Origin of the sequence: Mesorhizobium sp. M0047 (assembly GCF_040323315.1) — a bacterium.
Taxonomy (GTDB): domain Bacteria; phylum Pseudomonadota; class Alphaproteobacteria; order Rhizobiales; family Rhizobiaceae; genus Mesorhizobium.
The window spans coordinates 1-92,123 of the sequence record NZ_JAMYUW010000022.1; the positions used below are offsets into that span (position 1 = coordinate 1).

The following is a 92,123-nucleotide window of genomic DNA, read 5'->3' on the forward strand; positions in this document are numbered from 1 at the left end:
CCTCTTCAAAGAGAAGGCCCCTAAAGAATCAACCTTTCCACTCAACGCAAGACTTACTCTTACTCATATGCGATTCCCCTGCCCTCAAGGGGGGAGATACCCAACCATTTGGACTATCGTCACGATTGCTGCACTATGTCAGTGCATAAGCGGGAAGGGTGTTTGAAAGAGGCAGGCGTTTGAAGGAAGCAAAAATCCAGAAACCGGAACGGCAGCAGCGCCTGTTCGGCCTGTCGACGCCGCTGCGGGCCGCCGTCATTCCGCCACTGTCGGCGGCGCGCTGGCTGCTGGTGCTGATCGTCGCCGCCGGCGTTTATTTCTTTCATGGCTTCCTGTTTCCGGTGCTGGCGGCGCTCGTCATCGCTTTCGCCAGCTGGCCGCTCTACCGCCGCCTGCTTGTCGCAGTTGGCGGTAACCGCACCATCGCCGCAACCTTTGCCATCCTCTTCATCCTCGCCTTCCTGGTGATACCGATCGCCTTCGCCGGCACCTATGCGATCAACGAGGTCCGCGAGTGGGTCGCCTGGGCCATCGAGACCAATCGGCACGGTGCGGTGACGCCGCACTGGATCGCCACCATGCCTGTCGTAGGCGAGTGGCTGAACGAGCAATGGACGACGAATTTTGGCCATCCCGGCGGCATTGGTGAACTGATCCAGCTGGTCAGCGGCGCCAATATCGGCAGCATCTACCGCGGCGTGCTGGCGGCCGGCGGCAGTGCCTTCGGCCTGCTCCTGACGCTGCTGTTCATGATGATCGCCTTGTTCTTCGCCTATCGCGACGGCGAGCACTTTGCCGGCCAGGTCGACCGTCTCGGCGAACGCATCCTGCCGACCAGATGGGAGCGGATCTCGCGTGTCGTGCCGGCGACGATATCGTCGACCGTGACCGGCATGACCGTCATCGCCATCGGCGAGGGGCTGGTGCTGGGTATTGCCTATTGGCTGGCCGGCGTGCCGTCGCCGGTAACGCTCGGCGCCCTGACCGGCGTCATGGCGTTGATCCCCGGCGGTGCGCCACTATCCTTCACCCTGGTCTCGATCTATCTCGCCGCCAGCGGATCGCCGATGGCCGGGCTGGCGCTGTTTCTATGGGGCGCGGTCGAGTTGTTCATCGTCGACAAGACACTGCGCCCGAAGCTGGTCGGCGGGCCGATAAAACTGCCCTTCCTGCCGACGTTCTTCGGCCTGATCGGCGGCGTCAAGACCATGGGGTTCCTAGGCCTGTTCATCGGCCCCGTGTTGATGGCCCTGTTGGTCGCAATTTGGCGCGAATGGCTGCGCGAGGTGGAACTGGCCGACGAAATCGCACTTGGTTCGCCGGCCGAAATTGAAGCCGGCCCGCAAATCGAGGCCCTGCCGGAACCCGACCTGGCAAAAAAGAAGGCCAGCGCCTGATCTCGGAAGCCGGCTTGCCCTACACCGGATGATGCACCGCAAAGTCGCTACGGCGCTTGCGCCCGTCATGCAGTTGCCAGGCCGAATGTGCGATCAGCGTCACGACCAGGATCGCACCACCAATCAGGCTGTTGCGGGTCGGTGTCTCGGCAAAGATCATCCACACCCAGACCGGCGCCAGCACCGTTTCGAGCAGGTAGAACATCGCCACTTCCGGCCCCGAAATGTATTTCGGCCCGGCGGCAAGGCAGAAGAACGAGATCGGCATGATCACGGCGCCATTGAAGATGATCCACCACGGCGCGTTCACGTGGAAGCCTTCGCCTGTCACCATGAAGGCTGCCAGCCCAAGCGGCAGAAGGACGCCGACGAGCGAGGTGAATCCCATGTCCTTGCCGCTGGCGCGCGAGATGGTGATGGCCACGGCGATGAAGAAGGCCGAGCACAGCGCCATGAAATCGCCGAACAACTTTCCGGTGCCGACGGAACCGCCGACGATGATCAGCACGCCGACGATCATGATAAGCATGGCGGCGATCGTCACCAGCCGCGGCCTCTCCCGCAGGAATATCCAGGACAGCAACCCCGCGAACACGGTGTTGAAGGCCAGGATAAACACCAGGTCGGCGGTCGAGGTCGTATAGACAGCGGTGACGAAGGAGATCCCGGTCAGCCCATAACAGATCGCCACAATCAGGCCGGACCAGCCGGGGATAAGTGGCGGGGCGTTCCGGTTCAGGGTGCGCCAGACCGACCAGATCACCATCGCCGCGACGAATGTAGTGCCGGTGCGCAGCAGCATGATCGTCCATGCTCCACCGTCGGCGAGGCGGATCAACGGTATGTCGGCAGTCAGCGTCAGCCCGCCGATGGCGGTTATCAGAAGACCTTTCTGGTGATCACGGTGAGAGGACATGCAGGAACTTTCGCAATGAAGAGCAGGCTGGCGGCCGCCGGTGCTATGGCGCACTCTCTCCAGCCAACCGGCTGAACGACCAGCATCTCCTGCCTTGAAACAGTGTTAAGCGCGGATCGTGGAAAGACTCAGCGTGAAACCGCTTCGTTGGTGTAGCGCTCCCAGCCTTTGGGGCCGAGATGCTCCTGCGGCATGAAGCGCATCTTATAATTCATCTTGCGCGAGCCGTTGACCCAGTAGCCGAGGTAGACATGGGGCAGGCCCATCGCCCTGGCGCGGGCGATGTGATCGAGGATCATGAACGTGCCGAGCGACCGCTCCTCGAGATCGGGATTGAAGTATGAATAGACCATCGACAGGCCGTCGGCCATCTTGTCGGTGAGCGCCACCGCGATCAGCTCGCCCTGTCCCTTGCCGGTGATGAAGGTGTCGGGCCCGCGCCGCCGGTACTCGATCACCTTGGTGTCGACATGAGTGTCCTCGACCATCATGGCGTAGTCGAGCACGGTCATGTCGGACATGCCGCCACGGCGGTGGCGGGCATCGAGGTAGCTGCGGAACAGGGAATATTGTTCGGTCGAGGGCTCGGCATTGTGCATGTGGCCGACGAGGTCGGAATTGTGCTGCAGCACGCGCTTCATGTTGCGGCTGGCGACGAATTCCTGGGCGAGGATGCGTACCGAGACACAGGCGCGGCAGGTCTCGCAGGCCGGCCTGTAGGCGATGTTCTGCGAGCGCCGGAAGCCGCCTTGCGTCAACAGGTCGTTCATCTCGGCGGCCTTGTCGCCGACCAGGTGCGTGAACACCTTGCGCTCGAACTGGCCATCGAGATAGGGGCACGGCGATGGCGCGGTCAGGAAGAACTGCGGCGACTGGGTCGGATGCTGCGTCATCGAGCCTTGGAAACACTCCTTCGAATCACTCTACCTTTGGCGCGGACGGCGAAAAATTCAACAGGATTGTGAGGGCGTGGCTGACTCGACGCCTTCACATTTGCGCTTTGTCGGTTGCGACTGCTCTTCAGAGGGCCGTTTCAGCGGTCGGTACGACTGACGACCGTGCCAAGCAAAAGATCGTGCAAGGTGCGCTTGCGGTCGGAAAACAGCGTCACCAGCAGTACCAGCGGCGACAGGATGACGTTGCCAGCCCAAAACAGCACCGAATGGACGACCGCGGTGAGGCCGTCGATCGGCCTGCCGTCGAGCCGGTCGAGACGGATGCCCATCAGCTTCATGCCCGTGGTGGCCTGTTCGGCACTGCCAAGCGTGTTCCAGATGTAGAGGATGGCGACGGCCGGGACCAGGACGCCAAACAGCATCCAGCCGAGTCCGAGGGTCAAAAGCCCGAGGAAGAACACCAGAATGGCAAACGGAATGGTGAGCAGCGCGACGATGACATAGTCGATCACGAAGGCCAAGATGCGCCGCGTGCGCACGCCATCATAGGCCCTGACATCGTCGAGCCTGCTGGTGATAATTTCCCCGTCGAGAACGCGCGCGTTCATGTCATTTCCTCGTGACAGGGACCCGGCATAGGGTGCGGGCCGCTCAGTAGTGAAATGGTGAAGACCTGTAGCGGAATCAAGATCGGGCTTTTTGCGGCGCGCAAGCTCATACGGCGTCAGATGCAATCTGAATTGGTTGAATTTGCGGTGCGGATGGCATTAGCTTGCTGCGGCGCAACAAAGCGCTCGAGGGTAGGGGCAATATGGACTACGACATGCTGGTCATCGGCAGCGGCCCTTCCGGCCGCCGCGCCGCGGTGCAGTCGGCCAAGCTCGGCAAATCGGTTCTGGTGGTCGACCGCGGCCGGCGCCTGGGCGGTGTCTCCGTGCATACCGGCACCATTCCGTCGAAAACGCTGCGTGAAACGGTGCTCAACCTGTCCGGCTGGCGCGAGCGTGGTTTTTACGGGCGCGGCTACAGGGTCAAGCAGGATATCTCGGTCGGCGATCTGGTCGAGCGCCTGCATAAGACGCTCGACCACGAGGTCGAGGTGCTGCAGCACCAGTTCATGCGCAACACGGTCAAGAGCGCCCGCGCCGCGGTAAAATTTCTCGGCCCCAACAGGGTCAGCCTGACTACCGACACCGGCGATTACAGTGAGGTCGGTTTTGCCAATGCATTGATCGCGGTTGGCACAAGGCCGCACCGGCCACGCGAGGTGCCTTTCGACAAGACGCGCGTCTTCGACAGCGACGAGATGCTGGAGCTGGATCGTTTGCCGCGCACGCTGACGGTGATCGGCGCCGGCGTCATCGGGGTCGAATATGCGACGATCTTTTCCGCGCTGGATGTGCCGGTGACGCTGGTCGAGCCGCGCAACTCCATACTCGATTTCGTCGACCGCGAGATCGTCGACGATTTCATCCACCAGATGCGCGATCGCGGCATGACCATCCGGCTTGGCAGCGCAGTCAAGGAAATCCGCTCCAAGCCGGACGCTGCCGAGGTCGAACTGGCCGATGGCCGCACCATCCGTTCCGAGGTCGTGCTCTACGCCGCTGGCCGCACCGGCAATGTCGCCAGCCTTGGACTGGATATCGTCGGTATCGACGCCGACTCCAGGGGGCGTATCAAGGTCGATCCGCAATCCTTCCAGACCAGCGTGCCCAACATCTACGCCGCCGGCGACGTCATCGGTTTCCCGAGTCTGGCCTCGACTTCCATGGAGCAGGGCAGGGTGGCGGCCTGCCATGCTTTCGGCGTGCCCTTGCCGCCGCCGCCGGAAACCTTTCCCTACGGCATCTATGCGGTGCCGGAAATTTCGACCGTCGGCCAGTCCGAGGAGCAGGTGCGCGAGAGCGGTGCCGCCTATGAAGTCGGCGTGGCGCGTTTTCGTGAGACCTCGCGCGGCCACATCATGGGCGTCAATACAGGCTTCCTGAAACTGTTGTTTTCGATTGAAACGCGCCGCCTGCTCGGCGCGCATATCGTCGGCGAGGGCGCCACCGAGCTCATTCACATCGGCCAGGCGGTGATCAATCTCGCTGGCACGGTCGACTTTTTTGTCAACAACACCTTCAATTATCCGACGCTCGCCGAAGCCTACAAGATCGCCGGGCTGGACGCCTGGAACAGGATGGGACGAGGGTAGGCAGGCAGGTCATGCTGGTGAGCCCCACCGCCGCCGATCCCGACAGCCATTGCCTGACGATAACCGCGTCGGCGCTGCCGAATTCATGACCTGATGGGACAATCCGGGCGTCGATCTCGGCACCATGCTGGCTGAGCAATGTCACCAGAGCAGGGGCGAAGGGTGCATAGGTGAGATCAGCGGCACCGGCGATGATCAGCACCCGCACCTTTGACAGATCCGTCGCCGGCACGTCGTCGAGCACCGGCATCGGCCGCAGCAGCGCTGCGCGTTCGACTAAGCCGGGATGCAGCAGCATCAGGCTCGAAATCAGATTGGCGCCGTTCGAATAGCCGAGGAATGTCGTGCGGGTGAGGTCGAGATGGTGGCGCGTGGCCACGTCGGTGACGAAGCTTGCAATGGCATCGCTCTCGGTGCGGATGCTGTGCTGCTCGAAACGGGTTGGCGTGATGCGTGCGAACCAGCGGAAACCATCCTCCTGGACAATGCGGCCACGCACGGCGATCAGCATCGCACGCGGCGATATCTCTTGTGCCAGCGTTACCAATGTCGTCTCGTCGACGCCCGACCCATGCAGCAGGAAGAAGCAGTCGCCAGATGAATCCACCGGGCAGTAAAGGTGATAGGAGAAGGCGAGGTCACGCTGTAATGCACCATCTTGTGGGGTCTCTTCAGTCATGCCTCATCCTTTTGATTTCATGATGACTTCGGTCAGTTTGCCGGCTTCAAAACGTAATATTTTCAAGTTCCGCGAAAGTTGATTGAACCGGGCGCATTACAGTCCGTTTCCTCGCCGATAACATTCCTCGGGAGGAATCGATGCGGTGCGCCGGGGGTCGCATTGCCGGAATGAACAACCAGCTTTGAGGCCTTTTTGTCGATGACCACCCCAATTTCCCCAGACCGCGATATGCGTGTCTCGGACCGCGATTTGCGTGTCTCGGACCGCGCTGAGCGTGTCCCAGATCGCGATTTGCGTGTCTCGGACCGCGACACGCGTATCGATGTGTTCCGCGCACTCGCGCTGCTGACCATCTTTGTCGACCATGTGCCGGGTACGGCTTTCGAGTATCTGACCTACAAGAATTTCGGCTTTTCGGATGCGGCAGAGGTCTTCGTTCTGATCTCCGGCATGGCGGTCGCGCTCGCCTATGGCAAGAAGTTCCAGCCTGGAAACCGGCTGCTGGCGACGTTGAAGATGTGGCGCCGCGCCGGTGTGCTCTATACCGCCCACATCGTCACCACCATGGTGGTGATGGCGATCTTCTGCGCGGCGGCGGTGTTCGCCAGGCGACCGGAGCTTTTGACGATGATCAACATCGAGCCGTTGATCAAGAATGCACCGCAAGTGCTGATCGGCATCGTGACGCTCGGCCACCAGCTCGGCTACAACAACATCCTGCCGGTGTATGCGGTGCTGCTCTTGCTGGCGCCGGTCTTCCTGCTCTGCGTCAGCTATCGGCCGGTCTTGGCGCTGGTCGCATCCGGCGCGCTGTGGCTGGTCGCGGGAATTTACCAGATCGCTCCGGCGAACTATCCGGAGCCCGGCTTCTGGTTCCTCAACCCCCTGTCGTGGCAGTTCCTTTTCAACATCGGCCTGGCAGGCACGCTGCATGTGCGTCGCGGTGGCGCCATTCCGGTCAATCGCTGGCTGGTTGGCGCTGCCTTGGCTTACATTTTCATGGCGCTGGTCTGGGTGCACAGCCCTCTCTGGGGCCATATCTCCTGGCTAGGCCTGCCTCCGGTGCTGACCGGCTTCGACAAGACCTTTCTTTCACTGCCGAGGTTGCTGCATATTTTGGCGGTGAGTTATTTGATCGTTGCCTTCCCGGCCGTTTCGAACATTTTCCGCACCGGCCGCGATCATCCGCTTGCCATATTGGGCAAACGATCGCTGCCGGTTTTCATTGCCGGCACGGTGCTTGCAATGGCAGCGCAGGTGCTCAAGCTGATCAATCCCGGCGGATTTGCCTATGACTGCCTGCTGATATCAGCCGGCATCGCCATGCAGTTCGCGCTCGCCTATTATCTCGAATGGATTTCGGGCCTTGGCTGGTCCGGCAAAAGCAGGCCGGCACGCAACGTGGCACCGCCCCTCCATCCGTCCTTCGGCATGTCGATGGCGGCAAGAATGGGCCGGTGATGGGCGTTGAGGCGTCAGGCGGGTGAGGGGCCGGATGAGGCTCGCACCACGAGGTCGACCGGCAGCAATTGCCGGCTGAACGAGCCGTCATTTTCAAGGATCGCCTTGACGGCAAGGCGGCCCATCTCGGCGATCGGCTGGACGATTGTGGTCAGGGGCGGCTTGGAAACCGCTCCTTCCGGGACGCCGTCGAAGCCGACGATCGAAACGTCACCCGGCACAGTGATGTCATGCTGCCGCAGCCAGTCCAGTGCATGGAGCGCTATCCTGTCCGACATGGCCAGGATGGCTGTCGGTGTCTCGGCGGCGGCGAAAATATGATCGAGGCCCGCCCACACGCTCTCCTCGTTATTTTCCGTCTCGTAGATCGGCACACGCGAGACGTCGATATTGACGCGCGAGAGTTCCGCGAAGTAGCCACGCAGGCGGTCGCGCGTTCCGGAATAGAGAGCCTTCTCCATCTGCTCCTGCGTGGTCGGACCGAAGCCGGAATCGGCATATGGCAGGGCAAGCACGGCAAAGCGACGATGCCCGAGCTCGGTCAGATGGCGCGCCGCCAGGCTTGCCCCGGCGATATTGTCCACGCCGATCGCCGCGACCGCGTCGTCGTCGTCTGAATCGAGATCGAGTGCGACAAAGGGGAGTTTGCGGTCGCGCGCCAGTTCGACCAGCTTTGAACCGCCCTCGACGCAGAAGACGATGAAGCCATCGACGAGCGCACTCTGGATGTTCCAGGCGAGCTGTTCGCTGTTGGCGGCCGAGACCAGCGAGATCCCCGCACCGGTCGCGTCACAGGCCTGCGAGATGCTGGCCATCATCACCCGGGCGAAAGGGTCTTCGAAGAAATAGGACAACGGTTCCGCGGTGGCGACGCCGATGGCGTTCACCTTGCCGGCGCGCAGCAGCCGACCCTTGGGGTCAGGTCCGCCATATCCCATTGCCTCGGCTGCCGCCTTGACCCGATCGCGAACCTCCTCGCGCACGATCTCCGGGCGGGCGAACACATTGGAGGCGGTGCCGTGCGACACGCCGGCCGCCTTTGCAATGTCTGCCAGCCGCACCGGTCTTGTCTTTGCAGAGGTCAATGGCGCCATCTCCGTCTCCCTGAATTCATCCCATCTAACACTTTCGTTGGATCGGTTCAAATTTTGGCTTGATGGCAGACTCGGCGAGGTGTATGTTTGAATCGATCCAATCAATGATGCCGCTGTTGATTGGATCGATACAACCAGGGAGGTGTGTCATGCATCCCGTCAATTTTCTATTCGAAGACATCTACCGCAACGACTGGAGCGTCTCGTCGGGCATCGCGAGACGGAGGCGCCGTGCCGCCTCCAGCCCATGGGTTCGCGAGCTGCGGTTCCTTGTGGAGCGCAAGCGGAGCTGATCGGCGCTACTTTTTCGTGGCGCCAGATTGGATCGATTCAAATATTGAAAGGAGTGCATATCATGCATCCCGTGAGCTATCTGTTCGAAGACATCTACCGCAACTACTGGGGCATCGCGCCGGCGTCCGAGCGGCCGGCGGCGCGTCGGTTGGCGAGGCTGCGACGCCCAACTCGCGAATTGCTCATCCAGCCCGAACGCGGGCAGGACTAATTGCTCCGCAGACATGTTTGGCTGGCGCAGGGCCTGGTATCGGGCAGGGGGCCAGGGGCGTCAGGAACGCGCCCGGGCCAGCGCCGATGCAGCGATCGTTAGCCAGCCGACGATGAGCAAGGTGCCGCCGATCGGCGCCGACAGCGGGAACAGCCGTGAGCCGAGGAAATCGCGGGCCAGCAGATCGCCGCAAAACAAGAGCAGGCCAACCAGCAGGGTCAGGCTTCCCATTCGCAGGACCCGGTTCTCGCCAAGCAATCCGGCGGCGATGAAGACCGGCGCGTGCATGAGCAGGAAGGATGCGGCAGTGCCGACGAAGGCTCCGCCCAGATGCGCCGCCGCGGCCGACAGCGCCACGCCGGCGGCGCCACAGAGACCGCCGGCCAGGACGAGGATACGACTGCTGTTGCCGGAAAATTGCTCGGCTTTGCTCATGTCCAGGGCTCCGTGATACGCCAACCCCGTTAGGGCTTGCCGGCGTTGGCAAGCATGTCCTGCTCGCGGCGCGATTGCGCCAGCCAATTATACACCGCACCGCCGGCCATCAAGACCGATGTGCCCAGAAACACCGAGCGCATGCCGAAATGGCCACCGGCAAAACCGCCAAGCAAAGGGCCGGCGACCTGCCCGACATACTGGGCGGAGATCGACAGCCCGAGCACATTGCCGCCGACACCATCGGGAACATTGTGGCGGATGACGCTGGTGATGCAGGGTAAGAGGCCGCCCAGCGCCAGGCCCATCAGGAAGCGTAGGCCGATGAGTTGCCAGCTCTGCGTCACGAAGGCCTGCGGGATCAGCAGCAGCGCGGACACGGCAAGCGCGCCGATGACGACGTTCCAGTGACCGATGCGGTCTGCGAGCTTGCCAAGACGCGAAGCCGACAGGATGGCGCCAAGCGCGGCCGCAGACATGACGACGCCTGATATCAACGTCACGCGGCTTTGGTCTTCGACGAGCTGCTGCACGTAGACGGTGATGATCGGCTCGATCGACATGGTGGCGAAACTCAACAGCATGCCGGTCGCCAGCATGGCGATAACAGGACGCTTGTCCGGTATTTGCGCCCAGCCGCCTTTCGGCTTCTGCTTCGCAGCCGCATCTGCTGGTTTCGGCCGGGGATTTTCCTTGATCAGAAACGTGGTCGCAAGGAACGCCAGGAAGATGACGCCGCCTGACAGGAGAAAGGTCGCGCGAATGCCGATCACCGGCGGCAGGGCGCCGCCAACCAGCGGGCCGACCAATGCACCACCGGTGATGCCGGCCGACAGCAGGCCCAAGGCCCAGCCGGAGCGCTCCTTCGGCGTTTGCATGGCGACGAGGATGGTCGACCCCGAGGAATAGCCGCCGGCAAAACCGATCAGCAGCCGCAGCAGCACCAATTGCCAGACCGTCTGCACCATGCCGGTCAGCGACATGCATATGGCCATGCCGAAGCTGGCGCGAACCAGCATCACCTTACGTCCGTAGCGGTCGCCGAGACGTCCCCAGAGCGGCGCTACCAGTGCCGCAGCGAGAAAGGTCGCTCCATAGGCGATCCCCGACCATTGCACGATTGCCGCGTGACCCTCGGCGCCCAGCTGCTCGATATACAGCGGCAGGAAAGGCAGAAGCAGCGTCATGGCGACAAGCGTCGAGAACGAACCGGCAAAACACACGAACAGATTGCGCCGCCAGTGGATGTTGTAGGTGCTGTCGTTCGCCGGAGGCGTGTTCTGCCGCATTGTCATACGTCCTGTCCGGGCAACACGGAGCTACGGGTTGCTGCGGATACCAAGTTGGGATACCAATATGGTACTCGTCATGGACGCAAGCCTGCCCGCTGTCAATGCAACCTGTCCACAGTGATCGGGAACAGCAATTGGCAAGCGGTCCGAAGCGGCCAGAAAATGGAAACGACAATGTCGCAGATGCAGAGCGTCGAAAAACAGCTTCGACAGATGATCCTGGGCCTCGAGATCGGCCCCGGCGAGAAGCTGACCGAGCGCTGGATCGAAAGCCGCTTCGGTGCGTCGCGAACCCCGGTCAGGGCAGCACTTCTGCGGCTCGAGACCGAGGGCCTGGTCGGCAGGGACGGGCGTGGCTGGACGGTGTCTCCGATCAATTTGGCTGAACTCGAGCAGATCGCCGTCTATAGGGAGGCTGTCGAGGTCGCGGCACTTCGCCTGACATGCGGCTTGGTGGACCGCAGTGCCGTCGATGTCATCGAGGCGATGCTCGAGTCCTGCGACAAAGACACGCCGCGCGAGGAATGGCATCGCGTCGGCATGGATTTCCACATCGAACTGGCGCGTCTGTCGGGCAACGAATTCCTGTTCCGGGCGGTCCGCGATGCCATGACCCGCCTGTCGCGGGCGCGCTGGCTGGAGGTTCGCGACGAAGCGGCCCTCAGCCGCGCCTGGGCCGAACATCGCGCCATACTGGCGGCGGCACGTGTTGGCGATGCCGATGAAGCCGCGCGCCTGCTTTCGGGCCATATCGTCGGCAGCCGCGAGCGACTGGTGACGTCGCTGGCCAACGATCGCCGCGGTCTTCGCGCCAGAGGCTTTGCCGTCGTCGCCGCTTAAACCGTTTTCCCGGGAAAAGCGCATAGCGCTTTCCCTTGGGAATTGCTCCAAACGATCAGCGCCGACAGGATGCGGGTCGCGGAAAAAGGCGGCGGCTGGATGTGTGCGCACTTTCGGCCTCGCTTCACAGACGCCGATGGCGTAAGGAGCGGCGATGGAAAACAACCGATTTGAAACACCTGTGACTGTGAAGTCAGCCGCAGCGGGAAGCACTCAGCTCTTGCGCACCGTGCGTGAGGCTTCCGACTACCTCCTCAACAGCTGGCCCGGCAAGCGCAGCCCCAAGCATCGCGCGGCGCTGCAGGCGTGCCACGATGCGCTGGCGGGCGACAAGCCGGCCATGAACGCCAGGCGCGCCTTCATTGCGGCAGCGCGCGAAGTGGATGTCTTTGTCAGCGACAAGGCGCCAGCCTGATATGCAAGCGCGCCTGATACAAGCGCGATAATCTAGGCAGACAATCTGGACTGTGGCGCGGCCCGCTTTCGCGGGCCGCTTGCCGTCACTTTTCGGTGTCTGTCTCGGTTTCGGTCTCGTCCTCGGGCTTTGAACGTTCTCTCGCCGCAACCTTGGCCGCCAGCTTCTCGGCCTTCTTCGCCGCCTTCTGGCGGTCGCGTTCCTTGCGTTCCTGATCGTAATTTGGTGGTCGCGCCATATCGGCTCCTTTTCACTGCTGGACCGGTTCGTCGTTTCACGGAAACGCAGAATCGCTCCAGCTCTTTGTTTGGCGCAATCCCCTGGGGGAAAGCGCTACGCGCTTTTTTCCGGGAAAACCGTTTGACACTTTTCCTGGAATTGCTTTTAGCGGCTCTGGTCCTGCCTAGGAGCATTAGCCGTCAAACACAACAGCTGAAGCGATAGTCCCCGGGCCGTTCGCGTCGATGATGGCCGGGGCTTGCAAGATGCGGGGCTTGCAAGATGCGCGGCACGATGATGTAGGGAGAGCCGGGATGCCAAGGTATCCAACATATTGAGCGCTGCCCGTTTGTCTTGATCAAGTGAACTATGGCCACGATTCCCCGAACGACGGCGAAGGTTTTCTATTACGCGCGAAACGTCTTGCGCGACATCGCTCCACAGGCACTCTTCCGCCGACGGTTGGCGGGCCGTCTCGAACAGGCCAGACTCACGGATGAGGTGGTGCAGCGGCGGCTGAACTATTACAACAAGCTGTACGACGCGTTTACGCCCAGCCCTGCCGCGGTGCGGATCGACAAGCTGCCGTCCACGCCGACCATGTACTATTACGACCTCAAGGAATTTGCCCGCTATTTCGATCCGGCATTGCTCGTCGACAGCGAATTCGGCGACGTCATCGAGGTGCCGAAGGTGCCGTCGCTCGTCAAGGATCGGCCGATCCGCGCTGACGACAAAAATGCGGTGATCATGAAATTCAACAAGTTCCGGCACTTCCACATGCCGGCCGATACAACAGCATTCGCCGACAAGCGCCCGACCGTGGTCTGGCGCGGCGATCTCAACAATCCCAAACGGACAAGATTTATCGACGCTGTGCGTGACTTGCCGTTCTGCGACGCCGGCTCGCACAAGCCAAACGCGCCGGCCGAATACAGCAAGCCTTTTCTCAGCGTCAGCCAGCAGCTGCTTTACCGCTACATTGTCTCGATCGAAGGCAACGACGTGGCGACCAACCTCAAATGGATCCTGAATTCGAATTCGCTCTGCCTGATGCCGCCGCCGACATACGAGACATGGTTTGCGGAAAGGCAACTTGAGGCTGGTGTCCACTATGTGCCGCTCGACCCGGATTTCGCCGATGTCGCCGATAAGGTGCGTTATTTCGAACGACACCCGGCCGAGGCGCAACGCATTATCGCAGCGGCAAATGCCTATTGCCGCCAATTCTCCAACCAGCAGCACGAGCAGGCGATCTCGCTGCTCGTGCTCTACAAATATTTTGTCCTCAGCGGCCAGATCGAGCCTGATCCCGAGGTCTGGCGCTTTATCCAGAGTTAGAGCGTCGCGGGCTTTGGCGCCGAATTTCGCTCGTCAGATGCCGCTTCGGTCAATCACCAGATCGGCGGGGCCGAAGCGGTCCTTTGCCGTCAGCTGCTGGTGCCAGTAGGGATAGAGCAAGGGCGGCCGGCTGACCGCGTCGAGGCGACCGCGTTCGTCGCCGGTGAGCACCAGGCTCGCCGCCGCGATGTTGTCCTGGAACTGCGCTTCGGTTCTACCGCCGATCACCAGCGAACTGACCGCCGGCCGGCCGAGCAGCCAGGCCAGTGCCACCTGCGCCGCCGACACACCGCGCTGCGTGCCGATCTCGACAAGCACGTCGACGATCCGCCACAGCCGGTCCTCGTCGCGGATCGGCGGTTCGGACCAGCCGGCGAGCTGGCGGGCGGTGGGGCTGTCGCGGCGGTATTTGCCGGACAGCAATCCGCCGGCAAGCGGGCTCCAGACCAGGACGCCGAGCCCCTGGTCGACGGAAATCGGCAGCAATTCATATTCCGCCTCGCGCGCTTCCAGCGTGTAGTGGATCTGCTGGGTGACGAAGCGCGGCTGGTGATGGCTGTCGCTGATGCCGAGCGCCTTCATCACCTGCCAGCCGGAATAGTTGGAACAGCCGACATAACGGATCTTGCCCTGGGCAACCAGCGTGTCGAGCGCGGCGATGGTTTCTTCCAGCGGCGTTACGCCATCCCATTCGTGCAGGAAGTAGATGTCGATGACGTCGGTCTTGAGCCGCTTCAGGCTCTTTTCGCATTCGCGGATCAGGTGATGGCGCGACAGGCCCTCATCGTTGGGACCTTTGCCGATCCGCATCCGTGCCTTCGATGCGATCAACACGTCGCCCTTGCGCTTGCCGCCGAGGGCTTCGCCAATGATCTCCTCCGAAATGCCGTTCGAATAGACATTGGCGGTGTCGATGACGTTGATGCCGGCATCGATGCAGAGGTCGATCATCCGGCGCGCCTCGTCGAGGTCGGTTTTGCCGACAGCCGAAAACGCGCCGGCGCCGCCGAAAGTCATGGTGCCCATTGTCAGCGTCGAAACCTTCAGGCCGGAACGGCCGAGAGTGCGGTATTCCATGTCAGTCCTCGCGATTGCATTAGGGAAGGGGCGTTGGGGAAGGCCACCCCGAATGTGGCCGCTATTTGTAGGACAATTTGAGCAGCTTGTCGCCATGCCACGACAACGGATCGATCGTGCCTCACGGGGTTTGCAGCGGCGACGTCATGTTCCAGGCTGCAATAAAACCGTCATTACCGGCCTATATTGAAGTCGGCTCAGGTGTTGCCGCTCCGAGACGCAAGCCAGCAACTACGGGCGCCGACGTGGACCGACAGCGCTTGCAAGCGGAGCAACTGATATGACCGAGCTAAAGCAGAATTCTCCAGCCAGGGACTGGCTTGAAGCCGAGCTCGCCGACACGCTAGACGAGGACTATGAGCTCGAAATATCGGAGCCGGCGCTGTCGATGGAGATCGCCAAGATCTACAAGAACGCGCATCCGCCTTCGATCGAACGCATGCAGTATTTTCGCGACTTGATCACCTTGCAGTCCGAACTGATCAAGCTGCAGTCCTGGGTCGCATACCACAAGAAAAAGCTGGTGGTGATTTTCGAGGGCCGCGATTCGGCCGGCAAGGGCGGCGTCATCAAGCGCATCACCCAGCGGCTCAACCCGCGCATCTGCCGTGTCGTGGCACTGCCGGCGCCGACCGAGCGCGAGAAGTCGCAATGGTATTTCCAGCGTTATGTCCCGCATCTGCCGGCCGGCGGCGAAATCGTGCTGTTCGACCGCTCCTGGTACAACCGCTCGGGCGTCGAACGGGTAATGGGCTTTGCCCAGCCCGATCAGGTCGAAGAATTCTTCCGCGACGTGCCGGAGTTCGAGCGCATGCTGGTCCGCTCGGGCATCACCGTCGTCAAATACTGGTTCTCGATCACCGACGAGGAACAGCAGATGCGCTTTCTGATGCGCATCCACGATCCCATGAAGCAGTGGAAACTGTCGCCGATGGACCTGCAGTCGCGTGTGCGCTGGGAACAGTACACCAAGGCAAAGGAAGAAACTTTCATCCGGACCAACATCCCGGAAGCCCCTTGGTTCATCGTCGAGGGCAACGACAAGAAGCGGGCGCGGCTGAACTGCATCGACCACCTGCTCAAGCAAATGCCATATGAGGAGGTGCCGCACGAGGAGATCACGCTGCCCGAGCGCGTCTTCAACCCCGAATACGAGCGCCAGACGCTACCGCGCGAGCTTTATGTGCCGGAGAAGTATTGAGATAGACGAAGCTGCGATCTCCCCCTCGCGGGGGGAGATTGGCTCTCCACCTAAGCCCGCTTGATGGTGACGTGCGTGGCGAGCGGCGTCGCAACCTGCTCGCTGCAGACATAGCCGAGCTTGACCATGTCCAGGCCGCCAAAAAGGTTCTCGCCCGTACCGAGCAGCACCGGCGCGATCGCCAGATGCATCTCATCGATCAGCTTCTCCTGGAGATATTGCTGGATGGTGGCGACGCCGCCGCCCACCCGCACGTCCTTGCCATTAGCCGCTGCTTTTGCCTGTTCAAGTGCCGAATGGATGCCGTCGGTGATGAAATAGAAGGTCGTGCCGCCCTCCATGACGATCGGTTCGCGCTTGTGATGGGTCAACACGAAAACCGGCACATGGTAGGGCGGGTTATCGCCCCACCAGCCCTTCCAGCTGTCATCGGGCCATTCGCCGCGGATCGGTCCGAACATGTTGCGGCCGAGGATCCATGCGCCGACATTCTCGAAACTGCGCGCCGCGAACGCCTCGTTTATATCGGTGGTGCCGCCATCTTGTCCGAGCACCATCTCACGGAAGGTGCGAGTGTCGACAAACCACTTGTGCAAGGATTCCCCACCGACGCCGAGCGGATTTTGCAGATCCTGATCGGGACCGGCGCCATAACCGTCGAGCGATAGGGTGAAAGCGTTGACACGAAGTTTGGGCATGCGAGCCTCCTCTCAATAACCACTTGCACTTCACAATCAGTTTCTTATAGCAAACTGATTGTGAAGTGCAAGTGGTATTCTAGGGCGACGATCGGACTGTCGGCTCTGAAGACAAGCCAGCGGCCTCGCTGGCGAGAACCGGTCGTTGCTGCCGCGCTAGTTACACGCGGTAGTTACATGTGCAGACAAGAAAGATCCGGCGGTCACGTTGCGCAAAAATGCTCCTTCTGGATGCGATAGCGTATGACGAGATAAATCTCACACTTCCCCGACTCGAAACAGGATGCCCCGCAGCCTGTCTGCTGGCCACAATTATTGGCGCCGCGATGCTTCGAGCATGCGTTCGACAGCAAGACGTCGTGGCGGCAGGCTGTCGGTCACTACAGCCCATACTATCGTTCCGGAGGGCTTGTGATATTCGTGACGCAAAATGTTGCCTGCGGTGGCAGCTGCGATGCCGTACAAGGCTTCTATGATTTCGGCTAGAATCGGTCGATCCGGCGCACTGCCATCAGAATATGCGCACAGCAGATCGTTCGATATCGGCCTTCAACATGGGATTAAGGCTGTCACGGGTGGTGATATCGATCTCCGCTGACATCTTCTCTTCAAGAAATTGCTTGATGCCGACCAGATCGATCAGCGAAAAGTGCCTTGCAGGATCATAATCGATGAAGAGGTCGAGATCGCTGTCGGGCCCTGCGTCGCCCCGCAAAGTCGATCCGAAGAGATAAAGCGAAGTCGCGCCCATGCCTTTGATGGCATCTGCATTTCTCTGCAACCGCTCTATGACCTCATTCCTGCTCATGAATTCATTCTAACGGATTGCGTTAAAATTCCAAAACGACTTAGCGGTCTATCCCTTCAACAGCTTCGCCACTTCGGGGGCGAAGTAGGTGAGGATGCCGTCGCAGCCGGCGCGCTTGAAGGCCAGCAGGCTTTCAAGCATCGCCTTCTCGCCATCGATCCAGCCATTGGCGGCAGCGGCCTTGATCATCGAATATTCGCCGGACACCTGGTAGGCGAAGGTCGGCATCTGGAATTCGTCCTTCAGCCGCCGGATGATGTCGAGATAGGGCAGGCCGGGCTTGACCATCAGCATGTCGGCGCCTTCCGCGACGTCCTGTTCGGCCTCGCGCACCGCCTCGTCGGAATTGGCATGGTCGATGTAATAGGTCTTCTTGTCGCCCTTGAGCAGGCCGGCGGTGCCGACCGCCTCGCGATAGGGGCCGTAGAAGGCCGAGGCGAACTTAGTCGCGTAGGACATGATCGCCACGTCCTGGAAACCGTTGGCGTCCAGCGCGTCGCGGATAGCGCCGATGCGGCCGTCCATCATGTCGGACGGTGCGATGATGGCGGCGCCGGCCGCCGCCTGGATGACGGCCGCGGCGGTCACCTGTTCCACCGTCTCGTCGTTGACGACGATGCCGTCGCGCAGGATGCCGTCATGGCCGTGGCTGGTGAACGGGTCGAGCGCGGCGTCGGTGATGATGCCGATCTCCGGCACCGCGTCCTTGATCGCGCGGGTGGCGCGGTTGATGACGTTGTTGGGGTCGAGGATGTGCGAGCCGGTCTGGTCGCGCAGCGAGATGTCGACATTCGGGAAGGTGGCGAGTGCGGGAATACCGAGCTTTGCCGCGCGTTCGGCCTCCTTGACCGCGAGATCGATCGACAGCCGGAAGACGCCCGGCATGGCGGCGATCGGCTCGCGCACTTGTCTGCCGTCAACGACGAAGATCGGCCAGATCAGATCATCGACCGAGAGCCTGTTCTCCTGCACCAGGCGGCGCGACCAGTCGGCCTTGCGCATGCGGCGCAAACGGCGGCTGCCGGTGATGTCGTCGACGCTGCGAGCGCCGGCTGGCTTTGCGGGGGTGAATTTGTTCATCGCCAAAACTCCAGATCGGCGGCTTTTATCACGAGCCCTTGCCGCTGACCAATGCGACACGTTTGTGCCAGCAAATCGCCTGGAGGGCAGCACGGCCTGTCAAGGCGATCCATTGCCCGAAAGGATCTGAGCAGCACCCCGCATGGCGACACGAAACGCTTCATCGAAACTAACGCCGCGCACTTGCCAATGATAGGTCTTCCCGTCCGCTTTAAGCCGCCAATCGGCGATCCAGCCGAGGTCCTTGTCGCTCCACACGATGCTGCCGGCCAAGACCTGGCGGCTGCCGATACTTCTTGCAACATTGCCTAGCAGTTCGGGTGAGATAGGACCCACCTCTTCGAAAGTGAGTCCGGCCTTGGCGAGCGTGGCCTTGTTCGGAACGACAATCGACATCGCCATGGGGCCGGCGGCCGATTGAAAAGACTCTATCATGTACGGGTTTTCGTCCCCATCACTGGCAAGGACGAAATGTCGGCGCGAGTCGTCCACAGCCAGGACGACCGAGAGCGTCGGCCGTTCGGCCAGCCAGGGCTTGCTGCCGAGCGAAGCCAGAACCGGATCGATCGTCGCCGGCGTGTACTGGCAATAAAGGTCATGCGGCCGGTCATGCGTACCTTGCTCGTCATGAACCGGAATGCCTTCCATGCGGTCGCGGTAACGGAAGCCGGTGACGAAGCTGCCGGCCTTGTCGCGCAGTGCCGTCATCTCCGGTTTTTCCAGCAGGCGCTGGTCGCCGGAAACCCGCACCAGGACCCCATCGAGGCAGATCTTGAAACCTGCTTGGCGGTTTGGCTCGAACTGGCCAGTGACGATGGTTTGGGATTTATAGAGATCGTCGATATCAGCCGCCTCGGCCAGGCCATTGGCGGCGCAGATGGCCAGCAGGCCACCCAGAACAAGGGCAAGGCGCAAAAACCACCACATGTCTCACCGTCCGGTTCGAGGCTGTCAGCCGCTCTCTAGCATCGGGTGCCGCCGGTGGCCAAGACGACGCGCTGGCGGCCCAGTTTTAACTTCATCCTGGACCCGGACACGGCTGCGCCTTCGACGAATGTCCTGAAGTCGGTTGGAGGATACAATGCTGATGCGCACCGATTTGGCTGGGCCGCAAAGGATGGCCTCTTTCTGCCCTCGAGATCCAAACTGACCCCGACCGGCAGGGCTTGGCATTGACGCGCCCATGCGCCACGCTCTAGCACTTCAATCCCGGCGGCGCGGGAGAAGGGATTCTTTCACGATGGATTTTGGCGGAGGCGACGAGATCCGCTTCGAACATCTGGGCCGTGCCGGCGTCATTACGTTGACGCGGCCGCAGGCGCTCAATGCCTTGACGCATCGCATGATCAGGGCGCTCGACGCTGCCCTTTCCGCCTGGGAAGCCGACCAGGGCGTCGATATCGTCGTCGTCAAGGCCGAGGGCAGGGCCTTTTCGGCAGGCGGCGACATACTGCATATCTATGAGACCGGCCGGGCGGGAAAACCGCCGGTCGATTTCTTCGCCGACGAATACCGGCTCAACGCCCGCATCAGCAGCTTCAGGAAACCCTATGTCGCGCTGATCGACGGCATCGTCATGGGCGGCGGCGTCGGCATCTCGTTCCACGGCTCGCACCGGGTGATGACCGAAAATGCCCAGTTCGCCATGCCGGAGGTCGGCATCGGCTTTTTCCCGGATGTCGGCGCCAGCCACCTGCTGCCCGATCTCAGTGGCTCGTTCGGGATGTATCTGGCGCTGACGGGCAATCGTATCCGCTATGGCGATGCACTGTGGTCGGGGCTGGCTACCCACACCATCAAGGCCGAGGATCAGGGCATCTTCCTCGAACGGCTGACGTTGACCGGCGATCCGGAACCGGCGCTGCGCGGCTTCTTCTCTCACGCTAAGCGAGAGACCGACAGGTCGACGCTGGAGGCGATATCTCGCCATTTTTCGCAACCATCCTTGAAACGCGTCATCGACAGCCTGGAGCGCGCGGCGGACACTGACGAGTTCGCCGCCAAGACGCTGGCGACGATCCGCACTCGCTCGCCGACCAGCCTGCGCGTCGCCTGGCGCCAGATCAGCGCCGGGCTGACACTGTCCATGGACGCTTGCATGAAGATGGAGTTCCGCATCCTCAACAGGATGCTTGCCGGCCACGATTTCTACGAGGGCATCCGCGCCGCCGTCATCGACAAGGACGCAAAACCGCAATGGCGTCCGGCTAGCCTCGATGCGATCAGCGAGGCGGATGTCGACGCCTATTTCGCTCCGCTTGGGGAACGGGAGCTCGTGCTTTGAGCGAGGTGACCTCGAGACGCGTCGTGCTGCAGCCTTCCGGGGTGGAGGTGATCTTTGCCTGGTTCCAGCGGGTCATATCAAGTTACTGCCTGCTGTTCGGCATCCTGTACTGGATCAAGCTGATCGGCTTCTATCCGGGCCCGCTGTGGCGTTTTGACCTGATGCCCGTGCACTGGCAAGTCGCCGCCGTGGTGCTCGCCGTTTTCTTTCCCTTCGCCGCTGCGGGCCTGTGGATGCTGGCGTCCTGGGGCCCGGTGATCTGGTTCATTTGCGCGGCGACCGAGACAGTGATGTATGCCGGCTTTCCCGAGCTTTTCGGCCACCACCTGCTGATTGTCGTCTCGCATGCCGCGGTGGCGGTGCTTTACATCGTCTTCCGCGTCATCATCTACCTGCAGAAGCGCCCCGTCCGCCACTAAGCCCTTGAGCACATTGGCGACCTGGCGGCTGCCTGAATTCAGCCCCGAAATCACTGCCGAAATCTTTAGGTTAATTATCCTTGCTCGGATGACCGTTCGTTAAGCCTCTTTCGAAACCTATTACCGGTAAGCTCTTGTTAGCCCTAGCGTTTAAGTCGAATTTTATGAGTATTCGATAGTGTCGCGATCAAGGTGAAAAACAAAAAATCACCAGGGCGACAAACGAGAGGCAAAGACAATGATCAATTCGCGTCCGGCGGCGAAGACCGCCAACGTATCCGACGATCGCCGCGAGGCTATCCGTTCCCTGTACATGGAATCGCTGCAGCTTGTTGAGCGGCTTCACCGCCGCCTGCTTGATGTCATCAAGGACGAGTTCGACCGCAACGGCCGTTCCGACATCAATGCCATCCAGGCGCTGCTGCTGTTCAACATCGGCAATTCCGAACTGACAGCCGGAGAGCTGCGCTCGCGTGGCTACTATCTCGGCTCCAACGTCTCCTACAATCTGAAGAAGCTGGTCGATCTCGGCTTCATCAATCACCAGCGCTCACGCATCGACCGCCGTTCGGTCCGCGTCTCGCTGACCCCGAAGGGCAACGAGGTCGCGGAAGTCGTCGCCGGTCTCTACGAGCGCCATGTCGGCTCGATCGAGCAGGTCGGCGGCATCAACACCGACGAGTTCAAGCAGATGAACCGCGCTTTGCAGCGGCTCGACCGCTTCTGGAATGATACGATCGCCTACCGGATGTAAGGCGCAAACATCGTATCCGGCCCGCGCCACAGAAGCGCGGCCGAAATATCGACCTTCAGTCAGGGCCGGTGCCGAAAAGCATCGGTCCATTTCTTTTCGGGATGCCAGCCGGTCGGATTTGGACGCCAGGCCACGTTGCCGCCATATTCCAATGGAACCGAGAGTGGCAGTGATGCTGTGGTGAAGACCCTGCGTTCACCCGCAATCCGTATCGCGCCTCGTGCGTTGCACCAAGGTGATGCGGAGCATGGTTGGCTAATTGTTAAGATTGCCAATTTTAGAGTGCGGGCGAGATCGCCCGGTGATCAACGCAGCAAGTGATCGAACTGCTACAAATGTCTGGAACGTCCATGAAGACCAGCCGTCGTTTTTTCCTCTCCGGGGCCTCCGCGCTCGCAGCTGCGCTGGTTGCCGGCGGCGCCAATGCGCAGGATGTGATCGGTGATATCTTGAAGTCCTCGGCGCGCGGCAATTGGGACGATCAGTTCGATGCCCGCGCCAGCGAGGGCGGCAAGGTGGCCTCGACGCTGCCGATCTTCAGCCTGCAGACCGTCGCCTTTACCGAACAGGCGGTCGCGCAATATCAGAATATCGTCGGGCAGGGCGGCTGGGTAGAGGTTCCCGCGACCAAGAAACTGCAGCTCGGCGTCGATGATCCCGATGTGGTGCCGTTGCGCAAGCGGTTGATGGTTTCCGGCGACCTGGCACAAGGCGCCGGCATTTCGACGGCCTTCGATTCCTATGTCGACTCGGCGGTCAAGCGTTTCCAGTTGCGGCACGGCCTGCCTGCCGACGGTTCGCTCGGCAAATACACCTACGCGGCGATGAACGTTTCGGCGCAGATCCGGCTTGGCCAGTTGCAGACCAATCTGCAGCGGCTGCGCGAGAAGGCCGGCACGTTGGGCAACCGCTATGTGCTGGTCGACATTCCGGCGGCACAGATCGAAGCCGTCGAGAACGACCGCGTCGTGCTTCGCCACACCGCCATCGTCGGCAAGATCGATCGGCAGACGCCGATCGTCAATTCCAAGATCAACGAGATCATCGTCAATCCGTACTGGAACGCGCCGGTTTCGATCGTGCGCAAGGACATCATTCCGCTGATGCGGAAGAATCCCGATTATCTGAAGGACAGCCACATTCGCCTGTTCGCGCCGGACGGCAGCGAGGTCGATCCTCTCAATGTCGACTGGTCGACCGACGATGCCGCCAAGTATCGCTTCCGCCAGGACCCCGGTGCGGGCAACGCGATGGCTTCGGTCAAGATCAATTTCCCGAGCCCCGACGGCGTCTACATGCACGACACCCCGCAGCAGAGCCTGTTTGGCAAGATGATGCGTTTCGATTCCTCGGGCTGCGTGCGCGTGCAGAATGTGCGCGATCTCGTCACCTGGATCTTGCGCGACACCCCCGGCTGGGACCGCCAGCATTTCGAGGCGGCGATCAAGACTGGCGAAAACACGCCGATCCAGGTCACCAACCCGGTGCCGGTCCACTTCCTCTATCTCTCGGCCTGGTCGACCGGCCCAGGCGTCGTGCAGTTCCGCGACGACGTCTACGCGCTCGACGGCGCCAATGAGCTGCAGATCACGTCGTCGCTTTAAGTGACTGATTTTTTGTAAAAAAAGGCCGCCGCTCAAGGCGGCCTTTTTCGTTACTCGGTCTCGCTGCATTTTCATGGGAGGGCGGCTGGACGGATTGGCCGGCTTTGTGCATGGTCGGCGGGAAAGTCTGGAACCGGACCATGGAAGGCGCCGTCTTCATTCTGGTTGTGCTCGCCTTCGTCGCGCTTTCCGGCGCGCTGGTGCGCCTGGTTCGGGTGCCGCTGCCGGTGCTGCAGATTGCCATGGGCGCCGCACTTGCATGGCCGGTGCGCAGCATCCATGTCGAGATCGATCCGGAACTGTTTCTGCTGGTGTTCATCCCGCCGCTGCTGTTTGGCGATGCCTATGGCGCGCCGAAGCGTGAATTGATGGCTCTGCGCGGACCGATCCTGGACCTTGCCATCGGGCTCATCTTCTTCACCATCGTCGGCTTCGGCTACGCCTTGCACTGGCTGGTGCCGAGCATCCCGCTGGTTGTCGCTTTCGCACTGGCCGCGGTGCTGTCGCCGACCGATGCTGTGGCAGTGTCTTCGATCGTCGACAAGAATGTCGTTCCGGCGCGGCTGATGCACATTCTGGAAGGTGAGTCGCTGCTCAACGATGCGTCGGGCCTCGTCATGTTCCGCTTCGCCGTGGCAGCAGCACTGACCGGCAGCTTTTCCTTTGCCGCGGCATCACTGAGTTTCCTCTACGCCGTGGCGATCGGCATCCTGATCGGCGTCGCGGCGTTGTTCGTCGCCGCCAAGCTGCTGCAAGTGCTCAACCGCATCGGCGGCGTGCCAGCCGAGGCGCAGGTGTTGGTCATGATCCTGCTGCCCTTCATAGCTTATCTCGGCGCCGAGCACCTCGGAGCGTCCGGCATCCTGACGGCGGTCGCCGCCGGCCTGCTCGCCGGTGGCTCCGGCGTGTTCCGCTTCCTCGGCGTCTCGGCGCGCATGCAGACGATGTCGCTGTGGATGACGCTTTCCTTCGTTTTCAACGGCGCTCTCTTCATCGTGCTCGGCCTGCAGCTTCCTGACATCATCCGCCATGTACCGCCGGAACTGATGAGCCTGCATCCGATCATCCAACCGATCGCGACTGTTATTGCGCTGACGCTGTGCCTGATCGCGCTACGCTTCCTGTGGATTTGGGTCGGCGATATCGCAGCCGGTATCGCCGCACGTCTGGGCAAGCGCAAGGCGGAGCCGTTCGGGCTGCGCGTGCGGCTCGCCGGTTCCGTGGCCGGTGTGCGCGGCGCGATCACCCTGGCCGGCATATTGTCGCTGCCGCTCGCCATGCCGGACGGCTCGCCGTTTCCGGCGCGCAATCTGGTTATCTTCCTCGCCGCCGGCGTGATCATCTGCTCGCTGGTCTTCGCCAGTCTCGCTCTGCCGGCAATCGCCAAGGGGCTGGTCGAACCGGGCGAGGATGCCGGTGCCGCCGAGGAACGCCTGGCGCGTGTCGGTGCTGCCAAGGCGGCAATCGCGCGCAGCGAGAGCATTGCGGCGGCGGAGGATGAGGGCGAAGGCGAGGTGCCCGGCGCCAGGATTGCCGCCGCCGAGAACATCGTCGCCGGTTACCGGCGTCGCATCGCCGCCTCGGATGAAGCCGATGAGGCCCGCGCCGAGGCCCGCGAATCCGGAAGGCTGGAGCTGGAACTGCGGCTCGCCGGCATCGACGCCGAGCGCGCGGCCGTGCGTGACATGTTTCGCGCCGGCGAGATCAATGACCATACGTCGCAGGCGCTGTTTACTGAGATCACGCTCACCGAAGCCTTGCTGAAAGGTCGGAAGACGAGGAAATAGTCTCTTGTTGCCTCGCTGGCGCAAACCGGCCAGCAAATTTCGCGCCGCAAACGTGGCGGGGCGAAAACAACTGTGTTAATGGCCCGGCAAATGCATGTCGCCCAGAAGTGTGCAGCGGTTATGGTGCAACGACATGCATAGACAAAATTGCCCCCGAACCCCCGAGGATTTCAGCCCATGGCAACAGCAGCGGCAGTGTCGAACAAGTTCGAATCTTTCTTCGAAACCACGCTGGAAGATGCCGATCCGGAGATTTTCGGCGCCATCCGCAACGAACTTGGCCGCCAGCGCCATGAGATCGAGCTGATCGCCTCGGAAAACATTGTTTCCCGCGCTGTACTGGAGGCGCAGGGCTCGATCATGACCAACAAATATGCCGAGGGCTATCCAGGCAAGCGCTATTATGGCGGTTGCCAGTTCGTCGACATAGCCGAGGAACTGGCCATCGAGCGGGCCAAGAAGCTGTTCGGCTGCAACTTCGCCAACGTCCAACCGAATTCCGGCAGCCAGATGAACCAGGCGGTGTTCCTGGCGCTCTTGCAGCCCGGCGACACTTTCATGGGCCTCGACCTCAATTCGGGCGGGCATCTGACCCACGGTTCGCCCGTCAACATGAGCGGCAAGTGGTTCAAGGTCGTATCCTACGGTGTGCGCAAGGACGACCATCTGCTCGACATGGACGCCATCGAGAAGACTGCCCACGAGACCAAGCCGAAGCTGATCCTGGCCGGCGGCACTGCCTATTCGCGCGTCTGGGACTGGAAGCGTTTTCGCGAGATCGCCGATGCGGTCGGCGCCTATCTGATGGTCGACATGGCGCACATCGCAGGCCTGGTCGCCGGCGGAGTGCATCCGTCGCCACTGCCGCACGCGCATGTCGTGACGACCACCACGCACAAGTCGCTGCGCGGCCCGCGCGGCGGGATGATCCTGTGCAATGACGAGGACATCGCCAAGAAGATGAATTCGGCGGTATTCCCCGGCCTGCAGGGCGGCCCGCTGATGCATGTTATCGCCGCCAAGGCGGTTGCCTTCGGCGAAGCGCTGAAGCCGAGCTTCAAGGTCTATGCCGAGAGCGTCGCCGCCAACGCCAAGGCGCTCGCCTCCAGTCTCAAGGAAACCGGCCTCGACATCGTCTCCGGCGGCACCGACAACCATCTGATGCTGGTCGATCTCAGGCCCAAGAACGCCACCGGCAAGCGCGCCGAGGCGGCACTCGGCCGCGCCAACATCACCTGCAACAAGAACGGCATCCCGTTCGACCCGGAAAAGCCTTTCGTCACCTCGGGCGTGCGCCTCGGCACCCCGGCCGGCACCACGCGCGGCTTCGGCCAAGCCGAATTCCGCGAGATAGGCAAGCTGATCGCCGAAGTGCTGGATGGTCTCAAGGTCGCCAATTCCGACGAGGGCAATGCGACTGTCGAAGCGGCAGTCAAGGCCAAGGTCGTGGCGCTGACCGATCGTTTCCCGCTCTATCCCTATCTCGGTTGACCTGACGCGAGGCGTCATCTCTTATCGGCCAGCGGCGCGCCTGCCCCATTGTTGGGTGGCGCGCCGAACAGGAGATCTGATGATGCGCAATTTCCGCCTCGCCACCCTTGAGGTCCATGGTTGGCTGGTCGCTTTCCTGACACTGTCCGGCAGTGCCTTCGCGCAGACCCAGCCCACTCCAAACGTACCTGCTACCGGCACCTTCGGCAGATGGGCCACCATCGTCGATGTCCTGGACACGGGCCAGGATGCGCGCAAAACCTGCGTCGCCTCGACCGCTTTCGTCGACAGTGGCGGCTATCCGGGTACGTTGACGCTTTCGATCTCGAATGGTGACGCCTTGCCGCCGGATGCTTACCCGGCGGTGACGATCGCCATCGGCAACAAGGATCTTCCGACCGGCAAGAAGATCGCGGCAAAATTCGGCGATGCCGCCGGCCAGGTTGCCGCAATCGTCTATTCCCACGATTCCGTCGCTGGCCGTCTCGCCTGGATGGTCGAGAACAAGCCCAAGACCAGCCTGGCGTTGCTGCGCGCCATGCGCCGTGCGACCACGCTCGACGTGGTCTTCGGCAAACAGCCGGTCGCGACCATCTCGATGGACGGTTTCTACAAGGCCTACCGCAGCCTTGGCATGTCCTGTGGCTTCGCGACAGCCGACGTCGCACCTTGAAGCTGCTGTCTGGCAGGCATTGGGCAGGCATTAGAGGGAAGCATTGAATGGATATCGTCTGGAAAGGCGTGGTCGGCGGATTGATGACGGCGCTGATCGTTTGGGCATCCAAACGCGGTAACATCTTGCCCGGGATCCTGCCGCTGGCACCGACCTTTGCCGTCATCGCGTTGCTCGCCGTGGGCGCCAGGGGCGAACCGGGCGGCTTTCGCGATGCCTGCCTCGCCGGCGTGAAGACCATTCCTGCCTATCTCGCTTTCCTTGGCGCCTGCTGGCTGTTCATCGATCGTGTCGACTACCGGCTGGCTGTTGCCGGCGGCATCGCCATCTGGCTGATTGCCGCGCTGGCAATCTTCCTCGCGCCTCGCTATCTCTGATGCGGCAGGCCGTCGAAGGGACGGAAATGCTTCAATCCGGGCCGGAAAGGCTCTAAGCCTTTCGCTTCGCCAGATTCGCCAACCAAAGGCTCTCCATGCGCTGTCCCTATTGCCAGTCCGAAGATACGCAGGTGAAGGATTCTCGCCCAGCCGAGGATGGCGCGGCGATCCGCAGGCGGCGCGTCTGCCCCGATTGCGGTGGCCGCTTCACCACATTCGAGCGCGTGCAGTTGCGCGACCTCGTGGTGGTCAAGAAGTCGGGCCGCAAAGTGCCGTTCGACCGCGACAAGCTGCTGCGCTCGGTGGAGATCGCCGTGCGCAAGCGCAATGTCGATCCCGAGCGCATCGACCGCGCGGTGACCGGCATCGTGCGCCAGCTCGAAAGCTCCGGCGAGACGGAGGTTGCTTCGGGGGAAGTCGGCCGGCTGGTCATGGAAGCGCTGAAGTCGCTCGACGATGTCGCCTACGTCCGCTTCGCCTCGGTCTACCGCAATTTTCGCGAGGCCAAGGACTTCCACGAATTGCTGGGCGAACTCAAGGGAGACGAAGTCAAAGGCGAAGAGGACGCCAGCTGAGCATGACTGCAAGCGAACAGGCCGCCCTTGATCGCCGGTTCATGGCGGCGGCGCTCCGCCTTTCACGCAAGAACGCCGGGCGCACCTCGACCAACCCGTCTGTCGGCACGCTGATCGTGCGCGATGACGGCAACGGTCCCATGATCGTCGGCACCGGCGTCACCGCGGTCGGCGGCCGCCCGCATGCCGAAACCGAGGCCCTGGCCGAGGCCGGCGAGCTAGCGCGTGGTGCTACCGCCTATGTCACGCTGGAACCTTGCGCCCACCATGGCCGCACGCCGCCTTGCGCCAATGCGCTGGTCAATGCCGGTGTTGGGCGCGTCGTCGGTGCGGCAAGCGATCCCGATCCGCGCGTGTCCGGCAAGGGCTACGCAATCCTGCGTGCTGCCGGTGCCGAGGTGGTCGAGAAGGTGTTGGCAGGGGAAGCCGCCGAGCAGATGGCCGGCTATCTGATTCGATCGCTGAGAAAACGCCCCGAAGTGGTTCTCAAGCTTGCTCTTTCCAGCGACGGCAAGATCGGCATGGAGGGCGAGGGGCAGGTGTCGATCACCGGCGATATCGCGCGCCGCGAGGTGTATCTGATGCGGGCCGAGGCGGACGGCATACTGATCGGCATTGGCACAGCCCTTGAAGACGATCCGGCCCTGACGGTACGCTTGCCGGGGCTGGAGAACCGGTCGCCGGTGCGCATTGTACTCGACCGCCAGATCAGGTTGCCGGAGGCCTCGAAACTGGTGTCGGGCGTCGACCGGGTACCACTCTATGTCGCCGCTAGCCTGGAGGCCGATCCGCTGCGACGGGCAGCACTCGAACGCGCAGGCGTGCGCTTCATCGGCACTGAAACACATGAGGGTGGCGTCGCACTGCCGGAACTGCTCGAGGATCTGGCCGCGCTCGGCATGGCAAGCGTGCTGGTCGAGGGCGGCGCCAAGGTGGCGAGCGCCTTCCTCGCCGAGGGACTGGTCGATCGCATCGTGCTGTTCCAGGGGCCGGAAGCGATCGGTGATGACGGCATTGCATCGCCGATCGACCTCGACCATATCCCGGCAGGTTTTCGCAAGTTGCGCGAGATGCGTTTCGGCGAAGACCGCTATGCCGAGTGGATAAGAGACATTTAGGATCAACATCGATGTTTACCGGAATTGTCACCGATGTCGGCACTGTCGCTTCCGTCAAGCCGCTCAGGGAAGGGGTGGGGTTGCGCATCGACACCACCTATGACCCCGAGACCATCGCCATCGGCGCCTCGATCTCCTGCGGCGGCGTCTGCCTGACGGTCACGGGCTTGCCCGACAGCGGCTCGAACGCGCGCTGGTTCGAGGTCGAGGCCTGGGAGGAGGCCCTCAGGCTGACGACGGCCATAGGCTGGAAATCGGGGACGCGGATCAATCTGGAGCGGGCGCTGAAGATCGGCGACGAACTCGGCGGCCACATCGTTTCGGGCCATGTCGACGGCATGGCCGAGATCGTCGAGCGCAAGGATGAGGGCGATGCGGTGCGCTTCACGCTGGAGGCGCCGCGCGACTTGGCGAAATTCATCGCGTCAAAAGGCTCGGTGGCGCTCGACGGCACCTCGCTCACCGTCAACAAGGTGGAAGGCACGCGCTTCGACGTGCTTTTGATCCACCACTCGCTGACCGTGACCACCTGGGGCGAGCGCAAGGTCGGCGACCGCGTCAATATCGAGATCGACACCATGGCCCGCTACGCGGCGCGGCTGGTGGAGGCCGCGAAAGAGGGGCTATAGTGGCGGTCAAATGATAGACTTGCGAGCCCTCCAAGGCAGGTCGCCGCGTTGTTCAATTGAGGAAGTAGCTGGAATGGAAAGCAGGGATTCCAAGGAGCAAGAACGGCTTACGCGAGAAGCCTTAGCCGATGTAGACGCTGGCCGTGTTGTGGATCACGAAGCCGTTGCTGCCTGGGCTGACAGCCTTGGTGCCGCCGGCCAGGTCTCAGCACCATGTCCAAAGAGCCTATAGGCGCGACACGCCTCCAGCAATCTTCTGCTTGCGATCAATCCGGCTTCGGCCTAAGTCACCGGCGATCCCCGGAGACTTTTATGGCTGGCACATCCCAACACGGCAAAGCGTTTATCCGTCCGAAGAAGAAGGCACGCGTTCTGATCATCGAGGCGCGCTTCCACGACGACCTTGCCGACGCGCTGCTCGATGGCGCGACAAGCGCGCTCGATGAAGCTGGAGCGACCTATGACGTTGTCACCGTCCCCGGTTCGCTCGAAATCCCCGCGGTGATTTCCTTCGCGCTCGACGGCATGGCCGAAGGCGGCACAAACTACGACGGTTTTGTTGCGCTTGGCACCGTCATCCGCGGCGACACCTATCATTTCGACATCGTCGCCAATGAATCCAGCCGTGCTCTGATGGATATCTCCGTGCAGGACTCCGTCTGCATCGGCAACGGCATCCTGACCACCGAGAACGACGCCCAGGCCTGGACGCGTGCAAAGCGTTCGGAAGGCGACAAGGGCGGCTTTGCCGCGCGTGCGGCGCTGACCATGATCGCCCTCAAAGAACAATTGGGAGCGCTATCGTGAGCGAACCCGCTTCGCCCGGCCAGCCCGCGGTGCGCCACGCCAACAAGCGCGGTGCTGCCCGCTTGGCCGCCGTGCAGGCGCTCTATCAGATGGATGTGGCCGGCAGCGGCGTCTTCGAGATCACGGCCGAATACGAGGCCTTTCGCCTCGGTAAGGAAGTCGACGGGGCGCTTTACCGCGAGGCCGATGCGCAATGGTTCCGCGCCATCCTGGCGGGTGTCGTCGAGAACCAGAAGACCATCGACCCCATCATCCGCCAGGCGTTGACAGAGGACTGGCCGCTGTCGCGGCTCGATTCGACGCTGCGCGCCATTCTTCGTGCCGGCGTCTATGAACTGATGAAGCGCGAGGATGTTCCTGTCGCCGTCATCGTCTCCGAATATGTCGACATCGCCAAGGCGTTTTACGAGGAAGACGAGCCGAAGCTGGTCAATGCCGTGCTCGACCGCGTGTCGCGCCGCGTGCGAGGCGAGGGGCGCGGCAAGGACGCATCATGACCGCAATTGCCTTTGAGGCAGGCAAGGAGGCGCGTCGCACCGCGCTGATCCTCGCCGCCTCGCAGGCCATCATCGGCTCGGCTGCCCCCATCGCCATTTCCATGGGTGCGCTCGCCGGGCAATATCTGCTTGGCTCCGACAAATCATTGGCGACGGCGCCGATCACCGGCTTCAATATCGGCGTGGCGCTCGGTGCGCTACCCGCAGCGGCCATCATCCGCGGCATGGGCCAGCGCGGCGGCTTCATGACCGGCACGATCGTCACGGCGCTGGGCGGCCTCGTCGCCACGCTTGCGCTTTACCAGGGCAGCTTCTGGCTGTTTGCTTTTGGCTTGCTTATGATCGGTGTCGGTGGCGCCTTCGTCCAGCAGTTCCGTTTCGCTGCGGCCGACAATGCGCCGCCGGAATTCAAGGCGCGCGCCATCTCCTTCGTACTGGCCGGCGGCATCGTCACCGCCATCCTCGGGCCGCAGATCGTCATCTTCACCCGCGAATTGTTGGCGCCGGTGATGTTTGCCGGTTCGTTCGTCTCCATCCTGCCGCTGGCCGCGGTCGGCGCCATCATCCTGTCGTTCCTACGGCTGCCGGCGAAAGCCTTCGGCAAGGTGGAGATCGCCGCCAGCGACGCCAGGCCATTGGCTGAAATCGTCACACAGCCGCGCTTCGTAGCGGCATTGTTCTGCGCGGTCGGCAGCTACGCGCTGATGAGCTTCGTCATGACTGGCGCTCCTCTGGCCATGGTCGGTTGCGGCCTGTCGGAGACCGACGCGACGCTAGGCATCTCCTGGCATGTGATGGCGATGTTCGCGCCGAGTTTCTTCACCGGTTCGCTGATTCATCGCTTCGGTCCCGAACGCATTGTGGCGACCGGCCTGATTCTGCTCATTGGCTGCGCCATTGTCGCCCTGTCGGGCCTGGCGTTGTGGCAATTCTGGACGTCGCTGATCCTGCTCGGCCTTGGCTGGAATTTTGGCTTCATCGGCGCCACGGCGATGGTGTCGGCAAGCTACCGGCCGTCCGAAAAGGGCAAGGTGCAAGGCTTCCACGACTTTGTCCTGTTCGGCTCCGTCGCCTGCGCTTCGCTGATGTCGGGCATGGTCTATAACGCCTGGGGCTGGGAGATGCTGAACTGGATGATATTCCCGGTCACCGTTCTGTGTTTCGTGGCGCTAGGCGCACTCAAGCTGACCGGCTTGCGCAAAGCCGAAGTCTGATCGCTCCGTCGCTTCACCTGACACAGCGCTGTCAGCATAAGGCCGGCCGCATCTGCCGCACCGCAACAAAAATATTGCGTCCGCGCCTATTGTTATGAAACCGTATGCCCCGACTGGCCGTTGAAGCCATGCTCATATGCGGCCACCGCATTCCGGTTCTTAGCAAGGGGTTTTCACGATGCTTTCAGTCAAGGTTCTGGCCGGCGCGGCATTGGCGCTCGGCATCACGGCGGCTTCCGCCAGTGCTCAGGTGGTTGTCTCCTCGAAGATCGACACCGAGGGCGGCGTGCTCGGCAACATCATCCAGCTGGTGCTCAACGCCAACAACATCAAGACATCAGACCGCATCCAGCTCGGCGGCACGCCAGTGGTGCGCAAGGCGATCACCGCCGGTGAGATCGACATCTATCCCGAATACACCGGCAACGCCGCCTTTTTCTTCGAGAAGGCCGACGATCCTGTGTGGAAGGATGCCGCCAAGGCCTATGAGACGGCCAAGAAGCTTGACTATGACGCCAACAAGATCGTCTGGCTGTCGCCGTCGCCCGCCAACAACACCTGGGCGATTGCGCTGCGCAAGGAGGTCGCCGAGACCAACAAGCTCGCCACGCTTTCAGACTTCGGCAGGTACGTCGCGGGCGGCGGTCAGGTGGTGCTGGCGGCTTCCGCCGAGTTCGTCAATTCGGCGGCAGCACTTCCGGCGTTCCAGACCACCTATGGCTTCACACTGAAGCCGGACCAGCTGATCACGCTCTCCGGCGGCGACACGGCGGCGACCATCGCCGCGGCAGCCAACCAGACCAATGGCGCCAACGCGGCCATGGTCTACGGCACCGATGGCGGCATCGCGCCGTCTGGCCTCGTCGTGCTCGACGATGACAAGGGCGTCCAGCCGGTCTACCAGCCGGCGCCGATCATCCGCGAAGCGGTGCTGAAACAACACCCCGAGATCGAGACGCTGCTGAAGCCGGTCTTCGCCAAGCTCGACCTCGTCACGCTGCAGGAACTGAACGGGCGCGTGCAGGTCGGCGGCGAGCCGGTCAAGGGAGTCGCCGAAGACTTCCTCAAGAAGAACGGGTTTTTGAAATAGTCTGCACCTAGCTCATAGTGACACCGGTGCAAGGCACCTCCCTCTGGAAGCTGCTGATCTCCCCACTTGCGGGGGAGATGTCCGGCAGGACAGAGGGGGGTGCTGCCCCGCCGACCTCTCAAACCGTCAAAGGTGCGTGCCTCGACAGGGTTGCTTCTGAACAAGCCGCTCGAAAGTTGGCGATCCTTCACACCCCCCTCTGGCCTGCCGGCCATCTCCCCCGCAAGGGGGGAGATTGGATATCGCGTCGGCTTTCGCTAATCCCCAGAGAGAGCTGCGAGACGTGGCAAATCGCTCCTCATGAGGGGCAGCCATGACCCTCCGCTTCGACAAGCTCGGCGTGGTGATCGCCGCGATATCAGCCTACGCGGCTTTTGCGGCGCCCTTTGCCACGTTCCGTGCCAACCGCATCGTCCCCGGTCAGGCGCGCTCGATTATCGAGGCATTGCCGGCAGCGACCGGGCCGATGCTGCTCGCCATCATAGTCGCCGCGGCACTTGTCGCGCTGTTCAGGACACCGCTCGCGCTGCGCCTGGCAGCCAGCGCGGTGGCGCTTGCCGCACTCGCGCTGCTGATCGGCGTCGCCGGCACATTTCTCACGCCGGCGGGCAACACCTTTGCGAGAATTTCGCCGGCCTCCGGTTTCTGGAGTCTCATCTTTGCCTTCACGCTCTTGCTCGCCGACGTGCTGACACGGCTGAATCTGTCGCCCTGGGCGAGGGTTGGCGCGCTCGTGGTCGCGGCTTTGGCGATCGGTCTGTTGTTGATTTCGGGAAGCTGGGACAATCTGTCGATCCTGAAGGAATATTTCAACCGCGCCGACAGTTTCTGGATCGAAGGTTCCAAGCACGTGACGCTGGCGCTTGGTTCGCTGCTTGCCGCGGTGGTTGTCGGCCTGCCGCTCGGCATCCTCTGCCATCGCGTCGAAGGGCTGCGCGCCGGCGTGCTCAACGTACTCAACATCATCCAGACCATTCCCTCGATCGCGCTGTTCGGCCTGCTGATCGCGCCGCTCGGCTGGGTTGCCACGCATGTGCCGGGGGCTGCTGCCCTCGGCATTCGCGGCATCGGCACCGCGCCCGCCTTCGTCGCGCTTTTCCTTTATTCGCTGCTGCCGGTTGTGGCCAACACCGTGGTCGGTCTCGCCGGTGTGCCGCGGGCCGCCAACGACGCCGCGCGCGGCATGGGCATGACCGAGAGGCAGCGCCTGTTCGGCGTCGAGTTTCCGCTGGCTTTTCCTGTCATCCTCACCGGCATCCGCATCGTCTTGGTGCAGAACATCGGCCTTGCCACCATTGCCGCTCTGATCGGTGGCGGCGGTTATGGCGTGTTCGTCTTTCAGGGTGTCGGCCAGACGGCGATGGACCTTGTGCTGCTCGGCGCGGTGCCGACGGTGGCACTCGCCTTCGCCGCCGCCATCGTCCTCGACGCGGTGATCGAAATGACCGCCACCAAGCGCAGGGTTGAAACGGCATGATCGAGATCGAAGGCATTACCAAGCGCTACGACGCAACGACGGTGGTCGATGATGTCTCGATGGTCATCGAGCCGCGCACCATCGCCGTTATCGTCGGCACGTCCGGATCGGGCAAGACGACGCTCCTGCGCATGATCAACCGGCTGGTCGAACCGACCTCGGGCATCATCAAGCTCGACGGCGCCGACAATCGTTCGCTGCCCGGTTACGAACTGCGCCGCAGCATCGGCTACGCGATCCAGGGCCACGGCCTGTTTCCGCATCGTACGGTGGCGCAGAACATTGCCACCGTGCCGGTGCTGCTCGGCTGGGACAAAGACCGCATCAAGGCCCGCGTCGACGAACTGATGACGCTTTACCAGCTCGATCCCGAAGTCTTCGGGCCGCGCTATCCGCACGAACTGTCCGGCGGCCAGCAGCAGCGCGTCGGCGTTGCCCGCGCGCTCGCCGCCGAGCCCAACGTGCTGTTGATGGACGAACCGTTCGGCGCGCTGGACCCGATCATCCGCACCAAGGCGCAAGAGGATCTGCTGGCGATCCAGAAGCGCTTCGGCACCACCATCATCCTCGTCACGCACGATATGGAAGAGGCCGTGCATTTGGGCGACAAGATTGCGGTGATGGACGCCGGCAAGCTTGTGCAATACGCAAAGCCCGCCGAAATCCTGGCGAAGCCGGCAAGCGCCTTCGTCGAAACCCTGGTCGGCGCCAGCGAGCGGCCGTTCCGGTTGCTGTCTCTCGGCCGCGTGCGCGACGCCGTGGAGAAAGGCGCCGCCGAAGGCGAAGCGATCCCCGGCGACGCCAGCCAGCGCGATGCACTGGCTGAATTGCTGTGGTCAGGCAGGCCGGCGCTGCCCGTCAAAGGCGCCGACGGCAAGCCGCTTGGCCGCGTCACGGTCGACGGTCTGGTGAAACGCGCGGCGAGGCCGGCATGAAGGCCTGGCCTCCATCGCTGCTCAGGCTAGCCTTGGTGGTGCTGCTCGTTGCTTTCGTCACCAATCCCGGCTGGTTCGAGCCGCTGCTGAAGCCGCTGACAGAGAACAACGCGCCGGTAATCTACAACCAGGGCAGCCTGCTGACGCTGACATTGCTGCATTTGCGCACCGTCCTGATCGCCACCGTGGCCGCGACCATCATCGCTGTAGCGCTTGCCATCCTGGTCACCAGGCCGGCCGGCGCCGAATTCCTGCCGCTGTCGCGCAGCCTGGTCAACATCGGCCAGACCTTTCCGCCGGTGGCGGTACTGGCGCTTGCCGTGCCGGCCGTCGGCTTCGGCGAGAGGCCGACCCTGATCGCGCTGTTTCTCTACGGCCTGCTGCCGATCTTCGAAAATGCGCTGACCGGCCTGACGACGCTGCCGGCCAATGTCGTCGAGGCGGCGCGCGGTGCCGGCATGACCGGCTGGCAAAGGCTCACCAAGGTCGAGCTGCCGCTCAGCGCCCCGATCATCCTCGGCGGCATCAGGCTGTCGGTGGTGATCAGCCTTGCCACCGCCACCATCGGCTCGACGGTGGCCGCCAGGACCCTCGGCGAAGTGATCATCGCCGGGCTGTTGTCGAACAACCTCGCCTTCGTCCTGCAGGGCGGCCTGATCGTGGCGGCCCTGGCCGTCCTGATCTATGACGGCCTGTCGGCGATCGAGCGTTACACGGCGCGCCGCATGGGCCGGGAGGCAGAGTAGCCTCGTGCTGCGTCAGGGGCCAATTTCAATCGATCTAATAGGAGGTACTGACGGCAGGTCATCGCTTGGTCCAAACCATTTGGGCGAAAGCCGGGCAAAAACCGAACAATATCTTGACGTTCGCAGCCCTGTTTCGCATACACCGCTGCGAAGAGGCGGATTCCGTGCGCGGAATCCGATCTTTGTCTCAACGGCCCAGGGAGGGGTTCTTTTGGGCCATCAATCGAGGAAAATCCGGCAATGACAATTATCTCCGCCGTCATCGCCTGCGGCCTGCTTTCAATCCTTTACGCCATCTGGGCGACACGTTCGGTCCTTGCGGCCGATCAGGGCAATGCACGCATGCAGGAAATCTCCGCGGCCATCCGCGAGGGCGCACAAGCCTATCTGGCGCGTCAGTACACCACCATCGCCATCGTTGGCGTCGTCGTCCTCGTGCTCGCCTGGTGGTTGCTGTCCATCACTGCCGCGGTCGGCTTCCTGATCGGTGCAGTGCTTTCGGGCTCCGCCGGCTTCATCGGCATGCATGTCTCCGTTCGCGCCAACGTTCGGACGGCTCAGGCCGCATCAAACAGCCTCGCTGCCGGCCTCGACATCGCGTTCAAGTCGGGCGCCATCACCGGCATGCTCGTTGCTGGCCTGGCCTTGCTTGGCGTGTCGATCTACTACCTTGTCCTGACTCACTTCTTGGGCCTTCAGCCCGATGACCGCATCGTCATCGACTCGCTGGTCTCGCTCGGCTTCGGCGCGTCGCTGATCTCGATCTTCGCCCGTCTCGGCGGCGGCATCTTCACCAAGGGCGCCGATGTCGGCGGCGATCTCGTCGGCAAGGTCGAAGCCGGTATTCCCGAGGATGATCCGCGCAACCCGGCCACCATCGCCGACAATGTCGGCGACAATGTCGGCGACTGCGCCGGCATGGCCGCCGACCTGTTCGAAACCTATGCGGTGACCGTTGTCGCCACCATGGTTCTCGGCTCCATCTTCTTTGGCGGCACCGCCGTTCTGGGTGCTGCGATGCTCTATCCGCTCGCCATTTGCGGCGCCTGCATCCTGACCTCGATCGTCGGCACTTTCTTCGTCAAGCTCGGCTCCAACGGCTCGATCATGGGCGCCCTCTACAAGGGCCTGATCGTCACCGGCCTGTTGTCCGTCGTCGGTCTCGGCGTCGCAACCTCCGTATGCCTTGGCTGGGGCGAGATCGGCACTGTCGCCGGCATGGTCATCACCGGCAAGAACCTGTTCATCTGCGGCCTGATCGGCCTCGCGGTGACCGGTCTCATCGTCGTGATCACCGAATACTACACCGGCACCAACAAGCGCCCGGTCAACTCCATTGCCCAGGCGTCGGTGACCGGTCACGGCACCAACGTCATCCAGGGCCTTGCGGTCTCGCTGGAATCGACGGCACTGCCGGCGATCGTCATCGTCGGCGGCATCATCTCGACCTATCAGCTCGCCGGGCTCTATGGCACGGCGATCGCGGTCACGACGATGCTCGGCCTTGCCGGCATGATCGTTGCGCTCGACGCCTTTGGCCCGGTCACCGACAATGCCGGCGGCATCGCTGAAATGGCCGGCCTGCCCAAGGAAGTGCGCCACTCCACCGACGCGCTCGACGCGGTCGGCAACACCACCAAGGCGGTGACCAAGGGCTACGCCATCGGTTCGGCCGGCCTCGGCGCGCTGGTGCTGTTCGCCGCTTATTCGAACGACCTGAAGTTCTTTGCCGCCAATGGCGACAAATATCCCTACTTCCAGGGCATGGGCGAGATCTCCTTCGATCTCTCCAACCCTTACGTCGTCGCCGGTCTGATCTTCGGCGGCCTGATCCCGTATCTGTTCGGCGGCATCGCCATGACGGCTGTCGGCCGTGCGGCCGGCGCCATCGTCGAGGAGGTGCGCAAGCAGTTCCGCGAGGATCCGGGCATCATGGCCGGCACCTCCAAGCCGAACTACGCCCGCGCGGTCGATCTTCTGACAAAGGCGGCGATCCGGGAAATGATCATCCCGTCTCTGCTGCCGGTGCTGGCGCCGCTCGTCGTCTATTTCGGCGTGCTGCTGATCTCGGGCTCGAAGGCGTCCGCCTTTGCAGCGCTGGGAGCCTCGCTGCTCGGCGTCATCGTCAACGGCCTGTTCGTCGCTATCTCGATGACCTCGGGTGGCGGCGCCTGGGACAACGCCAAGAAGTCCTTCGAGGACGGCTTCGTCGACAAGGACGGCGTCAAGCACCGCAAGGGCTCCGAGGCGCACAAGGCTTCGGTGACCGGCGACACGGTCGGCGATCCCTACAAGGACACCGCTGGCCCGGCCGTCAACCCGGCGATCAAGATCACCAACATCGTGGCTCTCCTGCTGCTGGCCGTACTCGCGCACGGCTGATCGAAGAGCATTGGTCGAAACAAAACCCGCGGGAGCGATCCCGCGGGTTTTGCTATTGAACGATAACGACGCCGATCCCTCAGTGCTTCTTCTTGGCCCGGCCTTCGCTGCGTTCGCGATAACGCAAGCGTCCAAGCCTGGCCGGCGTCTCGACTGTCGGCCACCCCAATTCTGTTTGGCGAGCATACCGCCGTCTCGCCTTGACCGTGGCCACAACAAAAACCCGCAGGATCGCTCCCGCGGGTTTTTGGTCGCCTGAGATGGTGCTGCCCTCCTCAAGGGAAGGCGGTCTGAGATCAGGGAGTGCCGCCGCCGGGAACGCCGGGGGCCAGCTTGCTGGCGCCGTTGATGATCTGGCTGAGGAAGTTCTGGTCCTTGCCGCCGGTCGGTGTGGTGCGCGAGATGAAGTCGAAAATCTTGCCGTCCTTCAAGCCATATTTGGCGATCTGGGTGACGCGGCCGTCGGCGCCGAAATAGACCGCCAGCACCTTCTGGTCGATGAGCCTCGGCTTGTCGAAGGCCACGTAGCGCTTGCGCGTCTGCGAAATGTAGTAGAATGCCTCATTGTCGAAGGTCGCCGTCGTCGACGGCGTGCCGAGCGCCAGCAGCACCTGCTCGCGGCTTGAACCGACGGGCACCGAATCGATTGCCTGCTGGTCGATGACATACCCTTGCGTCAGCGTCTCGCTCGGGCTGAGGTCACCGATCATCTTGGAGGTGTGGCAGGCGGAAAGCGCCGAAATGATAACCAGCAGCGAGATTGCGCCGGCGGGCCTGGACGAGTAGGTCGACTTGAAATTCAGCGCGCGCAACAACAACTCCATTAGCTGGCCGCAACTTGCGCTGGGCCGCGAAACCGGTAAACCAGCTTGCTTGCCGATGCAACAAGGCCACTTCAACAAACGGTCCCCAGGAGACCATCCCCAATGTTCCAGCGCCTTTTTGGCCGCGAACGCCACGCCAACCGCGCTATCACCGAGGCGCTTTACGCACAAATCGTGGCGGCCGCGCGGCAGACCGTGTTTTATTCCCATTGGAATGTGCCGGACACGCCGCTTGGCCGTTTCGAGATGCTGTCGCTGCACATGTTCCTGTTCCAGCACCGGTTGCGCGGCGAGGGTGGCGTGGCGCAAGAGGTTGCCCAGGTGCTGATCGACGAGTTCTTCCTCGACGTGGATCATTCGCTGCGGGAATTGGGCGTTGGCGATGTCGGTGTACCCAAGCGCATGAAAAAGTTGGCAAGGATGTTTTATGGCCGAACCGCCGCATATGACGATGCGCTGGAAAGAAATGACCGCAACGGGCTCACCGCAGCCCTTGCCCGCAATGTCCGGCCCGACTCCGGCGCCTGGCCGGAAGCATCGCTCCTTGCCAACTACGTCACCGATGCTCGCGATCAACTGGCCGCGCAGTCATCCGAATCGATTGTCGCCGGCACGCTGGCGTTTCCCGTCGCCAAGGGAGATTGAACAATGAAGCACGTTGACCTGCAAAGCCCGGTATCCTTCCGCGCAAACGTCACTCGCCTGCCGCAGAAGGGTCTGCCGGTGGTTATCGAGGCCGATGCCGCACAGCGTGCAGCGCTGGCCGAGGAGCACGGGCTGATTTCGGTCGAATCCTATCGCGCCGAGCTTCTGGTGGCGTCATGGAAGCGCAATGGCGTGAAGGTCAGCGGTCGCGTCGAAGCCGACATCACCCAGGCCTGTATCGTCACGCTCGAGCCCGTCGAGGCGCATATCGACGAACCGGTCGAAGCGCTGTTGCTGCCTGAGGACTCCAAGCTTGGACGGCAGGGTTTCGAGGGTGGCGGCGAGATCCTGCTCGACGCCGAAGGCCCTGACAGTCCCGAAACGTTTTCCGGTGACACGATCGATGTCGGGGCACTTGCCGAACAGTACTTCGGACTGGCCATCGACCCTTATCCGCGCAAGCAGGGTGCCTCGCTGGCGGCCGGCAGCGAGACCGAACCGGCGGAGAATGAATTTCAGCAAAAACTGCGATCCTTGCTGGGAAAATCCTGAAAACCTCGCCCGTGACGGAAAAGCCGGTTGTGCGGCAGCCCAAAACCGTTATTTTCGCCGAACCTTCGGGGTCGCTGAAGCGACCTGCCGCCTAACCGTGAGATAAATACCGCGTGATCAGGATTTCCATCGATGCCATGGGCGGCGATCACGGACCAGCCGTGGTCATTCCGGCGCTCATGACCGTCGCGACCCGCCGTCCCGACATCCGCTTCGTCATCTTCGGGCGTGAGGAGGTCGTGCGCCCGGAACTCGCCAAATTTCCGAAGCTCGCAGCGGTCACCGAGTTCTTCCATTGCGAGGTAGCGGTCAGGATGGACGACAAGCCGAGCCAGGCGCTGCGCCAGGGCCGCTGGAAGTCGTCGATGTGGAAGGCGGTGGAAGCGGTCAAGGCCGGCACGGCGGACGCCTGCATTTCCGCCGGCAACACCGGCGCGCTGATGGCGATGTCGAAATTCTGCCTGCGCACCATGGCCACCATCGATCGCCCGGCGATCGCGGCCCTGTGGCCGACATTGCGGGGCGAAAGCGTGGTGTTGGACGTTGGCGCCACCATCGGCGCCGATGCGCACCAGCTGATCGACTTTGCCATTCTGGGCACCGGCATGGCGCGCTCGGTCTTCGGCGTCGCCAGGCCGACCGTTGGCCTGCTCAATGTGGGGGTTGAGGAGATCAAGGGCCAGGAAGAGGTCAAGGAGGCCGGGCGCATGCTGCGCGAAGCCAACATGGCCTCGATGAACTATCATGGTTTCGTCGAGGGCGACGACATCGGCAAGGGCGTGGTCGACGTTGTCGTCACCGAAGGCTTTGCCGGCAACATCGCGCTGAAAACGGCGGAAGGCACGGTGCGCCAGATCAGTGGTTATCTGCGCGCGGCGATGAGCCGGACGCTGATGGCCAGGATCGGCTACATTTTCGCCAAGGGCGCTTTCGATCGCCTGCGCGAAAAGATGGATGTCGGCCGCTCCAACGGCGGCGTCTTCCTTGGACTGAACGGCATCGTGGTGAAAAGCCACGGCGGTGCCGATTCGGACGGCTTCGCCGCGGCGATCGAGCTTGGCTATGATATGGTGCGCAACAATCTGCTCGACCGCATCGAGGCCGACCTCCACCTGTTCCATGCGCGCAACCCGCATGCCCAGGCAAACAGGAAATCCGACGTCGTTACCGACGCAAAGGAATAGGAAAGAACTTTGATCAGATCAGTCGTGCGCGGCACGGGCGCCGCGCTGCCCCGCAGAATCATGAAGAATGCCGATTTCGAAGGCATGGTCGAAACATCCGACGAGTGGATCGCGCAGCGCACCGGCATTCGCCAGCGCCATATCGCTGGGGATGACGAGACCACGGCTTCGCTCGGTGAGGCGGCGGCGCGCGCAGCACTTGCCAATGCGGGTCTAACGCCTGCCGACATCGATCTGGTCGTGCTGGCGACCTCGACGCCCAACAACACCTTCCCGGCCACCGCTGTCGATATCCAGAACCGGCTCGGCATGCATCACGGCTTTGCCTTCGATCTGCAGGCGGTCTGCTCGGGCTTTGTCTATGCCGTGGCCACCGCCGATCTCTACATCCGCGGCGGCCTCGCCAAGCGCGTCCTGGTCATCGGCTCGGAAACGTTCTCGCGCATCCTCGACTGGAGCGACCGCTCGACCTGCGTGCTGTTCGGCGACGGCGCCGGTGCCGTGGTCGTGGAAGCCGGCGAGGGGACTGGCGCAATCGCCGACCGTGGCGTGCTGGCGGCCAGCCTGCGCTCGGACGGTACTCACAAGGACAAGCTTTTCGTCGACGGCGGGCCGTCGACCACGGGCACCGTCGGCCACCTCCGAATGGAGGGCCGCGAAGTCTTCAAGCATGCGGTGGGCATGATTACCGACGTCATCGAAGCGACGTTCGCGCAAGCCGGCATCACCGCCGATGACCTCGATTGGTTCGTGCCGCACCAGGCCAATAAACGAATTATTGACGCTTCCGCCAAGAAGCTCGGGATAGCCGAGCAAAAGGTGGTGGTCACGGTCGATTTGCACGGTAACACCTCGGCTGCTTCCGTGCCCCTGGCGCTTTCGGTGGCCGTCGCGGACGGCCGCATCAAGAAGGGCGATCTGGTGCTTCTGGAGGCCATGGGTGGCGGCTTCACCTGGGGTGCGGTCCTGGTTCGCTGGTAAGTGCCAAACGGTCCGGTTTCGGTCCTTGACCTTGCCGGATCAATTACTTAGGCTCTATCGTTGTTGTGCCGAATTTTATGTTTTGAGCTGATGGGACGGTCGGATGGGGGGAAAGACACTTACGCGCGCCGACCTTGCCGAGGCGGTTTACCGGAAGGTCGGCCTGTCGCGCACTGAATCGGCCGAACTCGTCGAAGCGGTGCTGGACGAAATCTGCGAGGCGATCGTCCGTGGCGAGACGGTGAAGCTGTCGTCCTTCGCGACGTTCCACGTTCGCTCCAAGAACGAGCGCATCGGCCGCAATCCGAAGACCGGCGAAGAAGTGCCGATCCTGCCGCGCCGGGTGATGACCTTCAAGTCGTCGAACGTCCTGAAGAACCGTATCTTGCGCTCCCACCAAAGCGGCAAGGCCAAAAGCGGCAAGTAGACCATCGCGCGGTTGAAAACCGCCGCCGCCATGACGCCGGGCTTGAATATTGCTTCATAAACCGCTGAAATGAGACCCGATTCGGCAGGACAAGCCGGATCATCGTCCAGCGTGAGGATTCGCCCATGGACAAGAGCCCCGACGCCTTTCGTACCATCAGCGAGGTCGCTGAGGATCTCGATTTGCCGCAGCATGTGCTGCGCTTCTGGGAAACGCGTTTCACCCAGATCAAGCCGATGAAGCGCGGCGGCGGTCGTCGTTACTATCGGCCGCAGGATGTCGAACTGATCAAGGGCATCCGCCACATGCTCTACGACCAGGGCTATACCATCAAGGGCGTGCAGAAGCTGTTGCGCGAGAACGGCAACCATTTCCTGGTCGCCATCGGCAGTGGCGACATGGCGGCCGTCGAGGCGATCTCGCAGCGAAAGCAGGCCGATCAAGTGCCGTTGACTCCCGCGGCCCAGCCGCGCGGCATGGACGACGAACTGGTTGGCCAGCCGCGCGTCAAACCCAGCCGCCGCTTTTTCGGCCTTGGCAAGAGCGACGAGGACGGTCCGGTGCAGCCGGACGCGTCGAAACTCTCGCGCGACAATCGCGCGCTGCTGCAGGAAGCGCTGTTCGACCTTCTGGAATGCAAGCGCCTGCTTGACCAGGTGCGCTAAAGCAGTTCCAGGAGAAGTGTGAAACGGTTTTCCCGGGAAAAGCGCATAGCGCTTTCCCTTGGAAATTGCGTAAAAACAAAGAGATAGAGCTGCCCGAAGCGATATCGATATTTCGAAAACCGGAACCCGTCTTCCGATGAGGCGTTACGCTTCCTTCTAAACGTGAAGGAAACACATCATGGCATCATCTTCGACCCTCTCTGGCATGGATATCGACAGACAGGTCGCGGCTCTGACCAAGGAATTGGCCAGCCTGAGAAAGGCAGTGGCTAAGCGAGGCGGTGCCTACTACGAGGACGGTCGCGATGCCGCGCTCGACACCTATTCCGATCTTGCCGAACGTCTGCGCGATGCCATGCCGGCAATCCGCAAACGAGGCAGAGTGATCGAGAAGTCGGCCCGCGATCATCCGGCGGTAGCCGCTGCGGTCGGCCTTGTGGTGGTTGGCCTCGTCGCCAGCCTGCTGTTCAGCCGGCGCTGAGGAGTAGGCCCGGTCATTCGGATGCTGAAGATCCCCGACGCTGTCGTTCGACGAAATCGACGCGCCCGCATCGTGTCGCGCCGCAGTGCCAAGAGGAGACCAGCCTTGAACAAGTAGCCAAGGCCGGTCTTCTGGTTGGCATGCTTAGTAGGCCTTCCTCATCATCTTCTTCATGTGGTGGTGATGAACGTGATGGCGGCGATGCATCCCATGGTGGCAAACAGGGTGGTGGTGGTGACGATGATGGTGATGGCGATGATGTCTTGCCATCGGGGCCGCATCCGCGCTCGTTGCGCCGATCACCGGCACCGTGAAAGCAAGTGCAACTGCAAGCCCGAGGGCAGAGAGAAGGGACTTCTTCATGGATCGTTTCCTTTTTAGCAGGTCATCGGGTCGGTGATCCGATCGCTGCGAATGGGATTACGCCCCTGAATTTTTTCGTCAGTATCTCCCGATTGTAGAATCTTGTTTCCGGACTGTTTCTGCGCAATCCAGGGCCGCCGCCGTCATCATCGCCAGGGCCGAAACGCCGCGCCTCGCAGGCGGCTGGTTCACGATCCCGTGACGGTCCGTTTGGCTCTTGGCAAATCGCTGGCGAGCGGGCATCTTCCCGGTCGTCTCAGGCAACACTCCTCATTTGATCAAACCTTTCAGTCATGGAGTTGCCAATGCCCCATAATGCAAAAAGCGAAGCCCGCCCCGAATCGGCAATCAACGGGAGCGGGCCTGATTACAGCACCCTCAGAGCGATGCGGGAGGCCCGCGGCTACAGCGTGGAAAAGCTTTCCCTGACGTGCGGTCTGGCGGTCGACGAGATTGAGGATATCGAGAGCGGCAAGGTGACCGATCCGTTGAAGCTGCGTCGTATTGTGTCCGCGCTTCGACTTCCCCAGGAGGCCCTGATCACGCCGGCCGTGCCAACGCCGGCCGCGCAAGGTCGATCCCTGTCATAATCTGCACCAGGTGTTCCAAGGAACCCGCCAAGGCCTCCTTGGCGGGTTCTTTGTACCTGCCGCTGCATTCGCTTCAGTCTGGGGCTTGCCGATTTGTGTGTCGCGCGTGTTCATACGCGCGGCGGCCAAAATCCGCTGGAAGTCACTCTGCCGTTCATCAACTTTTGAATCATGGATTTGACGATGAGCCTGGAATCCGTTCGTGCCTTCTTCGCCACCCGCGCACCCGACATCGATGTCATCGTCACGGAAGCGAGTTCGGCGACGGTGACCTTGGCGGCGGAGGCGCATGGCGTGCTGCCGGCGCAGATCGCCAAGACGATCTGCCTGCGCGTCGGTGATCGCACCATGCTGGTGGTGACCAGCGGTATCGCCAGGCTGGACAACCGCAAGTTCAAGGACCAGTTCGGCGGCAAGCCGCGCATGCTCGACGCCGCTGAGGTTGTCGAAGCGACGAGCCATCCAGTCGGCGGTGTCTGCCCGTTCGGCCTGCCGGCGCCACTGCCGACTTTCTGTGATGTATCGCTGCGCGATTTCGACGAGGTCGTGCCGGCCGCAGGCGCCACCAATGCCGCGGTGCGGATCGCGCCACAGCGTATGATCGATCTTACCGGTGCTGAGTGGGTCGATGTCTGCCAAGGGTAGGTCAGGCCCGGTATTCGTACCGGCATGATAGGCGCCGAATTTCGGTTGACCCGACCGGGGTTATCACGATACATCGCGACCGGTCCGGAGTGTAGCGCAGCCCGGTAGCGCACTTGACTGGGGGTCAAGGGGTCGTCGGTTCGAATCCGGCCACTCCGACCATTTTGAAGCAGGACTTCCCCCGAGTCCGCATTGGCTGGAATCCGGCCAGATCAGCCAAAGTTCCAATCGGTTAGGCCTTTAGCTTCTTGCTTGAACCCGGGCAGGCCGCAACAGCCGCTGATGGCGGTATTCCAGCGCGATGGCGCCCCAGATCAGGCCGAGCAGCAGGTAGACGTGGCGCCAGTGGTCGATGTCGATGAAGGTGCCGAGCCCGATATTGCCGATGAAGGCGACATAGGCGCACAGGAGATAGGGCTGCCACGGCCGGTCGCGCAGCAGGATTCGGAAGCCGGCTGATATCGTCCATAAGACGAGCGCGAGGAACGACACGAAGCCGAGCCAGCCATAGTCCATCAGCATCTTCAGCCAGATGTCGTGGGTGTCCTCGCCAAAAATCTTGCCGAAGACCAGCGGGCCGATGCCGAACGGATGCTCCATCGCCATCTGGAAGCCGATCCCGTAGCGGGCGAAGCGGCCGAGGCGAGCGGTGTCGTAGCTCTGCTCGAGATGGGCGCGGTTGGAGAACATTTCCGAGACGCCGGGCAGCTGTAGGATGACGATCATGGCGACGACCAGCAGTGCCAGCGCGGCGATCGTCATCACCACCACGCGCAGCCGGAACATGCCGCTGGCGCTATGCAGGAAGAGGCAGCCGGTGAGCAGGACAGCCGAGACGGCGAACATGCCCCAGGCGCCGCGCGAGAAGGAAAAGAAGATGCCCGCCGTGATGATCAGCAGCGGCACTGCCAACAGCGGCATACGTGTGACCGGTCCGGTCAATAGCAGATAGAGCAGATAGATGCCGGGCAGCACCAGGAATGGTCCGAACACGTTCGGATCCTGGAAAGCGCCGGCGGCGCGGTCGTATTTGGTGAACATCTCCGCGCCCGGAAAGGCGTGGAAATAGCCGGAAATGCCAAGCAGCGAGGTTATCACCGCCGACACGACATAGGCGACGAAGATCAGCCGGTAGAGGCTAGGTTGCACCGCCGTCACCGAGGCGAAAAACACGGCGGTGAAGGCAAGAAACAACGAGACGGCGAGATAGAGCGGCGTGGTGGCGAGATCCGACATCTGCGTCATCGCCATCATGCCGCCGATGTTCATCGTCACCAGCAGCACCAGGAGCGGCATTGCCGCACGCGACACCCTGAGGCCGAACAGGGCCCAGATGGCGATCAACCCCGCCATGTAGAGCTCGTAGGGCGCCGGTTCGCTGATGACGAAGCCGGACAGGAATATGCCGAGGAAGACCGCGCATGAGGAGACCAGTGCGATCAGCTTGGCGTTGACCGCCGCGCGCGGCAAATCATGGCTGATCGCGCTCAATAGGCGTTTTCCGTGTTGAGCAGCCGCACCGGCGTCAGGAACAGGATGCGCAAGTCGAACAGCAGCGACCAGTTCTCGATGTAATAGAGGTCGTACTCCGTCCGCATGCGGATCTTCTCGTTGGTGTCCATCTCGCCGCGCCAGCCATTGATCTGCGCCCAGCCGGTGACACCGGGCTTGACCTTATGGCGCGCGAAATAGCCGTCGACCACTTCGTTGTAGAGCAGGTTGTGCGACTGCGCCGCGATGGCATGCGGGCGCGGACCGACAAGCGACAGCGAACCCAAGAGCGAGTTGAAGAACTGCGGCAACTCGTCGATCGAGGTCTTGCGGATGAAGCGGCCGACGCGGGTGACGCGCGGGTCGTTCTTGGTCACCGTCTGCTTGGCGGTCGGGTCGGCCTTGTCCGTATACATCGAACGGAACTTGTAGACCTCGATGATCTCGTTGTTGAAACCGTGCCGCTTCTGGTGGAACAGCACCGGCCCCTTGCTGTCCAGCTTGATGGCGATGGCGGTCGCCAGCATCACCGGCGAGAACACGACGATGCCGATGAGACTGAAGACGATATCGAAGGCGCGCTTGGCGACTGAATCCCAATCGTTGATAGGCTTGTCGAAAATATCGAGCATCGGCACCGAGCCGATGTAGGAATAGGCGCGCGGGCGAAATTGCAGCGCGTTGGAATGCGCCGACAGCCGGATGTCGACCGGTAGCACCCATAGTTTCTTCAGCAGCTGCAACACGCGCGATTCCGCGGTCAGCGGCAGCGACACGATCAGCATGTCGATGCGGGCGATGCGGGCGAATTCGATCAGTTCCGAGATGGTGCCGAGCTTCGGATAGCCGGCGACGATGGGCGGCGAGCGCTTGTCGCCGCGATCGTCGAAGATGCCGCAGATGCGGATGTCGTTGTAGGGCTGCTTTTCGACCGAGCGGATCAGGATTTCCGCCGCCTTGCCGCCGCCGACGATAACGGCGCGCCGCTCCATGCGACCATCGCGCGCCCAGCGCCGGATCAACTTCGACATCACCAGCCTGAGGCCGAAGATGAGGACGAAGCCGATGACGAACCAGCTGCCGAACAAAAGGCGCGAATAGTCTTGCGCCATCTTCATGGCGAACGCGGTCAACGCCATCAGCGCGAAGGCACCAGCCCAGGCGAGCAGGATGCGGCTGAAATTAGCGATCGGCCGCATCAGCGAAACAACCTGGTAGCAGTCGGTAACGTCGAGCAGAACCACGGCCAGGAAAGACGCGGCGGCGATCGTCAGCGGATACTGCCAGGCGAGATAGTTGAAGAACCCGACAAAATGGAAATAGACGGCGAGCCCAGACAGCAGCAGCAAGCCGAATTCGACCATGCGCAGGACGCCGCTGACCATGATCGGCGACATCGTATCGCGCCTGTACTGCGTAGCGACCTGGCGGGCGACATCGTTCATGCCGATGGGAGTATCGCCATCGGCCGGGCCGTCGAATTTACGCACCGCCTCTGCTGAAAAGCGGCGCGCGGGGTCGATCTCGTTCATGGGGCTTTCCGCAAGCTTCCCGACGGTGAATAGCAAAAGAGAGCTAAGAAACCCTTGAAACAACCTGTGGTTTTGAAACGGCTATCTGTCGAGCGCTGCGAAGTAGGCCTTTTCGATGTCGGCGGCCATCACATCGGCGCCGAACCGCGCCTTGAGGTTCGCGCCATCGGGCATCAGGTTGATATAGGCAGCAGGGTCGGCCAGCGCTTGGCCTATCTTGTCGGCAAGCTCGACCGGGTCGGGCCGGATCAGCGCAGGGGAACTCGTGCCGAAGATCTCCGGAATGCCGCCGACTGCGGTGGCGACCATCGGCTTTCCCGCGGCAAGCGTTTCCAGCACGATATAGGGCATGGCTTCGGCGCGTGAGGGAACGATGACGAGCGCCGCCAGTGCAAAGGCGTCCCTGGCCGGCATCGGCGGCAGGAAGCGGACATGACGCTCAAGCCCCAGGCGTTTTACTTGCACGTGGTAGCGCGGCAGGTCGTCGCCGTGTCCGACCATGACCGCGGTCAGCGCGCGGCCGAACTGGGGGCCGGCCAGCGCCAAAGCATCGATAAAGATATCCGGCCCCTTCAGGTCGCGCATCATGCCGATATAGAGCAGATCGGCAGCGTCGGGCTCGGTGATCGCCGGCTCGAATTCGGTGGCGCGCAGACCGTTGTAGACAAGGGTGTTGGGAATGGGCGGTTCGCCGACCTTATGGCGATAGGTTCGCCTCTCATAGTCGGAGACAAACAGCAGGCAGTCGGTGAAGCGGGCCATGAAGCGCTCGAGCGCGAAGAACAGCTTTCCGGTGGTCGTGTTCTCGTCATAGTGGAGAGAGCCGCCATGCGGCGAATAGAGGCGGGCTACGCGAGACCTTGATACCCGCAACAATGAGCCGAACAGACGGGCATAGGCGCCACCCTTGGCGCCGTGCCCGTGCAAAACGTCCGGCCGCAATTCCTTGATGATCCTGTAAGTGCGCCAGGCCGAGGCAAGGTCGCCCGGGCCGACATGGCGCTGCATCGGCGTGCGATGGATGCCGAGCGCCAGCAAGTCCTTCATCTGCTCGAACAGATGTTCTTCGAACTCGCCGCCCGTCGTCGAATCGCAAACGATGCCGACGGAATGCCCGGCAGCGACCTGCGCCTCGGTCAGGTCGCGCACATGGCGGAAAATTCCCCCGACGGGTGAGCGAAAGCAATGGACGATCCTGAGGGTGTCCGCCACGTGGTTCGTCAGAACAGGCGTTCGCGGACGTAGACGGTATCGCCGGGCAGCAGCGGGTCGGAGGTGACCACGCGGCCGGTCATCACCTTGCCGTTGATGTCGCGAGTGATGTCGACGCTTTCCTGGTTGGCGCGCGGCGTGAAGCCGCCGGCAATGGCGATTGCCTTCTGCACAGTTAGGCCGGGGACATAGGAATATTGGCCGCCGGCACCCACTTCGCCCATGACGAAGATCGGCCGGTAGCGATCGATCTCGACCGAAACGTCGGGATCGCGCAGATAGCCTTGCCGCAATTTGTCGGCGATTTGCTTTTCCATCTGCTGCGCGGTGTGGCCACGTGCCGGTATGGCGCCGACAAGCGGGAAGGAGAGGTACCCGGATTGGTCGACGCTGTACGTGTTGGTCAGCCCGTCCTGCTCGAACACTGTGACGCGGACGCGGTCGCCGGCGCCAAGACGATAGGGCTGATCAAGCACCTCGTGGAAGGCTGCCGGCGTCGGCCGATAGCTGGAACAGCCAGCAAGCATCGACACGGCAAGCAGAGCGCGAAACAGGGGAGCAGTGCTTTTCATGACCGGACAGGTACCTTCGACTTGCCGCTGCGGCGTCGCAGCAAACATCAGGGATCGGGTTCGTTATCATCCTGTTAGGGTTAATGACCGGTAAAGGGAGGGGCTGACGCATGGCGCATCGGCAAGAGTTTTTGCGTTTTTTTGCAGGTTTGTTTTTCACTCGCCAGTAAACCCTAACGGAAACTTACCGTGTTCTTAACGGCTGAGTTACCATAGTTGTTTACGGTGCATCCTGACCCAGTATCGGAGTAGGGATGCATGTCCGTTCAGTCCGCGGCCGCAGATGTCGATGTCGATCTCAGGCAGCTCTTCGCCAGCCTGGCGAGGAACTGGTTGCGCATAGTCGTCGTCGTGCTGTCGGTGACAGGGCTGGCATTCGCTTTCGCTTCGTTGGCAACCCGCCACTACAAGGCCGAGACGCAGGTGGAGATCGCACCACGCGAATCTGTCTACACGCGGCCGGCCAGCAACAACAATGACACCGACAAGCCAATTCTCGACGAACAGGGCGTCGCCACCCAGGTCCAGATAATTTCCTCCAACGAAATCCTCAAGCAGGTCGCACAAAAGCTTGGTCTGGAAAAATTGCCCGAGTTCGACGACGCGCTCGACATGTCGCCGTTGAGCCGCGCCCTGGTCCTCGTAGGCTTGAAAAGCGATCCGATGGAGATTCCGGCGGAAGAACGCGTCCTCAAGAAAATGCACGAGAAGCTCAACGTCTATGGTGTCGAGAAGACCCGCATCATTGCCATTGAGTTCTCGTCGGAAGATCCCAAGCTCGCGGCCGCCATACCGGACGCCATTGCTGCCGCCTATATAGCGGGGCAAGGGGCGGCCAAGCTCGAATCCAACAACGCCGCTGCTGACTTTCTGGCACCGGAGATCGCCGACCTGTCGAAGCAGGTCAAGGATGCCGAGGCCAAGGTCGCCGCCTACCGCTCACAGTCCGATCTTCTGATGGGTGGCAACAATTCGGTGCTGGCCACCCAGCAGCTTTCGGAACTGTCGAGCGAACTGTCGAAAGTGCGCGCCAACCGCGCCGCTGCCGAAGCGACCGCTGACGGTGTGCGCAGGGCGCTGCAGACTGGCGGTTCGCTGGATGCCGTGCCGGAGGTTTTGTCATCGGACCTGATCCAGCGCTTGCGCGAGCGACAGGTCGAATTGCGCTCCAACATCGCCGATCTGTCGACCGCGTTGCTTGGCAATCATCCACGTATTCGCGCGCTGAAATCGCAACTGGCCGACCTCGACGCGCAGATCCGCAGCGAGGCCCAGAAGATCATGAAAGGCCTGTTGATGCAGGCCGAGACGGCCAAGGCCCGCGAGAACCAGCTTGTCGCCGACGTCAACACGTTGAAGGCGGCTTCGGCGCAAGCCGGCGAACAGCAGGTCGATCTCGACGCGCTGCAGCGCGACGCTACCGCCAAACGGCAGCAGCTCGAGCTGTATCTGGCCAACTATCGCGAAGCGGCTTCGCGCCAAGACCGCAACTATCTGCCGGTCGACGCCCGGATCGCCTCGAAGGCTTCGGTTCCCTCCGAGGCCTATTTCCCGAAGGTCGGACCTATCGTTGGCGCCGCTTTCGCCGCATCGCTGCTGATCATGGCCATCGTGACGCTTCTGCGGGAGCTGTTTTCCGGGCGTGCGATGCGTCCGGCGACCGGTTCCCGCTTCGAACGGATCGATGAGGTCGCGATGCCCCATGTGGCGCAGGCGTCTGACATGGTCGCAATGCCGGTTGTCCGCCAGGAACCCGCCGTCCTCCGGGATCCCGTCCTTCGCCCGGAGATGGGGAACCGCCCGGCTGCGGCGGAGGCCAAGCCCTACGCCACGATGCCCGCCATGGCCGAAGCGCCTGATATGGTCGCAATGGCCGAGGCAGCGGCAGCCAAGCAGACGGCTGTCGAGCCCGAACCGGTGCGTTCGACCCTGGGTGAGATCGACGTTGAGAAGGCTGCCGAAAAGCTGATCGCCAGTGGTGCCGCGCGCGCCATCTTCGTCTCGCCGGAGGGCGACGAGGCCGCCGCATCCGCGGTCCTGGTGGCACGCGAGGTCGCCGACGCCGGCCTGCGCGTCCTGTTGCTGGATCTCACCGCGTCGGGAGCGGCCTCACGGCCGATGCTGGACAGTGGACTTTTCCCCGGCATCACGAACCTGCTCGCTTCGGAGGCGCAGTTCAGCGACGTCATCCACGCCGATCTCTACTCGGACTGTCACGTCATTCCCGTCGGCACCGCCGATCCGGTCCGCGCCATGCGCGCCGCCGACCGGCTGCCGATCATCATGCAGTCGCTGACAACGGCTTATGATCTGGTCGTGGTCGAATGCGGACCAGCCGACGCGCAAGGCATCAGCCGTCTGACCGGCGATGCCACCGAGGTCTTTCTCTCCATGCTGGAGTCGGACGACGAAGTAACACAGGCCGCGGTCAAGCTTATCGAAAGCGGCTATCCCGACCTGACGCTGGTGACGCCGCTCGGCCACGAGCCGCCCGGCAATCCGGTGCCGGGACGGCGCACTGCCGCCTGAAGGAGTTCCTTCGCAAAGGCCGGTCCGGTCGCTATCCCAGTTCCAGCGTCGTCACGCCGAACAATCGTTGCAGGCCGAGCTTCGGGGGCGGGCCCTTGTACATGCGGGTGGTGGTGAAGGTCGGCACAAAACCTGCCGCATTGAGCGCTGCGATAAAGTCCAGTTTGGTGGCTGGAACGTCGATGCTCAGATCGCCGCCTTCGCAGGCACCAGCCAGTCGTTCCAGCAATTGCAGGGCGATTTTCATATCGTCGGCAAACAACGGACCGATCTTGGAGCCGGACCGACACCGCCGCGCGACGCCATAGCCGCTGGTGCCACGCGAATTGATCGCCGCCAGCCCGTGATGCGGCGCCTGCAGCCATCGCTGCAGGAAGGCACGCCGGGGCGCGGGAAAGCAATGCGCGTCATAGGCGATGATGTCGGGCACGAGCTCTGTCGTCAACAACCGCAGTCCGTCGGCTCTGCCCGATGGGCCCACCTTGCGCCCGCTGTAGCGAGTGGTCTCGTAGGCCGGGCTGAAGCCCATGGCCCGGTAATTCGCCTGCTGCTCTGCGACGCCGTCCAGGCCGATGGTGCGGCCGGCAAGCCTTTTCATGCCGGCGTTCCACACCGCCTTGCCGTAGCCTTTGCCGCGCATGTCCGGCCGGCAGATGTAGAGGCCAATGAAGCCGAACTCGATTCCATAGGCCACCGCCGAGATTGCCGCGACCATTTCGTTGCCGACAAAGGCGCCGATGAAGCCTTCGGGATCCGCGGCCTGGAACATCGCCGCGTCTTCAAGGCCTGGGTTCCAGCCTTCCGCGGCCGCCCAGTCGACGAGAACAGCCAATTCCTGCAGCGACAGCGTCCGGATGGTCGGCTTCATGGCGCTCACTCCGCAGCGGCTATTCCGGGTGAGAAGGATTTCAGCACACCACGATAGGGCTTGGCCAGCGGGCTTGCATAGGCGCCGCGCTTCGATGTCGACAGGCCGAGCGAGATCAGCGCCTCGGCCTGCTTGAGTGCTGCGCCGACGCCGTCGATAACCGGCAGTTGGAACTCCGCTTGCAGCCGGTGCGCAAGGTCGGCCATGCCGGCGCAGCCGAGCACGATGGCCTCGGCGCGATCCTCCGCGATAGCTCGGGCGATTTCGTCGCGCAGTTTTCCGACCGCGCCAGATGCCGGGTCCTCCAGCGCAAGCACGGATATGTCCGCAGCGCGTACGCGGACGCGTCCCGCCATGCCGTAGCGCTGCACCAGCCCCTCGACAGGTACAAGCGAGCGTTCGGTGGTTGTCACCACGGTGAAGCGCTGGGCGATGAAAGCGGCGATGGAAAGCGCCGCCTCACAGATGCCGATGACAGGGATACCGGCCATGGCGCGTGCCGCATCCAGGCCGGTGTCGTCGAAACAGGCGATGATGGCCGCCTGCGCGCCAGCACGCTCGCCGGCGGCGATCTCCATCAATAGGCCCGGTACGGCCAGCGCCTCGTCATAATAGCCTTCGATCGATACCGGTCCCATGGACGAAGTGACGGCAACCACTTCCGTCCAGGCACCGGCGACGGCGCGTGCGGCGGCGGCGATCGTCTCGGTCATGCTCGAGGTCGTGTTTGGGTTTACCACAAGTATCTGCACGGTCACGCTCTCGCCCGGCGGCGGCCGACATAGAGGATGGCGCCCAACGTCGCCAGGATCACCAGGAACGAAAACACCGTGGTCACCGTGCCAAGCGCGTAGAGCACGGGCGTCGTGACATTGGTGGTCATGCCATAGATTTCGAGCGGCAGCGTGTTGAAGCTGCCTGAGGTCATCAGCGTACGCGCGAACTCGTCGTAGGACAGCGTGAAGCCGAACAGGCCAACGCCGATCAGGCTCGGCGCGATCATCGGCAGCACGACATGGGCGAAGGTCTGCCAGGAGGTGGCGCCGAGGTCGCGTGCGGCTTCCTCGTAGGCCGGTGAGAAGCGGTTGAAGACTGCAAACATGATCAGTACGCCGAACGGCAAGGTCCAGGTCAGATGCGCGCCGAAGGCGGACGTGTACCAGGCCGGACGAAAGCCGATCTGCTGGAAGACCACGCCGATGCCCAGTGAAATGATGATCGAGGGCACGACGAGGCTGGCGACAGCCAGGTAGAACAGCGCGGTGGCGCCCCGAAATTTCTGGCGGAAGGCGAGGCCCGCCAGCAGCGACACCACGACGGTGACGATCATCACCATGACGCCCAGCACCAGCGAGCGCTTGAAGCTGCCGCCGAAATCGCCGACCGCCTGGCGCTCGAACAGATTGGCGAACCAATGCAGCGACACGCCGTTGAGCGGGAAGGTGAGGCCGCCGGTCTCGCCCTGAAAGGAGAGGATCAGGATCGCTGACAGCGGGCCGTAGAGGAACAACACGAACAGCGTGAAGAAGACCGCCAGCACGTAGAAACCGACAGTGCGTTTTTCGTGGCTCACGTCAGAGCTCCTTGCGAATGTCGACGATGCGCAGGATGCCGGCGACCATCAGCAGCACCAGCACCAGCAGCACCACCGCATTGGCGGCGGCGGCCGGATACTGCAGCAGCGACATCTGGTTCTTCATCATCAGCGCAACGGAGGCGCTCTGGCCGCCCGACATCACCTGCACGGTTGAGAAGTCGGCCATGACAAGCGTGACGACGAAGATGGTGCCTATCGCCATGCCCGGCTTGGCAAGCGGAATGATGACGTTCCACAGCACCTGCCAGCCGGACGCGCCCGCGTCGCGCGCGGCCTCGACCAGTGAGCGGTCGATGCGCATCAGCGTGTTGAAGATCGGCGTCACCATGAACAGCGTGTAAAGATGAACCATGGCGAGCACGACCGCGAATTCGGAATAGAGCAACCATTCGATCGGTTTCGGCACCAGCCCCAGATGCACCAACGTCGAATTGATCAGCCCGTTGCGGCCGAGCACCGGAATCCACGAGATCATGCGGATGATGTTGGAGGTTAGGAAAGGCACGGTGCAGACCAGGAACAGCACCATCTGCATGGCCGTGGTGCGGATGTGGAAGGCGAGGAAATAGGCAACCCAGAAGCCGATGAACAAGGTCAGCGCCCAAACGATGGCAGCGAACTTGATAGTGTTGAGATAGGTCTTCCAGGTAACCCAGGAGCCCAGAACGTCGGAATAGTTGGTGGTCAGGAAATCCGGATACATGGCGGCGAAGTCGTAATCCCAGAAGGACACGACGACGATCATGATGATGGGCAGGAGCAGGAATGCGCCGAGGATCAGCGCCAGTGGCGCCGATTGGAGATAGGGCGTGACCCCGCCGAACGCGAAGCGTCGTCGTCGGGCTGGTTTCGCGGCGGCGGCAATTGCGGGGCGGTCGAGCGCGACTGTCATTAATGCTCTCGGTGCAGGTTTGTGGTGCGGGCGCTGCGCGCCAATCCCCTTCTCCCACAAGGAGAGAAGGGGAAGAGAAAGGGCGCTGACTAGATCAAGCCGCGATGAACTCGTTCCAGCGCTTCACCATGTAGCGGTCCTCGTCCATGACCGAGTTCCAGCAGGCGACCTTGCCCATGCGCTCCTCGAACGAACCGCCGTCACGCACCGCGCCGGCCTTCTCCATGACCGTGCCGTCCGGTGCCTTGATCTCGCCCTTGGCTGGCTTGCCTTCGATCCAGTAGCCCCATTCGTCCTCGGTCATGAATTTCTTGGCTGAGACCATGTTGGCCGAATAGTAGCCCTGGCGATTGAGATAGCCGCCGACCCAGCCCGAAGTGTACCAGTTGATGTACTCGTAAGCAGCGTCGAGCTCGGCGCCCTTGAGGTGGGCGGCAAGACCGAGGCCGCCACCCCATGAGCGGTAGCCTTCCTTGAGCGGCTGGAAGCGGCAGGCGATGCCCTTGGAGCGCACGGCGGCGACGGCGGGTGACCACATCGACTGGATGACGACTTCGCCCGACGCCATCAAATTGACGCTCTCGTCGAAGGACTTCCAGAAGGCGCGGAACTGGCCGGCCTGCTTGGCCTTGATCAGGAAGTCGATCGTCTTGTCGATCTCGTCCTTTGTCATGTTGCCCTTGTCGGCATATTTGATGTTGCCCGTGGCTTCCATGATCATCGCCGCATCCATGATGCCGATGGAGGGGATGTTGAGGATTGCGGTCTTGCCCTTGAAGGCCGGGTCCATGATATCGGCCCATGTGGTGATGTCGCGGCCGACGAGGTCGGGGCGGATGCCCAGCGTGTCGGCGTTGTAGATCGTCGGCACCATGGTGAACCAGTTGGTCGGTGCCTTGGCGAAGGTCTTTGAGTCCTGCGCGTCGACATACCCGACCGTGTGCGGCGCCGTGCCCTGCGCGATGACGCTGTCGGGCGTCAGCTTGCCGGTTTTGAACAGCGGCACCAGTTCGTCGTAGTACTTCAGTTTGCTGACGTCCATCGGCTGCAGGACGCCGCTCGGGAACACCTTCTTGCAGATCCAGTATTCGATGTCGGCGATGTCGTAACTGTCGGGCTGGGTCACTGCACGTTGGGCGGCCGCGTCGGAATCTGTCGCCGTCATCTCCAGCGTGATACCGAGATCAGCCTTGCACTTGTCGGCAATGGCGTTGAGGTTCGATACGCCGGTGCCGAACTGGCGCAACGTGATGTTGGATTGCGCCCAAATTGTCGGAAAGCCTGATATGGCACCGGAGCCGGCGGCAAGGCCAACGGCAGCGGCACCCGTCTTGAGCAGCGAGCGGCGCGAGATGCCCGCCTTGGTTTGCGTAGTGTTTGTCATCCTATTCCCCTATCTTGTTTTGCTTGGTTGACGTCATGAATGCAGGCGGCCGAGGACAATGGCATCCTCGGAATCCCAGGCGAGCGGTACGGCGTTGCCAATGGCGACGGGTTTGGCGAAGAAATCGGAATCGTCGACGATGACGGTGAAATCGTCGATGCCGGCGCCGGTGACCGACAGCTTCACCGTGGCGCCGCGATATTCGACGTTGGAGACGATGCCGGTGAAGCCGAGACCGGGCGAGGGCGCCTCGCCGATGCGCACATGGTCGGTGCGGATGGCGATGTCGATCGGCGCTCCCACGTCCCGTGGTTGGCCGCTGGCGGCAAGCGAGCCGCCGCCTTTCACGTCGAAGGTGACCATGGCGCCGCGTTCGCCGGTGACCCGGCCGGAGATGACATTATGGTCGCCCATGAAGCGGGCGACGAAGGCGGTGGCCGGCCGCTCGAACACGTCGCGCGGCGGCGCCGCTTGTTCGATGCGGCCGTCATTCATCACCACGATCAGGTCGGCGAGCGCCATCGCCTCCTCCTGGCTGTGGGTGACGTGGACGAAGGTGATGCCGAGTGACGTCTGCAGCTTTTTCAGCTCGGCCCGCATGCGGATCTTCAGGAACGGATCGAGCGCGGAAAGCGGCTCGTCGAGCAACAGCGCCTCGGGATCGGTAATCAGCGCGCGCGCCAGCGCGACGCGCTGCTGCTGGCCGCCGGAAAGCTGTGCGGGCCGGCGCGTCGCATAGGCCTCCATCTGCATAAGCTTCAGCATGTCGAGCGCCCTGGCACGGCGCCTTTCCTTGTCGACGCCCTTCATCTTGAGGCTGAAGGCGACATTGTCGATGAGGTCGAGATGCGGGAAGAGCGCGTAGGACTGGAACATCATCGCCGTGCCACGCTTGGCCGGCGGCAAGTCCGTCACCACCACATTGCCGAGGCGGACGTCGCCGCTGGAAATGCTCTCATGGCCGGCGATCATGCGCAGCGTCGAGGTCTTGCCGCAGCCGGAAGGGCCGAGCAAGCAGCAATAGGTGCCGGCCGGGATCTTGAGGCTGATACCCTCGACGGCGGTCGTCGTTCCATAGACTTTCGAAACGGACACAATGTCGATTTCGGCGGCTTTGGACATCAAGCATTCCCCGTTTGGTCGTGTTAATCAAAGCATCATGCATGCCAATCGCCATGCTGCCGACCAAGCATTTGAATTGTCGGGGAAATCAGGATTTTCGGGTGTCGCCTATCAAACGGGCGTTTTGTGCGTTGCACAAATTATGGGCGATTGTCTGCGATCTATACACAAATCGTATGCAATCTTTTTTGCCTTCGTGTCCACTTTGCCTCTCGTGCTGACGTCGAGAGTCGCGTTAGAAGGGGACGGAAAGAATTGCCGCCATGAACTTTGCCGACCAGATCTATTCCGCCACCGACAGTGCCACGCAGGATCGTGCCCAGGCGATCCGCGACCAGCTACGCGACGCCATCGTCGACCGCCGGCTGGCGCCGGGCACCAAACTGTCGGAAGGCGAGGTCGGCACGCTGTTCGACGTCTCCCGTACGGTGGCACGCGCGGCGCTGCAGATGCTGTCCTTCGAAGGGCTGGTGCGCACCGAGCGAAACCGTGGCGCCTTCGTCGCCAACCCATCGCCAGAGGAAGCGCGCCAGGTGTTCGCCTCGCGACGGCTGATCGAACCGGGCATTGCCATCGCCGCCTGCGGCCGCGTCACCGCTGCCGACATAGCTGCATTCAAGGCGCAGCTCGACGAGGAGGGCCGCTTCATTGCCGAGCGTGGGCCGAATGCGCGGCGTTCCGAAATCAGGGCGTCGGGCGATTTCCACCTGTTGCTCGCCGCCGTCGCCGGCAATGCCATCCTGCAGCGCTTCATGGAGGAGCTGGTGGCGCGCTCGTCACTGGTCATCGCGCTCTACGGGCGGTCTGGCATATCCGCCTGTGGGCACGGCGAACACACGGAAATTGTCGGCGCGCTGGGGAGCGGAGATTGCGGGCGGGCGAGCCTGCTGATGCTGCACCACCTCGATCATATCGAGGCCGATCTGGATTTGCGCGTCAGGGCCGGCCCGGCGCTGAGGGAGGCCCTCGATTTCTGAGAGCTAGCTGTCGTCTTCGCCCGCAGTGGATGCCGCTTGTCCCGCCGCCTTGCGGCGCAGCATCTTGGTCAGTTTCCAGATCGTCGGGTTGTTCTTGATGAAGGCTTTCAGCCGCGCGCCTTGCCTGAGCGTCAGCGCCAGCACGCGGCCCTTCAGGGTCAGTGGTATCAGCACTTCGAAATGTTGGGTCTCGATATCGCACCACAGCCGCTTGTAGGCTTCGTCGCCGACGGAGAAATCATAGACCTCGAAGCCGGTCGCGCAGGCTTCCTGGATGTTGTCGAAGAACAGGAAGTCGCCGGGGCTGGTATGGCCGAGGTCGTCGTCGGCGATCGCGCCGAACTCGCAGATCAGGCGCTTGCCCGAGCGGCTCGATCCGGTGACGGCGCGCAGCTTGCCGGCAACCTCTAGCCCGTGCAGCACGAAAGAAGGTACGTCTTCCGCGAGCGCTTGCGTGAACAGCGCGCGAAAGAAGCTTCGCACCAACTCGTCACCGAAGACGTTGGTGATGCCCACCTTGCGGAAGCGGAATTCCTTCATCTCGAAAAAGCCATCGAGCAGCCTTGCGACCTCGTCGGCGGTGCGCGCCTCGATCCGGCGATGGCTGCCGACGGCTTCGAATTTCCGGATCTGCGAACGGTGCTTCTTGCGTTTGCGTTTGCCGCTGGCGCGAGAAAGCAGCGCATCGAAGCCTCCGACAAGGTCGACGGCCAGCGACAGATTGGGGCTGGCAAAATGGTCAAGCGAGGCGAGGGGATTGGCGACGCCGTCCAGATTGGGCAGCAATCGTTCCAGTGCGACGAGATCGATGTCCGGACGTTCCTTGGCAATGGCCGCCAGCATCGATCGGACGGCCCGGATATCCGCTTCGGTCAGCCAGCCCGGGTCCGCGGCGACGAAGTTGCCATTGGCGTGGCGACCTCCCATGAAGCGAGCGACGCGGAACGGACCGCTGGCGGTGACCTCCAGCGCCAGCGAAAAAACCGGCTTGCCATCGGCGCTCAATATCGCGACGAGCAAATCCGGCTTGACCTGTGCAGCCCAGTTCAGGACCCAGCCAGCACTTTGCGCCGGCCCAAACAGGGCCGAGCGGCAGAACTCGGCATAGGCCGCGAGCCCGTCCGCCGACACCACTGAAATGGAGAAGCCGGCATGGTCCTGCGGCAAGGCGCGCGGCGACGCCTCGGTCGCCGCAAGCCGATTGCCGTCAAATGACGCGGTTGCGTCAACCATACCTCAATCCTTAGGGCATATTGATCGCGATTTGGGGCTTCGCGCAGGCGCGTTCCGTGCTTGGATCAGCCTAGGCGCAAAAGGTGAATGAATGATCGACGGCGGGGAGGCAATCCGGAAACTGGCGCTGAACTTCGCCCGCTATACCGGCCTTGCACCGCTGGCCAAGCCGTTCATCGGCGGCATTGGCGCTATCCTGATGCTGCACCGCGTCACCGCGACGCCGGAAAAGCCGCACAGCGTCAACCGCCATTTGAACATCGCGCCCGGCTTCCTCGATGCCATGATCGCCGACATGAAGGCGAGCGGCTATGCCTTCGTCGCCATGGACGAAGCCGTCGAGCGCATCAAGGCAGGCGGCAAGGGTGGCCAGTTCGCCACCATTACCGCCGACGACGCCTATCGCGACAACATGACCGAGGCGCTGCCGTTGCTTGAGAAGCACGGTGCGCCGATCACCATCTATGTCGCGCCCGGGCTGATCAACGGCACCGCCGACCTGTGGTGGGATGTGGTCGAGGACATCGTCAACGCGCGCGATAGCCTCACTTTGATGCGACCGAACGGTCCACTGACGATCGATTGCTCGACACCTGCGAAGAAACTGCAGGCCAATGCACGCCTGCATGCCTATCTCACCTCCGAAGTCCGCGAAGAGGATCTGCAAGCGGTGCTGCGCGACCTGGCTCGCTCAAATGGCGTTGACGCCGACGGCCCGCGCTTGCGGACATTGATGAACTGGGACGAAATCCGCAGCATCGCCGCGCATCCGCTGGTGACGATCGGCGCTCATACGATCAACCACAGCAATCTGAAGCGGCTTTCAGAAGCCGACGCCCGTCAGGAGACCGGCGCCGTGCGCGCGATGTTGCAGGCAGAACTGGGCGAAAAGCCCGGCCATTTCGCCTACCCCTATGGCTATGCAAGTGCTGTTGGCTGCCGCGAAGTCCGCTTTGCCCGCGACTCGGGCTATGCATCCGCCGTAACGACACGCCACGGGGTGCTGCGCGCCGAACATGCCGGGTTCCTGCATGCCTTGCCGCGCATTTCAGTCAACGGCCGCTACCAGAGCCTCGCCCACATCCGCACCATGCTGTCGGGCGTGACGACGCCGCTCGCCAATGCAGGGAAGATGCTCGTTACCATCTGACGGTGGCGGGTTCCGCTTAGCGCTTGATCCGTGGCTCCAGCATCAGCCATTTGATGATGCCCATCGCCGGCAGCACCCAGAGCAAGCCGCTGAGCAGGAAGAACAGGAAGTGCACCCATGGGCCCGATTCCGACAGCCGGGCGACCGCGAAGATCGATGCGACCAGCGCATAGATGATGACGAGCGCGATCAGCAAAAACATTCCAATCAGCTTTTTCAGGCGCAGGGGCATGGTTGGTCTCCTGTCGAGGATGCCGGCAACTCGGACAAGGGACCGGCAAACTCAGAGTGTTGGCCTCGCATAGGCCCTGGCGCGAAGCTGTGCAACCTGTGAGACGCGGCGCGACGGCGTGCCGCGCTGCATGGCCTTGCCAGCACGAGTGCGATGGTCCACCAATCCGCCAAACCAACCTGCCGGGACGAGACCATGGCTGCCATACCAGCTGCCGCGCCATTTGTGGCCCGCGACCGCGACCTCCACAATCGGGCCCTGCTGCGCGGCTGGCTCTATGTGGTGGTGCTGGTGCTGTTTGCGCTGGTGCTGGTCGGCGGCGCTACCAGGCTGACCGATTCCGGCCTTGCGATTACGCAGTGGAAGCCGATCCATGGCATCATCCCGCCGCTCAATGACGCCGAGTGGCAAGAGGAATTCCAGCTCTATCGGCAGATCCCGCAATATGCCGAGCTCAACAAGGGCATGAGCATCGAGGCGTTCAAGTCGATCTTCTGGTGGGAATGGGCGCACCGCATCCTGGCGCGCAGCGTCGGCCTGGTCTTTGCCTTGCCGCTGCTGTTTTTTTGGGCGACGCGCCGCATCGAGCGCGGCCTGGGGACGAAACTTTTGGGTATTCTCTTCCTCGGCGGCCTGCAGGGCGCCATCGGCTGGTGGATGGTGGCCTCCGGCCTGGTCGAACGGGTCTCCGTCAGCCAATACCGTCTGGCCACCCACTTGACGCTCGCGGCGCTGATCTTCACAGCGACCATGGTTGTGGCGCGGGGCCTTGCGCCGCATTCCGAGCCTGCCGCCGACCGGTCGACGCAGAGGCTGGCCGGTTTCATCGTGCTTCTGGCGCTGGTTCAGATCTATCTCGGCGGGCTGGTCGCCGGGCTCGACGCCGGCTTGAGCTACAACACCTGGCCGCTGATGGACGGCAAGATCATCCCGGGCGATCTCTTGCTGCTCGAACCGGCATGGCGCAACTTCTTCGAGAATCCGAAGACGGTGCAGTTCGTCCATCGGCTCGGCGCCTACACGGTGTTCGTCGTGGCCTTGTGGCACATGATCGCCACGCGCCGGCGGCTGACAGGCTCAACACACGCTCGCCGTGCGACGCTGCTGTTTTTGGCCGTGCTGGTCCAGGCTTCGATTGGCATCGGCACGCTGCTGATGCATGTGCCGCTGCATATGGCGCTGGCGCATCAGGGATTTGCGCTCATCGTGCTGGGGTTTGCATCAGCGCATTGGCGTGGCACCAAGGGCGCCTATCCGTTGCCGCACGAAATCGCGCTCAGGAACTGATTCCGAGCCGGTCGGCCACTCACATCCAGAATTCGTTTGAACGGATCGTCTTCTCGCCGTCAAATTCCGCCTGACGCAACGCCCCGGCGCAGGGCGGATTGATTTGGCCGTGGCGATCAGAAGCTTGCCCGCACCGACCGGACTGGCGCGTCCATCAAAGGCCGAGCATCAGGTCCATGTTCTGGACGGCGGCACCCGAGGCACCCTTGCCGAGATTGTCATAGACCGCCAGCAGCAGCGCCTGCGCCCGTTTGTCGTTGGCGAAGACGTAGACCTTCATCCGGTTGGTGCCGTTGTAGATCTCCGGATCGATCTCCGGCATGCGCTCCGAATGCGCGTAGGGCGCCACCTCGACAACGCCGCCTTCGATCGCGGCGAAATGGTCGGCAATCGCCGCATGCAGCTCCGCACCCGTCGGCACATGATCGAGACCGCCAAGCTGCAATGGCACCACGGTGATCATACCCTGCGCGAAATTGCCGACCGCCGGCTGCATGATCGGATCATGAGACAGCTTGGCGTAGGCCCTGAGTTCCGGCACGTGCTTATGCTGCAAGGTGAGGCCATAAGGCAGGAATTCCGAGGCGTCCTCGCCCTTGGCGACATAGTCCTCGATCATCGGCCGTCCGCCGCCCGAGTAGCCCGAAATGCCATTGACGGTGATCGGGAAATCGGCGGGCAGCAGACCAGCGGTGACCAGCGGCCGCAGCGTGGCGATCGGCCCTTGCGGCCAGCAGCCGGGGTTGGCGACGCGCTTTGCCGAGGCAATTGTCTTCGCCTGCGTCTTGTCCATCTCGGCGAAACCATACGCCCAGCCTTCCGCCACGCGATGCGCGGTCGACGCATCGATGACCTTGGTAGTGTCGTTGGCGATAAGCGACACGCTCTCCTTCGCCGCATCGTCGGGCAGGCACAGGATCGCGACATCGGCGGCATTGAGGAACTCGGCGCGCGCAGCCGTTTCCTTGCGACGCTCGGCGGGAACCGAGATGATTTCCAGGTCGCCGCGCTCGGCAAGCAGCGCCCGGATCTGCAGACCGGTAGTGCCGTGTTCGCCGTCGATGAAGATTTTCGGTTTCATGGACTGATCAAATTCCCTGTTAATTCAAGACTATATGTCCTGTCCTTGATTCACTGCGGCACCCTGGTGGCTGCCGTTGTTGCTCAGCTCTTCAAGCCTTGCCTTTCGCTCCGCCAGCAGGCCGAGATATTGCATGGCCACCATCGAGCCGGCGATCGCCGTTATATCGGCGTGATCATAGGCCGGCGCAACCTCTACGACATCGGCGCCTACAATATCGATCTGGTTGAGCTGACGCAGCGTCGAAAGGATCTTCGCCGAGGACGGTCCGCCGGCTACCGGCGTGCCTGTTCCCGGCGCATAGGCCGGATCGAGACAGTCGATATCGAAGGTGAGATAGGTCTTCTTGCCGCCGGTGCGGTCGACGATGGCGTAGGCGATATCGGACGCCCGCATTTCCTCGATTTCATGGCCATGGAGGATCTTGATGCCGAACGTGTCGGGCGCGTGGGTGCGGATCCCGATCTGGATCGAGCGGTCTGGATCGATGATTCCTTCCTTCACGGCGCGGCCGACGAAGGATCCGTGATCGATGCGCTTGCCATCATCCGGCCAGGTGTCCTGATGCGCGTCGAACTGCACCAGGGCGAGCGGACCGTGGATGGCGGCATGCGCCTTGAGCAATGGCCAAGTGACGAAATGGTCGCCGCCGAGCGTCAGCAGGAAGGCGCCTGATTTGAGGATCTTCGCCGCTTCGCGCTCGATCGTAGCGGGCGTCTTCTGGTGGTTGCCCGAGTCGAGCAGGCAATCGCCATAGTCAACGACTGCCAGATGCTCGAACAGATCGCGTGAAAACGGGTATTGCGGGTCGTTGTCGAGGATCGCCGAGGCGCGGCGTATAGCCTGCGGCCCGAAACGAGCGCCGGGCCGGTTGGTCACAGCGGCGTCGAACGGAATGCCCCACACCACCGCGTCAGCGCCCTTCACGTCCTTGGTGTATTTACGCCGCATGAACGACAGCGCGCCGGAATAGGTCGGCTCGAACGCGGCGCCCATTTTGGAACGGGCGGTGAAGGCGTTGTCGATGTTGTTGTTCGCCATTGCGGATCCTCGTTTCATCGGGGTGCAACAACTACAGAAGCGGCACAGAAGATACCAGTCACAGCTTGGCGAGACGGAATGGCGCTGCGCGAGCGCCGCTCCAAGACAGGATTTGTATCATACGGACGGCCTCTCGCCTTGCGGGCCTGATTTCAGCATGATCCCATTGCAGGGGCGCGACAGATCCGCGCCAGGACCGACTGGAACTCTCGCCGAGATCGTCATGAGGGCGGTTGTCGTGCTTTCGTCTCCCTGGCGGGCGACAATGATTTCGGCATCGCGGCACCCCTGGGTCACCTCGAGGGGTGCCGTCATTGCCGACGCGGCCTATGATGCCAAATACCCGATCGACGAGTGTCCACTCATCCTAATGCCTGTATCAGTTCATCGATAATGTCCTGGGGATGCCCAAGTCCCACCGACATTCGTAGCAATCCGCCTGGCGCCTTGGCGCATCGATGATTTCCTCGCTACGGCGCAGTTGCAAATTCGCGTCGGTCATTATATTGACCGCAATAGGTGAGCCGAGGCACTAAGTCAATATAATGACCGATGTTACGACAGCGATGGATTCCGAGCAGGTGCTTGGCAAAGCGATAGCGGTTCGAATCCGAGACTTGAGGCGCGACCAAAATCTGACCCTGGATCGACTGGCAAAACTGAGCGGGTTGTCCAAGGGAACCGTCGTCTCGCTGGAGCAAGGCAAGGCGAACCCCAGTATCGGCATACTTTGCCGATTGGCGGCGGCGTTTTCGCTCTCCGTGGCCGATTTGCTGAATGACGATCCTTCCACAGTTCGCCTTCCTATTGAGCGGACAGAGACGAGGACGCTTTGGACAAGCGCCAAAGGAAGCTTTGCACAACTTCATTCATCGACCTCGGGACGCACGATGTTCGAATTGTGGAGCTGGGTCATTATGCCGGGCGACGTGTTTTCCGCAGATGCTCATAGTCCGGATACGCGCGAGCTGATCTCGGTGACTCAGGGGTCCCTGAGTGTCCTGGTGGGTACCCATGCAGTAATTTTGAGCCAGGGCGAGAGTGCGCGGCTTGTCACTGATCAACCGCACACATACGCGGCGGTATCTGATGTGCCCGCCCACTTCTCGATGGCCGTCCTTGAGCGTGGTGGACAGCGAGATGCGGGGCGCTCGTCGACCGCAACGAAGATGCCCGGGCCCGTTCCGTAAGATTTCGCCGATCACTAACAGCCGCCACTCACGACAGGAGAAATACCGTTGTACGTTCCGCCCCATTTTGCCGTTCCCGATCAGAACGCCCAGTTCGACCTTATCGAGAGACACCCGCTCGGTATCCTGGTCACCCAAAGCAAAGGCAGCCTCGATGCGAACCACGTCCCCTTTGAGCTCGACCGCTCGAAGGGAGACAAGGGCGTCCTCAATTGCCATGTTGCCCGCAAGAATCCAGTCTGGCAGGAAGTCGCCAATGGCGATGAAGTCCTCGTTATCTTCCGTGCGGCCGACGCTTACATCTCGCCGAACTGGTATCCAAGCAAGCACGAACTCCACAAGCAGGTGCCGACGTGGAACTATCTCGTCGTCCACGCCCACGGACGCATCACTGTCCGGGATGATGAGCGATATGTGCGCCGTAACGTGGCGAAGCTCACTCATATGCAGGAAGCCTCGCAGCCTGCCCCGTGGAAGATGGGCGACGCGCCGAGGGACTTCATTGACACGATGGTTAAGGCGATCGTCGCTCTGGAGATCGAGATCACCGGCCTGGTTGGGAAATCAAAACTCAGCCAGAACAAAGAGGTGCGCGATATTCAGAACGCTGGTGAAATGCTGAATGCCCAAGGCGTCAATGGGATGGGAGAAGCGATGCTCGCGGCTGCGGCGGCCAAATCCCAATAGCATCAGTCTTGTCCCCACGGGTGACCCTGAGAGATGCTTCGGCTCGCCGGAAACGCGACCAGCATCTGTCGTCATGGCCGACGCGGCCCAAGATGCCGATCTGTTGCGTCATTGCGATGTCACGGGCGCGCAAATACCCGATCGACAAACGCCCCTATGCCCAATGTCACCTGATCGAATGTCGCTTTTTCCAGGCTCAAACAGTTCCAACGCCTCGCCACACAATTCAAGAAACTATCCTGCCATCGTCACATCGCGGCAACCGTCCTCTGGATTCAGACAAGTGTCCACGCATCCTAGCCGGCTGCGTTCACCTCCCTGTCACGGGCATCGCTTATCTCGATTTCGTCCCGGCAAGGAGCGATTCTCGATGCGGACCATCTGGCTCAGCCTATTCTTTTCCTCGGCACTTGCGGTCTTCTCTGGCCAGTCGTTGGCCGGTGAGACCCGCGCCAGCCAGATTCTCGACCGCTTCAACCATGCCAACCAGTGGCGCGACCACGTGATGGTGGCCGCGCATCGCGCCGGCAGCATGCGGGCCGGCAAGACGCTTTATGCGGAAAACTCGATTGCCGCCGTCGAAGGCTCGATCGCCATGGGCGCTGAGATCGTCGAGGTCGACATCCGGCGTTCGAAGGACGGTGAGTTCGTCGTCGTGCATGACAGCTGGCTCGATCGCACCACGACCTGCAAGGGCGAGGTGGTCAAATACACGCTGGCCGAACTCAGGATCTGTAGGCTGGTGATCGAAGGTACCTGCATCGTTACCGATGAGACGGTCTCGACGCTGCGCGAGATGCTGACGGCAACGCGAGACAGGATTCTCATCAATCTCGATAACAAGCTCGACGTCGGCGATCTCTCGGGCATGATCGCTGTCGCTCGCGATCTCGGCATGGCCGAGCAGGTCATCGTCAAGGAGAACCTGTGGAACCAGAACAGGATTTCCACGGTTAAGGCCGCCATGAGCGCCATCAACGGCGGCTTTCAGTTCATGCCGATCATCGCCGACGACGCGGTGCATAATGCCGGTTTCGCCGAAACGGTCGACCGAGCCTTGTCGCCGCGCGCGATCGAACTGATCAACTGGCGGGCGGGCGCTGAGACGCTGACCGAGACCGGCGGGCCGCTATTCAGCACGCGAATGCGCGCGGCTGCCGTACGTGGCAACTGGCACATCTGGGCCGACACCTACGCCATCGTCAACAAGCCGGGCGGCTTCCTTGCCGGGGGCCGCGGCGATGAACTGGCAGTCCAGGCCAGCCTGCCGCGCGAAGCCTGGGGCTTCTGGGCCGATCGCGGCGCCACCATCATCCAGACCGATGAGCCGAAGGCAGCCATCGGCTGGCTGGCGGCGAACGGTTTTCGCGTGCCTTATGCCATCGAGGCGCGGCCGGTTGAGCCCGCGAATACGGCGAGTATCAATTAGGAACGCTGGCGCCGCATCCCACCCGGCGCTTCGCGCCGACCTCCCCATCGAGGGAGGTAGAAGGTCACGGCAGATTCCCACCCATCGAGTGTCTCGCAAGGCCTGGCAAGTGCTGGAGCGCGCCACCCTACCTCCCCTTGATGGGGAGGTCGGCGCGAAGCGCCGGGTGGGGTGACTGCCGAGCCCTAACTGGAGGGCCTTGCTCCCCAGTGGGTCCCACCCTCAAGCAGCCATCGCTATGCCATCCAATTCCCTGAGCACGTCGCCCGAAAGCACCAGTTCGCCAGCTGCTAGGTTCTCCCTGAGATGCCCGACTGAAGATGTGCCGGGGATCAGCAGGATATTGGGGGCGCGACGCAGCAGCCATGCGAGCGCGACCTGCATGGGCGTGGCGCCGACGCGCTTCGCCACATCGGACAGCGTCGAGGATTGCAACGGATTGAAGCCACCAAGCGGGAAGAACGGCACATAGGCGATGCCGTCGCGGGCAAGGTCGTCGATCAGGGCGTCGTCGTCGCGATGCGCCAGATTGTACTGGTTCTGAACGCAGACGATCTCGGCGATCCCACGTCCTTCCGCGATTTGCGCAGCCGTCACGTTGCTTAGTCCGATATGCCTGACAAGCCCCTTTCGCTGAAGCTCGGCCAGCACGGTGAGCGGCGCTTCGATCGATCCTTCGGCGGGACCGTGCGGGTCGAACATGATGCGCAAATTGACCACATCGAGCACTTCGAGCCCGAGATTGCTTAGATTGTCGTGTACCGCCTGGGTCAGGGCTTCGGGAGAAAAGGCCGGCAGCCATGAACCATCCGCACCGCGGCGGGCGCCGATCTTGGTGACGATGACGAGATCGTCGGGGTAGGGTGCCAGCGCCTCGCGGATCAGCCGGTTGGTGACGTGCGGACCATAGAAGTCGCTGGTGTCGATGTGGTCGACGCCTTGTGCAACCGCTTCGCGCAGCACGACCAATGCCGCGTCTTGATCCTTGGGCGGCCCGAACACGCCGGGTCCGGCGAGCTGCATGGCGCCGTAGCCGAGCCGCTTCACGGTATGGCTGCCAAGGGTGAAGGTGCCGGCCTGTTGAATATTGGACATGATTGATCTCCTTTTGAGGAGGCAGAGATAGTCGCTGCTCGATCCGGTGATAATCGGGTACAATTCACACAGGCTGTGCGGAATTGCGAACAATGATGGACCTCAGTGATCTGAACGCTTTCGTAGCGGTGGCGCGCGCCGGCGGCTTCCGCGATGGCGCGCGTGCCAGCGGCGGCAGCGCGTCGGGCTTGAGCGAGGCAGTGCGTCGCCTCGAGACACAGCTCGGGGTCAGGCTGTTCAACCGAACGACGCGCAGCGTTGTCCCGACCGAGGCCGGCCTCAGCTTGCTGGAACGGCTTGGCCCGGCGCTGTCGGAGGTGGAGGCGGCGCTGGACGTGGTGAACGGGTTTCGCGACAGGCCGGCGGGCTCGTTGCGGCTCAACGTTCCGGTGAGTGCGGCGCGGCTGATATTGCCCGACATCGTCCCGGGTTTCCTTGCCGCCTATCCCGGTATCCGGCTGGAGGTGATCGCCGACGAGAACTTTGTCGACGTGCTGGCGGCAGGGTGCGACGCCGGTATCCGCTATGACGAGCGGCTGGAGCAGGACATGATCGCGGTGCCTATCGGGCCGCGCGTGCAGCGTTTCGCCACCGCCGCCAGCCCTGCCTATCTCGATCGCCATGGACGGCCGGAACACCCGAGCGACCTGCTTGGACATTCCTGCGTGCGCGGCCGCTTTGCCAGCGGTGCGATGCTGCCATGGGAATTCGAGCGCGACGGCGAGGTGGTCCGGGTCGATCCGACGGGGCCTTTGATCGTGCGGATCGGCGGGGCGACTGACCTTGCCGTCGATGCGGCCATCGCCGGCACCGGCATCATCGGCCTCTTCGAGGGCTGGCTTCGCCCTTACTTCGGTAGCGGTGCGCTTGAGCCCATTCTCGAACCGTGGTGGCCGAGTTTTTCCGGACCGTTTCTGTATTATCCCGGCCGGCGCCTGGTGCCGGCTCCGTTGCGGGCGTTCATCGATTTCATCAGGGCCGGCAAGTCCTGAGCTGTCGTGACGCCAAAGGCATGGATGGGGTGATTGGTGAGCCGCAAACAAAAAGGCCGCCCGGAGGCGGCCTTTCGATTGTCTGAAGCGGCGGTGCGATTAGCGCTTCGAGAACTGGAAGCTGCGGCGGGCCTTCGCCTTGCCGTACTTCTTGCGCTCGACGACGCGGCTGTCGCGGGTCAGGAAGCCGCCCTTCTTGAGCACGGCGCGCAGCGTCGGCTCGTAGTAGGTCAGCGCCTTGGAGATGCCGTGGCGCACGGCGCCGGCCTGGCCGGAGAGGCCGCCGCCGACGACGGTGGCGACGATGTCGTACTGGCCCGAACGGTTCGAGGCGATGATCGGCTGGTTGAGGATCATCTGCAGGACCGGGCGCGCGAAATAGGTCGCGAATTCCTTGTCGTTGACGATGATCTTGCCCGAGCCGGGCTTCACCCAGACACGCGCAATGGCGTTCTTGCGCTTGCCGGTGGCATAGGCGCGGCCCGACTTGTCGAGCTTCTGGACGTGGACGGGGGCCGCGGCTTGCGTATTGGTGTTGCCGGTGGCGGCGCCCAGTTCTGCGAGCGAGGAAAGCTCAGCCATCTTATGCGACCTTCTTGTTCTTGGAATTCAGCTTGGCCACGTCGAGAACCTGGGGCTGCTGGGCGACATGCGGATGCTCGGCACCTGCATAGACGCGCAGGTTCTTCATCTGGCGACGGCCGAGTGGGCCACGCGGCACCATGCGCTCAACGGCCTTCTCAACGACACGCTCGGGGAAACGGCCCTCGAGCAGCTGGCGCGCGGTGCGCTCCTTGATGCCGCCGGGGTGGCCGGTGTGCCAGTAATAGACCTTGTCGGTGAACTTCTTGCCGGTGAACACCACCTTGTCGGCATTGATGACGATGACGTTGTCGCCGTCATCGACATGCGGGGTGAAGGTCGGCTTGTGCTTGCCGCGAAGATGATTGGCGATGACAGTGGCCAGACGACCGACGACGAGACCTTCGGCGTCGATCAGGATCCACTTCTTCACCACATCCGCAGGCTTCTGCGAAAAGGTTGTCATGTTTTCTGCTTTCGGTTCGGACCTTCACGAGGGAAGGCGTTTCTTGTTGCTTGGATTGGCGAAAAGCGCTTGCCCGCCGCCAACAACAAAACGGCGGCCTTTGCGGGCCGCTGCTTCGTGAGGGGCTTATAGGCGAGGGTGGTTGTGGCGTCAAGGCATAGGAAAAGCAGGTTTGTACGCAAAAAGCAGCAAAAACAATCGCTTAGCAAAAAGGTATTATTTTACCACATCGAAATGGTTCGACAGGAACGGAACCGAGACAAGGTGGCTGCCTTCTGCCAAGGCGGCGGTGAATTGGGATCGACTCGGTAGCGCGTCGCCTATCCCGGTCTAATGTGACGCCTCTACGTCGTACGACAGACCGTAAGGACAAAAAGTTCTCGGTAACAGAAGTCGGGCTGGTCGAGCAGCTCGCCCGGATTTTGGCCCAGGCGCTGCCAATAGCTCCGGTCGGCCTGGCTGAGGTCGTAAGTGGTTGAAACGGATGCGAAGTAAGCCAGGAGATCGGCGACATAAGCGCGCGTGCAAGACGAAACGGGCGCCCAGCGCTCCACGAGCCAACCCTTACGCCACAAAGGTGTGATGCCGACGGCTCGAAGGCGAGCGGGCAGCGTCGATCCGCAATCCGTTCCCAATACCCCCTTGTCGCGGAATGCCTGCAGGCGGATCGCCATGAAACGCGAGAGAACGCCCCGGTCGATCGGCAGGATATGCAACAGGGTCGAGTCGAAGTCCTTGATGGCAAGCGTCCCGCCGGGCTTCAGGACACGGCAAGCTTCCCGGACCGCTTGGACGAACTCGGCGGGGGTCAGGTATTGCATGACGTTGGCCGACCAGACGCAGTCGAAGGAAGCGTCGATAAAGGGCAATTCCAGAACGTTGCCAGTTTGGGCGTGGATTGTCGGCTCCTGGCCAAGGTCCGGTATCCAGCCCTTCACCCGCGCGATGTTCTCGGGTGCCATGTCGATCACATCGATCGTTCCGCTCGGCCCTACCAAGTCACGCAGGACAGGCAAGAAGCTGCCGCTGCCGCAGCCAGCGTCCAGAACCGCCCAACCCGGCTGAATGCCTATCGCACGCAGCGCCTGTTCATATTCAGGACGCGACGACTCGAAGTGCAAGTCAAGCCACCCCGCATCGCTGGCTTCGTGTCCCGTAGAGGTGGAGTTCGTTGCCAAGGGCTCAGTCTCTCTGGTTCCGACCGTGGATGCTGGCCAAGATTAGTCGGTTGCTTGCCCGGCGGAAAGCTTTCTTGTTACCCCGGTCCGACTGCTCTTGCCCAAACCAAGGACCATAATGTCATCCTGCTGCGCCGTGTCCTCGCACCGGCACTATGTGTTACGCTTCGGCGGGATCGAATAGGTACCGGTGGCGTGAGCCACCGTGTGGCCTTCCGGGCCGGCAACCATGTCGATGTCGAACACCATCAGGCTCTTTCCGAGCTTCAGGATGCGGCAGTGACCATCGATCGGTCCGGCCTCGGCCTTGCGGACGAAATTGATGTTGAGATTGGTGGTCACCGAGAGCGCATCCGGTCCGGCATGCGACAGCACGCAGACATACCCACCAATGTCGGCCAGCGTGAACAGGGAGGGGCCGGATACCGTGCCGCCGGGACGCAGATGCCGCTCGCCGGCATTGAGCCGCACAATACAGCCGCCTGGGAACACGTCGATCGCCTCGTAGTATCTAAACTGCTCGTTGAGTTGCGGATAGACGGTCTCCATCAGCGCGTTGATTTGTTGTGCGGTCAGTACCGGCTTGAGATTGGAATGGGCGGGCATGTCGGCCTCTCGTTTCGCGCATGCCTGTATGAGCGCAGCGCGGCATTTCTGGCAACCTTCGTCCCTTGGTGCAAGCGATCGGTGTTGGACGAAACCCGATCCGGTATTAGATACTCTGCCAACCCCGAGCGGAATCGCGGAGACCCTATCCATGGCCGAAATCCTTGCCATCAAGCCTGCTGCCGCTGACGGTCCGGTTGCCGCAAGGCTGGACAAGGGCGTGCTGCGCCTGACGCTTGCCAATCCGCCCGCTAACGCCCTGTCGCTGGCGGTGATGGTGGCGCTGACGGTGGAACTCGAACGCGCCAAGGCCGACAAGGCCGTTCGCGTCATCGTTCTGTCGGCGTCCGGCAAGGTGTTCTGCGCCGGCCATGATCTCAAGGAGATGACCGCGCGGCGCGCCGATGCCGATCATGGCAAGGCCTTCTTCGAAGAGACGTTTGCGGCTTGTGCCACGCTAATGCAGGCGATCGTGCGTCATCCGCTGCCCGTGATTGCCGAAGTCGACGGCCTCGCCACCGCCGCCGGGCTGCAACTGGTCGCCAGTTGCGATCTGGCGATTGCCTCGCATGAGGCGACCTTCTGCACGCCGGGCGTCAACATCGGTCTGTTCTGCTCGACGCCGATGGTGGCGCTGTCGCGCAACGTCTCGCGCAAGCATGCGATGGAGATGCTGCTGACTGGCGAAACGATCGATGCCGCAACCGCCAAGGAATTCGGCCTGGTCAACCGCGTCGTGCCGCGTGAGTATCTGAATCAGATTGTCACCAAATACGCGCAAACCATTGCTGCCAAATCATCTTTGGTGGTCAAGACCGGCAAGGAAGCCTTTTACGCGCAGGCCGAAATGGGACTGGCGGATGCCTATGCCCTTACCGGCCGCGTCATGGTCGAGAACATGCTGGCGCGTGACGCCGAGGAAGGCATCGGCGCCTTCATCGGCAAGCGCAAGCCGGAGTGGGCGGACGAATAGGAGCAGCACCATGGAACCCCGCATCTCCATTGTCACCATCGCCACCGACGATCTCGACCGCGCCGTGCGCTTCTACGAAGCGATGGGGCTGACCCGTCACACCGGCATCACCGAGGGTGTCGCCTTCTTCCAGATGGGCGGCGTCATTCTCGGCCTGTTTCCGCGCGCCAGCGCCGAGGAGGATTCGGGTGTTGCCTTTTCCGGCGCACCGTCCGCTATCTATCTCGCCTACAACACCCGTTCCGACACGGAGGTCGATGAAGTCCTCGCCAGGGCGGAGAAAGCCGGCGGCCGCATCGTCAAGCCGGCCGGGCGCGCCTTCTGGGGCGGCTGGTATGGCTATTTCGCCGACGCCGACGGGCATGTCTGGGAAGTGGCGCACAATCCGGCCTTTCCGATCGCGGAAGACGGCACGATCTCGCTGCCCGATTGATGGCCTACCGCAAGCAGCTGACGCGGCTCAAGGCACCCTATCTCAAGCGTATCCTGCTCGACCCCGCGAGGGTCGAGGATTGGGAAAAATACCCCTGGAACCTGCCGCTGTTTCGCGGCCACGACTTCGAACTCGAATTCACCACGCCGATCACCATTATCGTCGGCGAGAACGGCACCGGCAAATCGACGCTGCTCGAGGCGATCGGCGCATTGGCCGGCTATGACGAAGCCGGCGGCGGCAAGGGCTACCGGCCAGTCGACCATTCCAGCGCCGTCGACAAGAGCGGCGCCGCACTGGCGAACACATTCCGCGGCCACTGGCTGCCGAAGGTCACCGCCGGCTGGTTCTTTCGTGCCGAATCCTTCTATTCCGTGGCTCGTTATCTCGACCAGGCGGCGCTGGACGATCCGTTCAAGCCGCCGCCGCCGGACTTCCTGTCCTGGTCGCATGGCGAGGGGTTCATCCGCTTTTTCGAGGAGCGCTGCCGCAGGCAAGGCATCTACATCCTCGACGAGCCCGAGAGCGCGCTTTCGCCATCGCGCCAGATCGAACTGCTCAAGATGCTGCGGCGCATGGACCAGTCGGGCACCGCGCAGGTGATCATGGCGACGCATGCGCCGTTGCTGATGGCCTGTCCCGGGGCGCGACTGTTCCGCATCAGCCGCTTCGGGCTGGAACCCGCCGATTTTCGCGATACTGACCATTTCCGCATGATGCGCGATTTCAGCAATGACCCGGATGGCTTTCTCGACGAGGCATTGTATGAGGACGAGCCATGAACCACGAAAGCTACGACAACACCTACATCGCCGGCATCCTCAACTCGGTGAAGACCGTCGCCATGGTCGGCGCATCCGCCAATGATGTGCGGCCAAGCTATTTCGTGTTGAAATATCTGCTCGCCAAGGGCTTTTCGGTATTCCCGATCAATCCTGGTCAGGCCGGCAAGGAGATCCTCGGCCGCATGACCTATGCCAGGCTGGCCGACATTCCGGAGCCGATCGACATGGTCGACATTTTTCGCGCGCCGGCGGCGGTGCCTGGCATCGTCGACGAGGTGTTGCGGCTCGATCCCGTGCCGAAAGTGATCTGGATGCAGCTTGGCGTGCGCCATGACGAGGCAGCCGCCCGCGCCGAGGCCGCCGGCATCAAGGTGGTGATGAACCGCTGCCCCAAGATCGAATACGGCAAACTGTCCGGCGAGATCGGCTGGACCGGCGTCAACTCCGGCGTGCTGTCGTCGAAGAAGCCGCTGATGCGCTCCGGATTCCAGAGTTTTGGCGTGCGGCAGAAATAGGCGAGGGGCAACAGCGCAAAATTATTCTGGCAAACGCCCGTATTTTCCTGCCGCTTGATAGGAGGTCCTGCATCGAAGGGCATTTTCTTCTTTGCATTCGAGGCCGGGCTTCGCCAAGAATGCCCGGCGAATTTCAGAAGGTTTTTCAGGGAGGTTTTCAGTGACCCGCACGCCAGGTTTCAATACGCTCGCCGTCCACGCCGGCGCCAAGCCCGACCCGGCGACTGGCGCTCGTGCCACGCCGATATACCAGACGACCTCCTTCGTCTTCGACGATGCCGACCATGCCGCCTCACTGTTCGGACTGAAGGCTTTCGGCAACATCTACACCCGCATCATGAATCCGACCCAGGCGGTGCTGGAAGAGCGTATGGCGGCACTCGAAGGCGGTACGGCGGCACTTGCGGTCGCCTCCGGCCATGCCGCCCAGGTGATCGTGTTTCACAATTTGATGCAGCCGGGCGACAATTTCGTTGCCGCCAACAAGCTCTATGGCGGTTCGATCAATCAGTTCGGCCATGCCTTCAAGAATTATGGCTGGGAGGTGCGCTGGGCCGACACCAACGACATCTCAACCTTCGAAAGCCAGATCGACGACAGGACCAAGGCGATCTTCATCGAGAGCCTCGCCAATCCGGGCGGCACCTTCGTCGACATCGAGAAGATCGGCGATATCGCGCGCAAGCACGGCCTGCCGCTGATCGTCGACAACACGCTGGCCTCGCCCTACCTGATCCGACCGATCGAGCATGGTGCCGACATCGTCGTGCATTCGCTGACCAAATTCATCGGCGGCCACGGCAATTCGATCGGCGGCGCCATCGTCGATGGCGGCACCTTCGACTGGTCGAAGTCGGGCAAATACCCGATGCTGTCGGAACCGCGCCCCGAATATGGCGGCCTCGTCCTGCATGAAACCTTCGGCAATTTCGCTTTCGCCATTGCCGCGCGTGTGCTCGGCCTGCGCGATCTCGGCCCGGCTATCTCGCCGTTCAACGCCTTCCTCATCCTGACCGGCCTGGAAACTTTGCCGCTGCGCATGCAGCGTCACTGCGACAATGCCGTGACGATCGCCGCCTGGCTGTCCAACCACCCCAAGGTCGCGTCGGTGAACTATCCCGGCCTTCCCAGCGACAAGAACAACGCGCTGCAGAAGAAATACTCGCCGCAGGGCGCAGGCGCCGTGTTCACCTTCGCGCTGAAGGGTGGCTACGACGCCGGCGTCAAATTCGTCGAGGCGCTCGAACTGTTCTCGCATCTCGCCAATGTCGGCGACACCAAGTCGCTGGTCATCCATCCGGCTTCGACCACGCACCGCCAGCTTTCCGATGAGCAGAAGGTCAAGGCCGGCGCAGGACCGGACACGGTGCGGCTTTCCATAGGCATCGAGGACGTCAACGACATCGTCGCCGACCTCGAACAGGCGCTTGCCAAGGTCTGATCTTTTTACCCTCCCCCTTGTGGGGAGGGTCGGCGCGCAGCGCCGGGGTGGGGGTGAGCCGGGCGCAGCGCCGGCTCTTTTCGTGGAGGCAAGTCTTGTCGGCGCATTACCTGACAATATCGACGGACAGCGTCGAACCCGAATCCGGCGCGCCGGCGCCGGATCGCCTGATCTCTGGCGATCCCAAATTTCGCACCTGGAACGTCGAGGAGCGCGACGGCGGCCTCTATGCCGGCATCTGGGAATCGACTCCCGGCAAGTGGCGCATCGTCTATGACGAGTGGGAGTTCTGCCACATCCTGTCCGGCGTTTCGGTGATCGCGGAGGACGGTGGGCAAGCGCGCACCGTCAAGACCGGCGACAGCTTCGTGCTGAGGCCAGGCTTCAATGGCAGCTGGCAAGTGCTTGAAACGACTCGCAAGGAATACGTGATCAAGCTCTGATCTCGCATCGCCATGATTCTCGCGATCGGAAGGGGACAAGCCGCTGTCCTGCCGAGCTATTTCAGAGGCAGAAAGAGTTCAACGACCACTTCGCGTAGCGGCCCCTCCGGGAAGTGGGACAGATGCCGTTGGCAATAGATCGGAAAGTCGCGTGCTTCCTCGCCGCTCGCCGGAAGCCATTCCCGATAAAGGTAAAGTGCTGCGGGTTCGAGATTGTTGGTATTGCCGGGGTAGCGCAGCACCGCGCAGCGCCCGCCGGGGATCACGCCAGCCTTCATCCGCGCGTCATTCGCCTCGATCGGCTGGTCGGTCCCGGCGCAAATGTCCATGCTATAGTCAGCCGGGACCGCGGGCTCCCTTTCGGAACGGAAGACGTTGAAGGTCGGGCTTGTCTCGGGCGACAAGCCAGCGGCCTTACGCCAGGCGATGAACCGCTGGATGGTGTCCTGGAGCGTCGCCCGGTCTCCGCGGTGCTCCATGATCGCCACCGGGGTCGGAGGCACATCGCGGATCGTCACGTCGTCGTGTTCAAAGATTATCTGCATGAGCGTGTTCCTTGCTTTTTCGAGGAGCCCGAAGGCCATGAGCCACGACCCCCAGTCGGGAGACTTCCGGAACGACGAGGGCGATTGTCCGAACCGTTGCCGAAAGGCGCGGGCGAAGGCATCCGGCGCGTCGTAGCCGGCATCCATGGCTATGTCGGTGACGCTTTGGGCGTCACTCTCGGCAAGCCTGTACGAAGCACGCTTCATGCGGGCGAGCTGGACATAGCGATGCACGGACACCCCGAAGGTGGACGTGAACTGCCGGTGGAAATGGTATTTCGAGAACGCCGCGACACCGCTCAACGCCTCCAGGCTCAGATCGTCATCGAGATGCTGGTCTATATGGTCCAGCACCCGCTGCATTCGGGCCTGGTAGTTTTCAAGTGCGGCCTTCAACGTCTCTTCCTCCGTGACGACACCAGTTAGGCCTTTCGGGATATGTCGCGCTCGACCGATCTTGCGATTTGGCATGGATCAACAGGGGCCTGCCAGCAACGGCTTTCAGGCTCCCCGCGAGCATCGAGCCAAGCTTGCACTGCCTGGGTATGACTATTTCACCGGAAACTGGCTGAGGCAGGCCGCATCGGAGATCTCGTCGCAATAATACTGCGCCAGGAGATCGAGCCCTTCCTGGCCGATGCCCTGGGCCAGCATTTCGCGGGCAAGGCAGCCGCACAGGGCGCCATGGTTGAAATAGGCCGGCGGCCAACCCGCGATCGTCAAAAGCCGACCGCGAGCGTTTCCAGCCCATGGAAGTGGTAAGTGTCGCGGAAGCTTGGGCTTTCGGCAAGATGGAGCTTTGGGTGCCGTTCGAACAGGGTTTTCAGCGACACCTGCAATTCGAGCCGGGCCAGCGGCGCACCGATGCAGAAATGAATGCCGGCGCCGAAGGACACGTTCTTCTGGTCCGAACGGCCGGGCTGAAAGGCGAGGGGATCGACGAAGGCGCGCGGATCGTGGTTAGCCATGCCGAGCAGCAGCCCGATCGTCTGACCCGGCTGCACGACGATTCCAGGCGAGACTTCGATCTCGTGGTAGGCGTAACGCGTGAACATATGCAGCGGCGCGTCGAAGCGGAGGCATTCCTCGACCGTGGCCGCGGTCGCTTCGGGTGAACCGAAGAAGCGGCTGACATCGCCGCCTTGCGCCAGGATCGAGCGGATGGCATTGCCGGTCTGGTGCACCGTCGCTTCGTGACCGGCATTAAGCAGCAGGATCGCCGAGGACACCATTTCGTCCTCCGACAGTTTTTGGCCGTCCTCCTGCGCCGAGATCAGCAGCGACAGCAGGTCGTCGCCGGGGTTCTTGCGTCGCTCGTTGACGCAACCGCGCAGGAAATCGGCGAATTCGCCCGCCGCGCGGTTGGCCGTCTCCTCGGTTTCGCGCGTGCGGCCATGCATGTACATGGCAACCATTCGGTGCGACCAGTCGAGCAGTTGCGGCCCCATCTCGACCGGCACCCCGAGCATTTCAGCAATGATGGTGATCGGCAGCGGCGCCGCGAAGGCCGGCAACAGGTCGACGGTCTTGCCCGGTTCGAACCGGTCGATCAGCTCGTTGGCGAGCGCTTCGACACGCGGCCGCAGCCGTTCGACCTGCCGCGAGACGAAGGCGCGGTTGACCAGTGTTCTCAGCCGCGTGTGCACCGGCGGCTCCAGTTCCAGCATCGAATTGGCTTCGATGCCGTCGAATGCCCTGAGATGGCTGCGGTCCTCGCCGATGCCGCGGCTGTCTGGAATGCCGGCCGGGTTCTGGCGGCCGAAGCGCCGGTCGCGCAGCAGCCGGTTGACGTCGTCGAAGCCACCAAAGCACCAGAAGCCGAATTCCTCCCAGAAGAATGCATTCGATGCGCCGTGCAGAAAGGCATAGGCCTCGTACGGGTTCTGAAAAAAGGCCGGCTCGTGCGGGTCAAGCCGCAGGCGGCGAGTGACTGGATCAAAGGCCAGGGAGGGCGGCGCCAATTTGCTCATGCCAGACCAATAGCGCGGCTTGCCAGCCTGTTTCCAGACCGTATGTTGGCGCCCGCAACCCAATGCGTTGAGCCAGCCGATACCGCTGCGGAAAGTCTGATTTGATGAATGTGATCGTTGTCGGCGCGGGTATTGCCGGTCTCTCCACCGCGTGGTCGCTGGTCAAGGCCGGCCACAGCGTGTCGATCGTCGAGCAGGGACCGATCCCCAATCCGCTGGCCGCGTCGGGCGACCATCATCGCATCATCCGCCGCGCCTACCGCGCCGGAACCGGCTACGGCCGGCTGATCACCGAAGCCTATCAGGCCTGGGACGAGATGTGGGCCGATCTCGGCGAAAGCCATCTCGATGCGCGCGGATTTGTCTGCATTTCGCGCGAGCCGGGCGACGAGGCCGAGGAATACCGCGAGGGCCTCGAAGAGGGCAATTTTCCTTTCGAATTGCTGGAGCCGGACGCGGCGGTGAAACGCTGGCCGTTTCTCGAGCCAGGCACGTTCCGCTATGCCTATTATTCGCCGGAAGGCGGCGCGCTCCACTGCCGCAAGATAGCTTCCGGCCTTGCCGCCTGGCTGCGTGCCAACGGCGCCAATGTGTACGAGCACAGCAAAGTGACGGCAATCGATGCCGAAGCCGGCCGCCTCGTGCTCGAAAGCGGCGACACGATGCAGGCCGACCGCATCATCGTCACGGCAGGAGCGTGGGTGTTGAAACTATTCCCGGAGCTGGACGGCGAACTGAAGACCTATCGAACCGCGCTCGCCTATGTCGAACCGCCGGCCGACTTGAGAGCGGCCTGGCAGGTTTCACCGGTTGTCCTCGATATCGGCGGCGCGGTCGACGGCTATGTGATCCCGCCCTCCGGCGGCGCCGGCATGAAATTCGGTTCCGGGCTGCACAGGGTGCCGACCAGCGATGCCGATTGGAACCGTCAGCCGGTGGCGGGCGAAGGCGAGGCGATCCGCAACCTGTTCTCGCCGCCGATCGCCCGGATCGAGGAATACAGGGTGACCGAGGTCGTCACCTGCGCCTACACCTTCACATCAGACGAGAAGTTCATGGCGCATGAAAAAGGCAAATGCCTGATCGTCTCGGCCTGCTCTGGCCATGGCTACAAGTTCGGCGCGGCGGTTGGCCGGCGCGTTGCCGCCGCCGTCGGCAATCGCGATGTCGCCGGCCTGAAGCGCTGGCTGCGGGCGGAGGTGGCCTGAACGCCGCCGGCGGCCAACCTAGTCCTGGCAATGCCTCGGACGCGGTCAAGAAACAGCTACCCTGCGGTAATGGCGGTACGGCTATAGGCTCGCAGGAGCACCTGTCCCTGCGAATCCTTGGTCAGGAAGCTTGATTCGACTTACCCAGATGGCTAGGAGGGGTCGGCCTTGCACAAGGATGAGCCGGCATCCTATTTACGGAATACCGATCCAGAACCGATTCTGCCCGATCTGCCAGCACTGCCGGCGCCGGAATCCCACCGCGAGATAAGAGATATCTGATGAAAAACCCCGTCGAAACCTACATGAACCTCGTTCCGATGGTGGTCGAACAGACCAATCGCGGCGAGCGGGCCTATGACATTTTCTCGCGTCTCCTCAAGGAGCGCATCATTTTCATCACCGGTCCGGTCGAGGACGGCATGGCGACGCTGGTCTGCGCGCAGCTGCTGTTCCTCGAAGCCGAGAATCCGAAGAAGGAAATCAATCTCTACATCAACTCGCCCGGCGGCGTCGTCACCTCGGGCATGGCGATCTACGACACAATGCAGTTCATCAAGCCGGCCGTGTCGACGCTCTGCATCGGCCAGGCGGCCTCGATGGGCTCGCTGCTCCTGACCGCCGGCCACAAGGACATGCGCTTTGCCACGCCTAACGCCCGCATCATGGTTCACCAGCCTTCCGGTGGTTTCCAGGGCCAGGCGTCCGACATCGAACGCCATGCGCAGGACATCATCAAGCTGAAGCGCCGCCTCAACGAGGTCTACGTCAAGCACACCGGCAAAAGCTACGAAGAGATTGAAAAGACGCTCGACCGCGACCATTTCATGACCGCCGACGAGGCCAGGGAGTTCGGTCTCATCGACAAGGTCATTTCGTCGCGCGAGGCGGCAGAAGTCGCTCTGGTATAAGGGCTTATTGGCAGCTGGATGGCGCCATCACGCGCTTTTGGCGTGTCTTGCGGCATTTCGGCCACAATTGGCTGTTCCCTCGGGGGACAGGATTGCCTACGTTAAGCCTATGTTGAGTTTCGGCGGCTTAGCTTTATGCGGGGTTGTCGCGAATCATTGCCACGTTTTCTGATTTGTGTTTCGTAGGGAAGCGTTGCGGGAGCCGGGACACACTGGCGGCGGCGGATTCCCGCGATAGATAGAGAATGCGCCCTTTCAGCCAGACCATCGGCGGGCGGCCATGAAAGGACATGAAAATGAGCAAGGTCGGCAACAACAGCGGCGATTCGAAGAACACGCTTTACTGCTCGTTTTGCGGCAAAAGCCAGCACGAAGTGCGCAAGCTGATCGCCGGTCCGACGGTCTTCATCTGCGACGAGTGCGTCGAGCTTTGCATGGATATCATCCGCGAGGAGAACAAGACCTCGATGGTGAAGTCACGCGAAGGCGTGCCGACACCGCAGGAGATCCTCAAGGTTCTCGATGACTATGTCATCGGCCAGCCCTACGCCAAGCGCGTGCTGTCGGTGGCGGTCCACAACCACTACAAGCGCCTCGCGCATGCCGGCAAGAACAACGATGTCGAGTTGGCGAAGTCCAACATCCTGCTGATCGGCCCGACCGGTTGCGGCAAGACGCTGCTTGCGCAGACGCTCGCCCGCATCATCGACGTGCCCTTCACCATGGCTGACGCGACGACGCTGACCGAAGCCGGTTATGTCGGTGAGGACGTCGAAAACATCATCCTCAAGCTGTTGCAGTCGGCCGACTACAATGTCGAGCGGGCCCAGCGCGGCATCGTCTACATCGACGAAATCGACAAGATTTCGCGCAAGTCGGACAACCCTTCGATCACCCGCGACGTGTCGGGCGAGGGCGTGCAGCAGGCGCTGTTGAAGATCATGGAGGGCACCGTCGCCTCCGTGCCGCCGCAGGGCGGCAGGAAGCATCCGCAGCAGGAGTTCCTGCAGGTTGACACCGCCAACATCCTGTTCATCTGCGGCGGCGCCTTCGCCGGGCTGGACAAGATCATCTCGGATCGCGGCCGCAAGACGTCGATCGGCTTCGGTGCCATTGTCGCCTCGCCCGAGGATCGCCGCACCGGCGATGTCTTCCGCCTGGTCGAGCCCGAGGATTTGCTGAAATTCGGTCTCATCCCCGAGTTTGTCGGCCGTCTGCCGGTCCTGGCGACGCTGGAAGACCTCGACGAACCGGCGCTGATCCAGATCCTGACCGAACCGAAGAACGCGCTGGTCAAGCAGTACCAGCGGCTGTTCGAGATGGAGAATGTCGACCTGACTTTCCACGAGAACGCGCTGTCGGCGATCGCCAAGCGCGCCATCGAGCGCAAGACCGGCGCGCGCGGCCTGCGTTCGATCATGGAAGCGATCCTGCTCGACACGATGTTCGAACTCCCGGCGCTCGAGGGCGTGCGCGAGGTGGTAATTTCGGAGGAGGTGGTGACCGGCAGCGCCCGGCCGCTCTATATCTACTCCGAGCAGAAGGAAAAGAAGGGCAATGTCAGCGCCTGACATGAGCCCGCAGCGAAGTTCTGAAACGGCGCCGCAAGGCGCCGTTTTGCTGTCGCGCAGGTTTTTGCAGGACGTTAGGTGTGGTCGTCGCAAATGTGTCACTTGCGGGCACGCTGGAGCTACGGATTTGGACTCGCCCCTTGATCTTTGGGGATCGTGCATCCAACTAAATGGAGAAGGCCGAGGTGCCCGATTTCTGTGCTGTAAAAATCCCGTCACAAACGATGGTAGGCGGAACGATCCCCGGTCGTTAATATAAGATTCGCGGTTGGCTGATTGGCGGCCGCGACATGAAAGGTTGGACAATGGCCAAAATATCCAAGGCACCCAGCGACGGCGTCTTCGCAGTCCTCCCACTGCGCGACATCGTGGTATTCCCGCATATGATCGTTCCGCTCTTCGTCGGGCGTGAGAAGTCGATCAAGGCGCTGGAAGAGGTGATGGGTCAGGAAAAGCAGATCCTGCTTGCCACTCAGATGAATGCCGCAGACGACGATCCCGAGCCCGATGCCATCTTCGACATCGGCACGCTCGCCAATGTGCTGCAATTGCTGAAGCTGCCCGACGGCACCGTCAAGGTTCTGGTCGAAGGCGCCTCGCGCGCGAAAATTGTCTCGTTCACCGACCGTCCCGACTTCCATGAGGCCCGCGCCTCGGCACTGGTCGAGCCGGACGAGGAAGAGGTCGAGGTCGAGGCGCTGGCTCGTTCCGTCGTCACCGACTTCGAGAACTACGTCAAGCTGAACAAGAAGATCTCGCCCGAAGTGGTGGGTGCCGCCAGCCAGATCGACGACTATTCCAAGCTCGCCGACACGGTCGCTTCGCATCTCGCCATCAAGATCCCTGAAAAGCAGGAAATGCTGGCCACGCTCTCGGTGAAGGAGCGTCTGGAAAAGGCGATGGGCTTCATGGAGGCCGAAATCTCCGTCCTGCAGGTGGAGAAGCGCATCCGCTCGCGCGTCAAGCGCCAGATGGAGAAGACGCAGCGCGAATACTATCTCAACGAGCAGATGAAGGCGATCCAGAAGGAACTCGGCGAGGGCGAGGACGGCCGCGACGAAGCCGCCGAGATCGAGGCGCGCATCAAGAAAACCAAGCTCTCCAAGGAGGCCCGCGAAAAGGCGGAAGCCGAGTTGAAGAAGCTCAGGACGATGTCGCCCATGTCGGCTGAATCGACGGTCGTGCGCAACTATCTCGACTGGATCCTGTCGATCCCGTGGGGCAAGAACTCCAAGGTCAAGCAGGATCTGGCTTTCGCGCAGAACGTGCTCGACACCGACCATTTCGGCCTCGACAAGGTCAAGGACCGCATCGTCGAGTACCTTGCCGTGCAAAGCCGTCAGAAGAAGCTGAAGGGGCCGATCCTGTGCCTCGTCGGCCCTCCCGGCGTCGGCAAGACCTCGCTCGGCAAGTCGATCGCCAAGGCGACCGGTCGCGAATTCATCCGCATGGCGCTTGGCGGCGTGCGTGACGAGGCCGAGATCCGTGGCCACCGCCGCACCTACATCGGCTCGATGCCCGGCAAGGTCATCCAGTCGATGAAGAAGGCGAAGAAGTCCAACCCGCTCTTCCTGCTCGACGAGATCGACAAGATGGGTCAGGACTTCCGTGGTGATCCGTCGTCGGCTCTGCTCGAGGTCCTCGATCCCGAACAGAACTCGACGTTCATGGACCATTACCTCGAGGTCGAATACGACCTGTCGAGCGTGATGTTCGTGACGACGGCGAACACGCTGAACATCCCTGCGCCCTTGATGGACCGCATGGAGATCATCCGTATCGCCGGCTATACCGAGGACGAGAAGATCGAGATCGCCAAGCGGCACCTGATGCCGAAGGTGGTGCGCGACCATGCCCTGCAGCCGAAGGAGTTCTCCGTCGGCGAGGACGCGATCCGCGCCATCATCCAGACCTACACCCGTGAAGCGGGCGTCAGAAGCCTGGAGCGCGAGCTGATGAAGCTCGGCCGCAAGGCGGTGACCGAGATCCTGAAGACGAAGAAGAAGACGGTGGACATCACGGCGGCGAACCTCGCCGACTACCTCGGTGTTCCGCGGTTCCGCTTCGGCCAGGTCGAGGCTGACGATCAGGTCGGTGTCGTTACCGGGCTCGCCTGGACGGAAGTTGGCGGCGAGTTGCTGACGATCGAGGGCGTCATGATGCCCGGCAAAGGCCGCATGACGGTGACCGGTAATCTGCGCGACGTGATGAAGGAATCGATATCGGCGGCGGCTTCCTATGTCCGCTCCCGTGCCATCGATTTCGGCGTCGAGCCGCCGCTGTTCGACAAGCGCGACATCCACGTGCACGTTCCGGAAGGTGCGACGCCTAAGGACGGACCGTCGGCAGGCGTGGCGATGGCGACCGCAATCGTCTCCGTTCTGACCGGCATTCCGGTCAAGGCGGATGTGGCGATGACCGGGGAGATCACGCTGCGCGGCAGGGTTCTGCCGATCGGCGGCCTGAAGGAGAAGCTGCTTGCCGCATTGCGCGGCGGCATCAAGAAGGTGCTGATCCCGGAAGACAACGCCAAGGATCTGGCGGACATTCCGGACAACGTGAAGAACGGCATGGAGATCATTCCGGTCGCACGGGTCGGTGAAGTGTTGCGCCACGCGCTGGTGCGGATGCCGGAGGCGATCGAATGGATCGAGCCGGTGAATCCTCCGGCCGCGACCGACACCACGGACGATGCCGGGAAGACGCTTGCGCACTAGAGCGGTGCGCGTCCGCTTGGACGAGCAAAGGACGCTCTAGGACTTGGACTTGCGCATGGCCCTTTCCGAAAACCGGCTGCGTTTTTCGGAGCCATGCGTTGGTTTTCGCCAAGGTTGCAATGCACAAACAGAGAGCCGGGCTTCGCGCCCGGCTTTTTCATGTGAAAAACCCCGGAATTCCGGGCTTTTTCCGCTTTTTTCACGGCTTTGCGACTTGGTTGCGGCAACGCTTCTTTCTAAAGTCCGTCTCCTGCCGGATGAGTCGATAGTTCCGGTGTTCTCATGGAAGGGAATTTTTATGAACAAGAACGAACTGGTGTCCGCTGTCGCCGACGCCGCGAGCATTTCGAAAGGTGACGCGCAGTCGGCGGTCGATGCGGTATTTTCCGTGATCAGCGGCGAACTGAAGAAGGGCGGCGATGTCCGGCTTGTCGGCTTTGGCAATTTCACCGTGTCAAAGCGTGCGGCGTCGACCGGCCGCAATCCTCAGACCGGCGCCGAAGTGAAGATCCCGGCACGCACCGTGCCGAAGTTCTCGGCCGGCAAAGGCCTCAAGGACGCAGTCAACTAAGCGCCTTTTTTCTTTTCAGAGACCAGAAAAGCCGGGCTTGCCCGGCTTTTCATTTTTTGTGCCCGACGCCGATGCGCATGGCGACTGGGTTATGCGGTCGGCGCCTCGGTGCGCATGAGGCCTTCCTTCTTGAGATCGGCCCAAAGCGCTGCGGGCAGTTTTGCATCGAGCAGCGAACGGTTGCTCTCGACTTCGCTCGGCCACTGGCCACCGGGGATCACCGAGACGACCGAGGGGTGCAGCAGCGGGAATTGCAGCGCGGCCTCGATCAGGCGCACGCCGTGGCGCTTGCAGACGCTTTCGATGCCGGCGACCCGGTCGAGGATGTCCTTCGGCGCTTCGGAATAGTTGTAGTATGCGCCGGGCTTCGGTCCCGTCGCCAGGATGCCGGAGTTGTAGGGTCCGCCCAGAACGATGCCGATGCCGCGCGCCTGGCAAAGCGGCAGGAAGGATGTCAGCGCCTCCTGTTCCAGCAGCGTGTAGCGGCCGGCAAGCAGGAACAGGTCGAAATCGCCGCGCTCGGCCAGCGTCTGCGCAACCTGCCACTCATTGATGCCTCCGCCGAACGCCTTGATCACGCCCTGGTCGCGCAACGAGAGCAAACCGTAGTAGCCGGAGCGCATGAATTCTTCGATGCGCCGGTCGGACGCTTCCTTGCTGCCATGGGTGAAGATGTCGACATCGTGCACGAAGAGGATGTCGATACGGTCGACGCCGAGGCGCTCTAGCGAGGCCTCGAACGAGCGCATGACCCCGTCATAGCTGTAGTCGTACACCTCGCGGCGCGATGGCGTGTCGAAGAACTTGCCAATGCCGGTGCGCTCTTCCGGAGGGCAGACGCGCATGATGCGGCCGACCTTGCTCGACAGCACATAGTCGTCGCGCTTCTTGCCGCGCAGGAAAGGGTTGAGGCGCGTTTCAGACAGGCCAAGCCCGTAGAGCGGCGCGGTGTCGTAGTAGCGGCAGCCGGTCGCCCAGGCGGCCTCCAGCGTGGCGTTGGCATCCTCGTCCGAGACGGCACGGTAGAGATTGCCAAGCGGCGCCGTGCCGAAGCCGAGTTCGGTGAAGCTGATGCCGCCATTGCCGATGCGGTCGAAATGCCGTGTCTTCATATCCTGCCGTTTGCCTCACTTGATTTTGTCTGCATGACACTATCATGCCTGTGATCAGGCAAAAGCGCCGCGCAGCGTTGGACACGCATTTTCGCGATTGCTAGCATGAACGAAATCAAGCTGTTCACGGCAGCAAGAGCGGCAAATCCCAGGGTGTTTTCGATGGCAGGTTTGCGGTGAGCGACAAGAGCAAAAGCCTGTTCGAGACCGCGCTTGACGAACTCGGCGGCGTGCTGGCGCGCGTCGATGAGCACTGGATCGATGCGGCCTGCAAGATGCTGGCCGGCGCCAGGCAGATCGTCGTCTATGGCTGCGGGCGCGAGGGTTTGCAGGTCAGGGGCTTTGCCATGCGGCTCTACCATTTGGGTCTGCCGGTCGCCGTCGTCGGCGACATGACCACGCCGCCCTTGGGGCCAGGCGATGTCTTCCTGGTCAGTTCCGGACCCGGAGAAACCTCGACCGTGCTGACCCTCATGCAGGTCGCGCACGATGCAGGCGCGACCAACCTGCTGCTGACGGCCCAGGCCGATGGCAGCGCGGCAAAGCGCGCCGATTTCACGCTGCTCATTCCCGCGCAGACCATGGCCAGCGACCAGGGAGCGCGGAAGACGTCGGTGCTGCCGATGGGCTCGGTCTTTGAAGGCGCATTGTTCCTGCTGTTCGAGGTGATGGTGCTGAAGCTCAAGGATTTGACCGGCCAGTCGCCGGACGCCATGCGCGCCCGCCACACCAACATGGAATAGATCATGCGCTACGAACTGATGCTGCCTCACCAGATCCGCAGGGCGATCGCCGAGAGCTGGCCGGTCGCCCTGCCGCTTGGCGTGCTCGAATACCATGGCGAGCACATGGCGGTCGGCATGGACACGCTGGCCGTCATCAAGACGCTGGAGCTGTTCGAAAAGGAGAGGGACGTCGTCATCCTGCCACCCTTCTACTACGGCGCTGCGAGCTACGCCGTGGCGCCGCCGGAGGGCAGCGGCTCGGTGCAGGTCGGCGGCAATGCACTGGCGCCGTTCGGCGAGGAGCTGTTCTACAGCCTGCTGCGCATCGGCTTTCGCAACATCCACGCCATCATCCACCACCAGACCGAGAATTTCACCGCCGGCATGCCGACCGATCTGGCGTTCAAGACCGCCGGCCGCCAGGCGATCTTCCGCTTTCTCGAGAAGGAACGCGGCGAAGGCTGGTGGGGCTCCGAGGCGATGGCCGACTACTATGCCGAGCACGCCGAGGGCGCGAATTTCTTCAACTGGGTGCAGGTGCATCCACTGATGCCGGTGGCAATGAACGGCAAGTACCCGTTCGACCATGCCGGCATCGGCGAGACCTCGCTTATGCTGGCGCTATGCCCCGAGGCTGTCGACACCGCCCGCTTCGATGACAACAAGAGCTGGTACACGGCGAGCGCCAAGGATGCTTCGGCGGAACTCGGAGAAAAGGGCGTCGCCATGATCCTCGATCATCTGCGCACGATCCTGAGACGTTAGCAGACAAAGCCGCTATGCAGCGATCCTTCACACCCCCCTCTGTCCTGCCGGACATCTCCCCCGCAAGGGGGGAGATTGGATGCCGCCAAGACTTTCGCCAATCGCCAATGTCGGAAGGCTGGCAGAACGCATGAGCTGCCGATCTCCCTCCTTGCGCAGGGCTGTCCGGGGAAAGTTTTGAGTGAATCGAAATGCCGCATGTGCATGCCCCGTAAAACGGGGTTTGTCCGTCTTCTCTCT

General features: G+C 62.3%; 94 protein-coding genes, 1 tRNA gene and 1 pseudogene. 59 read left to right on the plus strand and 37 right to left on the minus strand.

Annotated features, from left to right (window positions below):
- The first annotated feature begins 179 nt into the window (after positions 1–179).
- Complete coding sequence (locus NKJ89_RS20770) at positions 180–1,397, plus strand: AI-2E family transporter (protein ID WP_352605192.1); 1,218 nt, start codon at positions 180–182, stop codon at positions 1,395–1,397.
- A 19-nt stretch (positions 1,398–1,416) separates the two neighbouring features.
- Here NKJ89_RS20770 and NKJ89_RS20775 read toward each other — a convergent pair whose 3' ends face one another.
- The 3 genes from NKJ89_RS20775 to NKJ89_RS20785 all read right to left on the minus strand — a co-directional run bounded on the left by NKJ89_RS20775 (position 1,417) and on the right by NKJ89_RS20785 (position 3,817).
- Positions 1,417–2,313, minus strand: a complete 897-nt coding sequence (locus tag NKJ89_RS20775; RefSeq protein ID WP_352605194.1) for a DMT family transporter — start codon at positions 2,311–2,313, stop codon at positions 1,417–1,419.
- Between the two features lie 128 nt (positions 2,314–2,441).
- On the minus strand, positions 2,442–3,206 hold the full coding sequence (locus NKJ89_RS20780) for an arginyltransferase (protein WP_352605196.1): 765 nt from the start codon (positions 3,204–3,206) through the stop codon (positions 2,442–2,444).
- A 140-nt stretch (positions 3,207–3,346) separates the two neighbouring features.
- Positions 3,347–3,817, minus strand: a complete 471-nt coding sequence (locus tag NKJ89_RS20785; protein WP_352605198.1) for an RDD family protein — start codon at positions 3,815–3,817, stop codon at positions 3,347–3,349.
- Positions 3,818–4,020: 203 nt separating this feature from the next.
- Here NKJ89_RS20785 and sthA point away from each other — a divergent pair, with 203 nt between their 5' ends.
- A complete protein-coding gene (gene sthA / locus NKJ89_RS20790; RefSeq protein WP_352605315.1) occupies positions 4,021–5,409 on the plus strand; it encodes a Si-specific NAD(P)(+) transhydrogenase in 1,389 nt (462 codons plus the stop codon).
- Here sthA and NKJ89_RS20795 read toward each other — a convergent pair.
- Positions 5,336–6,088 (minus strand): alpha/beta hydrolase, encoded by a 753-nt coding sequence (locus NKJ89_RS20795; RefSeq protein ID WP_352605200.1) that lies wholly within the window; start codon positions 6,086–6,088, stop codon positions 5,336–5,338. The genes sthA and NKJ89_RS20795 overlap by 74 nt on opposite strands.
- 201 nt (positions 6,089–6,289) lie before the next feature.
- Between NKJ89_RS20795 and NKJ89_RS20800 the strand changes: the two genes are divergently transcribed.
- Positions 6,290–7,552, plus strand: a complete 1,263-nt coding sequence (locus NKJ89_RS20800) for an OpgC family protein (protein WP_352605202.1) — start codon at positions 6,290–6,292, stop codon at positions 7,550–7,552.
- Positions 7,553–7,566: 14 nt separating this feature from the next.
- Here the strand turns inward: NKJ89_RS20800 and NKJ89_RS20805 are convergent, their stop codons facing one another.
- Positions 7,567–8,646: a LacI family DNA-binding transcriptional regulator gene (locus NKJ89_RS20805; protein WP_352605204.1), complete on the minus strand. Its 1,080-nt coding sequence runs from the start codon at positions 8,644–8,646 to the stop codon at positions 7,567–7,569.
- A gap of 355 nt (positions 8,647–9,001) precedes the next feature.
- Here NKJ89_RS20805 and NKJ89_RS20810 point away from each other — a divergent pair, with 355 nt between their 5' ends.
- Complete coding sequence (locus NKJ89_RS20810; RefSeq protein ID WP_352605206.1) at positions 9,002–9,151, plus strand: hypothetical protein; 150 nt, start codon at positions 9,002–9,004, stop codon at positions 9,149–9,151.
- Between the two features lie 60 nt (positions 9,152–9,211).
- On the opposite strand, the gene NKJ89_RS20815 is transcribed toward NKJ89_RS20810, so the two are convergent.
- Together NKJ89_RS20815 and NKJ89_RS20820 are read right to left on the minus strand one after the other, a co-directional pair.
- Positions 9,212–9,586, minus strand: coding sequence for a DUF423 domain-containing protein (locus NKJ89_RS20815; RefSeq protein WP_352605208.1), 375 nt, complete (start codon positions 9,584–9,586; stop codon positions 9,212–9,214).
- A 29-nt stretch (positions 9,587–9,615) separates the two neighbouring features.
- Positions 9,616–10,875: a multidrug efflux MFS transporter gene (locus tag NKJ89_RS20820; protein WP_352605210.1), complete on the minus strand. Its 1,260-nt coding sequence runs from the start codon at positions 10,873–10,875 to the stop codon at positions 9,616–9,618.
- A 177-nt stretch (positions 10,876–11,052) separates the two neighbouring features.
- Between NKJ89_RS20820 and NKJ89_RS20825 the strand changes: the two genes are divergently transcribed.
- Positions 11,053–11,718, plus strand: a complete 666-nt coding sequence (locus NKJ89_RS20825) for a GntR family transcriptional regulator (protein ID WP_352605212.1) — start codon at positions 11,053–11,055, stop codon at positions 11,716–11,718.
- A 154-nt stretch (positions 11,719–11,872) separates the two neighbouring features.
- Positions 11,873–12,133 (plus strand): DUF982 domain-containing protein, encoded by a 261-nt coding sequence (locus NKJ89_RS20830; RefSeq protein WP_023759919.1) that lies wholly within the window; start codon positions 11,873–11,875, stop codon positions 12,131–12,133.
- A gap of 85 nt (positions 12,134–12,218) precedes the next feature.
- On the opposite strand, the gene NKJ89_RS20835 is transcribed toward NKJ89_RS20830, so the two are convergent.
- The gene (locus NKJ89_RS20835) at positions 12,219–12,371 is read right to left on the minus strand and encodes a hypothetical protein (protein WP_023759918.1); all 153 of its coding nucleotides are present in this window, start codon (positions 12,369–12,371) and stop codon (positions 12,219–12,221) included.
- Between the two features lie 350 nt (positions 12,372–12,721).
- Between NKJ89_RS20835 and NKJ89_RS20840 the strand changes: the two genes are divergently transcribed.
- Positions 12,722–13,693, plus strand: a complete 972-nt coding sequence (locus NKJ89_RS20840; protein ID WP_023759917.1) for a glycosyl transferase family 90 — start codon at positions 12,722–12,724, stop codon at positions 13,691–13,693.
- 33 nt (positions 13,694–13,726) lie between these two features.
- On the opposite strand, the gene NKJ89_RS20845 is transcribed toward NKJ89_RS20840, so the two are convergent.
- Positions 13,727–14,770, minus strand: coding sequence for an aldo/keto reductase (locus NKJ89_RS20845; RefSeq protein WP_352605214.1), 1,044 nt, complete (start codon positions 14,768–14,770; stop codon positions 13,727–13,729).
- 280 nt (positions 14,771–15,050) lie between these two features.
- Here NKJ89_RS20845 and ppk2 point away from each other — a divergent pair, with 280 nt between their 5' ends.
- Complete coding sequence (gene ppk2 / locus NKJ89_RS20850; protein WP_023759915.1) at positions 15,051–15,971, plus strand: polyphosphate kinase 2; 921 nt, start codon at positions 15,051–15,053, stop codon at positions 15,969–15,971.
- Positions 15,972–16,021: 50 nt separating this feature from the next.
- Here ppk2 and NKJ89_RS20855 read toward each other — a convergent pair whose 3' ends face one another.
- From NKJ89_RS20855 to NKJ89_RS20870, 4 genes are all read right to left on the minus strand, one after another.
- Entirely contained in the window at positions 16,022–16,669 is a 648-nt protein-coding gene (locus tag NKJ89_RS20855) for a dihydrofolate reductase family protein (RefSeq protein ID WP_023759914.1), read from the minus strand.
- A gap of 511 nt (positions 16,670–17,180) precedes the next feature.
- Positions 17,181–17,477 carry a nucleotidyltransferase family protein gene (locus NKJ89_RS20860; protein ID WP_352485760.1) on the minus strand — a complete coding sequence of 99 codons (297 nt, stop codon included), beginning with the start codon at positions 17,475–17,477 and terminating at the stop codon, positions 17,181–17,183.
- A 48-nt stretch (positions 17,478–17,525) separates the two neighbouring features.
- Complete coding sequence (hemB, locus tag NKJ89_RS20865; protein ID WP_352605216.1) at positions 17,526–18,557, minus strand: porphobilinogen synthase; 1,032 nt, start codon at positions 18,555–18,557, stop codon at positions 17,526–17,528.
- Between the two features lie 99 nt (positions 18,558–18,656).
- On the minus strand, positions 18,657–19,484 hold the full coding sequence (locus NKJ89_RS20870) for a DUF8605 domain-containing protein (RefSeq protein ID WP_352605218.1): 828 nt from the start codon (positions 19,482–19,484) through the stop codon (positions 18,657–18,659).
- 313 nt (positions 19,485–19,797) lie between these two features.
- Here NKJ89_RS20870 and NKJ89_RS20875 point away from each other — a divergent pair, with 313 nt between their 5' ends.
- From NKJ89_RS20875 to NKJ89_RS20965, 20 genes are all read left to right on the plus strand, one after another.
- A complete protein-coding gene (locus NKJ89_RS20875; RefSeq protein ID WP_352605220.1) occupies positions 19,798–20,841 on the plus strand; it encodes an enoyl-CoA hydratase/isomerase family protein in 1,044 nt (347 codons plus the stop codon).
- Positions 20,838–21,260 (plus strand): DUF6163 family protein, encoded by a 423-nt coding sequence (locus NKJ89_RS20880; RefSeq protein ID WP_352605222.1) that lies wholly within the window; start codon positions 20,838–20,840, stop codon positions 21,258–21,260. The genes NKJ89_RS20875 and NKJ89_RS20880 overlap by 4 nt, the downstream gene beginning before the upstream one ends.
- Before the next feature lie 238 nt (positions 21,261–21,498).
- Positions 21,499–22,014, plus strand: a complete 516-nt coding sequence (gene ldtR / locus NKJ89_RS20885; RefSeq protein ID WP_008875359.1) for a transcriptional regulator LdtR — start codon at positions 21,499–21,501, stop codon at positions 22,012–22,014.
- 350 nt (positions 22,015–22,364) lie between these two features.
- Positions 22,365–23,618, plus strand: a complete 1,254-nt coding sequence (locus NKJ89_RS20890) for a L,D-transpeptidase family protein (protein WP_352605224.1) — start codon at positions 22,365–22,367, stop codon at positions 23,616–23,618.
- Positions 23,619–23,758: 140 nt separating this feature from the next.
- On the plus strand, positions 23,759–25,405 hold the full coding sequence (locus NKJ89_RS20895) for a Na+/H+ antiporter (protein ID WP_352605226.1): 1,647 nt from the start codon (positions 23,759–23,761) through the stop codon (positions 25,403–25,405).
- Positions 25,406–25,582: 177 nt separating this feature from the next.
- A complete protein-coding gene (gene glyA, locus NKJ89_RS20900) occupies positions 25,583–26,896 on the plus strand; it encodes a serine hydroxymethyltransferase (protein ID WP_023759906.1) in 1,314 nt (437 codons plus the stop codon).
- Between the two features lie 82 nt (positions 26,897–26,978).
- Positions 26,979–27,569 carry a hypothetical protein gene (locus NKJ89_RS20905; RefSeq protein WP_352605317.1) on the plus strand — a complete coding sequence of 197 codons (591 nt, stop codon included), beginning with the start codon at positions 26,979–26,981 and terminating at the stop codon, positions 27,567–27,569.
- A 47-nt stretch (positions 27,570–27,616) separates the two neighbouring features.
- Complete coding sequence (locus NKJ89_RS20910) at positions 27,617–27,946, plus strand: GlpM family protein (protein WP_352605228.1); 330 nt, start codon at positions 27,617–27,619, stop codon at positions 27,944–27,946.
- 95 nt (positions 27,947–28,041) lie between these two features.
- Positions 28,042–28,521, plus strand: a complete 480-nt coding sequence (gene nrdR, locus NKJ89_RS20915; protein WP_256750776.1) for a transcriptional regulator NrdR — start codon at positions 28,042–28,044, stop codon at positions 28,519–28,521.
- A 2-nt stretch (positions 28,522–28,523) separates the two neighbouring features.
- On the plus strand, positions 28,524–29,639 hold the full coding sequence (ribD, locus tag NKJ89_RS20920) for a bifunctional diaminohydroxyphosphoribosylaminopyrimidine deaminase/5-amino-6-(5-phosphoribosylamino)uracil reductase RibD (protein ID WP_352605230.1): 1,116 nt from the start codon (positions 28,524–28,526) through the stop codon (positions 29,637–29,639).
- An 11-nt stretch (positions 29,640–29,650) separates the two neighbouring features.
- Positions 29,651–30,268, plus strand: coding sequence for a riboflavin synthase (locus NKJ89_RS20925; protein ID WP_352605232.1), 618 nt, complete (start codon positions 29,651–29,653; stop codon positions 30,266–30,268).
- 73 nt (positions 30,269–30,341) lie between these two features.
- Positions 30,342–30,500: a hypothetical protein gene (locus NKJ89_RS35770; RefSeq protein WP_502904146.1), complete on the plus strand. Its 159-nt coding sequence runs from the start codon at positions 30,342–30,344 to the stop codon at positions 30,498–30,500.
- Between the two features lie 80 nt (positions 30,501–30,580).
- Complete coding sequence (locus NKJ89_RS20930; protein ID WP_023759900.1) at positions 30,581–31,075, plus strand: 6,7-dimethyl-8-ribityllumazine synthase; 495 nt, start codon at positions 30,581–30,583, stop codon at positions 31,073–31,075.
- Entirely contained in the window at positions 31,072–31,572 is a 501-nt protein-coding gene (nusB, locus tag NKJ89_RS20935; RefSeq protein WP_023798402.1) for a transcription antitermination factor NusB, read from the plus strand. Before NKJ89_RS20930 ends, nusB begins: the two co-directional genes overlap by 4 nt.
- A complete protein-coding gene (locus tag NKJ89_RS20940; RefSeq protein WP_352605234.1) occupies positions 31,569–32,786 on the plus strand; it encodes an MFS transporter in 1,218 nt (405 codons plus the stop codon). The genes nusB and NKJ89_RS20940 overlap by 4 nt, the downstream gene beginning before the upstream one ends.
- A gap of 178 nt (positions 32,787–32,964) precedes the next feature.
- Entirely contained in the window at positions 32,965–33,876 is a 912-nt protein-coding gene (gene osmF, locus NKJ89_RS20945) for a glycine betaine ABC transporter substrate-binding protein OsmF (RefSeq protein ID WP_352605236.1), read from the plus strand.
- Between the two features lie 313 nt (positions 33,877–34,189).
- Complete coding sequence (locus NKJ89_RS20950) at positions 34,190–35,353, plus strand: ABC transporter permease (protein ID WP_352605238.1); 1,164 nt, start codon at positions 34,190–34,192, stop codon at positions 35,351–35,353.
- Positions 35,350–36,288 (plus strand): ABC transporter ATP-binding protein, encoded by a 939-nt coding sequence (locus NKJ89_RS20955; RefSeq protein ID WP_352605240.1) that lies wholly within the window; start codon positions 35,350–35,352, stop codon positions 36,286–36,288. Before NKJ89_RS20950 ends, NKJ89_RS20955 begins: the two co-directional genes overlap by 4 nt.
- The gene (locus NKJ89_RS20960) at positions 36,285–37,034 is read left to right on the plus strand and encodes an ABC transporter permease (RefSeq protein WP_352605242.1); all 750 of its coding nucleotides are present in this window, start codon (positions 36,285–36,287) and stop codon (positions 37,032–37,034) included. Before NKJ89_RS20955 ends, NKJ89_RS20960 begins: the two co-directional genes overlap by 4 nt.
- 240 nt (positions 37,035–37,274) lie before the next feature.
- Positions 37,275–39,416 (plus strand): sodium-translocating pyrophosphatase, encoded by a 2,142-nt coding sequence (locus NKJ89_RS20965; protein WP_352605244.1) that lies wholly within the window; start codon positions 37,275–37,277, stop codon positions 39,414–39,416.
- Between the two features lie 296 nt (positions 39,417–39,712).
- On the opposite strand, the gene NKJ89_RS20970 is transcribed toward NKJ89_RS20965, so the two are convergent.
- Entirely contained in the window at positions 39,713–40,228 is a 516-nt protein-coding gene (locus NKJ89_RS20970; RefSeq protein WP_352605246.1) for an outer membrane protein assembly factor BamE, read from the minus strand.
- 114 nt (positions 40,229–40,342) lie between these two features.
- Here NKJ89_RS20970 and NKJ89_RS20975 point away from each other — a divergent pair, with 114 nt between their 5' ends.
- From NKJ89_RS20975 to NKJ89_RS21020, 10 genes are all read left to right on the plus strand, one after another.
- Complete coding sequence (locus NKJ89_RS20975) at positions 40,343–40,885, plus strand: ubiquinol-cytochrome C chaperone family protein (protein WP_023759889.1); 543 nt, start codon at positions 40,343–40,345, stop codon at positions 40,883–40,885.
- Between the two features lie 3 nt (positions 40,886–40,888).
- Complete coding sequence (locus NKJ89_RS20980; RefSeq protein WP_352605248.1) at positions 40,889–41,437, plus strand: YceD family protein; 549 nt, start codon at positions 40,889–40,891, stop codon at positions 41,435–41,437.
- Positions 41,438–41,550: 113 nt separating this feature from the next.
- Positions 41,551–42,621: a phosphate acyltransferase PlsX gene (plsX, locus tag NKJ89_RS20985; protein ID WP_023759887.1), complete on the plus strand. Its 1,071-nt coding sequence runs from the start codon at positions 41,551–41,553 to the stop codon at positions 42,619–42,621.
- 9 nt (positions 42,622–42,630) lie between these two features.
- Positions 42,631–43,602, plus strand: a complete 972-nt coding sequence (locus NKJ89_RS20990) for a beta-ketoacyl-ACP synthase III (protein WP_023759886.1) — start codon at positions 42,631–42,633, stop codon at positions 43,600–43,602.
- A 103-nt stretch (positions 43,603–43,705) separates the two neighbouring features.
- Positions 43,706–44,029: an integration host factor subunit alpha gene (locus NKJ89_RS20995; protein ID WP_023759885.1), complete on the plus strand. Its 324-nt coding sequence runs from the start codon at positions 43,706–43,708 to the stop codon at positions 44,027–44,029.
- A 125-nt stretch (positions 44,030–44,154) separates the two neighbouring features.
- Positions 44,155–44,694: a MerR family transcriptional regulator gene (locus NKJ89_RS21000; protein ID WP_023759884.1), complete on the plus strand. Its 540-nt coding sequence runs from the start codon at positions 44,155–44,157 to the stop codon at positions 44,692–44,694.
- 178 nt (positions 44,695–44,872) lie between these two features.
- Positions 44,873–45,175, plus strand: coding sequence for a hypothetical protein (locus NKJ89_RS21005; protein ID WP_023759883.1), 303 nt, complete (start codon positions 44,873–44,875; stop codon positions 45,173–45,175).
- Between the two features lie 668 nt (positions 45,176–45,843).
- Positions 45,844–46,128, plus strand: coding sequence for a helix-turn-helix domain-containing protein (locus tag NKJ89_RS21010; RefSeq protein WP_023759881.1), 285 nt, complete (start codon positions 45,844–45,846; stop codon positions 46,126–46,128).
- A 183-nt stretch (positions 46,129–46,311) separates the two neighbouring features.
- Complete coding sequence (locus tag NKJ89_RS21015; RefSeq protein ID WP_352605249.1) at positions 46,312–46,773, plus strand: YbaK/EbsC family protein; 462 nt, start codon at positions 46,312–46,314, stop codon at positions 46,771–46,773.
- An 85-nt stretch (positions 46,774–46,858) separates the two neighbouring features.
- Positions 46,859–46,935 (plus strand) — tRNA-Pro (locus tag NKJ89_RS21020).
- Positions 46,936–47,013: 78 nt separating this feature from the next.
- On the opposite strand, the gene NKJ89_RS21025 is transcribed toward NKJ89_RS21020, so the two are convergent.
- The 4 genes from NKJ89_RS21025 to NKJ89_RS21040 form a co-directional block, all read right to left on the minus strand.
- Positions 47,014–48,264 (minus strand): O-antigen ligase family protein, encoded by a 1,251-nt coding sequence (locus tag NKJ89_RS21025; RefSeq protein ID WP_352605251.1) that lies wholly within the window; start codon positions 48,262–48,264, stop codon positions 47,014–47,016.
- A complete protein-coding gene (locus tag NKJ89_RS21030) occupies positions 48,261–49,796 on the minus strand; it encodes an undecaprenyl-phosphate glucose phosphotransferase (protein WP_352605253.1) in 1,536 nt (511 codons plus the stop codon). The genes NKJ89_RS21025 and NKJ89_RS21030 overlap by 4 nt, the downstream gene beginning before the upstream one ends.
- Before the next feature lie 81 nt (positions 49,797–49,877).
- On the minus strand, positions 49,878–51,008 hold the full coding sequence (locus NKJ89_RS21035; RefSeq protein WP_352605255.1) for a glycosyltransferase family 4 protein: 1,131 nt from the start codon (positions 51,006–51,008) through the stop codon (positions 49,878–49,880).
- An 8-nt stretch (positions 51,009–51,016) separates the two neighbouring features.
- Entirely contained in the window at positions 51,017–51,580 is a 564-nt protein-coding gene (locus tag NKJ89_RS21040) for a polysaccharide biosynthesis/export family protein (protein ID WP_352605257.1), read from the minus strand.
- Between the two features lie 258 nt (positions 51,581–51,838).
- Between NKJ89_RS21040 and NKJ89_RS21045 the strand changes: the two genes are divergently transcribed.
- Positions 51,839–54,109: a GumC family protein gene (locus NKJ89_RS21045; RefSeq protein ID WP_352605259.1), complete on the plus strand. Its 2,271-nt coding sequence runs from the start codon at positions 51,839–51,841 to the stop codon at positions 54,107–54,109.
- A gap of 31 nt (positions 54,110–54,140) precedes the next feature.
- On the opposite strand, the gene NKJ89_RS21050 is transcribed toward NKJ89_RS21045, so the two are convergent.
- The 6 genes and pseudogenes from NKJ89_RS21050 to NKJ89_RS21075 all read right to left on the minus strand — a co-directional run bounded on the left by NKJ89_RS21050 (position 54,141) and on the right by NKJ89_RS21075 (position 59,972).
- Positions 54,141–54,977, minus strand: coding sequence for a GNAT family N-acetyltransferase (locus NKJ89_RS21050; protein ID WP_352605261.1), 837 nt, complete (start codon positions 54,975–54,977; stop codon positions 54,141–54,143).
- Positions 54,978–54,982: 5 nt separating this feature from the next.
- On the minus strand, positions 54,983–55,729 hold the full coding sequence (locus NKJ89_RS21055; RefSeq protein WP_352605319.1) for an aspartate/glutamate racemase family protein: 747 nt from the start codon (positions 55,727–55,729) through the stop codon (positions 54,983–54,985).
- A 2-nt stretch (positions 55,730–55,731) separates the two neighbouring features.
- Positions 55,732–56,550 (minus strand): ABC transporter permease, encoded by an 819-nt coding sequence (locus NKJ89_RS21060; protein WP_352605263.1) that lies wholly within the window; start codon positions 56,548–56,550, stop codon positions 55,732–55,734.
- Between the two features lies 1 nt (position 56,551).
- Positions 56,552–57,379: pseudogene (locus NKJ89_RS21065) on the minus strand (ABC transporter permease); the annotation flags it as partial.
- A gap of 181 nt (positions 57,380–57,560) precedes the next feature.
- Positions 57,561–58,850 (minus strand): ABC transporter substrate-binding protein, encoded by a 1,290-nt coding sequence (locus tag NKJ89_RS21070; protein WP_023759871.1) that lies wholly within the window; start codon positions 58,848–58,850, stop codon positions 57,561–57,563.
- A 33-nt stretch (positions 58,851–58,883) separates the two neighbouring features.
- Positions 58,884–59,972: an ABC transporter ATP-binding protein gene (locus tag NKJ89_RS21075; protein WP_352605265.1), complete on the minus strand. Its 1,089-nt coding sequence runs from the start codon at positions 59,970–59,972 to the stop codon at positions 58,884–58,886.
- A gap of 263 nt (positions 59,973–60,235) precedes the next feature.
- Between NKJ89_RS21075 and NKJ89_RS21080 the strand changes: the two genes are divergently transcribed.
- Positions 60,236–60,949 carry a GntR family transcriptional regulator gene (locus NKJ89_RS21080; protein ID WP_352605267.1) on the plus strand — a complete coding sequence of 238 codons (714 nt, stop codon included), beginning with the start codon at positions 60,236–60,238 and terminating at the stop codon, positions 60,947–60,949.
- Between the two features lie 3 nt (positions 60,950–60,952).
- On the opposite strand, the gene NKJ89_RS21085 is transcribed toward NKJ89_RS21080, so the two are convergent.
- Positions 60,953–62,182 carry a GNAT family N-acetyltransferase gene (locus NKJ89_RS21085; protein ID WP_352605269.1) on the minus strand — a complete coding sequence of 410 codons (1,230 nt, stop codon included), beginning with the start codon at positions 62,180–62,182 and terminating at the stop codon, positions 60,953–60,955.
- Positions 62,183–62,273: 91 nt separating this feature from the next.
- On the opposite strand from NKJ89_RS21085, the gene NKJ89_RS21090 reads away from it, so the two are divergent.
- Positions 62,274–63,332 (plus strand): polysaccharide deacetylase family protein, encoded by a 1,059-nt coding sequence (locus NKJ89_RS21090; RefSeq protein WP_352605271.1) that lies wholly within the window; start codon positions 62,274–62,276, stop codon positions 63,330–63,332.
- 16 nt (positions 63,333–63,348) lie between these two features.
- Here the strand turns inward: NKJ89_RS21090 and NKJ89_RS21095 are convergent, their stop codons facing one another.
- On the minus strand, positions 63,349–63,564 hold the full coding sequence (locus NKJ89_RS21095) for a DUF2842 domain-containing protein (RefSeq protein WP_352605272.1): 216 nt from the start codon (positions 63,562–63,564) through the stop codon (positions 63,349–63,351).
- A gap of 195 nt (positions 63,565–63,759) precedes the next feature.
- Here NKJ89_RS21095 and NKJ89_RS21100 point away from each other — a divergent pair, with 195 nt between their 5' ends.
- Entirely contained in the window at positions 63,760–64,851 is a 1,092-nt protein-coding gene (locus tag NKJ89_RS21100; RefSeq protein WP_352605274.1) for a COX15/CtaA family protein, read from the plus strand.
- A 154-nt stretch (positions 64,852–65,005) separates the two neighbouring features.
- On the opposite strand, the gene argC is transcribed toward NKJ89_RS21100, so the two are convergent.
- On the minus strand, positions 65,006–65,932 hold the full coding sequence (argC, locus tag NKJ89_RS21105; RefSeq protein WP_352605275.1) for an N-acetyl-gamma-glutamyl-phosphate reductase: 927 nt from the start codon (positions 65,930–65,932) through the stop codon (positions 65,006–65,008).
- Between the two features lie 30 nt (positions 65,933–65,962).
- Positions 65,963–66,973: an agmatinase gene (gene speB / locus NKJ89_RS21110; RefSeq protein ID WP_352605277.1), complete on the minus strand. Its 1,011-nt coding sequence runs from the start codon at positions 66,971–66,973 to the stop codon at positions 65,963–65,965.
- A gap of 545 nt (positions 66,974–67,518) precedes the next feature.
- Between speB and NKJ89_RS21115 the strand changes: the two genes are divergently transcribed.
- From NKJ89_RS21115 to NKJ89_RS21125, 3 genes are all read left to right on the plus strand, one after another.
- Entirely contained in the window at positions 67,519–68,163 is a 645-nt protein-coding gene (locus tag NKJ89_RS21115; RefSeq protein ID WP_352605279.1) for a helix-turn-helix domain-containing protein, read from the plus strand.
- A gap of 48 nt (positions 68,164–68,211) precedes the next feature.
- Positions 68,212–68,850: an FMN-binding negative transcriptional regulator gene (locus NKJ89_RS21120; protein WP_352605281.1), complete on the plus strand. Its 639-nt coding sequence runs from the start codon at positions 68,212–68,214 to the stop codon at positions 68,848–68,850.
- A 370-nt stretch (positions 68,851–69,220) separates the two neighbouring features.
- Positions 69,221–70,279 carry a glycerophosphodiester phosphodiesterase family protein gene (locus NKJ89_RS21125; protein WP_352605282.1) on the plus strand — a complete coding sequence of 353 codons (1,059 nt, stop codon included), beginning with the start codon at positions 69,221–69,223 and terminating at the stop codon, positions 70,277–70,279.
- A 222-nt stretch (positions 70,280–70,501) separates the two neighbouring features.
- Here the strand turns inward: NKJ89_RS21125 and NKJ89_RS21130 are convergent, their stop codons facing one another.
- On the minus strand, positions 70,502–71,374 hold the full coding sequence (locus tag NKJ89_RS21130) for an aldo/keto reductase family oxidoreductase (protein ID WP_352605284.1): 873 nt from the start codon (positions 71,372–71,374) through the stop codon (positions 70,502–70,504).
- Positions 71,375–71,466: 92 nt separating this feature from the next.
- Here NKJ89_RS21130 and NKJ89_RS21135 point away from each other — a divergent pair, with 92 nt between their 5' ends.
- The gene (locus NKJ89_RS21135; protein ID WP_352605286.1) at positions 71,467–72,366 is read left to right on the plus strand and encodes a LysR family transcriptional regulator; all 900 of its coding nucleotides are present in this window, start codon (positions 71,467–71,469) and stop codon (positions 72,364–72,366) included.
- 99 nt (positions 72,367–72,465) lie between these two features.
- Here the strand turns inward: NKJ89_RS21135 and rpsI are convergent, their stop codons facing one another.
- From rpsI to NKJ89_RS21155, 4 genes are all read right to left on the minus strand, one after another.
- Entirely contained in the window at positions 72,466–72,948 is a 483-nt protein-coding gene (rpsI, locus tag NKJ89_RS21140; RefSeq protein WP_023759854.1) for a 30S ribosomal protein S9, read from the minus strand.
- A gap of 1 nt (position 72,949) precedes the next feature.
- Positions 72,950–73,414 (minus strand): 50S ribosomal protein L13, encoded by a 465-nt coding sequence (rplM, locus tag NKJ89_RS21145; protein ID WP_023759853.1) that lies wholly within the window; start codon positions 73,412–73,414, stop codon positions 72,950–72,952.
- Positions 73,415–73,758: 344 nt separating this feature from the next.
- Positions 73,759–74,592 carry a class I SAM-dependent methyltransferase gene (locus NKJ89_RS21150; RefSeq protein WP_352605288.1) on the minus strand — a complete coding sequence of 278 codons (834 nt, stop codon included), beginning with the start codon at positions 74,590–74,592 and terminating at the stop codon, positions 73,759–73,761.
- 153 nt (positions 74,593–74,745) lie between these two features.
- On the minus strand, positions 74,746–75,198 hold the full coding sequence (locus NKJ89_RS21155; protein WP_352605290.1) for a PaaI family thioesterase: 453 nt from the start codon (positions 75,196–75,198) through the stop codon (positions 74,746–74,748).
- 151 nt (positions 75,199–75,349) lie between these two features.
- On the opposite strand from NKJ89_RS21155, the gene NKJ89_RS21160 reads away from it, so the two are divergent.
- The 6 genes from NKJ89_RS21160 to NKJ89_RS21185 all read left to right on the plus strand — a co-directional run bounded on the left by NKJ89_RS21160 (position 75,350) and on the right by NKJ89_RS21185 (position 79,788).
- On the plus strand, positions 75,350–76,171 hold the full coding sequence (locus tag NKJ89_RS21160) for an enoyl-CoA hydratase (RefSeq protein WP_352605292.1): 822 nt from the start codon (positions 75,350–75,352) through the stop codon (positions 76,169–76,171).
- Positions 76,172–76,181: 10 nt separating this feature from the next.
- Positions 76,182–76,604: a VOC family protein gene (locus tag NKJ89_RS21165; RefSeq protein WP_352605294.1), complete on the plus strand. Its 423-nt coding sequence runs from the start codon at positions 76,182–76,184 to the stop codon at positions 76,602–76,604.
- Positions 76,604–77,386 (plus strand): AAA family ATPase, encoded by a 783-nt coding sequence (locus NKJ89_RS21170; protein WP_352605296.1) that lies wholly within the window; start codon positions 76,604–76,606, stop codon positions 77,384–77,386. Before NKJ89_RS21165 ends, NKJ89_RS21170 begins: the two co-directional genes overlap by 1 nt.
- A complete protein-coding gene (locus tag NKJ89_RS21175) occupies positions 77,383–77,904 on the plus strand; it encodes a CoA-binding protein (protein WP_352605298.1) in 522 nt (173 codons plus the stop codon). The genes NKJ89_RS21170 and NKJ89_RS21175 overlap by 4 nt, the downstream gene beginning before the upstream one ends.
- A gap of 160 nt (positions 77,905–78,064) precedes the next feature.
- On the plus strand, positions 78,065–79,345 hold the full coding sequence (locus NKJ89_RS21180; RefSeq protein WP_023759846.1) for an O-acetylhomoserine aminocarboxypropyltransferase: 1,281 nt from the start codon (positions 78,065–78,067) through the stop codon (positions 79,343–79,345).
- A 95-nt stretch (positions 79,346–79,440) separates the two neighbouring features.
- Positions 79,441–79,788 (plus strand): cupin domain-containing protein, encoded by a 348-nt coding sequence (locus NKJ89_RS21185; RefSeq protein ID WP_352605300.1) that lies wholly within the window; start codon positions 79,441–79,443, stop codon positions 79,786–79,788.
- A 56-nt stretch (positions 79,789–79,844) separates the two neighbouring features.
- Here NKJ89_RS21185 and NKJ89_RS21190 read toward each other — a convergent pair whose 3' ends face one another.
- The 3 genes from NKJ89_RS21190 to NKJ89_RS21200 all read right to left on the minus strand — a co-directional run bounded on the left by NKJ89_RS21190 (position 79,845) and on the right by NKJ89_RS21200 (position 82,303).
- On the minus strand, positions 79,845–80,729 hold the full coding sequence (locus NKJ89_RS21190) for an AraC family transcriptional regulator (RefSeq protein WP_352605302.1): 885 nt from the start codon (positions 80,727–80,729) through the stop codon (positions 79,845–79,847).
- A 153-nt stretch (positions 80,730–80,882) separates the two neighbouring features.
- Entirely contained in the window at positions 80,883–81,056 is a 174-nt protein-coding gene (locus tag NKJ89_RS21195) for a hypothetical protein (RefSeq protein WP_352605304.1), read from the minus strand.
- On the minus strand, positions 81,053–82,303 hold the full coding sequence (locus NKJ89_RS21200; protein WP_352605305.1) for a cytochrome P450: 1,251 nt from the start codon (positions 82,301–82,303) through the stop codon (positions 81,053–81,055). The genes NKJ89_RS21195 and NKJ89_RS21200 overlap by 4 nt, the downstream gene beginning before the upstream one ends.
- A gap of 104 nt (positions 82,304–82,407) precedes the next feature.
- On the opposite strand from NKJ89_RS21200, the gene NKJ89_RS21205 reads away from it, so the two are divergent.
- The 5 genes from NKJ89_RS21205 (at position 82,408) to NKJ89_RS21225 (ending at position 89,281) form a co-directional block, all read left to right on the plus strand.
- Entirely contained in the window at positions 82,408–83,511 is a 1,104-nt protein-coding gene (locus NKJ89_RS21205) for an NAD(P)/FAD-dependent oxidoreductase (RefSeq protein ID WP_352605307.1), read from the plus strand.
- A 281-nt stretch (positions 83,512–83,792) separates the two neighbouring features.
- Positions 83,793–84,422 carry an ATP-dependent Clp endopeptidase proteolytic subunit ClpP gene (gene clpP, locus NKJ89_RS21210; protein WP_023759840.1) on the plus strand — a complete coding sequence of 210 codons (630 nt, stop codon included), beginning with the start codon at positions 83,793–83,795 and terminating at the stop codon, positions 84,420–84,422.
- A gap of 296 nt (positions 84,423–84,718) precedes the next feature.
- The gene (gene clpX / locus NKJ89_RS21215) at positions 84,719–85,993 is read left to right on the plus strand and encodes an ATP-dependent Clp protease ATP-binding subunit ClpX (protein ID WP_023759839.1); all 1,275 of its coding nucleotides are present in this window, start codon (positions 84,719–84,721) and stop codon (positions 85,991–85,993) included.
- A gap of 305 nt (positions 85,994–86,298) precedes the next feature.
- On the plus strand, positions 86,299–88,710 hold the full coding sequence (gene lon / locus NKJ89_RS21220) for an endopeptidase La (protein ID WP_352485743.1): 2,412 nt from the start codon (positions 86,299–86,301) through the stop codon (positions 88,708–88,710).
- Between the two features lie 298 nt (positions 88,711–89,008).
- Positions 89,009–89,281, plus strand: a complete 273-nt coding sequence (locus NKJ89_RS21225; RefSeq protein WP_015318196.1) for an HU family DNA-binding protein — start codon at positions 89,009–89,011, stop codon at positions 89,279–89,281.
- Between the two features lie 89 nt (positions 89,282–89,370).
- Here the strand turns inward: NKJ89_RS21225 and NKJ89_RS21230 are convergent, their stop codons facing one another.
- Complete coding sequence (locus tag NKJ89_RS21230) at positions 89,371–90,393, minus strand: aldo/keto reductase (protein ID WP_352605309.1); 1,023 nt, start codon at positions 90,391–90,393, stop codon at positions 89,371–89,373.
- Positions 90,394–90,569: 176 nt separating this feature from the next.
- Here NKJ89_RS21230 and NKJ89_RS21235 point away from each other — a divergent pair, with 176 nt between their 5' ends.
- Both NKJ89_RS21235 and NKJ89_RS21240 read left to right on the plus strand, forming a co-directional pair.
- Positions 90,570–91,136 (plus strand): SIS domain-containing protein, encoded by a 567-nt coding sequence (locus tag NKJ89_RS21235; RefSeq protein ID WP_352605311.1) that lies wholly within the window; start codon positions 90,570–90,572, stop codon positions 91,134–91,136.
- A gap of 3 nt (positions 91,137–91,139) precedes the next feature.
- The gene (locus tag NKJ89_RS21240) at positions 91,140–91,883 is read left to right on the plus strand and encodes a creatininase family protein (protein WP_352605313.1); all 744 of its coding nucleotides are present in this window, start codon (positions 91,140–91,142) and stop codon (positions 91,881–91,883) included.
- Positions 91,884–92,123 lie beyond the last annotated feature (240 nt).

Bases quoted from the DNA above. Each gene is read 5' to 3' on its own strand.
- NKJ89_RS20830 (WP_023759919.1), top strand. From the start codon at position 11,873: ATGGAAAACAACCGATTTGAAACACCTGTGACTGTGAAGTCAGCCGCA.
- NKJ89_RS21085 (WP_352605269.1), bottom strand. From the start codon at position 62,182: ATGGTTGACGCAACCGCGTCATTTGACGGCAATCGGCTTGCGGCGACC.
- NKJ89_RS20895 (WP_352605226.1), top strand. From the start codon at position 23,759: ATGGAAGGCGCCGTCTTCATTCTGGTTGTGCTCGCCTTCGTCGCGCTT.
- hemB (WP_352605216.1), bottom strand. From the start codon at position 18,557: ATGAACAAATTCACCCCCGCAAAGCCAGCCGGCGCTCGCAGCGTCGAC.
- NKJ89_RS21200 (WP_352605305.1), bottom strand. From the start codon at position 82,303: ATGAGCAAATTGGCGCCGCCCTCCCTGGCCTTTGATCCAGTCACTCGC.
- NKJ89_RS21100 (WP_352605274.1), top strand. From the start codon at position 63,760: ATGGCTGCCATACCAGCTGCCGCGCCATTTGTGGCCCGCGACCGCGAC.
- NKJ89_RS21125 (WP_352605282.1), top strand. From the start codon at position 69,221: ATGCGGACCATCTGGCTCAGCCTATTCTTTTCCTCGGCACTTGCGGTC.
- NKJ89_RS20940 (WP_352605234.1), top strand. From the start codon at position 31,569: ATGACCGCAATTGCCTTTGAGGCAGGCAAGGAGGCGCGTCGCACCGCG.
- NKJ89_RS21175 (WP_352605298.1), top strand. From the start codon at position 77,383: ATGAACCACGAAAGCTACGACAACACCTACATCGCCGGCATCCTCAAC.
- NKJ89_RS20810 (WP_352605206.1), top strand. From the start codon at position 9,002: ATGCATCCCGTGAGCTATCTGTTCGAAGACATCTACCGCAACTACTGG.
- rpsI (WP_023759854.1), bottom strand. From the start codon at position 72,948: ATGGCTGAGCTTTCCTCGCTCGCAGAACTGGGCGCCGCCACCGGCAAC.
- NKJ89_RS21080 (WP_352605267.1), top strand. From the start codon at position 60,236: ATGAACTTTGCCGACCAGATCTATTCCGCCACCGACAGTGCCACGCAG.
- glyA (WP_023759906.1), top strand. From the start codon at position 25,583: ATGGCAACAGCAGCGGCAGTGTCGAACAAGTTCGAATCTTTCTTCGAA.
- NKJ89_RS21005 (WP_023759883.1), top strand. From the start codon at position 44,873: ATGGCATCATCTTCGACCCTCTCTGGCATGGATATCGACAGACAGGTC.
- nrdR (WP_256750776.1), top strand. From the start codon at position 28,042: ATGCGCTGTCCCTATTGCCAGTCCGAAGATACGCAGGTGAAGGATTCT.
- ppk2 (WP_023759915.1), top strand. From the start codon at position 15,051: ATGACCGAGCTAAAGCAGAATTCTCCAGCCAGGGACTGGCTTGAAGCC.
- NKJ89_RS20835 (WP_023759918.1), bottom strand. From the start codon at position 12,371: ATGGCGCGACCACCAAATTACGATCAGGAACGCAAGGAACGCGACCGC.
- NKJ89_RS21000 (WP_023759884.1), top strand. From the start codon at position 44,155: ATGGACAAGAGCCCCGACGCCTTTCGTACCATCAGCGAGGTCGCTGAG.
- sthA (WP_352605315.1), top strand. From the start codon at position 4,021: ATGGACTACGACATGCTGGTCATCGGCAGCGGCCCTTCCGGCCGCCGC.
- NKJ89_RS21090 (WP_352605271.1), top strand. From the start codon at position 62,274: ATGATCGACGGCGGGGAGGCAATCCGGAAACTGGCGCTGAACTTCGCC.
- NKJ89_RS21205 (WP_352605307.1), top strand. From the start codon at position 82,408: ATGAATGTGATCGTTGTCGGCGCGGGTATTGCCGGTCTCTCCACCGCG.
- ldtR (WP_008875359.1), top strand. From the start codon at position 21,499: ATGATCAATTCGCGTCCGGCGGCGAAGACCGCCAACGTATCCGACGAT.
- NKJ89_RS20820 (WP_352605210.1), bottom strand. From the start codon at position 10,875: ATGCGGCAGAACACGCCTCCGGCGAACGACAGCACCTACAACATCCAC.
- argC (WP_352605275.1), bottom strand. From the start codon at position 65,932: ATGAAACCGAAAATCTTCATCGACGGCGAACACGGCACTACCGGTCTG.
- NKJ89_RS20870 (WP_352605218.1), bottom strand. From the start codon at position 19,484: ATGTGGTGGTTTTTGCGCCTTGCCCTTGTTCTGGGTGGCCTGCTGGCC.
- NKJ89_RS21045 (WP_352605259.1), top strand. From the start codon at position 51,839: ATGTCCGTTCAGTCCGCGGCCGCAGATGTCGATGTCGATCTCAGGCAG.
- NKJ89_RS20930 (WP_023759900.1), top strand. From the start codon at position 30,581: ATGGCTGGCACATCCCAACACGGCAAAGCGTTTATCCGTCCGAAGAAG.
- NKJ89_RS21225 (WP_015318196.1), top strand. From the start codon at position 89,009: ATGAACAAGAACGAACTGGTGTCCGCTGTCGCCGACGCCGCGAGCATT.
- NKJ89_RS21095 (WP_352605272.1), bottom strand. From the start codon at position 63,564: ATGCCCCTGCGCCTGAAAAAGCTGATTGGAATGTTTTTGCTGATCGCG.
- NKJ89_RS21170 (WP_352605296.1), top strand. From the start codon at position 76,604: ATGGCCTACCGCAAGCAGCTGACGCGGCTCAAGGCACCCTATCTCAAG.
- NKJ89_RS21030 (WP_352605253.1), bottom strand. From the start codon at position 49,796: ATGAACGAGATCGACCCCGCGCGCCGCTTTTCAGCAGAGGCGGTGCGT.
- NKJ89_RS21230 (WP_352605309.1), bottom strand. From the start codon at position 90,393: ATGAAGACACGGCATTTCGACCGCATCGGCAATGGCGGCATCAGCTTC.
- NKJ89_RS20905 (WP_352605317.1), top strand. From the start codon at position 26,979: ATGCGCAATTTCCGCCTCGCCACCCTTGAGGTCCATGGTTGGCTGGTC.
- NKJ89_RS20955 (WP_352605240.1), top strand. From the start codon at position 35,350: ATGATCGAGATCGAAGGCATTACCAAGCGCTACGACGCAACGACGGTG.
- NKJ89_RS20840 (WP_023759917.1), top strand. From the start codon at position 12,722: ATGGCCACGATTCCCCGAACGACGGCGAAGGTTTTCTATTACGCGCGA.
- NKJ89_RS21240 (WP_352605313.1), top strand. From the start codon at position 91,140: ATGCGCTACGAACTGATGCTGCCTCACCAGATCCGCAGGGCGATCGCC.
- NKJ89_RS21070 (WP_023759871.1), bottom strand. From the start codon at position 58,850: ATGACAAACACTACGCAAACCAAGGCGGGCATCTCGCGCCGCTCGCTG.
- NKJ89_RS21115 (WP_352605279.1), top strand. From the start codon at position 67,519: ATGACCGATGTTACGACAGCGATGGATTCCGAGCAGGTGCTTGGCAAA.
- NKJ89_RS20950 (WP_352605238.1), top strand. From the start codon at position 34,190: ATGACCCTCCGCTTCGACAAGCTCGGCGTGGTGATCGCCGCGATATCA.
- NKJ89_RS20980 (WP_352605248.1), top strand. From the start codon at position 40,889: ATGAAGCACGTTGACCTGCAAAGCCCGGTATCCTTCCGCGCAAACGTC.
- NKJ89_RS20780 (WP_352605196.1), bottom strand. From the start codon at position 3,206: ATGACGCAGCATCCGACCCAGTCGCCGCAGTTCTTCCTGACCGCGCCA.
- NKJ89_RS21040 (WP_352605257.1), bottom strand. From the start codon at position 51,580: ATGAAAAGCACTGCTCCCCTGTTTCGCGCTCTGCTTGCCGTGTCGATG.
- NKJ89_RS21135 (WP_352605286.1), top strand. From the start codon at position 71,467: ATGATGGACCTCAGTGATCTGAACGCTTTCGTAGCGGTGGCGCGCGCC.
- NKJ89_RS20775 (WP_352605194.1), bottom strand. From the start codon at position 2,313: ATGTCCTCTCACCGTGATCACCAGAAAGGTCTTCTGATAACCGCCATC.
- NKJ89_RS20995 (WP_023759885.1), top strand. From the start codon at position 43,706: ATGGGGGGAAAGACACTTACGCGCGCCGACCTTGCCGAGGCGGTTTAC.
- osmF (WP_352605236.1), top strand. From the start codon at position 32,965: ATGCTTTCAGTCAAGGTTCTGGCCGGCGCGGCATTGGCGCTCGGCATC.
- NKJ89_RS35770 (WP_502904146.1), top strand. From the start codon at position 30,342: ATGGAAAGCAGGGATTCCAAGGAGCAAGAACGGCTTACGCGAGAAGCC.
- speB (WP_352605277.1), bottom strand. From the start codon at position 66,973: ATGGCGAACAACAACATCGACAACGCCTTCACCGCCCGTTCCAAAATG.
- NKJ89_RS21015 (WP_352605249.1), top strand. From the start codon at position 46,312: ATGAGCCTGGAATCCGTTCGTGCCTTCTTCGCCACCCGCGCACCCGAC.
- lon (WP_352485743.1), top strand. From the start codon at position 86,299: ATGGCCAAAATATCCAAGGCACCCAGCGACGGCGTCTTCGCAGTCCTC.
- NKJ89_RS20855 (WP_023759914.1), bottom strand. From the start codon at position 16,669: ATGCCCAAACTTCGTGTCAACGCTTTCACCCTATCGCTCGACGGTTAT.
- NKJ89_RS21010 (WP_023759881.1), top strand. From the start codon at position 45,844: ATGCCCCATAATGCAAAAAGCGAAGCCCGCCCCGAATCGGCAATCAAC.
- NKJ89_RS20960 (WP_352605242.1), top strand. From the start codon at position 36,285: ATGAAGGCCTGGCCTCCATCGCTGCTCAGGCTAGCCTTGGTGGTGCTG.
- clpP (WP_023759840.1), top strand. From the start codon at position 83,793: ATGAAAAACCCCGTCGAAACCTACATGAACCTCGTTCCGATGGTGGTC.
- clpX (WP_023759839.1), top strand. From the start codon at position 84,719: ATGAGCAAGGTCGGCAACAACAGCGGCGATTCGAAGAACACGCTTTAC.
- NKJ89_RS20805 (WP_352605204.1), bottom strand. From the start codon at position 8,646: ATGGCGCCATTGACCTCTGCAAAGACAAGACCGGTGCGGCTGGCAGAC.
- NKJ89_RS21050 (WP_352605261.1), bottom strand. From the start codon at position 54,977: ATGAAGCCGACCATCCGGACGCTGTCGCTGCAGGAATTGGCTGTTCTC.
- NKJ89_RS20875 (WP_352605220.1), top strand. From the start codon at position 19,798: ATGGATTTTGGCGGAGGCGACGAGATCCGCTTCGAACATCTGGGCCGT.
- NKJ89_RS20845 (WP_352605214.1), bottom strand. From the start codon at position 14,770: ATGGAATACCGCACTCTCGGCCGTTCCGGCCTGAAGGTTTCGACGCTG.
- NKJ89_RS21160 (WP_352605292.1), top strand. From the start codon at position 75,350: ATGGCCGAAATCCTTGCCATCAAGCCTGCTGCCGCTGACGGTCCGGTT.
- ribD (WP_352605230.1), top strand. From the start codon at position 28,524: ATGACTGCAAGCGAACAGGCCGCCCTTGATCGCCGGTTCATGGCGGCG.
- NKJ89_RS20890 (WP_352605224.1), top strand. From the start codon at position 22,365: ATGAAGACCAGCCGTCGTTTTTTCCTCTCCGGGGCCTCCGCGCTCGCA.
- rplM (WP_023759853.1), bottom strand. From the start codon at position 73,414: ATGACAACCTTTTCGCAGAAGCCTGCGGATGTGGTGAAGAAGTGGATC.
- NKJ89_RS20800 (WP_352605202.1), top strand. From the start codon at position 6,290: ATGACCACCCCAATTTCCCCAGACCGCGATATGCGTGTCTCGGACCGC.
- NKJ89_RS21165 (WP_352605294.1), top strand. From the start codon at position 76,182: ATGGAACCCCGCATCTCCATTGTCACCATCGCCACCGACGATCTCGAC.
- NKJ89_RS21075 (WP_352605265.1), bottom strand. From the start codon at position 59,972: ATGTCCAAAGCCGCCGAAATCGACATTGTGTCCGTTTCGAAAGTCTAT.
- NKJ89_RS21155 (WP_352605290.1), bottom strand. From the start codon at position 75,198: ATGCCCGCCCATTCCAATCTCAAGCCGGTACTGACCGCACAACAAATC.
- NKJ89_RS20795 (WP_352605200.1), bottom strand. From the start codon at position 6,088: ATGACTGAAGAGACCCCACAAGATGGTGCATTACAGCGTGACCTCGCC.
- NKJ89_RS20860 (WP_352485760.1), bottom strand. From the start codon at position 17,477: ATGAGCAGGAATGAGGTCATAGAGCGGTTGCAGAGAAATGCAGATGCC.
- NKJ89_RS20815 (WP_352605208.1), bottom strand. From the start codon at position 9,586: ATGAGCAAAGCCGAGCAATTTTCCGGCAACAGCAGTCGTATCCTCGTC.
- NKJ89_RS20910 (WP_352605228.1), top strand. From the start codon at position 27,617: ATGGATATCGTCTGGAAAGGCGTGGTCGGCGGATTGATGACGGCGCTG.
- NKJ89_RS21130 (WP_352605284.1), bottom strand. From the start codon at position 71,374: ATGTCCAATATTCAACAGGCCGGCACCTTCACCCTTGGCAGCCATACC.
- NKJ89_RS20975 (WP_023759889.1), top strand. From the start codon at position 40,343: ATGTTCCAGCGCCTTTTTGGCCGCGAACGCCACGCCAACCGCGCTATC.
- NKJ89_RS20925 (WP_352605232.1), top strand. From the start codon at position 29,651: ATGTTTACCGGAATTGTCACCGATGTCGGCACTGTCGCTTCCGTCAAG.
- NKJ89_RS20965 (WP_352605244.1), top strand. From the start codon at position 37,275: ATGACAATTATCTCCGCCGTCATCGCCTGCGGCCTGCTTTCAATCCTT.
- NKJ89_RS20785 (WP_352605198.1), bottom strand. From the start codon at position 3,817: ATGAACGCGCGCGTTCTCGACGGGGAAATTATCACCAGCAGGCTCGAC.
- NKJ89_RS20825 (WP_352605212.1), top strand. From the start codon at position 11,053: ATGTCGCAGATGCAGAGCGTCGAAAAACAGCTTCGACAGATGATCCTG.